The organism is Streptomyces sp. RB17 (assembly GCF_009604455.1).
Taxonomy (GTDB): Bacteria; Actinomycetota; Actinomycetes; order Streptomycetales; family Streptomycetaceae; genus Streptomyces.
The window spans coordinates 285,557-399,203 of record NZ_WEGL01000007.1 but is presented as its reverse complement, the minus strand read 5'-3'; the positions used below and the strand labels follow the sequence as shown (position 1 = coordinate 399,203).

Genomic DNA, 113,647 nt, shown 5'->3' with positions numbered 1-113,647 from the left:
CCTGGCCCAGCGCCAAGTCCGCCGTCATGGGCCCGCAGCAGCTCGCCGGCGTGCTGTCGATCGTCGCCCGGCAGTCGGCGGCGGCGAAGGGACAGCCATACGACGAAAAGGCCGCGGACGCGGACGCCGCCCTGCGCGCCATGGTGGAGCAGCAGATCGAGTCCGAGTCGCTGCCGATGTTCCTGTCCGGGCGGCTGTACGACGACGGCGTCATCGACCCGCGCGACACCCGCACCGTCCTCGGCCTGTGCCTGTCCGCCCTCCACACCGCTCCCTACGAGGGCGCGCGCGGCGGCTTCGGCGTCTTCCGGATGTGACGGTCATGACGGATATGAGGGACTCCGTGATTTCGACACTGCTCGTCGCCAACCGGGGCGAGATCGCCTGCCGGATCTTCCGTACCTGCCGTGAGGGGGGAATCCGGACGGTCGCCGTGCACTCGGACGCCGACGAGAACGCGCTCCACGCGCGCGTGGCCGACACGTCGGTACGGCTGCCGGGCGCGGCGCCCGCCGAGACGTATCTGCGCGGCGACCTGATCGTGAAGGCGGCCCTCGCCGCGGGCGCGGACGCCGTGCACCCCGGTTACGGCTTCCTCTCCGAGAACCCCGACTTCGCGCGGGCCGTCCTCGACGCCGGCCTGATCTGGATCGGCCCGCCGCCCGAGGCCATCGAGGCGATGGCGTCCAAGACCCGCGCGAAGGAGCTGATGGGGATCGCGTCCCTCGCCGAGACCGACGTCACCGAGGCCGATCTGCCGGTGCTGGTGAAGGCGGCCGCCGGCGGCGGGGGGCGCGGGATGCGGATCGTGCGCCGTCCGGAGGAGCTGAGCGCCGCGCTGGAAGACGCGCGCGCCGAGGCAGCGAGCGCCTTCGGCGACGGCGAGGTGTTCATCGAGCCCTACCTGGAGCACGGCCGCCACGTCGAGGTGCAGATCCTCGCCGACACCCACGGCACCGTCTGGACCCTCGGCACCCGCGACTGCTCCCTGCAGCGCCGCCACCAGAAGGTCATCGAGGAGGCCCCGGCGCCCGGCCTCTCCCAGCAGCTCACGCAGGACCTGTACGCGCTGGCCGTGCAGGCCGCGTGCGCCGTCGCCTACGTCGGCGCCGGCACCGTCGAGTTCCTCGTCGCCGACGGCCGCGCCCACTTCCTGGAGATGAACACCCGCCTCCAGGTCGAACACCCCGTGACCGAGGAGCTGTTCGGCATCGACCTGGTCGCCGAACAGCTCCGCATCGCGGAGGGCGGGGCCCTCGCAAAAGAGCCGCCACGCGCGCGTGGCCACGCCGTCGAGGCCCGCCTGTACGCCGAGGACCCCGCCCACGCCTGGGCCCCGCAGACCGGCACCCTGCACCACCTCGCCGTACCGGCCGGCGTCCGCCTGGACACCGGTTACACCGACGGCGACACCATCGGCGTCCACTACGACGCGATGATCGCCAAGGCCGTCGCCCACGCACCGACCCGCGCGGAGGCGATCCGCCGGCTCGCCGGCGCACTGGAGCGCGCGGAGATCCACGGCCCGGTCACCAACCGGGAGCTGCTGGTCCGCTCCCTGCGGCACGAGGAGTTCGCGGCGGCCCGCATGGACACGGGCTTCTACGACCGCCACCTCGCCGCACTGACCGAGCCCACGCCCGACCCGTACGCCCCCCTGGCCGCTGCACTCGCCGACGCCCACGGTCGCTCCCGCTTCGGCGGCTGGCGCAACCTGCCCTCGCAGCCGCAGGTCAAGCGGTACGAGCTGGCGGGGGAGGAGCACGAGGTCCACTACCGGCACACCCGGGAGGGGCTGGCGGCGGACGGGGTGCGGGTCGTGCACGCCGGGGAGCGTCTGGTCGTACTCGAAGTGGACGGCGTGGAGCGGAGGTTCACGATCGCCCGCTACGGCGAGGAGGTGTACGTGGGCGCCACCCGCCTCACCGCCCTGCCCCGCTTCCCCGACCCCACCACCCTGCTCGCCCCCGGCTCCCTCCTCGCCCCGATGCCGGGCACGGTCGTACGGATCGCCGAGGGCCTGACGGACGGGGCAACGGTTCAGGCCGGTCAGGGACTCATCTGGCTGGAGGCGATGAAGATGCAGCACCAGATCTCGGCGCCGGTCACAGGAACGCTGACCGCGCTGCATGCGAAGACCGGCCAGCAGGTGGAACCAGGAATGTTGCTCGCCGTCGTGCAGGAAACCTCTTCTTAGGAGCCTCATGTCTCCCGTCATCGAAACCGAAGAGCACAAAGCCCTCCGCTCGGCGGTAGCGGCCCTCGGCAAGCGCTACGGCCGCGACTACCTCGTACAGGCGGTAGCCGCCGGGAAGCCGCCCACCGAACTCTGGGCCGAGGCCGGCAAACTCGGCTACCTCGGCGTCAACCTCCCCGAGGAGTACGGAGGCGGAGGCGGCGGCATAGCCGAACTCTCCATCGTCCTCGAAGAGCTGGGCGCCGCGGGCTCCCCGCTGCTCATGCTGGTGGTCTCCCCGGCCATCTGCGGCACCGTGATCTCCCGCTTCGGCACCGAGGCCCAGAAACAGACATGGCTCCCCGGAATCGCCGACGGCACCCGCCTCATGGCCTTCGGCATCACCGAACCCGATGCCGGCTCGAACTCCCACCGGATCACCACCACTGCCCGCCGCGACGGCGCCGACTGGCTCCTCACCGGCCGGAAAGTCTTCATCTCCGGTGTCGACATGGCGGACGCCGTCCTGATCGTCGGCCGTACCGAAGACGCCCGCACCGGGCGCCTCAAGCCCTGCCTGTTCATCGTCCCGACGGACGCCGAGGGCTTCCAGAAGCGCCCGATCGACATGGAACTGGGCGCCGCCGAGAAGCAGTTCGAGCTTGTCCTGGACGACGTGCGGCTGTCCGCCGACGCGCTCGTGGGCGACGAGGACGCCGGTCTGCTCCAGTTGTTCGCCGGGCTGAACCCCGAGCGGATCATGACCGCCGCGTTCGCCGTCGGGATGGGCCGCTACGCCCTCGCCAAGGCCGTCGAGTACGCCCGCGACCGTACGGTCTGGAAGTCCCCGATCGGCGCCCACCAGGCCATCGCCCACCCGCTGGCGCAGGCGCACATCGACCTGGAACTGGCCCGGCTGATGATGCAGAAGGCGGCGCACCTCTACGACGCCGGCGACGACATCGGCGCGGGCGAGGCCGCCAACATGGCCAAGTACGCGGCCGGGGAGGCCTGCGTGAAAGCCGTCGACCAGGCCGTGCACACCCTCGGCGGCAACGGGCTCACGCGCGAGTTCGGCCTCGCCTCGCTGATAACGGCCGCACGCGTGGCTCGTATTGCCCCGGTGAGCCGGGAGATGATTCTCAACTACGTGTCTCACCAGACCCTGGGCCTGCCCAAGTCGTACTGATCGCCCTGTGCGAGGAGGAACCGTGTTCCGCAGCGAGTACGCAGACGTTCCGCCCGTGGCACTCCCCATCCACGACGCCGTCCTGGGGCGCGCCGCCGAGTTCGGCGAGCGTCCCGCCCTGATCGACGGCACGGACGGCACCACGCTCACGTACGAGCAGGTGGACCGGTTCCACCGGCGCGTCGCCGCCGGTCTCGCCGACGCGGGCGTCCGCAAGGGCGACGTCCTCGCCCTGCACAGCCCCAACACCATCGCCTTCCCGACCGCCTTCTACGCGGCCACGCGCGCGGGTGCCACCGTCACCACGGCGCATCCGCTCGCCACACCCGAGGAGTTCGCCAAACAGCTCGGCGACAGCGGTGCGCGCTGGATCGTCACCGTCTCACCCCTGCTGGAGACGGCCCGCCGCGCCGCCGAAATCGCGGGCGGCATACGGGAGATATTCGTCTGCGACAGCGCGCCCGGACACCGGTCGCTCATCGACATGCTCGCCACCACCGCCCCCGAGCCACAGCCCGCCCTCGACCCGGCCGAGGACGTCGCCGCGCTGCCGTACTCCTCCGGCACCACCGGCATCCCCAAGGGCGTGATGCTCACGCACCGGCAGATCGCCACCAACCTCGCCCAGCTGGAGCCCGCCGTACCGGCCGCCCCCGGCGACCGCATCCTCGCCGTCCTGCCCTTCTTCCACATCTACGGCCTCACCGCCCTGATGAACGCGCCCCTGCGCAAGGGCGCCACGGTCGTCGTCCTGCCCCGCTTCGACCTGGAGACCTTCCTCGCGGCCATCGAGAACCACCGCATCACCGGTCTGTACGTCGCCCCGCCGATCGTCCTCGCCCTCGCCAAGCATCCGGCGGTCGCCCGGTACGACCTGTCCTCCCTGAAGTACGTCATCAGCGCCGCCGCCCCGCTGGACGCCCACCTCGCCGACGCCTGCTCGCAGCGGCTCGGCCTGCCCCCGATCGGCCAGGCCTACGGCATGACGGAACTGTCCCCCGGCACCCACGTCGTGCCCCTCGACCGGCTGCACGACGCCCCCGCCGGCACCGTCGGCAGGCTCATCGCCGGCACCGAGATGCGCATCGTCTCCCTGGACGACCCCGACAAGGACCTCGGCACCGGCGAGCCCGGCGAGATCCTCATCCGCGGCCCCCAGGTGATGAAGGGCTACCTCGGCCGCCCCGACGCCACCGCCGCGCTGATCGACGCCGACGGCTGGCTGCACACTGGAGACGTGGGGCACGTCGACGGGGGCGGCTGGCTGTTCGTCGTGGACCGGGTGAAGGAGCTCATCAAGTACAAGGGCTTCCAGGTGGCCCCCGCCGAACTGGAGGCCCTGCTGCTCACCCATCCCGGCATCGCCGACGCCGCCGTCATCGGCTCCTACGACGGCGACGGCAACGAGGTCCCGCACGCCTTCGTCGTCCGCCGGCCGGAAGCCGCCGAGGAGCTCACGGAGAACACGATCATGCTGTACGTCGCCGAACGCGTGGCCCCCTACAAACGCATCCGCCAGGTCACCTTCATACACACCGTCCCCCGTGCCGCCTCCGGCAAGATCCTGCGCCGGGAACTGAGGGAGCTGCCGTGACATCGATCAGCCGCACACGCGCGCGTGCCGTCGAAACCCTCAGCCTCGACGCCACCGACACCCGCAACGCCCTCTCGGCCGCCCTCGTCGCCGACCTCGCCGACGCCCTCACCGACTGCGGCAAGGACCCGGACGTACGCGCCGTCGTCCTCACCCACACCGGCTCCACCTTCTGCGCCGGCGCCGATCTGCGCGACCCGCCCGACCCCGACGCGCTCACCGGCCTGCTCCGGCAGATCCTCGACCTGCGCAGACCCGTCGTCGCCCGGGTCACCGGCCACGTCCGCGCGGGCGGCCTCGGCCTCCTCGCCGCCTGCGACATCACCGCCGCCTCCACCCAGGCCACCTTCGCCTTCACCGAGGTCCGCATCGGCGTCGCCCCCGCGGTGATCTCCCTCCCGGTGATCCCGCGCGCCGACCCCCGCGCGCTGGCCCGCTACTTCCTCACCGGCGAACGCTTCGACGCGTGCGAGGCCGTACGCGTCGGACTCCTCACCGTCACCGCCGACGACGTCGACGACGCCCTCGCCCCGATCCTCGACGGACTGCGCCGCTCCTCACCCCAGGGCCTGGCCGAGACGAAACAGCTGCTCACGGCTAGGGTGCTGGAAACATTCGACCGGGACGCGGCGGATCTGACCGCGCTCTCGGCGCGGCTGTTCTCCTCCGCACAGGCCCGGGAGGGGATGACGGCCTTCCTGGAAAGACGGGACGCGGCATGGGTGGTGTGACCGGATGAGCACGACGGCGGAACGCGGCGACGTGACCCGGCAGGACCCGAACCCGGAGCCGGAGCCGGACCGCAGCCCCAAACCGGACCGCAGCCCCAAGCAGGACCGCAGCCGGGCCACCCGGCAGCGGCTCCTCGAGGCCGCCGTGGCCTGCCTCGCCGAACACGGCTGGGCGGGCTCCACCGTCGCCGTCGTCGCCGAACGCGCCGGAGTCTCCCGCGGCGCCGCCCAGCACCACTTCCCGACCCGCGAGGACCTGTTCACGGCCGCCGTCGAGTACGTCGCCGAAGAGCGCTCCACCGCACTCCGGGCGCTCTTCCCGGCCGGCCCCACCGACCGCCGCGCCGTGGTCGCCGCCCTCGTCGGCCTCTACACCGGCCCCCTCTTCCGCGCCGCCCTGCACCTGTGGGTCGCCGCCTGCGACGAGGACCAGCTACGGCCCCGCGTGACCGAGCTGGAGGCCCGCGTCGGCCGCGAGACCCACCGCATCGCCGTCGACCTCCTCGGCGCCGACGAGACCCGCCCCGGCGTCCGCGAAACCGTCCAGGGCCTCCTGGACATGGCCCGCGGCCTCGGCCTCGCCAACCTCCTCACCGACGACACCGCCCGCCGCGCACGCGTCGTCGCCCAGTGGGCCGACCTGCTGGAGCAGGCCCTGGGCTGAGCCGTTGTCAGTGGCGGCAACTACGGTTGTGGGCATGGGGGATCACTTTCAGACGATCGTCGACCTGGACGCCGGCGCCGGCGAGGCGCCTCGCCTCGCCGAGCGAGTCCTCGACCGGCTCGTGACCGAAGGCATCGTGCTGGCAGAGCGCGCCGACCGCTCCTTCGGCCACCACCTGCCCGGCCCGCACTGGGACCGGGCGGTCGACCCGGCAGACACCGACGAGAAGCCGTGCGACGGCCTCACCCTGTACACCGGGCGCACGATCTTCCACGGCGGCCAGGGCGAACCCGAGTGGGTCCGCTGCCCCCGCTGCACGACCACCACCCGCCTGTACACCGATGAGTACGACCGGATCGACGCGGCCTGGGAGCCGTACGGCACGGCCATGGACCGTTGGCATGCGAGCGGAGCGGCCGACGTCATCTGCCCCGCCTGCGCCACCCCGGTCCCGCTCCCGGACTGGACCTGGGCCTACGACTACTTCGCCTTCGCCTGCCTGGGCTTCGAGTTCTGGAACTGGCCCGAGTTCGGCGAGGACTTCCGCGCACTGGTCACGGACGCGCTGGGCGGACACCGCACTGTGCGCGTGTGGGGCAAGCTCTGACCCCGTGAGACGCGCCACACCCGTATCCGGCACGGAGCAGTACTCTTGCCCCATGCTTCCGATGCTCGTCCGCCGCCGCCACGTGGACTACGTGCGCGTCACGAGCATGGGCTGTCGGCGCCTGCCCGCCTGATCCAGCCCCCTTCTCCCTTGCTTCTTTCCGGTCCTCTTCCGGCACCCGGGGGCCGTCACACCCCTCGGCGGCCACCCGTGCCCCGTACACCCGCGGACGCACCATGACCACGCACCCCGGGACGGCGACCCCGTCCTACGACCAGCTCCCCATCATCGACCTGTCGGCCGCCGACCGCGGCCCCCAGGCGCGGGCCCTGCTCCACGCCCAGCTGCACAGCGCCGCCCACGACGTCGGCTTCTTCCAGCTCGTCGGACACGGCGTGACCCGGGCCGAGACCGACGCGCTGCTCACCGCCATGCGTGCCTTCTTCGCCCTCCCCGAGGCCGACCGCCTCGCCCTCGACAACGTCAACTCCCCCCATTTCCGCGGCTACACCCGCACCGGCGACGAACGCACCGCCGGCGCCCGCGACTGGCGCGACCAGCTCGACATAGGCGCCGAACGCCCCGCCCGCGTCCCCGCCCCCGGCGAACCCCCGTACTGGTGGCTCCAGGGCCCCAACCAGTGGCCCACCGCCCTCCCCGAGCTGCGCACGGCGGCCCTCGCCTGGATCGACCGGCTCAGCGGAGTCGCCGACCGCCTCCTGCACGAGCTCCTCGCCGCCATCGGCGCCCCCGCCGGCTTCTACGACCCGGTCTTCGGCACCCACGCCCACCCGCACCTCAAGCTCGTCCGCTACCCGGGCAGCGCGGGCGACGGTACCGACCAGGGCGTCGGCGCCCACAAGGACTACGGCTTCCTCACCCTGCTCCTGCAGGACACCGTCGGCGGCCTCCAGGTCCAGCGCGAGGACGGCCTCTTCCACGACGTCCCGCCCCTCGACGGCGCCTTCGTCGTCAACCTCGGCGAACTCCTGGAGGTCGCCACCAACGGCTACCTGCTCGCCACCAACCACCGCGTGGTCAGCCCGCCCGGAGCCACGGAACGCTTCTCGGTCCCGTTCTTCTACAACCCCCGCCTGGACGCCAGGGTCGAGCCCCTGCCCTTCCCGCACGCGGCGCAGGCCCCAGGCATCACAACCGACCCGGCGAACCCTCTGTACGCCGAGTACGGCTACAACGAACTGAAGGGCAAGCTCAGGGCACACCCGCTGGTGGCGGAGCGGCACCACGGCAACTTGCTGACAGCGGCGGCGTGAACTCCCCGGGGGGCGCGGGTCCGTATCGACATGCGGCTCCGCCGCGCGGGCACGACCAGCTCCAACCGGCCCGCAGTCGCCCGCGCGCCCCGAGCACCCCGCTCAGCGGGCGACACCCGCTCAGTGGGCGACCTCCGCTCAGTGGGCGATATTCGCGTACCCGGCGATGTCCTCCGGCCGACGCACCCCCGGCCCCACATACCGAGCAGAAGGCCGCACCAGCCGCCCCGTCCGCTTCTGCTCCAGAATGTGCGCCGACCACCCAGCCGTCCTCGCACACGTGAACATCGACGTGAACATGTGCGCCGGCACCTCCGCGAAGTCCAGCACAATGGCCGCCCAGAACTCCACGTTCGTGGCCAGCACCCGATCCGGCCGGCGATTGTGCAGCTCCTCCAGCGCGGCCTTCTCCAACGCCTCGGCCACCTCGAACCGCGGCGCCCCGAGCTCACGCGCCGTACGCCGCAGCACCCGCGCCCGCGGATCCTCGGCCCGGTACACCCGGTGCCCGAACCCCATCAGCCGCTCACCGCGGTCCAGGGCCTGCCTGACGTACGCCTCCGCGTCCCCCGTCCGCTCGATCTCCTCGATCATCCCGAGGACGCGCGAGGGCGCACCCCCGTGCAGCGGCCCGGACATCGCCCCGACCGCCCCCGACAGCGCGGCGGCGACGTCCGCACCCGTCGACGCGATCACCCGCGCCGTGAAGGTCGAGGCGTTCATCCCGTGCTCGGCGGCGGACGTCCAGTAGGCGTCCACGGCGGCGACATGCTTGGGATCCGGCTCCCCCCGCCACCGGATCATGAACCGCTCCACCACCGACTTCGCCTTGTCGATCTCCTGCTGCGGCACCATCGGCAGCGTCTGCCCGCGCGCCGACTGGGCGACGTAGGACAGCGCCATCACGGCGGCCCGCGCCAGATCGTCCCGCGCCTGCCGCTCGTCGATGTCGAGCAGCGGTTTCAGCCCCCACACCGGCGCCAGCATGGCGAGCGCCGACTGCACGTCCACGCGGATGTCACCGGAGTGGACGGGAATCGGGAACGGCTCGGCGGGCGGCAGCCCGGGATTGAAAGCCCCGTCGACCAGCAGCCCCCACACGTTCCCGAACGAGACATGACCGACCAGATCCTCGATGTCGACGCCCCGGTAGCGCAGGGCGCCCCCCTCCTTGTCCGGTTCGGCGATCTCCGTCTCGAACGCGACGACTCCCTCGAGTCCGGGTACGAAATCGGACATCAGGCGGCTCCTCGTGAAGTGGTCGGCGGCGGTCACCCCGGTGATGCCCCGTTCGGCCGGTGGTCATCCGGTGGCCGGCCAAACCACAGGGGAACCAGCACGATAACCCCCGGTGTCACGCTTGGGGAGTCCGTACGACACTGAGTGCCAGTGGCGTTCGATACGGCAAGATGACCGCGTGACCGACCGCGACCCGCTCCTGGACCCCGTCCTCGACCCCGCAGCCATGCGCAAGCAGTACCGGGCGGAGGGCCTCGCCGAACAGGACCTCGCCGCGCATCCCATGGACCAGTTCGCCCGCTGGTTCGAGGACGCCGCCCGGGCGGCGCTGCACGGCACCATCTACGAGCCCAACGCGATGGTCGTCTCCACGGCGGACGCGGCGGGCCGCCCCAGCTCGCGCACGGTCCTGATGAAGCAGTTCGACACCGAGGGCTTCGTCTTCTTCACCAACTACAGCTCCCGCAAGGCCCGGGACCTGGCGGAGAACCCGCACATCTCCCTGCTCTTCCCCTGGCACCCGCTGGCCCGCCAGGTCATCGTCACCGGCACCGCCCACCGCACCGGCCGCGACGAGACCGCCGCCTACTTCCGCACCCGCCCGCACGGCTCCCAGCTCGGAGCCTGGGCCAGCGCCCAGTCCTCGGTGATCGCCTCCCGCGCCGAACTGGACACCGCCTACGCCGAACTCCAGGCCCGCTACCCCGAGGACGAACAGGTCCCCATCCCCCCGCACTGGGGCGGCTTCCGCGTCACCCCGGAGACGGTGGAGTTCTGGCAGGGCCGGGTGAACCGCCTCCACGACCGCCTGCGGTACGTCGCCCAGCCGGACGGCACCTGGAAGGCCGAGCGCCTCGCCCCCTGAGAGCACGGGCCCGCAGACGCAGACGACCCGCGGGCTGGGTTCCTCGAGGAGGAGCCGGCCGGACGTACCGGCAGCCCGCGGGTCGGGTGACTGCTTGGGATTGGGGCCGGCTGCACGCGTCTGTCACGTGCTGGTCCGGCACCGCACTGGATGTGGTGGCGGACCGCTAGCCCGCAGCCACCTCACGCGTCCGGTTCTCATACATCTGCCGAACCACCTCCCTTCTCGTGTACTCGACACCTTAGGAAGCCGGCGGAAGACGCTCAACTGTTTTTCGGCACGTTCCCCCGGACGTCTTCGATACGTTCCCGCGCATGACCCAACTGAAGATCATCACTGTCGAGGGCGACACCATGCTCGAACAGTGGCGGCACGTCCACAACACGATCGTGCCGCCCGCCGCCATGTCCCCGGAGGACGCCCGGGAACGGCGGGAGCGGTACCGGCTGCGCAACGCCTACGTCGGGGAGGTGCTCGTCGGCTGTTCCACGGTCCGTCCGCCGACGGGGGAGGGGAACGCGGCGACCGTCATCGCGCGCGTGCTGCCCGAGTTCCGGGGCCGCGGGTTCGGGACGGCCCTGTACGACGACGGGCTCGCCCACGCGCGCGTGCTGGGCGCGACCGTGATCGAGACGTGTGTGCTGGCGGTGAACGAGGACGGGCTGCGATTCGCTCGGCGGAGGGGTTTTGTGGAGATCGAGCGGTATGTGCTCGACGGGGAGCGCGACGAGTGGGTGGACCTTCGGTGGAGCGGGGATTGATTCTCGGGAAGTTGCGGGAACAGGGTGTGGGGTGGGTCACGTTCCAGTTGAATGAGGGCAGTGAGCGAACCGCGCGTCGTATGCGCGCCGACGCAGCCTCCAGGGGGTCCAGGTGAGTGCTTCCCGGCGGAGTGGGACCACCGATGAGCTGGGGCCGGACGAGCCCGGTGAGTCAGGCGGATCCGATCTGCTCGCCGCACTGCTCGACGGCATGGACGCGGCCCTGTGCGCCTTCGACGCCGAGGGGGTCGTCACGCACTGGAACCGGGAGGCCGAGCGGATCCTCGGCTGGACGGCCGCCGAGGCGGTCGGGCGGCACGGGTTCGCCGGCTGGGCGGTGCGCAGCGCCGACGCCGAGGAGGTGCAGGCCCGGCTGATGTCGGCGATGCACGCCCCCGGACGGCAGGTGAACGAGTTCGCGCTGGTCACGAAGGACGGCGGGCGGGTGCTCGTACGGACCCAGTCCGCAGCCGTGCGCGGGCCCGACGGGAAGCCGGCGGGGGTGTACTGCGCGTTCAGTGAGGTGCACGCGCAGATCGATCTGGAGCGGTCGATCGCGCTCAGCGAGGCACTGTTCGAGGACGCGGCCTGGGGGGTCGTCCTCATCGACGCCGATCTGCGGCCCGCCGTCGTCAACGCGCACGCGGCCCGTGCCCTCGGGATCGGGCGGACGTCAGCGCTGGGGAGGCCGCTCGGCGAGCTGCTCGCGCAGGGCGTGGAGGAGCTGGAGGCCGCGCTCACCCATGTGCTGGCCGAGGGTGCGCCGCCCGCGCCCGCCGAGATGTGGGTGACCGTGCGTACCCGGGAGGGCGAGAAGCGGCGCTGCTGGCGCAGCGGGTTCGTGCGGCTGGCCTCGCCGCTCGCGGAGGAACCGGTGCCGCTCGGCGTGGGCTGGCTGTTCCAGGACGTCACCGAGGCCAAGCAGGGTGAGCAGGAGGCGGCCCTGCTGCGCTTTCGCACCAACCAGCTGCACCGGGCCGCGCGTGCCGCGGCCGAGTGCGAGAACCCGGCCGAGGCGGCCACCGTCCACCTGGACTTCGCCCTCGCCGGCTTCGCCGACCACGCGCTGATCGACCGGAAGGTGCGGTCCGCACGGGAGGGCGAGGAGGAGGGCGACGTACGGCTGGTACGGCTCGCCGCGACACCCGCCGGGGCGCCGGGACCGAGTCTGCTCACCGGTGCGGCCGGGCTGCCCGTGCGCTACGAGCCGGGGCATCCGGCGCTCAGCTGCGTGGCGCGGGCCGGGGTCGTGCGCGCGGACGCCGGGTCGGTTCCGCCGCAGCGGGCGCGGGAGTGGGCGCTGGCCCGGCAGTGGCCCGGTGACGCGGTGCACGCCCTGTGCGCGGTGCTGCGCAGCCGGGGGCGGACGCTGGGCGTGGTCACCTTCCTGCGCGGCTCCGGCCGCAGCCGCTTCGAGCGGTCCGACACGGTCTACGCGGAGGACGTGGCGGTCCGCATCGCGGCGGCGCTGGACCTGGCGGACGCGGTACGGGAGGAGCAGGCTCCCCGGTAGCCCGCCGGTGGCCCCGGGTAGCTCGCCGACGGTCTCAGTGCCGGTAGAAGATCCGGTCGCCGTACTCCCGCATCACACGGCCGTTCCACTCGTGGCCGCCGTCGACGTTGCCGGAGCGCAGCAGCGGGGGTTCGATGCCGCGGTCGGCGAGAGCGGCGGCGGTGGTCGCCATGACGGCCTGCATCAGGGCGGTGGTGACGACCGTGGAGGCGGGGGCGAAGGGCGCCGGGATGGTGTCGAGGGTGAGTTCCGCGTCGCCGACGGCGATCTTCGAGTCCAGGACGATGTCGCAGTGGTCCTTCAGGAAGGTGCCGGAGGAGTGCCGGGACGTGGTCTGCTCGGCGTAGGCGACCGAGGTGACGCCGATGACCTTCACACCGAGGGCGCGGGCGCTGCGGGCCATCTCCACGGGCAGGGCGTTGCGGCCGGAGAGGGAGATGATCACCAGGGCGTCGCCGGACCGGAGCGGTGAGGTGTCGAGGACGGCGCTCGCGAGGCCGTCGACGCGTTCGAGGGCGGAGCCGAGGGTGGCCGGGGTGACGTCGACCCCGACGACGCCGGGGACGGCGAGCAGGTTCATCAGGGCGAGACCGCCGGCGCGGTAGACGACGTCCTGAGCGGCCAGGGAGGAGTGCCCGGCGCCGAAGGCGAACAGTCGGCCGCCGGCGGCCACGGTGTCGGCGAGCAGGGTCCCGGCCTCGGCGATCGACTCGGCCTCCTCCGCACGGACCCGTTGCAGCAGGCCGATCGCGGCGTCGAAGAACAGGTCGGCAGGCGTGCCGTCGCTCATGCGGTGCCCCTTCGCAGCGTCTGTGTCGCGGATCACCGTGCGGTCTGGACCAGTGCGGTGTCAATACGGAGGGTGCCCGGAAGCCGACGGCGCCGCAGCTCCTCAGGGGCGCGGGGAACCGCACGACCGGCCCGTCGGGCCCGCACTCGGCAACGGACCTGGACCCCCACGGTGGTCACCCGTACCGGCCCGTTCCGCCGGAGGCCCCCGCTTGTCAGTCGGATCCGGCAGAATTGATGCCAGGGCCAGCGCACGCGCCGAGCTGCCGGCAGAGGTAATCGAGGGGCACGTATGTCCGGACTGATCGACACCACGGAGATGTATCTCCGCACCATCCTCGAGCTCGAAGAGGAAGGCGTCGTCCCCATGCGCGCCCGCATCGCGGAGCGGCTCGACCAGAGTGGGCCGACGGTGAGCCAGACGGTGGCGCGCATGGAGCGTGACGGGCTCGTCTCCGTCGCCAGCGACCGGCATCTGGAGCTGACCGACGAGGGCCGAAGGCTCGCCACGCGTGTGATGCGCAAGCACCGGCTGGCCGAGTGTCTCCTCGTCGATGTGATCGGCCTGGAGTGGGAGCAGGTGCACGCGGAGGCCTGCCGCTGGGAGCACGTGATGAGCGAAGCCGTCGAGCGGCGCGTGCTGGAGCTGCTGCGGCACCCGACCGAGTCGCCGTACGGCAACCCGATCCCGGGGCTGGAGGAGCTGGGCGAGAAGGACGGCGCCGACCCGTTCCTGGACGAGGGCATGGTCTCGCTGGCCGACCTGGACGCGGGCACGGACGGCAAGACGGTGGTCGTCCGCCGGATCGGCGAGCCGATCCAGACGGACGCGCAGCTGATGTACACGCTGCGGCGCGCGGGTGTGCAGCCCGGCTCCGTGGTGAGTGTGACCGAGTCGGCCGGCGGTGTCCTGGTGGGCAGCGGCGGCGAGGCGGCCGAGCTGGAGGCGGACGTCGCCTCGCACGTGTTCGTCGCCAAGCGCTAGCAGGAGAGGGCCCCGGCGCCTGGTGGCGCCGGGGCCTGTCCTCCCCTGTGCTGACCCGGAGCCCCGAGCTCTCAGGGTCAACCCCCTCGGACCGTTTTTCCCCGAGCGGTCCGCCTCCCGCCAGAAGAGATCCCCTCGGTGGCGGCGATCATTCCTTCAGGGGTGTCACTCGAATGAGGGGTGTTGTCCGCGGAGACGGATTTTTCGAATGGACATTCGATAGATTGGCTGTTCTGCGGCGACAGGACGAGTACGACAGCGACAGCAGCGAGTACGAGCGAGTACGGCAGTACACCGGTACGAGGCAGGCGGAGCTGGGGGGTACCAGGCCGATGGCACGGCGTATCGACGTGACGGGAGCGGGTGGGGTGCGCCTGGCCGCCTGGGAGTTCGCCGACCCTCCCAAGACGGGACTCGATCCGGCGGACGACCCGGCGAAGGATCAGGTGGGCGTGCTGTTACTTCACGGCCTGATGGGCCGTGCCTCCCATTGGGCCTCGACCGCCCGCTGGCTCGCCGCACGCCACCGTGCCGTCGCCCTCGACCAGCGCGGTCACGGCCAGAGCGAGAAGCCCCCACAGGCCGCCTACACCCGCGAGGACTACGTCGAGGACGCCGAGGCCGCCCTCGAACAGCTCGGCCTCGCCCCCGCGCTCCTGATCGGCCACGCCATGGGCGCGCTGACCGCCTGGCAGCTCGCCGCGAAGCGCCCCGATCTGGTCCGGGGCCTGATCATCTGCGACATGCGGGCCTCCGCCCTGGGTGCCGCCTCGCAGCAGGAGTGGGCGGACTGGTTCCGGGCCTGGCCCGTTCCCTTCGCCACGCTGGCGGACGTACGCAAGTGGTTCGGTGCGGACGATCCCTGGGTGGAGCGGCCGAATCCGGCGCGTGGCGAGTTCTACGCCGAGGTGATGCACGAGGACCCCGACGGCTGGCGGCCCGTGTTCGAGCCGGAGCAGATGCTCCGGTCCCGTGAGACCTGGGTGTACGACGCGCACTGGGAGGAGCTGGCCCAGGTGCGGTGCCCGGCGCTGGTGGTGCGTGGGGTGGACGGGGAGCTGGGGCGGGCGGAGGCGCAGGAGATGGTGCGGGTGCTGCCGGCCGGGGAGTACGCGGAGGTTTCTGACGCCGGGCACCTTGCGCACTATGAACTGCCGTCGGCTTGGCGGGAGGCTGTGGGGCCGTTTCTTGATCGGGTGCTCGGGAACTGAGCGCGTGGGAGCCTGCCGGGTCGGTGTCTCGTTGGCGGGTGCGGCCCGGTGGGTGGTTCTCGCGCAGTTCCCCGCGCCCCTTGGGTGAGTCTCCTCAGCCCTTGCTGACAGCCGTGAGGATCTCCGGCAGCCGTGCCGCCGTTCTCGGAGCTGCCAGGCGCAGGCCCGTGAAGGTCAGCCCTGCGCCGTACGCCGCTCCCACCGGCAGGAGCAGCCACCTCCAGTCCGCCCCGTCCGCGCTCACGTGGAGCCAGATGGTGAGGGCGATGACGGGGGAGCAGAGCAGGGCCGCTGCGATCATGCCGCCGAAGATGGAGATCCAGGCGAGGCCCGCCTGGCCGGGGACGACGTTCTTGTGGCCCTCCTGGGGGATGGAGTAGGGGAAGCGGGCCGAGGTCCAGGAGCCGGTCGCGAGCATCGCCCCGAGCAGGGCGTAGGACAGCCCCAGCACCTCCGGCAGCCGGGACCAGGCGCCCAGCAGGGCCGTCGTCACCACCGTCACGAGCGCCGCGTACGGCAGGGTGATCAGCAGCAGCGCCAGGGCGCGGCCGCGCAGCTCGGCGTAGGCGTCCCGGGGCGAGGAGATGGCCATGGCCACCATCCAGAACGCGGAGGTGTCCTGCCCGAACTGGTTGTACATCTGGATGCCGAGCATCCCGGCGGCGAAGCAGGCGAAGTAGAGCGACCCGGTGCCCTGCACCGCGTTGAACACCGGCACGATCAGCCCGATGGCCAGCGAGGACACCCAGGCGGCCTTGGTCTTCGGGTCCCGCCAGATGTAGCGCAGGCTGCGTTCCATGACCGTACCCGTGCGGCCCTGCGGAAGCAGCCGCCCGAGTCCGGTGGCCGACCGGCTGCGGACCGCGGCGTCGACCGGCTGCAGCGTGGAGGCGTCGGGCGCGGTCATCAGCCGGGTCAGGCTCCGCGCCCAGAGCGCGATCAGTGCCGCCAACCCGGCCGCTGTGACGGCGAGTTGGGCGGCTGCGATGCCGTACGACCCCTCGCTCGCCGCGCGTACCGCCCCCACCGCCGACGCCGGCGGCACCCAGGACAGCACGTCGGCGGCGGGCTGCAACTGGCCGAGCCCGGCCGAACCCAGCTGCCGCGCCCCGAAGTTGACCAGCTGCGCCCCGACCGCGATGACCAGCCCGCTCAGTACGGCCAGATCGCGGCCCTTCCTGCTGGTCAGCAGCCGTACGTTGGCCGTGGCGACGGCCCGCGCCAGCGCCACGCAGACCAGCAGGGCGAGGGCGACGGCGACGACGGCGACGACGTACCCGGCCGCGCCCCGGGCCAGCGACAGCGCGCAGCCCGCCAGCACCAGCAGCGTGAACAGCGGGCCGATGCCCACCAGGGAGGCCGCGAGCAGCGCCCGGACCAGCGGGCGGGGACGCAGCGGGAGCATCACCAGCCGGGTCGGGTCCAGGGTCTCGTCGCCGGTCGGGAAGAACAGCGGCAGCACGGCCCAGCCCAGCGCCAGCACGGCCGTACCCGGTACGGCGACGGCGTCGGCGTGCGCGCGCCCGTGCAGGGCGAGCAGCCCCAGCAGTTGCAGCAGGGCGAACAGGACCGCGATGACCGCCGACACGACGAACGCGGCCCGTCGGCCCCCGGACTGCCGCAGCCCGCCCCGCAGCAGTGACAGTTTCAGCCGTACGACGGTGGAGGTGAGGTTCGTCATCGGGCCGCCCCGCCGCCCAGCCAGTCCAGATCGGACCCGACGTCCCGGCCGGTCGCCCCGACCAGCTCCAGGAACGCACCCTGGAGCGTCGGATGCATCCCGCGCACCTCGGAGAGCGGGCCGGTCGCGCGGATCCGCCCGGCCGCCATCACCGCGACCCAGTCGCACAGCGACTCGACCAGCTCCATGACGTGCGAGGAGAAGACGACGGTGGCACCGGAGGCGGTGTACCGCTCCAGGACGCCCCGGATGGTCTGGGCGGACACCGGGTCGACGCCCTCGAACGGCTCGTCCAGGAAGAGCACCTCGGGATTGTGCAGGAGCGCGGCGGCGAGCCCGATCTTCTTGCGCATGCCGGTCGAGTAGTCGACGACGAGCTTGTGCTGGGCGCCGGCCAGGTCGAGGACGTCCAGCAGCTGCGTGGCCCGCTTGTCGACCTCGTCCCCCGGCAGTCCGCGCAGCCGCCCCGAGTACCCGAGCAGCTCCCGCCCCGACAGCCGCTCGAACAGCCGCAGCCCTTCGGGAAGGACGCCGATCCTCGCCTTGACGGCCACGGGATCCCGCCACACGTCATGACCGACGACCTCGACGGTCCCGCCGTCGGGCCGCAGCAGTCCGGTCACCATGGAGAGAGTCGTCGTCTTCCCGGCTCCGTTCGGCCCGACCAGCCCGATGAACTTCCCGGCGGGCAGATCGAGATCGATCCCGCCGACAGCCACTTGCTGCCCGAACTGCTTCCAGAGCCCACGCACGCGTACCGCAGCTTCCGTCATGCATGAAGGTTACGGCGGTGGCAGCGCCCACAAGGGCGCGGGACTGTGCCTGATACGCGGCTCCGCCGCGTGGGCGCGACAACCACAACGAGTCCGTGGCCGCCGACGCACGAGGAACCACGCGGACGAGACGGCTACCGGTCCCGCCCGCACGCGTACGCGAGCGGCGAGATCAACTCCTCCGCGTCCGGCAACCACCGATTCGCCGGGGTCGGCCGACAGGCCCACTGCACAGCACCACGCGACCCGAACCGCGTCGGAGGAGCGGCCACATACGCTCCCTCACCCAGCGCCACCAGATCCAGCGACGAAAGCGACCACCCGAGCTTGCGCACCAGCTCCGGCACCTTCGCGGCACCTCCCGGCAGCACGAAGAAGTGCATCCGCCGATCCGGACTCAGCGTGACCGGCCCCAGCGTCAGCTCCATCCGCTCCATCCGGGCGAGCGCCAGAAACCCCGCACTCTCCGGGACGGACAACGCGTCGAACGTCCGCCCCGTCGGCAGCAGAATCGAAGCCGTCGGCTGCTTGTGCCACATCCGGCGTGCGACGGTCGCGCTGCCGGTCGCCTGCGTCGCCCAGTCGGGGCGCGCGGGGTGCGCACCCGGCGCAGGGCAGGAGGCCTCGCCGCACGAGCAGCGCTGCGTTCCGTCGACCGCTTCCAGCCAGGTGCCCGGGAACACGTCCCAGTGCCGTTCCTCGGCGTAGCGTACGGCGGTCTCCAGCAGCGATTCCCCGCGTTGCTTCGGAATCTGACCGGCAATCTGAGTGTTCTCGGCGCCCGCGATCGTCTCTTCCACGCCCCTCTCAACTCCCGCGCCCACCTGGAGTTACGGCTGCAGTGCGCGCGGGGGTGGAGCATCGATTCGGCAGTCGGGGCGCATGGGTGCACGGGTGGGGGCGCGCGGGAGGAAGTGGGGCGTGACCTGGGTAGCCAGGGGTGGGGTGGCAAGCACCTTTACCCCGGCAAACCGCACATGTCGCGCATTGACGGTATGTCAACTGGGCAGTGATCTTCCCGTACGGATCACCACCGATCACTCGGCCGGAACTTCACGCTCCGGGGGCTCGCACCGCAGGGGGTAGTCCATGGCCGCAAGGCCTCTCGTGGCGAGGCAGCCGAACGAACGGCTGCAGGCGCTCATCCAGGAAGCGGGGTGCTCGAACGCCGGGCTGGCCCGGCGGGTCAACATGTGCGGCGCCGAGCACGGCCTCGACCTGCGCTACGACAAGACGTCCGTGGCCCGCTGGCTGCGCGGACAGCAGCCACGGGGCCGCGCCCCGGCGATCATCGCGGAGGCGATCGGCCGCAAGCTCGGCCGTACGGTCACGATCGACGAGATCGGCATGGCCAACGGCAAGAACCTCGCCTCGGGGGTGGGTCTCCAGTTCTCGCCGACGGTACTGGGGGCCATCGAGCAGGTCTGCGAGCTGTGGCGCAGCGACGTGGGCCGGCGGGACTTCCTGTCCGGCTCCTCCGTCGCCGCCTCCGCGCTGGTCGAGCCCAGCCGCGACTGGCTGATCTCGGCACCGGACGCCCAGGTGGCCCGGCAGGCGGGCCCCCGGGTGGGGCAGGCCGACGTGGCGGCCGTACGGTCCATGACGCAGGCGCTGACCGACCTGGACCACCAGTTCGGCAGCGGGCATGTGCGGCCGGTCGTCGTGCACTACCTCAACAGCGTCGTCTCCGGGCTGCTCGCCGGCTCGTACCGGGAGACGGTCGGGCGGGAGCTGTTCGCATCCGTCGCCCGGTTGACCGAGCTCGCCGGGTACATGGCGGTGGACACCGGCCAACCGGGGCTGGCCCAGCGGTACTACATCCAGTCGCTGCGGCTCGCGCAGGCCGCCGGGGACCGTGGATACGGCGGCTACGTCCTCGCCGCCTCCATGAGCCATCTCGCCGCCCAGCTCGGAAACCCGCGGGAGATCGCCCAGTTGGCGCGGGCGGCGCAGGAGGGGGCGCGCGGGCGGGTGACCCCGCGCGTGGAGACGATGTTCCACGCGGCCGAGGCGCGCGGGCACGCCCTGCTCGGCGACGGGCGCGCGGCGCAGGCGTCCATCGGACGGGCGGTGACGGCGATGGAGCAGGCGGACGACTCCTCCGGCGACGACCCGGTGTGGATCCGGCACTTCGACGAGGCGTACCTCGCCGACGAGTTGGCGCACTGCCACCGCGATCTCGGCCAGTCCGAGCAGGCGGCCCGGTACGCCGAGCAGTCGCTCGCGGGGCACCCGGAGTCCCGGGCCCGGCGGCGCGCCATCGGCTATGTGCTGCTCGCCACGGCCCAGGTGCAGCAGCGGGAGGTCGAACAGGCCTGCAGCACCGGCCTGAAGGCGGTGGAGCTGCTGGAGACGCTCCGCTCCAACCGGGGCGCCGAATACCTGGAGGATCTCCAGCAGCGCCTGGAACCGTTCCGGGAGGAGGCGGTGGTACGGGAGTTCGGGGCGCGCCTCGATCTCCAGCAGGCCGCGTGAACACCGGCCCCGCGGCGGCGTGAACGCACGGCGAACGGCACCCGGATCCGTGCGGGTGTCAGGGCGGCGTCGCGCGGGGCGGTGCTGTTACCGCTGTCACAGGAAAGAAGATCGCGCCCTGAGCTGCATAGCACCCGGCTCCGGGGACCCGGTAGCGTGAGCCCGATTCACAAGGTCCCCCATTAGTAGGAGTCCCGGTGACGCAGAGTGGACAGGGCGAGGAGCCCTCGGCGCGGACGGCGCGCGAAGGCATCGTGCTGCCCTCCGACGGAGGCGAGCCCTTGCTGCCCGGCATGACCGGAGCGCCCGCCCCGGCCGCGCCGGCCGGCGGGCAGGCCTGGGGCGGCTCCTGGGGGCCCGAGCAGCATCCGTCCCAGCCCGGCCAGGGCTGGCCCCCGGCGGCGGCGCAGCAGTGGCACACCCAGGACGCCCCGAACCAGTACCCGCCCGCCGCGAGTCCCGGCCCGCTGCCCCCGGAGGGCGCCCCCGCGCCGGAGTACGGCCAGATACCGTCGTACGACCACTCCGGCGCGCCGGGCGGTGGCTACGGCGCCGGCCAGCAGCCCGGGTACGGCGCGGCACACGATCCGTACCAGCAGCAGTCCCTGCCGCAGCCCCACCAGCAGCACCAGCAGCCGTATGCGCAGCCGTCGGGCGGCGCCGCCGCGCCGCTTCCGCCGGCCCTTCCGGACCCCTACCAGGCCGCCGGTGCCCCGCTGCCCGCGGCGGACGAGGGTGCGACCCAGTACATTCCGCCGGTGCGGACGGCGGCCGTCCCCGAGGGTGCCACGCAGTACCTGCCGCCGGTGCCGGCCGTCCCCGCCGACGAGGGCGCGACCCAGTACATCCCGCCGGTGGCGCCCGGCGCGCTGCCCCCCGAGGCGGGCGGCGGCGAGGAGACGCGCTACCTCGGCCGCGTCCCGCAGCAGACGCCCGCGCCCGCGTCGCCCGACGCGGAGGCCACCCAGTTCATCCCGCCGTACGCCGCGCAGGCACAGGGTGGGGAGCGGCAGCCGTCGGACGGGTTCGACCACCTCTTCCGGGGCGGTCCGGCGGGCGGTGACGGCCCGGCCGGGGCCACCCAGCAGATGCCGCGTGTCCAGCAGCCTGCCGCCTACCCGGGCCCGGCGTACGGTGCGCAGCAGCCGTCGCCGTCGTACGCCCCCGCACACGACGACGACCGGCCGCGCGGCCGGTCGCGCGTGCCGCTGATCGCCGCGATCGGCGTCGGCATCGTCGTCATCGGTGTGGGCGTCGGCGCGCTGCTCAGCGGCGGCGGCAAGGACCAGGGCGCCGACGGCAAGCCGGTCGCGGCCACGTCCCCGGCCCCCGGCCAGAGCTCCGGACCGGCCGCCGATCCGGCCCGGCAGCAGGCGGTCGAGCTGGACAAGCTGCTCGCCGACAGCGGCAGCAGCCGCGCCTCGGTGATCAGGGCGGTGGCCGACGTCAAGAACTGCGACAACCTCGACGGGGCGGCCTCCGATCTGCGTGCCGCCGCCAGGCAGCGCGGCGACCTGGTCACCCGGCTCGGCAAGCTGTCCGTCGACAAGCTGCCGAACAACGGCGCGCTCACCACCGCGCTGACCCAGGCCTGGCAGGCGTCCGCCGCGGCCGACAACCACTACGCGGCCTGGGCCGGTCAGGCCAAGAACCACAAGGTCTGCCGCAAGGGCCACGCCCGCGTCACGGGCGAGACGCAGGCCGGCAACCGGGCGAGCGGCACCGCCAGCGCGCAGAAGGTGAAGGCGGCGGCGCTGTGGAACGCGATCGCACAGAAGTACGGCCTGACCCAGCGCCAGCCGGTCCAGCTGTGAGCACCCCGCTGTGAGCAGCCGGGTGTGAACACCCGGCTGTGAGGGACGCGCCGGCGGGCGTCACTGCACGTCGGCGTTCTCCAGCGTCCGCGTCATGTCGGTGGTGCCGTCGAGTCCGCCGACGCCCTTGCGTGCGGCGACCAGCCGGCCGTCCTGGACCACCTGCAGGGTGACGTCGGCGTTGACCATCCGCGGGAAGCCGACCGCGGCGAGCGTGCTCGAGCGGGTCCACCGCAGGGTCGGGGTGAGCCCGCCGGTGGAGACCCGCAGGCCGTCGTCGAGGGTGCGGCGCACGGAGTCGGAGGTCACGTCCCCGTCGCCGATCTTGTCCAGGACGGCCTTCAGCACGGTGTAGGCGATCCAGGTGGTCTGCACTCCGGCGTCCGCGGGGTCGATGCGGTTGTCGCCGAAGGCCTCCTCGTTGATCACCTTCTTCATCGGGTCCCACCGCGCGTCCGAGGCCGGGGGGTACCAGCCGGTGATGTACGCCCCCTCGTACGGCCCGTCCGCACCGCCGGTGGCGTTGATCACGGTCTGGTCGACGCTGCCGAGCACGGTCGCGAGCCGTACCGTGGGGAAGCTCCCGCGCTCCCGCCGGAAGGAGTCCATGAAGGTGTCGGTGCGGTCGCCGAGCGCGGGGACCACGCAGCCCTTCCTGAGCGGGTCCTTGGTGGCGTTCCGCAGCGCCCGGTCGGCCTGGTCGCCGTATTCGGTGGCGTCCTCCTCGGCGAGCTGGTCGCCGGCCTTGGCGTGCCTGCCGGCCTGCAGCCCGGAGTCGAGCAGCACGGGCAGTTCGTCGCCGGCGATGCTGTCGGGGCGGACCAGGGAGATGTCGCCGCAGGAGGCCGCGAGAGCCTTGCCGAGGCCGGCGAGCAGGGCGGGCTGGCCGCCGTTGACCGGGTAGGACATCTGGCCGGTGAACTCGTCGTTGGTGACGCCGTAACCGCCGATGTAGGGGATGCCGGCGCCTTCCAGCGGGGCGGAGTAGGAGTCGGTGAACTGGCTGTAGGAGCCGACGACCGCGACCACGTTCTCGTCGGCCGCGTACCGGGCGCACTTGGCGGCGCCCACGCTGTCGTTGTGGTCGTTGCAGGTCAGGATCTTCAGCTTGCGGCCGTTGATGCCGCCGTGCCCGTTGATCCACTTCGCGTAGGCGAGGGCCATCGCGGGCATGCCGGGCTTGTTGGTGGCGTCGGTGTCCTGCGGCGCCCACGTCATGACCTTGATCGGATCATCCCCGGAGCCCCCCGTGGCACCGGGGATGACCCCGCATCCGGCGGTGAGCGACGCACAGAGGGCCACGGCGCCCGCGGTCAGGGCGGTGGCTCTGCCGGGGCGGAGTGAGGGATGGAGGAAGGTACTAACGGTGCGTCGCCTGCCGGTCATGTGCACGCACGATTCCCTCACACGACTAACCGGTGAGTGACCCTGGGTCAATGAAAGGTGACACCGAGGTGAATTGCAGGGGTCGGTGAGACTGGTGTGACGAGGAACGTACGATCGATGACCGTGCAAGGTTCGGAGAACTCTTCCCGTCGCGGCCGTCGCTCCTCCACCATGGGCGGCATGCCCCTAAGCGACATGCCGTGGTGGCGCTGGCGCAGCAATGTGCGCTCGGCGCTGCACATGCTCTCCGACCCCCTGTTCCAGCGGGACGTCTGGCTGGCCGGCGTGGACGGGTACGGCGACGTCACGGACGCCGTCTACCGGCTGGTGGAGGACACCTGGCTGGACAACTGGTCCGCGGAGAAGTACGTCGGCACGATATTCCGGGACTCGCAGGAGGCGGCCCTCGTGGACACCGCCGTGCTGCGGGTGCTGCGGATCATGCACCAGGTCGGCCCGGACGCGCCGGTCGCCGCGTACCTCGAACACGAGGGGTGGCCGGAGGCGGTGCGGGCGGCGCGGGACGCGCATGTCCGGATGGCGGCGAGTGACGAGGAGGACCCGGACGCGCCGCCGAAGAGCCTGGAAGTGCTGCGCATCATGACGCGGACGGCGTAGACGCACCGCCCGCTCGTCCCGCCCGGTCTGCCGCCGTGCCTCCCGCCCGGTCGTGCCGCCGTGGCCCCCGCGCTGCCGTCCCGGACTGCCCTCCCGCCGTCCCGCCCTGCGGGACGATCACCCACGGCGGGCGGCCGACGTGAGAACCTGTAGTGCATGAGCGAGCAGTCCGCGGCCGCCGCCGCCCCGGCCGACCAGTACGTCCTCACCCTCTCCTGCCCGGACAAGCAGGGCATCGTGCACGCCGTGTCGAGCTACCTCTTCATGACCGGCTGCAACATCGAGGACAGCCAGCAGTTCGGCGACCACGACACGGGTCTGTTCTTCATGCGCGTCCACTTCTCGGCCGAGTCGCCGGTGACGGTGGAGAAGCTGCGGGCGAGCTTCGCGGCGATCGGTGACTCCTTCCACATGGACTGGCAGATCAACCGGGCCGACGAGAGGATGCGGATCCTGCTCATGGTCAGCAAGTTCGGGCACTGCCTGAACGACCTGCTGTTCCGCGCCCGGATCGGCGCGCTGCCGGTGGAGATCGTGGGCGTGGTCTCGAACCACACCGAGTTCGAAGAGCTGGTGGGCTCCTACAACATTCCCTTTCACCACATTCCGGTCACGAAGGACACGAAGTCGCAGGCCGAGGCGAAGCTGCTGGACATCGTGCGCGAGGAGGGCGTCGAGCTGGTCGTCCTCGCCCGCTACATGCAGGTCATCTCGGACGACCTGTGCAAGCAGCTCAGCGGCCGGATCATCAACATCCACCACTCCTTCCTGCCGAGCTTCAAGGGCGCGAAGCCGTATCACCAGGCGCACGCCCGGGGTGTCAAGCTCATCGGGGCGACCGCGCACTACGTGACCGCCGACCTGGACGAGGGGCCGATCATCGAGCAGGAGGTCGAGCGGGTGGGGCACGACGTGACCCCGGATCAGCTGGTGGCCCTCGGCCGGGACGTGGAGTGCCAGGCGCTGGCGCGGGCGGTGAAGTGGCATGCGGAGCGCCGCATCCTGCTGAATGGCCGACGGACCGTGGTGTTCGCTTAGCGACTCGGAGCGCGTTGTGGTCCGGCGGCCGCGAGACCGGAACCCGCCCCTACAGTCGGCTCAACCCCGCCGTGGCGAACAGGACATCCCTGATCGCCTCCCGGTCGCCGACCTGCCCCACCGCCGCGTCCTCCGGAGGAATGCGGCCGGCGGCCAACCGGCAGAACTCCACGCCGTCCAGCGCCACATGGGCCACCTCGAGGTCCGCGGAGCCCACCGCCGCCGGTGAGTCCAGCGGGATCAGCCACTCGCCGCCCGCCGCGCCCTCGATCTCCAGCCGCAGGCTGCGGCCGGGCTCGCCGGCGAGCCCGAGGTGCCGTCCCCGGCTGGGCGAGGCCAACCCTGCCTGCCGGCGTTCCGCCAGCGCGGCGGGAAGCATCCGGGCCGCGAGATCGATCATCCGGTTCAGGTGGCGCGGCGGGGGCGGCTGGTACGGGTAGTCCACCGCGTCCGCGATGTCCTCGGCGTGCACCCAGCACTCGAAGGCCCGGTCCAGCATCGCGTCGTGCAGCGGCAGCTCGAAGTCGCCGTACGACACCGCCAGTCCGCCCGCGTGCCCGCCGGTGAAGGACACCGTCCGCACCAGGCCGTGGCTCTGCTCCCGCCAGGGCCCCCGCACCGAGCGGGTCGGCGGGAAGTGGGTGGTCTGCCAGAAGGCCTCGGTGCGCTCGGCCGGGCCCACCGCGTGCTGCGCGGCCGCGCCGAGGATCTCGGTCAGCGGGTCCTCCAGGCCGAGCCCGAGCGCGATCAGCCCGTCCACGGACAGCAGGTGCGCGATCACACCGGCCACCGTCGTACGACGGCTCCGCGCCGTGTCGGCCTCGAACCACCGCAGCCGCACCGGCGCATGCCACTCCGCGTCCCCGAAGTCCTGCAGCAGGGCGTCCAGGCGGGCGGTCTCGGCGTCGTACGGCGCCGCCCACTCGGGCACCGGGATGCGCGGCGGCCGGCGTTCCAGGCAGCTCGCCAGGACGCGGGCGCGCAGGGCCGGGTCCAGGTCGAGGCTCTCCGGCTGGTGCAGCAGGCCGACCGCCTCGCGCAGCCGGCGGGCCTCGTCGGCGCAGCTGCCGCAGGAGCCGAGGTGGTCCTCGACGGTCGCCGTCTCCGCCGCCGAGCAGGCGGCCAGCGCCCAGGCGCCGAGGAGCGATTTCAGGACGTCGTGCGGCAGGTCGAGCGGCACGGGCGTGAGGTCCCCCAGGTCGGCGAGGCCGGGCAGCGGACGCCCGCTGTCCTCGACGGAGGCGCGGGGCGTCGGTATGCGCGCCGGCCGGTCCGGGTCGGGCCCGCCGGTATCACGGGGGTCCTGCCCCGAGCCGCCGCCGGCGCCCTCGCCGGTGTGACCGTTATCACCCCGGCCGCCGTCGCCCTCGTACGGCCGGCCCTCGCGCCGCTCCTCGTCTCCCGGCCCCCCGTGCTCGCCATGTGCGCTGTGCTCGTCGTGTGCCTCGAACCCCTCCGCTCCGCTCACACCGCACCCCCGTGTTCCGGCGGCGTCCCGGCGTCATGGGCGGTGGAGAGCAACTGCAGGCCGAGGCGGAGCCGGCGGCGGGCCTCGTCCTCGGTGACGCCGAGGTCGGTGGCGGTCTGGCGGTAGTCGCGGCGCTGGAAGTAGGCCAGGTCGAGGGCGGCGCGCAGCGGGGCGGGCATGGAGTGGACGATGTAGTCGGCGCGGGCGGCGACCGAGGCGCGGCGCACCTTGCGTTCCAGTGCCGTCAGGGAGTTGCCGCCCCGCGGCAGGGCGGCGGCCTCGCTGTCGCGCAGCCGCTGCACCGCGAACCGGTTGGTCACGTCGGCGACCCAGGTGCGCAGCGGGCCCTTCTTGGGGTCGTAGGTCTCGGGGTGTTCCCAGAGGTGGGCGAAGACCTCACGGGTGAGGGTGTCGGCGGCCTTCTCGTCGCCGAGGACGCGGTGGGCGAGGCCGTGCACGAGCGAGGCGAAGCGGTCGTACAGCTCGCCGAGGGCGGCCGCCTCACCGCGGGCGAGGCGCTGCTGCATCTTGCGATCCCAGCGGGGCGGTACGTCCTTCGCGGCCATGTGGTCCCCTCCCCTCACCCGTGTCCGGCTCGTCCAGCCTGTCTGCACCGTCTTCTCGAATGTAGTCGGCACGTCCGACAGCGCACGCCCCTTTGTGTCAATGCGCGCCCCCGGAAGGGCTGCAGGTGATAGTGCCCTCTTCACATAACCCTCACACAAGCTGTGTGCATCTATGATCAAACCGGATCGGTAGTGACCGAAACAACCCCCTTGTCGATCACGTCTGGTTTGTGGTTCGACGTTTCAGGGGATGGCCGCTGGGCAGCCGCGCGGAAGCAAGCGTAGGAACTGCTTCCGTTTCCGGGCGGTTCCGGGAGTTCCGGCGAGCGGAGGGGCAGGGACGTGGCATTCAACGTGACCGGCGTCGAACAGGGCGAGTGGGCCGTGCTCCGGGTGTCCGGGGAACTGGACCTGATGACCTCGCCGATATTGCGTCAACGTGTGCACGACGTCGTCGCCGAGGGTCACCACAGCCTCGTCGTGGATCTGTCCGACGTCTTCTTCTGCGACTCCAGCGGGGTCGGCGTCCTCGTCGCCGCCCGCAGGCTGATCCGCTCCTGCCAGGGCCGGCTCCGGCTGATCCTGCCCGACCGGGGGGCCGACGACGGCTCGCACGTCAACCGGGTCCTCGGCGCGCTCGGTGTCCGCCGGCTCTTCGACGTCCGGCCCGACGTCGAGTCCGCGACGACGGACGAGGCGGGCCCCCTCTCGGCCTGAGGCGCCGCCCGCGCCACGCCGGACTTTGCGACACGGCCACACTGTTGTCGCAAAATTCCCCCGGTCTTGGCACAACCACCGGATTTCCGCCATCAGACGGCCGCCCGCGTCATACGCTCCCTGCCAGGTCCCTCACGCACCCGTAGGACGACCGGAACGACGCACACGTAAGGCGGCCCGAACAGACATGGTCAGCACCGACTACGAGCGCAGGATCGCAGCCCGGTTCGCCACCTTCGACCAGGACGGCAACGGCTGGATCGACCGCGAGGACTTCAGCGCGGCGGCCAAGGCGCTCCTCGCCGAGTTCTCCGTGCCCGCACGCTCCGACAAGGGCCAGGCCCTGTACGCCGGCGCCGAGGCGTTCTGGCAGGGCATGGCCGGGATCGCCGACCGGGACGGCGACCAGCGCATCACCCGCGAGGAGTTCGTCACCGGCGCCGTCAAGCGCCTGCGCGACAACCCCCAGCGCTTCGCCGAGATCGCCCGCCCCTTCCTGCACGCGGCCCTCGCGGTGGCCGACACGGACGACGACGGCCGCCTCACGCTCGCCGACGCCGCCCGCGTCCTGCGTGTCCTCCACGTCCCGGCCGACCTCGCCGACACCGTCGCCACGACCCTCGACACCGACACCGACGGCACCATCACCGAGCCCGACATCATCCCGGCGTTCGCCCGCTACTTCACGGTGCCGGAGTAGCGGTTGGCCGAGGGACACCTGAACGCGGCCTAAGGGAACGGTCTTGAAAACCGTTCCCGCAGCTTGTACTTCAACACCTTCCGCAGGGTGTCGTTCCGGGGCAGTGCCTCCACCACTTCCAGGCGTTCCGGCAGCTTGTGCGGGGACAGGCCTGAGGAGCGCAGGTAGGAGACGGCATCCGGCAAGGTCAACTCGGTGGCGCCCGGCGGCTGTTCGACGACCGCGCAGACCAGCTCCCCCCGGTCCGCGTCCGGCAGGCCGATCACCGCCGCGTCCGCCACCGCGGGGTGTGCGGCGAGGAGGTCCTCGATCTCCTTGGCGGAGATGTTCTCGCCCTTGCGGATGATCACGTCCTTCAGGCGGCCGGTGAGGACGAGGTGCCCGGAGTCCGTCACCTGGCCCAGGTCGCCGGTGCACAGAAAGCCGTCGGGGTCGAAGGCGGCGGCCGTCTGGGCGGGGTCCAGATAGCCCTGGCAGACGGCCTCGCCGCGCAGTCGCACCTCGCCGTCGACGATCCGGATCTCCATGCCGGCCGGCGGGCGGCCCTCGGTCGTGGCCAGGTTCTCCGGGGTGTCCTCGGGGTCGCCCATGGTGATCATCGGGACCTCGGTCATGCCGTACCCGTGGGTGAGCTGGACGTTCATCTCGCGGACCACGCAGTGGTAGACCTCGGGGGGCTTCGGCGCGCCGCCGCCCGCGAGCAGACGCAGGGACGGGATCAGCTTCTCGCCCGGTTGCTTGCGCTGCTCGGCCAGGAACATCGAGTAGAACGCCGTGGAGCCGCCGGCCACCGTCACCTTGTGCCGCCGGTACTCCGCCAGCGCGTCCGGCAGCGCGAAGTGCTCGAACAGCACCGCCGGGAAGCCGTGGAGCAGGAGCATCACCATGTAGTCGGGGCCGCCTATGTGGGCGTACGGGAAGGCGATCGAGCCGACGTCGTCCGGTGCCGGGCGCAGGGCGTGGGCGAGGCAGGAGCCGCCGGCGATCAGGGAGCGGTCGGTGTGGAGTACGCCCTTGGGGTCGGAGGTGGTGCCGGAGGTCCAGTAGATCCAACGGACCGAGGTGCCCTCGGCGGGCGGGGCGGGGAGGGCGGACGGGTCGCCGTCGGGGAGGGCGTCGTACGCCTCGAAGATGCCCTTCGCGCCGAGGCGGCGGGCCATCTCCGTGTGGTCGTGGCCCCGCCAGACCCCCGGCACCGCGAAGAACTCCGCCTTCGACTCGCGCAGCGCGAAGCCGACCTCCCGGTCCCGGTAGAAGGGGATCACCGGGGACTGAACGGCGCCCAGGCGGGCCAGCGCGAAGGACAGCAGGGCGGTCTCGATGCGGGTGGGCAGCTGCCAGGCGACCACCGTGCCCGGCCGCACGCCCATGCCGTACAGGCCCGCCGCCACCCGCTCGGCACGCGCGCGCAGCTCGCCGAAGGTCAGCCGGCGGTCGCCCTGGAGGAGGACGGGACGGTCGGGTGTGAGATCGGCGCGGCGGGCGACCAGGTCCCACAGCGTGCGGGCGGAGCTCAGGGCGTGCGGGGTGCCGTTCACGTCTGCCCCCTCCTTGGCTGACGACTCGTCAGGTAGCATGTTATCTGACGGACCATCAGATCAGTACCGTCCGGCGGAGGGGACCCATGACCGAACTGCCCCGCATCATCAGCGTCGACGACCATGTGATCGAGCCCGCCCACCTCTTCGAGACCTGGCTGCCGGCCCGGTACCGGGACCGTGGTCCCAAGCCGCTGACCGCCGGAATCGGGGAACTCGCCTACGTCGGCGGCAAGTACCGGATCACCATGGACCCGGCCGGCCAGCCGACCGACTGGTGGATCTACGAGGACCTGAAGTTCCCGTACAAGCGCAACATCGCCGCCGTCGGCTTCGACCGGGACGAGATGACCCTGGAGGGGATCACCCGGGAGCAGATGCGCCCGGGGTGCTGGGACCCCGGCGAGCGGCTGAAGGACATGGACCTCAACCATGTGGAGGCCAGCCTCTGCTTCCCGACCTTCCCCCGCTTCTGCGGGCAGACCTTCGCCGAGGCGCACGACAAGGAGGTCGCCCTCGCCTGCGTGCGCGCCTACAACGACTGGATGGTGGAGGAGTGGTGCGGCGACAGCGGCGGCCGCCTCGTCCCGCTGTGCCTGATCCCGCTGTGGGACGTCGGACTGGCCGTCGCGGAGATCCGGCGCAACGCCGAGCGCGGGGTCCGGGCGGTGACCTTCTCCGAGATCCCCACCCACCTCGGACTGCCGTCCATCCACTCCGGCTACTGGGACCCCTTCTTCGCCGTCTGCCAGGAGACGGGGACGGTCGTCAACATGCACATCGGCAGCAGCTCGCAGATGCCGGCCGCATCGCCCGACGCCCCGCCCGCCGTCCAGGCCTCGCTGAGCTTCAACAACGCGATGGCCTCGATGATGGACTACCTCTTCAGCGGGGTCCTGGTGAAGTTCCCGCGGCTCAAACTCGCCTACTCCGAAGGACAGATGGGCTGGATCCCGTACGCCCTGGAGCGCGCCGACGACGTGTGGGAGGAGCACCGCGCCTGGGGCGGGGTCAGGGACCTGATCCCCGAGCCGCCGTCCACGTACTACTACCGGCAGATCTTCTGCTGCTTCTTCCGCGACAAGCACGGCGTCGCGTCGCTGGACGTGGTGGGCAGGGACAACGCCACCTTCGAGACCGACTACCCCCACGTGGACTCGACCTTCCCGCACACCAAGGAGGTCGCGCTCGACCATGTGAAGGGCCTGGACGAGGAGACGGTGTACAAGCTGATGCGGGGCAACGCCATCCGCATGCTGGACCTGGACTTCGACCGGTGACAGACCTGTCGTACACGCCCGAGGAGGAGGACTTCCGCTCCCGGCTCCGGGAGTGGCTCGCCAAGGCGCTGCCCACGCTGCCGCCGAAGCCGTCGCCCGACGACTGGCCCGCGCGCAGGGCGTACGACCTGGGCTGGCAGCGGATGCTGTACGACGCCGGGTACGCCGAGGTCCACTGGGACGCCTCGCCGACGACCCGGCTGATCTTCCTGGAGGAGACGGAGAAGGCCGGCGCGCCCTACGTGGGGGCGGGTTTCGTCGGGCTGCTGCATGCCGGCCCGACCATCGCCGCCGAGGGCGCACCCGAGCAGCGGGCGCGCTGGCTGCCGCCGATCCTGCGCGGCGAAGAGGTGTGGTGCCAGGGCTTCAGCGAACCGGACGCGGGATCCGACCTGGCGTCGCTGCGCACGCGCGCGTGGCGCGACGGTGACGACTACGTGGTCACCGGGTCCAAGATCTGGACGTCCCACGCCGAGGTCGCCGACTGGTGCGAACTGCTGGTCCGCACCGACCCGGACGCGCCCAGGCACCGGGGCATCACCTGGCTCGCGATGCCCATGTCCGCCGACGGCATCACCGTACGGCCCCTGCGCACGCTCGCCGGGTCCGCCGAGTTCGCGGAGGTGTTCCTGGACGAGGTACGCGTGCCGGTGGCGAACCGGGTGGGGGCGGAGAACGACGGCTGGCGCGTGACCATGGTGACCCTGTCCTTCGAGCGCGGCACGGCGTTCGTCGGCGAGGTGGTGGCCTGCCGCCGCGTCCTGGCCGGGCTCGCGGCCGAGGCCCGGCGCAGCGGCCGCTGGGACGACCCGGTACTGCGGCGCGGGCTCGGCCGCCTGGAGGCGGAGTTCCGGGCGCTGTGGCGGCTGACCCAGTGGAACGTGAGCGAGGCGGAGGCGAGCGGCGGGGTGCCGGGGGCCGGCGGCTCGGTCTTCAAGCTCCGCTATTCGCACGCCCGCCAGGAGTTGTACGACGTGGCGGCCGACGTACTCGGCCCGGCGGGCTTCGACCTGGACCAGCCCTGGGTCCTCGACCGCCTGTCCTCCCTGTCGTACACGATCGCCGCGGGCACCTCACAGATCCAGCGCAACATCCTGGCCGAGCGGATTCTGGGGCTGCCGAAGGGGAGATGAGCGTGCGTTTCCAACTCACCGAAGACCAGCGCGCGTTGAAGACCGGTGTACGGGAACTGCTCGACCGGCGGTTCGGGCGGGAGGCGCTGCGGGCGGCCGTCGAGGCACCGGGGCGGCTCGACCGGGAGCTGTGGCGCTCGCTCGGGGACGCCGGGTTCTTCGCCCTGCGGCTGCCCGAGGGGCAGGGCGGGGTCGGGCTGGGGCTGCCGGAGGCGGTGCTGGCCTTCGAGGAGGCGGGCAGGGCCCTGCTGCCCGGACCGCTCGTGGCGACCCACCTGGCGGCCGGGAGCGTACCGGGCGCGGCCACCGGGGAGACGGTGGTGGCGGCGGTGGACGGGGAGTTGGTGGAGTGGCTGGAGGCCGCGGACGTGGTACGGGGGGATTCGACGGGCGCCGTACCGCTGCGCTCCGTCGACCCCCTGACCCCACTGCACCGCATCCCCGCCCCCACCCGCCGCCATACCGCCGCAGAAACCGCCGGCCCCGGCACCGGCCCCGGCACGCCCACCCCCACCCCCGAATCCATCTCCATCCTCCTCACCGCCGCCGAGCAACTCGGCACCGCCGTACGCGTGCAGGAGCTCGCCGTGCAACACGCCCGTACTCGCGAGCAGTTCGGGCGGCCGATCGGGGCCTTCCAGGCCGTGCAGCATCTGTGCGCGGACGTGCTGGCGCGGACCGAGACCGCGCGCGTCGCCGTGTACGCGGCCGCCGTCACCGGCGACCCCGCCGACATCGCCGCCGCCCGGCTGCTCGCCGACGAGGCCGCCGTACGCGGGGCCCGTGACTGCCTTCAGGTGCACGGCGGCATGGGGTTCACCTGGGAGGCGGACGTGCATCTGCACCTGAAGCGGGCCTGGGTGCGTGCCGGGCGTGGCGGCGGGAGTACGGAGAGTGAGGAGCTGCTCGCCGCACGGTTGGTGGCCTGACGGGACGACCGCGTCCTGGACTGCGCCGCCGGAAAAGCCTTGGCCCAGGATGTCGCGGATTGTGGCACGCCGGTATCACGGAGCGTCGATACCTGGTTGTGTCCTTGGCGAGGCTCGTCACATCCCGTCGTCGGGCGTCTGCTCCGGTACCTTGTGTGGGATGCGAGTGGCTGCGAGCACGAGCCGGGCCGGCGGCGCCCCTGGGGCGGCACCGGGTCGCGCGGTGCGCGTCGCTGCTCGCGGGGCGGTGAAGGCGTCGGCCGACGCCTGTTCGACTCCCCCGCACGAGCGTCGCACAGTATGCCGCACGCGTACTCCTTCGCGCTGGAATATGCCCGAAGCGCTTGTTGGGGTGACTGTACGTCAACCATGCTGTCTCCAAAGGGAATCACGTTCCGTGACCCTTGCTCTGGCCGTTGTTCTGGCCATGCAGAAAATGGCTACGATCGTGGCCCTCGTGATCGACCGCGCGGCCGCAGCGGCCGTGGCGGCCGGGTGGCGTGGGGTCATGTGTCCGCCGGTTCGGATGGTGTGAGCGGTGCAGGTGCTTCAAGTGCAGCTGGAGATCCGGCCCGACCCCACAGAGGTGGGCCGGGCGAGGAGGTGGGCCCGCTCGCGGCTCCCCGGGCTCGGCATAGAGGCCGACGAGCCGCTGGCCGAGACCCTGATCCTGCTCGTCTCCGAGCTGGTGACCAACGCGGTCGTGCACACCGGCCACGCGGCCGTGCTCCGGCTCTCCCTGCCGGGCACGGCGGCCGAACCGTCCGGAACCACCGGACCGGCTTCAGCCACCGGACCGGTCGCGACCACCGGACCGGTCGCCGTCGCCGGGCCGTCCGGAGCCGCCGCACCGACCGCGACCACCGGGCCGTCCGGAACCATCGAGCCGATCGCCACCACGGATCCGTCCGGAACCGCCGATCCGCCGGCGGCACCCGCCGCGGCCACCGTGCGCGTCGAGGTGGCGGACAGCAGCTCCCGCGCCCCCGTGCCGCGTTGCGCCGGCGGTGACGCGACCGGCGGCCGCGGCCTGGCCCTGGTGGACTGCCTGGCCGATCGCTGGGGCTGGAGCCCGGAAGGCGCCGGCAAGAGCATCTGGTGCGAACTGGACCGCTGTTCACAGCCCAGGGAGAGCGTGGCGATGGCGTACGGGGGCGGACTGTCCGCATACGAGGGTCTCGCCTTCGAAGCGGTGTAGCACCCGGCGCGGCGGTGCGCCGGGGGTGCATCCGTGCGCGGGTGCCGCGAACAGGGCAGACGTAACAAATCCCCGTACCGGCGTTGACGACCCGTGACCGCCTGAACACGCTTGTGGGCGACGATTCGCCGCGAGGGGACGGCGAGGGCCTGGGTGACGGCGGCTCTCGCCGAGTGTGGGTCGCACCCGGTGGGCGGCGCGTGCGCGTGACGGTGGGGGGAGGCGCGCCGCCCGCCGGTCAACCCCCCCGTCTCTGGTTCTCAGAGGACGGCCACGGGGGCCACCGGGGTGCCCGTCGCGCCGACGAACGGCTCGGGCATGGCCGACAGCAGGAACGCGTACCGCCCCTCTTGTCCACAGGCTGTGGACAACTCTTCGAGATTCCAGTTCTGGCCCTGGAGCATCCCCATCTCCACCAGGTCCAGGGCGTGCACGGGCAGCCACAGATTCTCGGACTCGGGCGGAAATATCTCAAAAGTGAGCGTGTCGTTCGCGACCGCCGCCACGTCGCGCGCGTGGAACCACTCCGGCGTACGCAGGGACAGTCCCGGCGACGGATAGCCGTACCCGTGCCTGTCCCCGGCCAGATACACCCCCACCTGCCCGGTGCGGACCAGCACGATGTCACCGGCCCGGACCCGGACCCCGCCGAACTCCTCGGCCAGCTCCAGATCCTCCGGCGTCACCGCATGGCCCCCCGCCAGCCGGTCCACGCCACGCGCGCGTGCCACGTCCAGCAGCACCCCGCGCGAGACGATGTGCCGCGCCTTGTCGATCCCGCTGAACTCGGCACCGCCGTGCGCGGTCACCGTGTGCGCCGGGCGGCCGTTGTAGATCCGGCCCGAGTGCGAGACGTGCGTGAGGGCGTCCCAGTGGGTGCCGGCCTGGAGTCCCATGGTCACCGCGTCGTCGCTGCACGCCACCGTGCCCGGTCCGAACAGCTCCTGGTTGATCTGCACCATGGCGTGGAGGGGGTTGACCCGCCCCGGGATCACGCCCGTCTGCACGCCGTCCTGCCGGAGGGGAAGCGCGAGGGGGACGCGGCGTCCGGTGCGGACACAGGCGGCGGCCTCGCGGACGATCGCGTCGGTGATCAGGTTCAGCGTGCCGATCTCGTCGTCCTCCCCCCAGCGGCCCCAGTTGTTCACGCGCTTCGCGATCTCGTGGAACTCCTCCGGCAGTGCCATCCGGTGCCTCCCCGGGGCTTGTGTCCGTGCGTCCGGCGCGCCATAGAATCTAACGGACCATCAGAAACCGCGGGAAGGGGCCGGGCGTGGGGAACTTCTTGGCAGGAAAGGTCGTCGCCGTCACGGGCGCCGGGCGGGGCATCGGCCGGGCGGTCGCACGGGCGGCTGCCGCCGAGGGGGCGAAGGTCGTCGTCAACGACTACGGCGTCTCCGTCGACGGCGCCTCGCCCACCAGTGAGGTCGCCGAGGCCGTCGTCAAGGAGATCGAGGCGGCGGGCGGGGAGGCGGTGGCGGTCGCCGACGACATCTCCACGATGGCGGGCGGGCAGCGGGTGGTCGACGTGGCGCTGGCGTCGTACGGCCGGCTCGACGGGGTCGTGTGCGTGGCGGGGATCCTGCGCGAGCGCATGCTGTTCAACATGTCCGAGGAGGAGTGGGACCCTGTCCTCGCCACCCACCTCAAGGGCACGTTCACCGTCTTCCGGGCGGCGTCCGCGGTGATGCGGCGGCAGCGGTCCGGCACGCTGATCGGCTTCACCAGCGGCAACCATCAGGGCTCCGTCTCCCAGGCCAACTACAGCGCGGCGAAGGGCGGGATCATCTCGCTCGTCCGCAGCGCGGCGCTCGGTCTGCACAAGTACGGGGTCACCGCGAACGCGGTGGCGCCGGTGGCTCGTACGCGGATGTCGGCGAACGTTCCCACGGAGCTGACGGAGATCGGCGAGCCGGAGGATGTGGCGGCGCTGGTGACCTACCTGCTCTCCGGCAGTGCCGCCGAGCAGGGGATCACCGGGCAGGTGTACACCATTGCGGGGCCGAAGATCGCGGTGTGGGCACAGCCGCGTGAACTCCGTTCGGTGTACGGGGAGGGGTCCTGGACGCCGGAGCGGATCGCGGAGGTTCTGCCGGGGTCGGTGGGGGTGGATCCGATGCCGATGCTGTCCCAGCTCTTGGCGATGGAGGCTGCGGCGCGTGCTGGTTCTCGGCCGAACGCCCAATAGCTCGGGGCGCGTTGTGGTTCGGCGGCTGCGGGTGCGTCGTGGCTTGTCGCGCAGTTCCCCGCGCCCCTTGCGGGGCGCTCAAGCTGAGGGGGTTTCATGGATTTCGGGTGCAGTCATGAGGACGAAGAGTTTCGCGGCGAGGCTCGTGCCTGGCTGACCAGCAATGCCAACACAGGTATGGACAGACGTACTTGGGAACGCACCCTCGGCGCGGCCAGCTGGATCGGGCTCGGTTGGCCGGAGGCGGGGTACGGCAACCGGACCGCCACGCTCACCCAGCAGGTCGTCTGGGCCGAGGAGTACGCACGGTCGGCCGCGCCCCCGCGTTCCGGGCACATCGGGGAGAACCTGCTCGCCCCCACCCTCCTCGCCCACGGCACCGAGGAGCAGAAGTCCCGCTTCCTGCCGCCGGTCGCGGCCGGTGAGGAGCTGTGGTGCCAGGGATACAGCGAGCCCGGTGCGGGGTCGGACCTGGCCGGAGTGCGGACGGCGGCCGTGCGGGAGGGGGACCGCTACCGGGTCAGCGGGCAGAAGATCTGGACCTCGCTCGCCCATGAGGCCGACTGGTGCTTCGTGCTGGCCCGTACCGACCCGGAGTCCAGGCGCCACCACGGCCTCAGCTTTCTGCTCGTCCCCATGGACCAGCCCGGCCGCATCGAGGTCCGCCCCATCCGGCAGATGACCGGCACCGGCGACTTCAACGAGGTCTTCTTCGACGGGGCGCACGCGCGCGTGGAGCACGTCGTGGGAGGGGAGGGGCGGGGCTGGCCGGTGGCCATGAGCCTGCTCGGGTTCGAGCGCGGGGTGTCCACCCTCGCCCAGCAGATCGGGTTCGCCGAGGAGTTGGCCCGGGTCGTGCGGACGGCCGTGGAGACGGGAGCGGCGGCGGACCCCGTCGTGCGGTCGCGGCTCGTGCGGCAGTGGGCCGAGCTGTGGACCATGCGCCGGCACGCCCTGCGCACTCTCGGCGGTTCGGCCGACCCCGGGGCGCCCAGCGTGGCCAAGCTGCTGTGGGCCGGCTGGCACCAGCGGCTCGGCGAACTGGCGATGCAGGTCAGGGGGGCGACGGCCACCGTCGGCCCGATGGACTGGTCGCCCTCGGCGCCGTACGAACTCGGTGACGACCAGCACCTGTTCCTCTTCTCCCGGGCCGACACCATCTACGGCGGCTCGGACCAGGTCCAGCGCACGATCATCGCCGAGCGCGTGCTCGGTCTGCCCAGAGAGCCCAAGGGGGCCGTGTGATGCGTGGAGTGGTGTTCGACGGCAAGCAGGTGCAGGTGGTCGACGATCTCGCGGTACGCGAGCCGGGACCCGGTGAGGTGCTGGTGGCCGTCGCGGCGGCCGGGCTGTGCCACAGCGACCTGTCCGTGGTGGACGGCACCATCCCCTTCCCGGTGCCGGTGGTGCTGGGGCACGAGGGCGCCGGGGTCGTGGAAGCGGTCGGCGCGGGCGTCAGCCATGTCGCGCCCGGCGACCATGTGGCGCTGTCCACGCTCGCCAACTGCGGCACGTGCGCGGAGTGCGACCGGGGCCGGCCGACGATGTGCCGGCAGGCCATCGGGCGCCCGGGGAAGCCGTTCACCCGGGGCGGAGCGGGCCTGGTCCACCAGTTCGCCGCCAACTCGGCCTTCGCCGAGCGCACGGTCGTCAAGGCCGTACAGGCGGTGCGGATCCCGAAGGACGTCCCGCTGGAGTCGGCCGCGCTGATCGGGTGCGGGGTGCTCACGGGCGTCGGCGCGGTGCTCAACCGGGCCCGGGTGGACCGCGGGGACAGCGTCGTCGTCATCGGGACCGGCGGGATCGGGCTGAACGTGCTGCAGGGCGCCCGGCTCGCGGGGGCGCTCAGGATCGTCGCCGTGGACGCCAACCCGGCCAAGGAGGAGACCGCCCGGCAGTTCGGCGCGACCGACTTCCTGACCTCGGCGGAGGGGGTGAGGGACATTCTGCCCATGGGTGCCGACCACGTCTTCGAGTGCGTGGGACGGGTGGAGCTGATCCGGCAGGCGATCGACCTCCTCGACCGGCACGGCCAGGCCGTCCTGCTGGGCGTGCCTCCGGCCGCCGCCGAGGCGTCCTTCCTCGTCTCCTCCCTCTACCTGGACAAGTCCGTCCTGGGCTGCCGCTACGGCTCCTCGCGCCCCCAGCGGGACATCGCCCTGTACACCGAGCTGTACCGCCAAGGCCGCCTGCTGCTCGACGAGTTGGTGACGGCGGTCTACCCGGTGGAGGACTTCGCCAAGGCCCGCGCGGACGCGGAGGCGGGGCGGGTGGCGCGGGCGGTGCTCACGTTCTGACCGCGGTCCGGAAGGTCCGCCGGTACGCCGTCGGTGTCACCCCGAGCGCCTGCTGGAGGTGCTGGCGCATGGACTGGGCGGTGCCGAAGCCCGCCTCGCGGGCCACCTGGTCGATGGACAGGTCGGTGGTCTCCAGCAGATGGCGGGCGCGTTCGACGCGCCGCTGGGTGAGCCACTGCCCCGGGCTGATACCGGCCTCCTCGCGGAAGCGGCGGGTGAAGGTGCGGACCGACATGGCCTCCCGCTCGGCCATGTCCCGCAGCTGGATGGGCTCGTGCAGGCGGCCCAGCGCCCAGGCGCGGGCGGTGGTCGTGGTCGACAACTGGGGGTCGGGGACCGGGCGTTCGATGTACTGGGCCTGGCCGCCGTCGCGGTGCGGCGGTACGACCGTGCGCCGGGCCACGTCGTTGGCGACCGCCGTACCGAAATCGCTGCGGACCATGTGCAGGCACAGGTCGATCCCGGCGGCCACCCCGGCCGAGGTGAGCACGTCGCCGTCGTCGACGAACAGGACGTCCGCGTCCAGCCTGACCCGCGGGAACATGCGCTGGAAACGCTCGGCGTCGGCCCAGTGCGTGGTGGCCGGGCGGCCGTCGAGGTATCCGGCGGCGGCGAGGACGTAGACGCCGGTGCAGATGGAGGCGAGCCGGGTGCCGGGGCGGATGCGGGCGAGGGCGGCGGCCAGCTCGTCGGTGAGGCGGCCCTCCTCGAAGACCGGGCCGAGCTCGTACGACGCCGGGACGATCACCGTGTCGGCGCCGGCCAGCGCCTCCGGGCCGTTCGGGACGTGCACGGCGAAGTCCGCGTCGGTCTCGACCGGGCCGGGCGGCCGTACCGAGCAGGTCACGACCTCGTACAGATGCCGGCCGTGCTCGTCCCTGGGGCGGCCGAAGATGCGGTGCGGGATGCCCAGCTCGAAGGGCAGCAGCCCGTCGAGGGCGAGGACGGCGATCCGGTGCGGACGGAACCCGTCGGCGGGGGCGGCGCTGTCGCGATCGGCACTCATGGCCCGATCCTAGCGAATGCTGTCCCTCGGGCCACTCGTTGTGCGCACATGAAAAAAGCACGCTGTACGACGTGACTCAGACAAGCCCCGCCGCAGCCCCCGTCCAGGCCGCCCCGCCCGCCCGGCGCCGCCGTGTGCACCGGGCGTGGTTCGTCGCCGCCGTCACCTTCGTCACGATCATCGGCGCGGCCGCCTTCCGCTCCCTGCCCGGCCTGCTCATCGACCCGCTGCACCAGGAGTTCGGCTGGTCGCGCGGCACGATCGGTGCGGCCGTCTCCATCAACCTCGCGCTCTACGGCCTCACCGCCCCCTTCGCCGCCGCGCTGATGGACCGCTTCGGCATCCGCCGGGTGGTCGCCGTCGCGCTGACCGTGATCGCGGTCGGCTCGGGCCTGACCGTGTGGATGACGGCGGCCTGGCAGCTGTGGCTGTGCTGGGGCCTGCTGGTCGGCCTCGGCTCCGGCTCGATGGCCCTCGCGTTCGCCGCGACGGTCACCAACCGGTGGTTCACCCAGCGGCGCGGACTGGTCAGCGGCATCCTCACCGCCGCGTCCGCCTCCGGCCAGCTGATCTTCCTGCCGGTGCTGTCCTGGCTGACCGAGCACCACGGCTGGCGCCCGGCCGCCGTGACGGTCGCCCTGGCCGCGCTCGCCGTCGTCCCCTTCGTGTGGATCCTGCTGCGCGACCACCCGGCGGACGTGGGCATGGCGCCGTACGGCGCCCAGGAGTTCGTACCCAAGCCGGCGCCGGTCACCGGCGCCGCCCGCCGCACCCTGAAGGTCCTCTCCACCTCCGTCCGCACTGGCACCTTCTGGCTGCTCGCCGGCACCTTCGCGATCTGCGGCGCCTCCACCAACGGCCTGATCCAGACCCACTTCGTGCCCGCCGAGCACGACCACGGGATGCCGGTCACCACGGCGGCCTCGCTGCTCGCGGTCGTCGGCGTGTTCGACGTGGCCGGCACGATCGCCTCCGGCTGGTTCACCGACCGCTTCGAACCGCGCCGCCTGCTCGCCGTCTACTACGCCCTGCGCGGCCTCTCGCTCCTCTTCCTCCCCATGCTGCTGGGCCCGGCGGTCCATCCCCCGATGCTCTTCTTCATCGTCTTCTACGGCCTGGACTGGGTGGCCACCGTCCCGCCGACCCTCGCCCTGTGCCGCGAGAACTACGGCGAGGACAGCGCCATCGTCTTCGGCTGGGTACTCGCCTCCCACCAGGTCGGCGCGGCCCTCGTCGCCTACCTCGGCGGCCTCGCCCGCGACGTCTTCGGCACCTACGACCTCGTCTGGTACGCCTCCGGCACACTGTGCGCGGCGGCGGCCCTGATGTCCCTGGTGATCCGCCGGCCGGCTCCTTCGGTTCCGGTGGTCGCCGTGTCCTGAAGGCGTGCCGGGCCTCAGGTGTCGAGCCTGGCGAACCGCCCCCGGTGGAAGAGCAGTGGCTCGCTCGGATCCGCCGCGCCCAGAGCGTTCACCCGGCCCACGACGATCAGGTGGTCGCCCCCGGTGTGTACGGCGTGGACGGTGCAGTCGATCCAGGCGGCGGTGCCGGTCAGCCGGGGGGAGCCGGAGACGGGTGCCGCGTCGTAGGACACCCCCGCGAACTTGTCCGCGCCGCTCACCGCGAAGGCCCGGCACAGTGCGTCCTGGCCGGCGCTGAGGACGTTGACGCAGAAGGCGCCCGCGCGGGCGATCCGGGGCCAGGTGGCCGACGTACGGCCCACCATGAAGCAGACCAGGGGCGGTTCGAGGGAGAGGGAGGCGAAGGACTGGCAGGCGAAGCCCGCGGGCGAGCCCGACGCGTCGGCGGCCGGTGCCGTGATCACGGTCACGCCGCTCGCGAAGCTCCCCAGCACCCGCCGGAACTCGCCCGGCTCCACCGGCGCCCGCTCGTCCTCGCGCACGCACCGCAACTCCGGCCGCGGCAACGGCTCCACGGGCCTGCGCCCCAGATACCGGACGGCGGCGGCCGCCGCCCCTGCGTGTCCCATCACGCCGTCCATTGAAGCTGACGGACCGTCAGATGGGAAGTCCGGCGACGGGCCGTCTGCAGGTGATCCCTAAGCTGCGGTCATGGGGTGGGGTAAGAAACAGGAAAGACTCGGCGATGCCGGCGCGAGCCGGTCGTCCGGTGACCTGAACGCAGCCGCGGCGTTGAGTGCCGCGCAGCTTCCGGCGGTGGCGGCGCTGGTATGGGTCCAGAGCTTCAGCCGTGACGACTACGGCGTCGGGATCGGCGGGGCCCCGGCCGCGGTCGGCTTCCTCTGCATGCTCCTGTTCGCGCCGCTGATACTGCCGTTCCTGGGCTTGGTGCAGGCGGCTGTCCTCACCCTGCCGTCGGTCTGTCTCGCCCGCGGGCTGCCCGGCCCGGGCCCGCTCCGGCATCTGCTGGCACCGCTGGTCCCGGCCGCGTGCTGGGGGCTGCTCACGGCACTGCTCTGGCACTGGCCGCTCACGACGACCGTCCCGGTCCTCACGGCCCTCGGCCTGCTGCCCACACTCGGCGTGCCGTATGTGCGCCGGCGTGCCTGGCGGTGGTGGGGTCCGTGGTGGCGTGCCGCGATCGGCTCGGCCGTCCTCTTCGTCCTGGCTCTCGGCGGCGGGATCGCGGCCTCCGTGACCGGCCTGATCCCGCAGTACGAGCCGCCCGAGCTGACCCCCGCCCAGCTCGTCGGAGTCTGGCGGGGCGACCACGGCGCAGAACTGCGTCTCGGCTCCGACGGCCGGGCCACCGCCCGCAGACTGCCCACCGAACCCGCGGACAGCGACTGGGCGGCCCCGGACTACGAGGACTTCGTGGTGTGCGCGGGTTCCGGTACCTGGGAGCCCGATGCCGACCCGCCCGACGCCGGCCGGCCCGGCATCGTTCTGCACCTCGGCACCGACTGCGGCCTCGACACCCGCTGGTCCTTCAGCGGCACCGAGGCCGACCCCAAGCTCTTCGTCCTGTTCGGCGACCCGGACGCCGGCACCCTGCGGACCCTGGACCGCGCCGGGGACTGACCCTCACCGCCCCCGGAACTCCGCCCCCCGGCGCTCCGCGAACGCCCGCAGCCCCTCCCGGGCGTCCTCGGTCGTCATGTTGAGCTCCTGGGCCCAGGCCTCCGCGGCGAAGGCGGTGGCCCGGTCCGATTCCAGGGAGGCGTTCACCAGGTGCTTGGTCAGGGCCAGCGACCGGGTGGGGCCGGATGCCAGGCGGGTCGCCCACTCGCGGGCCGTCTTCGCCAGGTCCGCGTCGGGCACGACCCGGTTGACCAGGCCCAGGCGCTGCGCGTCCGCCGCCGGCACCGCGTCGCCGAAGAACATCAGCTCCTTCGCCCGGTGGGGGCCCAGCAGGCGGGGCAGCAGGTACGCGCCGCCGGCGTCCGGTACCAGCCCCCGCCGTACGAACACCTCGATGAAGCGGGCCGACTCGGCGGCCAGGACCAGGTCGCAGGCGAACGCCAGGTGCGCGCCGAGACCCGCCGCCGTACCGTTCACGGCGGCGATCACCGGCTTCTCGCAGTCCAGGACGGCCGCGATCAGGCGTTGGGCGCCCTGGCGCAGGACCCTGGCCACATCGCCGGGCAGCCGGACACCGCCACCGGAGCCGCCCCTCAGGTCCGCGCCCGCGCAGAAGCCCCGCCCCCTGCCGGTCAGCACCACCGCCCGGACCTCCGGGTCGGCCGACGCCTGCGCGAGCACGTCGATCAGCCGGTCCCGGAGCGCCGGCGTGAGGGCGTTGAGGGACTCGGGACGGTTCAGGGTGAGGTGGGCGACCCGTTCGCTGCGCTCGGTCTCCAGCTCGCTCATCGGCACACCACCAGCGCGTCCAGCGCCACCGCGCCCTGCCCCCGGGGCAGCACCAGCAGCGGGTTGATGTCCAGCTCCGAGACGAACTCGCCCAGTTCGAGCGCCATGCGCTGGACCCGCAGGATCACCTCCACCAGCGCCTCCCGGTCGGCCGGCGGGCGGCCCCGGACCCCGTCCAGCAGGGCCCGGCCACGCAGTTCGCCGACCATGGCGCGGGCCTGGTCCTCGCCGAACGGCGGGACGCGGACCGCCGCGTCGTGCAGGACCTCCACCAGGACCCCGCCGAGGCCCACCGTCACCGTCGGCCCGAACAGGTCGTCGTGGGTCATACCGAGGACCATCTCCACGCCCTGCTCGACCATCTGGCACACCAGGATCCCGTCCAGCGGGACACCCTCGTACCGGGCGATGTCGGTCAGCTCGCGGTAGGCGTCCCGGACCTGACTGGCGGAGGTCAGCCCGATCTTCACCAGGCCCAGTTCGGTCTTGTGGGCGATCCGGGCGCCGGAGGCCTTCATCACCACCGGGTAGCCGACCTGGGCCGCCGCCCGTACGGCCGCCGCCGCACTGGTCACCAGCTGCTCGCGCGGCACCCGGATGCCGTACGCGCGCAGCAGCTGCTTGGCCCCGTGCTCGCTGAGCTGCTGACCGGGCCGCATCAGGGCCTCGGCCTTGCGGAAGGAGGGGGAGGGGATGCGTGGGGCCTCGTCGAAGGGGGAGCGGTAGTCGCTCACGAAGGCGTGGTGGTCCAGCCAGGCGCGGACGGCCTTCAGGCAGTTGCCCAGCGTGCGGAAGGTCGCCACCCGGGAGGAGCCGAGCAGCACCTCGCGGTACGCCGCCTCCGTGCCCACCGGCGAGCCCCACACCACGCACACCAACTTGTCCGTCTGCTCGGCCGCCTCGACCAGGTCCGCCACGAGCCTGTCGCTGAGCGGCGGGAAGGGGCCCGTGATCGGGCAGATCAGGACCCCGATCGACGGGTCGGCGAGGATCGCGTCGATGATCTTCCGGCCGCGCCGGTCGCCCACCGGGTGCCCGCCGTTGTCCACCGGGTTGGCCACGCTCAGGTACTCCGGTATCCACTGGTGCAGCTCGGCCTGCCTGGCCTCGGACAGCCGGGGGAGGCGGAGTCCGGCCGCGGTGGCGAGGTCGGCCGCGTGCGCGCCGGTGCCGCCGGAGATCGAGTACAGCGCGACCCCGTCCGCCAGCGGCGCCCGCGCCCGCGCCAACAGGGCGGCGGTGTCCTGGAGTTCGTCCAGACCGTCCACCCGTACGACCCCGAACTGGCGCATCGCCGCGTCCACCACGTCGTCGGCGCCCGTGAGCTTGCCGGTGTGCGAGGCGGCCGTACGGGCGCCGGCCTCGGTGCGGCCCACCTTCACCGCGACCACCGGCACCCCGCGGCGGGCGGCGCGGTCGGCGGCCAGCAGAAAGGCGCGGCCGTCCTTCAGGCCCTCCACGTAGGCGGCGATGGCGCCGACCTCGGGCTGCTCGGCGAACCAGGACAGGAAGTCGGCGGTCTCCAGGTCGGCCTCGTTGCCGGTGGGCGCCCAGTGGGAGAGGCGGATGCCCAGCTCCTGGAGCGAGAAGACCGGGCGGCCCTGGTGGCCGGACTGGGTGATCAGGGCGATCGCCGGGCCGGTCAGGTCCTCGCGGAAGTGCTCGAAGGCGTTGAGGTTGGTGTTCGGCCCGAGGAGCCGGATCCCCGAGCGGCGTACGGCGTCCGCGAGCCGTTCCTGCGCCTCGGCGCCGGCCTCGCCCGTCTCGGCGAAACCGGAGGCGAACGCGACGGCGAACTTCACCTTGGCGTCGGCCAGTTCCCCGATCACCGGCAGCGGGTCGGCCACCAGCAGGACGGCCAGGTCGACCTGCCCGGGCGGCAGTTCGGCGACGGAGGCGGCGCAGGGGATGCCGAAGACCGAGGGTCGGGTCGGATGCACCGGATGCACCTGCGCCCCGACCCGCTCGGCCCAGGCCAGCAGCTGCCGGGTGATCCCGGTGTTCGGGCGCCCCTCCGTGTCCGAGGCGCCGATCACGGCGACCGACTCGGGCCGGAAGAAGCGGCTCAGGTCCGGCACGTCCGCGTACAGCGGCCGCCCGCTGACGTCCAGGTCGTCGACCCGGTCGTGGACGACGGGTCCGGGCCGCTGCTCGCCGCACGCGATGACCCGGGCCCGGCGGGAGTCGGTGGTGAGGGTGCCGTGGGTTGATCCAAGCATCGGTCCGCCCCGCTCCTGTGAGACAGCACAAGTAAACTGACGCACTGTCAGATTACTGAACTGACGCAATGTCAGGAACGGGTCGGACCCGCAAAGTTACCGACGGGTGCGCAGGTGCCTCGCCGCCGCCTTCGCGATCCTCCCGGCGTCGAGCGCCAGCTCCCGGAGCATCCCGCTGATCGGGTTGGTGAACCCGGTGAAGAACAGGCCGGGCGCCTGCGCCGGGGCACGGCCGCCGTGCACGACCGGCTTCCCGCGCCCGTCCAGCACCCCGAGATGCCCGACCAGGCCCTCCAGCGCCCGCGTGTACCCGGTCGCCGCGATCACGGTGTCCGGCTCGATCCGGCTGCCGTCGGCGAGGACGACCTTGCCGGGGTTCCCGTCCTCGAAGGACTCGACGGCGGCCGTGATCTCCACCTGCCCCGTGCGCACGGCGTCGATCAGGCCGACGTCCTGCACCGGGACGGCCCCCTGCATGACCCTGCTGTACATCCCGGTGTCCGGGCGCGGCAGCCCGTGGGCCGACAGGTCCGGCACGCCGAGCCGGGCCATCTGCTTGGCCAGCCGGTCCACCAGCGCGACCGGAAGCCGCCGTACCAGCACGCCCGAGTACTGCGCGGGCCAGCCGAGCGTCGTACGGCGCACGATGTGCGGGACGGTGCGCACCGCCAGCCGCACCCGCGCCGCCCCGCCCTCCACCAGGTCCACGGCGATCTCGGCGCCGGTGTTGCCGACGCCGACGACCAGGACGTCCCGGCCCGCGTACGGCGCGGCGTCGCGGTAGGCGCCGGCGTGCAGGAACTCCCCGCCGTACGCCGAGAGGCCCGGCCAGTCGGGGATGCGCGGGGTGTGGTTGTAGCCGGTGGCGACGACCACCGCGCTGCCGGTCAGCTCGCGGCCGCCGGAGGCGTGCAGCAGCCAGCCGGTGTCGTCCCCGGTCCGCTCGACGCGGAAGACCTCCACGCCGGTGACGATCTCCAGCTCGTGGTGCTCGGCGTACTTCTCCAGATAGCGCACCACGTTGTCGCGGGACACCCAGCGCCCGAACTTCCGGGGGATCTTCAGGCCGGGCAGCGCGGACAGCCGTCGGGTGGTGTGCAGGTGCAGACGGTCGTAGTGGCCGCGCCAGGACGCGCCCACGTGGTCGGACCGCTCCAGCACCACGGCCCGTATGCCCCGTGCCCGCAGTGCGTACGCGGCGGCCAGGCCGCCCGGACCGGCGCCGATGACGTACACCGGGCGGTCGGCGGGTGTGGCGGAGAGCTGCACGGGAGCGGAACGGGAGTCGGCCATGTTCGGGAGCGTAATCACGCACCCGGTTGATGGGTCTCGGTCAAGACCGGAATTGGTTGCGGATTGATCACGGGTGTAGGAGGAGTGGGTGGGACCGGTGACGTAGGGCGCTTGGTTGTGGCGGTACGGCGATCGATCCCCGCCCCGCGTGCTGAGTCCGGGCCTTGTGCCCTGTCACCTTCGCGATCCAGGTGATGAAGTCGCTTCACGTGGGCGATTCAGGGTGGACTCACAGGTGGGCTTTGCCGGTGATCTGACGTACCGTCAGATAACATGGACTCGATATGGCTCGGCGGTGCGGAGTGGCTGGCGGTGCTGCGGATCGGCCTCGGTGTGTGGTGGCTGGAGAGCTGGCGGCACAAGGACAAGAAGGCCTGGTTCCAACGGGGCAGCGGAATCGCGTGGGCGGCGGAGATCGCGGAGAAGCACCGCTGGACGCCGGTGCGGACCGGGTTCGAGGCGGTCGTCGCACCGCACCCGAGGCTGATGGCGTACGTCGTCGCCTACGCCGAACTCTCCCTCGGCCTCGGCCTGATCCTCGGCCTTCTGACCCCGGTCGCGCTGCTCGGCGGACTGCTGCTCAACGCGATCTACTTCGTGCTGATGGTCCACGACTGGGCGGAACAGGGCCAGAACTCGATGATGGCGCTGATCTCGGTCGTCGGGTTCTTCGGAATGGCCTGGCAGACCTGGTCCATCGACGCGTGGCTGGGGTGGTTCTGATGGCCGCGGTGCGCCACGACCTTCCGGAGCCCGACGCCTTCACGCGCCCCTACTGGGAGGCGGCCGCGCGGGGCCGGCTGCTCGTCCGCCGGTGCGGGGCCTGCGGCCAGGCCCACCACTACCCGCGCGAGTTCTGCCCGCACTGCTGGAGCGAGGAGGTGACCTGGGAGGAGGCGAGCGGCCGGGCCGTGCTCTACACCTGGTCCACCGTCCACCGCAACGACCTGCCGCCCTTTTGCGACCGCACGCCGTACGCGGCCGCGGTGGTCGATCTGGCGGAGGGCCCGCGGATGATGACGCAGGTGGTGGAGTGCGCGGAGGCGGAACTGCGCGCCGGGCTGCCGCTGCGGGTGACGTTCGTGGAGGGGAAGCCGGTGTTCCGCCCGGCAGGCTGAGCCCCCGGGAAAACCGGTGTCTCGTACGGAAGTTGGCGCCGATCATGGGCCGTATGCGCCCTGACGACTGGTATCTCACCGAAGACCTGGACGAGTTCCTCTCCCGCGCCGGCGACTTCCTGCGCTCCCGGCCCGCCCTGCACACGGTCCCGCTGACGGTGACGGACGCTCTGCGCCGGCGCGGGCTGCACTTCTACAGCGCCGAGGCGCCGCTCTTCGGGGTCCTGGCCGACGACACCGTCCGCGCGACCGTGATCCACACGCCGCCCTTCCCCCTCCAGATCACCCGGCTCACCGCGCTGGAGGCCGACGCCCTGGCCGCCCGGCTCGCCGGCCTGGGGCACCCCGCGACCGGAATCTCCGGCCCGCGGGAGACGGCGGGGGCCTTCGCGGCGGCCTGGCAGCGGCACACCGGTGCGCCGGCCACGCTCGGCCTGCGGCAACGGCTCTACCGGCTGGGCGAGTTGACCGTACCGGAGCCGAGGCCGCAGGGCCGGGCGCGGATCGCGGGGCGCGAGGACCGCGAGTTGCTGAGCCGCTGGAAGGCCGAGTTCGACACGGACACCGGTCACGGCGTCGGCACGGACACCGCCGCGTGGGCCGACGCGCGGATCGCCGAGGGCGGCGCCACCCTCTGGGAGGAGGCCGACGGCACCCCGGTCTCCATGGTGGGGGCCACCCCGGAGATCGCCGGCCAGGTCCGCGTCGCCCCCGTCTACACCCCCGCCGACCTGCGCGGCCGCGGCTACGCGGGCGCGGCCACGGCGGAGGTGAGCCGGGCCGCGCGCGAGACCGGGGTCGCGCAGGTCCTCCTCTTCACCGACCTCGCCAATCCGACGAGCAACCGGCTGTACCAGCGGATCGGCTACCGACCGGTGGCGGACTTCGAGGTGTGGCGGTTCTCCGGCACGGCCCTGCGGGTCTGAAGCGAGCGGGAGAGAGGCATGCGGGCTGCCCTCGCCGCCTTTGGTGTCGCCTCGGTCGTCGGGCCGCACCCGCTGACCACGCTGCCCCAGCACGCGGCGGGACAACGGAGACTACCGGCGCCCCGCCCGCACCGCCCCCGCGATCGCCGTCACCACCAGGGCGATGGCCAGGCACTGGGCGGGGGACAGGGTCTGGCCGAGGACCAGGAAGCCGGCCAGGGCCGCGAGCGCCGGGGCCAGGCTCATCAGGACCGCGAAGGTCGGGGCGGGCAGCCGGCGCAGGGCCAGCAGCTCCAGCGTGTACGGCAGGACCGAGGACAGCAGGGCCACGGCCAGTCCGAGCCCCAGCGACCCCGGCCGCAGCAGCGCGGTACCCGCCGAGGCGATGCCCAGCGGCAGGCTCAGCAGCGCGGCCACGGCCATCGCCACGGCCAGCCCGTCCAGCCGTGGAAAGCGGGCGCCGGTCCGGGAGTTGAAGACGATGTACGCCGCCCACAGCGCCCCCGCGCCGAGTGCGAACCCGGCACCCGGCAGACTGAGCCGCCCCAGGCCCTCCTGCCCGAGCAGCAGCACTCCGGCGAGCGCCAGGGCGGCCCACAGCAGGCTCACCGCCCGGCGTGCGGCGACGACGGACAGCGCGAGCGGGCCGAGCACCTCCAGGGTCACCGCGGGACCCAGCGGGATCCGGTCGATCGCCTGGTAGAAGAGGATGTTCATGCCGCCGAGCGTGAGCCCGAAGGCGCAGACCACCGCCCAGTCGGCACGGCTGTGACCGCGCAGCCGGGGACGGCACACCGCCAGCAGCAGCACCGCCGCGATCGTCACCCGCAGCGCCACCACCCCGAGGGCCCCGGTGCGCGGAAAGAGCAGCGCGGCGACGGCGGAGCCGAACTGCACCGAGAGCGCACTGGACAGCACCAGCGCGATGCCGCCGAGACCGCCGGCACCGGCCGTCGGGGCGCCGGTGCGGATGCGGACGGACTGCGAAGGGGGCTGCGCCGGCCCGGTCTGTGCGGACACCGCTCGGGGGGCTGCCGCGCGGGGCGTCAGGTTCGTCATGGCTTCACGCTAGGAAGCCGGACGCGGCCCGTGAAATGCCGATCGGCCCGCGTTTATGCTGGGCAGGCATGACCATGGAGCTGCGCCATCTGCGGGCCTTCCTCGCCATCGCGGAGGAAGGCACGATCACCCGTGCCGCGGCCCGCCTGCACATCGGCCAGCCCGCCCTGTCGCGCACGCTGCGCCAGCTGGAGACCCACCTCGGCGTGCGCCTGGTCGACCGTTCCACGCACCACCTGGAGCTGACGCCCGCCGGTCACCGCTTCCGGGACCGGGCCGCCGCCGCGCTGGCCGCCGTCGACACTGCCCTCGACCCCGGCGCGCTGACCGCGCTGCCGCTGCGCCTCGGCCACCCCTGGGCCGCGCTCGGCGGGCTGACCGTCCCGCTGCTGCGCCGCTGGGACGAGGAACACCCCGATGTGCCGCTGCAACTGCGCCGTGTCGACGACCGTACGGCCGGGCTCACCCAGGGCAAGGTCGACGTCGCGCTGCTGCGCGGCGCGGTGACGGTGCCGGGGCTGGCCACTGAGCTGCTGCTGCAGGAGGCGCGGATCGCTGTGGTGCCGGCGGACAGCGACCTCGCCGGACACGACACCCTCACGCTCGCGGACCTGGCGGCCTGGCCGATCGCCCTGAACACGGTGGCGGGCACCACCACGCTCGACCTCTGGCCCGCCGCGGCGCGGCCCACGGCGACGATCGAGGTCACCAACACGGACGAATGGCTGACGGCGATCGCGGCCGGCCGGGCAGCGGGCATCACGACGACAGCGACACCGGGTGTCCACACCCACCCCGCGATCGCCTTCCGCCCCCTGACGGACGCACCCCCGGTACCGCTGCTTCTCGCCTGGCACCGAGGAACTCCTACGCACCCGGCGATTCCGGAACTGGTGCGTCTGGCCCGGCGGCTGGTGGCGGAGGCCTGAGCGCCCCCGTAAGGGGCGCGGGGCTCTGTCGATGTGCGGCTCCGCCGCCTGGGCGCGACCAGCCACAACACACCCGCAGTCGCAAACGGCCCCACACCCCGACGGCGGGTGGGCGCCCGGCTAAGGCCAGAGCAACGCCTTGCTCCAGCCGAACTCCGTGCTCCGGTACTCCAGCCGCACATGCCGCCTGTCCGCATCCCCCTGGAAGAACTCCACCGTCTCCGGGTGCAGCCGGTAGAGGGTCCAGGTGGGAGAGGGCTCGGCCGGGTTGTCCCGGGCCCGCTCCCACGCGGCCCGGGACGCCCGCCGCAGCTCGGCCAGTGAGGACAGCTCCTCGCTCTGCCGCCCGGTGAGCGCCGCGGCCAGCGCCCCCGTCGAGCGGGCGTGCAGATCCGCCTGACTGTCCCGGGACGGCGCCGCGGTCACCGCCCCGCGCAGCCGGACCTGGCGGCCCAGCACCGGCCAGTAGAAGGCAAGGGCCGCCCAGGGGTGGGCGCTCAGGGCCCGGCCCTTGCGGCTCGTGGCGTGCGTGCCGAAGGCCCAGCCGTCCGCGTCGGCGCCGTGCAGCATCACGATCCGGACGTCCGGCCGACCCTCCTCGTCCACCGTGGCCAGCGACATCGTGTGCGGCTCCGGCTGCCCGGCCGCCACCGCGTCCGCGAACCAGCTCGTGAACAGGGGCAGCGGGGTCGGCGGCGCGGTGTCCGGGTCGAACGGGCGCAGGTCCGTGACGTCCGGGTCCCATACCCGCAGCGACTTCAGAATTGCGTGGAGATCCGTTTCCATGTGCCGAGTATCGCCACCGCGCCGCCGTGGGCGCGGCTGCCTGCGACCGGGCCGCCATCCGTTCGGCAGTCGTCCCGCGAGGCACACGGGTGATTCGACGTGCGGGCGTGCCGGAGCACGGGGGACGCTCGGAGCCACGGGCTCGGAGGCGACGGTGAGGGGCGATGATCGTAACGGTGGTGTCGATGCCCGAGATGACCATCACCCGTACGGACGTCTCGGAGGCCCGTGAGCGGCTGGCCGTCGACTCCTTCCTGCTCGTCGACGTGGAGCTGCCGCAGGACGCGCCGGCGCCGGGCACGCCGATCGCCGATCAGCTGGGCCTGGTCGGCGAGGACATGGAGTGGTTCGGCAGGGAGGGCGAACCGCCGCGGGCCGAGTTCCTGGGGGACCGGGCCGCTTTCGTCGTGCCGGTGGTGCACGGCGACGAGATCGCCCACCTCCACGTGGTGGTGACCGAGCGGTTCCTGGCCACCGTGCACCGGGGGCAGGCCGGACTGGCGAAGAGCATCACCGCGGCGCTGCGGCACGAGCGGCCCGACGACACCGTGGCCGTGCTCTTCCTCCTGCTCCAGGAGGCCCTGGACACCTTCCGCCGGGCGGCCGTACAGGCCCTGCTGCAGTCCGAGGAGCTCGAGGACGACATGTTCGAGAACCGGCGCCCCGAGCAGGTGTACCGGCTGGCGCAGCTGCGGCGACGCTCCGCGCTCCTGCACCACGCGCTGCGGCCCTACCTCCAGGCGATCGACGAGATCCTCACCCGCCGGATGATGAGCCCCACCTTCCCCGAGGAGCGGCAACGGCGTGCCCAGGGGTTCCAGACCGCCGGGAGGCTGGTGCTCGCCGACGTCGAGTCCCTGCAGGACGCCACCCGCCGGGCCTTCGCCAGTTACTCCTCGCTCGTCGCGGGCGAGCAGAACGGCGTGATCAACCGGCTGGCCATCGTGTCGGTGATCTTCCTGCCGCTGTCGTTCATCACCGGGTTCTTCGGCATGAACTTCACGTTCCTGACGAACAGGCTGGAGACCAGGGACGAGTTCTGGCTGCTCGCCGTGGGGCTGCAGGTGGTCGTCCTGCTCGGCTCGCTCTACGTCCTGCACCGTACCCGCATCTGGCGACGGCTCCTGGAGGAGGACTGAAGCGGGGCCCTCACCGCCCGAGAACCACCGTTCCCGACGAGCAGAACCAGCCCCCCGTCCCGGAAGCCACACCCAGCCTCGGCACCTGCCCGTCCCGCGTCCGCACCTGCCGCTCCCCGGCCTCCCCGCGCAGCTGCCGTACCGCCTCCACCAGCAGGAACAGCCCGCGCATCCCGGGATGCTGGGCCGACAGGCCACCCCCGTCCGTGTTCACCGGCAGCTCCCCGCCCCGCACCAGCAGCCGGCCCTTCTCCACGAACGCCCCGCCCTCGCCCTTCGCGCAGAAGCCCAGGTCCTCCAGCGTCACCAGGGTCATGTAGGTGAAGGCGTCGTAGATCTGGGCGAAGTCCATCTCCTCCGGCCCCACGCCCGCCCGCTCGAAGGCCAGCCGTCCGCTCACCGCCGCCGGGGACACCGTGAAGTCCGGCCACTCGGACATCGCCGCGTGCGAGACGTGCTCCCCGGTGCCGAGGATCCAGACGGGGGCCGGGCGGCTGTCCCGTACGTACTCCTCGGCCGCCAGCAGGACCGCCGCGCCGCCGTCCGAGCGCAGGCAGCAGTGCAGCTTGGTGAAGGGGTCGGCGATCATCGGGCCGGCCAGGACGTCGTCGACCGTGATCGGGTCGCGGAACATCGCCTCCGGGTTCAGTGCCGCGTTGGCCCGGGCCTGGACCGCCACCTCGGCCAACTGCGCGACGGTCGTGCCGTGTTCGATCATGTGGCGGCGGGCGGCCATCGCGTACTTGGCGATCAGGGTGTGGCCGTAGGGGACCTCGAACTGCAGGGGACCGCGGGCGCCGAAGGACAGGTCGCCCGTCCTGCGGCCCGCCTTGATGTCCGCGCGCGCCGTCGAGCCGTAGACGAGGAGGACGGCGTTCGCACGGCCCGCCGCTATCGCGTCCGCCGCGTGCGCCGCCATGACCTCCCAGGTCGAACCGCCGACCGAGGTGGAGTCCACCCAGGTGGGGCGCAGGCCCAGGTACTCGGCCACCTCCACCGGGGCCAGCGTGCCGAGGCCCGCCGAAGCGAGGCCGTCCACCCGGGTGCGGTCGAGCCCCGCGTCCGCGAGGGCGCGGCGGGCCGCCTGTGCGTGCAGGGTGTACGGGGTGGCGTCGTCCACGCGCCCGCAGTCGGAGAGGGCCACACCGACCACGGCGACCTTCCTGTTCCCAGCCGTCATGAATCTGACGGTACATCAGCTACTGCGGTTCGCGGCAGGTGTTCGTGACCCTGGGCATCCCCGTCGCCGCGTCCTAATATGACGGTCCGTCAGATCGGCTCGGGAGGGATGAGGACCCGCCATGGACACACGCCTGACCGCCGAGCAGGACGAGATCCGCCGCACCCTGCGCGAGTTGCTGCACAAGCGGTGCGGCTCGCCCGAGCTGCGCACCGCCGTCGACAGCCCGGGCGGACACGAGCCCCTCCTGTGGTCGGCCCTCGCCGACCAGCTCGGCCTGCCGGGGCTCGCCCTGCCCGAGCGGTACGGCGGCGTCGGCTGCTCGGTCACCGAACTCGCCCTCGCGTGCGAGGAGACCGGCCGGGTGCTGGCCCCCTCCCCGCTGCTCGCCACCTCCGTCCTCGCCGCCCCGCTGATCCTCGCCCTCGGCACGGAGGCCCAGCGCGCCGAGCTGCTGCCCCGCCTCGCCGCCGGCGCGCTCACCGCCACCCTCGCCGTCCCCGGCCCGTCCCTGACCACGGCCCTCGCCCTGACCTGCGACAACGGCACCTACTCCGCCGGTGGCGGACGGGCCGGCGGTGTCCAGGCCCGGCAGACCGACGGTGACTGGCGGCTGTACGGGGAGGTCGACCAGGTACTGGACGGGCACAGCGCGGGACTGCTGCTCGTCGCCGCGCACACCGGGGGCTTCGCGCGGTCGCGAACCCTGCTGTTCCTGGTGGCCGGGGACGCGCCCGGTGTCGTACGGACCCGGCAGACCGCGCTGGACGCGACGCGGGCCCAGGGGCGGGTACAACTGCGGGAAGTGCGAGGTGAGTTGCTCGGCGAGGAGGACACGGATGTGCTGCCCGCCCTCGCCGCGCTCGGGGACCAGGCCGCCGCCGTGCTCGCCTGCGAGGCCGTCGGAGCGGCGGAGCGGGTACTGGAGCGGACCGTGGAATACGTCGGCCGGCGTGAGCAGTTCGGGCGGCCGGTGGGGTCCTTCCAGGCGGTGAAGCATCGGCTGGCGGATGTGTATGTGGGGGTGCAGGCGGCTCGGTCGGGTGCGTACTACGCCGCGTGGGCCTGCGGCGCCGGCGCCGGGCCCGCCTCGGCTGCGCCTTCGGCGTCCGGGTTCCCACCCGCTGAGGGTGAACGAAGTGGTGGGCTCGCGCTCGCTCAGGCCCTGGAGGCGTTGCGCAGTGCCGCCGCCGAGGGGATCCAGCTGCACGGGGGGATCGGGTTCACCTGGGAGCACGACGCCCAGCTGTACTTCAAGCGGGCCGCCGGGGACGAGCTGCTGTTCGGGCCCGTGCACCGGCTGCGGGACCGGGCCGCCGAGGTCGCCGGTCTCTTCGCGGGCGGGGCGGTGACGGTGTGATCGGCGTCCGGCTGGTGCAGAAGGTGTCCTCGACGCGCGCGTTCGCGAAGGTCGCGCCCCATGTGATCCCGGCGCTCGACCGGGCGGTCCACCGGCTCACCCGGGGCCGGTTCCTGCTCAGCACCCAGATGCTGCCCGGCGTGCTCCTCACCTCCATCGGCGCCCGCAGCGGCCTGCCCCGCCGCACCCCGCTGGCCTGCATGCCGGAGCCGGACGGCAAGAGCTGGCTCCTCGTCGGATCCAACTTCGGCCGGCCCGGGCATCCGGCGTGGACCCACAATCTGCTGGCCCACCCCGACGCCTCCATCAGCTGGAAGGGGCACGACATTCCGGTCACCGCTCGACTGCTGGCAGGGGAGGAGCGGGCGGCAGCGTGGCGGGCGGTCCTCGCGTTCTGGCCGCCGTACGCCGCATATCAGGGCCGCGTGACGAGGCAAATCCGCCTGTTCCGGCTCACTCAAGCGCCCTGAAGGGGCGCGGGGAACGGCGCGACCAGCCGCGACGGACCCGCAGACGCCCGACGGCATCCAGTGGCACCCCCTGCGGCGCTAAACCCCGGCCAGGCGCTCCGCCAGGAGCACCGCTCCGATCCCCACCATCGCCGCCCCCGACGTCCGCGCAACCGCCCGGGCCGCAGCCGGCCTCGCCGAGAGCAGCGCACGCGACACCGCGCCGACGGTGAGGTAGACGGCCGCGCAGCAGGCCATGTGGAGCAGTCCGAGGGCCGCCGTCTGGACCGGGACGGGCAGGTGGGCGCCGTGCAGGGTGAGGAACTGGGGGAGGACGGAGAGGTAGAGCAGCAGGCCCTTGGGGTTGAGGCCGCTGATCGTGGCGCCGCGCAGGAAGAGGCGCCCGTCGGGGGAGGGCTCCTCCATGGCGCCCGGCACCGCCGGCCGGCGCAGCACGCCCCAGCCGAGCCACAGCAGGTAACCGGCGCCCGCCACCGTCAGGGCCGTCAGCAGCTTCGGCGAGCCCGCCACCAGGACCGCGAGACCCGCCGTCGCCAGGGCCGTGTGCAGGGCGTAGCCGCTGACCAGGCCGGCCACCGCGCGCGGCACCGAGCCGCGGCGCAGCGCGGTCGCGATCACATACGCCCAGTCGGCGCCCGGTACGCACACCAGCAGCAGGTCCACAGCGAGGTAGGAGAAGAGCAGTCCCGAGTCCATGCCGGGGACATTAGGCGTGATTGGCCCGAAAGTGTTCCCGAAGTTTGCCCGCCGTAGCCTATATCGGAGGAAGGTCTGTCTCATGGACGACATGGACCGGAAAATCCTTGCCGAGCTGCAGCAGGACGGGCGGCTGACCGTGACCGAGCTGGCCGCCCGGGTGCGTCTGAGCGTCTCGCCCTGCCACCGTCGGCTGCGCGAGCTGGAGCGCTCCGGTGCCATCCAGGGCTACCGGGCGGTGGTGGACGCGACGGCGCTCGGGCTGAACTTCGAGGCGCTGGTCTTCGTGTCGATGCGGCAGGAGGACCGCGACACGGTCGCCGAGTTCGAGCGGGCCGTCGGCGAGCTGGAGCACGTGCTCGACGCCCAGCGGCTGTTCGGCGAGCCCGACTATCTGCTCCGGGTGGCCACCGCCGACCTCGCGGCCTTCCAGCGGCTCTACGACGAGCGGCTGGCGACCCTGCCGGGGGTGCAGCGACTGACCTCGACGCTGGTGATGAAGCATGTGGTGCGGGACCGGCCGCTGCCCGCGTAACACGGCAGGCGGCAGCTCACCTCGGTGAACTGCCGCCTGCCAGACAGGACTTGGTATGGGATAAAGAAGGGGCGGAAGCCGTGTGCTACTTGCTCGGCTTCTTCCCGGTCACTCCCAGGTGCACCAACAGCGCAAGATTCGGCTTGAGTTCGGCCTGCTTCACGCCCCAGGACGAGAAACCCTTCTGGTGCGCCGCCACCGCCGCGAGCATCGCGACCAGCGAGCCGGCCACCGCCGCCGGGTTCACGTCCTTGTCGACCCTCCCCTTGGACTGCAACTCGGTGATGGATTCGGCGAGGGAGTTGTTCACAGAGTTCAGGATCTTCATGCGGATCTTGTAGAAGCGTTTGTCCCCCTCGGCCGCGCCGAGGTCGACGACCCGCAGGATCGCGTCGTTCTTGCGCCAGAACTCCAGGAATCCCTCCACGAGTTCCTGCGCGGTCTGCCATCCCGACTTACCGGCCCAGGACCGCCCCTGGACCAGTTCCGTCAATCCGGCGCCCTCGGCCGCCATTTGCTCGGCGATCTCCAGGACGGCGCCTTCGACGTCGGGGAAGTACTGGTAGAAGGTCGCGGGTGAAGTTCCCGCCTTCCGGGCGACATCGATGACCTTGACGTCCCGATAGGGGGAGGAGCTGAGCATCTCGCTGAGGCAGTCGAGCAGCTTCTGCCGGGTCGCCTGCCCACGCCGGCCGGCCACGCGGCCGTCGACGGTACGCACTTGTCCTGTCATGCCGTCAGCTTACCGACGGGTGATCGGAGCGCGATTCGGCCGACTGCAAATGGGGTGCACGGGTGCTCTGAGAGTGGTGTGCCTGGTCTGCGCGGTGTGCGCGGCCCGGTTACTTTGACGACATGGCCGAAAACAGGGCATCCGGGAATGAAGAGGCGGAAGAGGCCGAAGAGGCGGAAGACGTTATCGACGCAGAGGTGGTGGAGGCGGAAGAGACGTACGGGGAGGGTGCGCCCTGCTGGGTGGACGCCCGGCTCTCCGACGTCGAGGCGGGCAAGCGGTTCTACGGTGAGCTCTTCGGGTGGACCTTCGAGGACGCCTACGGCTCCTCGGTGTGGGCCCTGCTGGAGGGGGCGCTCGTCGCCTCGCTGGCTCCCAAGATCGACGGCCGTATGCCCACCGTCTGGACGGTGTCCTTCGCCACCCCGGACGCCGAGGCCCTCGGCCGGCGGATCACCGCGGCCGGCGGGCAGGTGGTCATGGCCCCGTTCCCGGTGGGCGACCTCGGGGTGGCCGCGCTCGCCGCCGATCCCGAGGGCGCGGTGTTCGCCCTGTGGCAGCCGGGCCGTCACCGGGGCTTCGGGCGGCGGCACGAGCCCGGCACCTTCGTCTGGGCCCAGCTGTACACCCGGGACACCACCGCCGCCAACGCCTTCTACGGCGCCCTCTTCCACGACGCCCTGTTCGGCGCCGGTGCCGCGCCGGACTTCGGCCGCGCCGAGGTCACCGAGGTGTTCCCGGCCGAGATGCCCCCGCACTTCCTCACCCACTTCCGCGTCACCGAGCTGGACGACGCGCTCGGGGCCGTACAGCGGCTCGGCGGCCGGGTGCAGGCGCCACCCTTCGAGGCGTCGTACGGACGAGTGGCCGTCGTCACCGACAATCAGGGGGCGTCGTTCGCACTGCTGCAGCGGTGATACGTCCGCTTTGGGGTGATAGATGGTGAGACACCCCGAAGGTCGCCGGGTTCGCAACCGGGCGCCCGGCCAGGAAGAATCTGGGGTGCGTGCCGCCGCGGCGGTGCGGTGGTGAGACGCTGCACTTCGGTCGCGTACATATGTGGGTGGCGCGGCTCGTACGGGGAGGTGGCAGGCAAGTGGTGGATCAGCTGACGCAGCACGATCCGCGGCGGATCGGGCCGTTCGAGGTGCTGGGCCGGCTGGGCGCCGGCGGCATGGGGCTGGTCTATCTCGCGCGCTCGGCGTCCGGCCGGCGCGTGGCGATCAAGACGGTGCGCACCGAGCTGGCGGAGGACCAGCTCTTCCGGGTCCGCTTCACGCGCGAGGTGGAGGCGGCCCGCGCGGTCTCCGGCTTCTACACGGCCGCCGTGGTCGACGCCGACCCGCGCGCCGCCGTGCCCTGGCTGGCGACCGCGTACGTCCCGGCGCCCTCGCTCGAGGAGATAGTGAACGACTGCGGGCCGCTCCCGGCCCAGGCCGTGCGCTGGCTCGCCGCGGGCGTGGCGGAAGCCCTGCAGTCCATCCACGGCGCGGGGCTGGTCCACCGTGACCTGAAGCCGTCCAACGTGCTCGTGGTCGAGGACGGCCCCCGGGTGATCGACTTCGGCATCGCCTCCGGTGTCTCCAACACCCGGCTGACCATGACGAACGTCGCCGTCGGCACCCCCGCCTACATGTCCCCCGAGCAGGCCAAGGACTCCCGCAGCGTCACCGGCGCCAGCGACGTCTTCTCGCTCGGCTCCATGCTGGTCTTCGCGGCCACCGGCCACCCGCCCTTCCACGGCGCCAACCCGGTCGAGACCGTGTTCATGCTGCTGCGCGAGGGCCCGGACCTGACCGGCCTGCCCGACGAGCTGCGCCCGCTCATCGAAGTCTGCATGCAGATGGAGGCGGCCGCCCGGCCCACCCCGGCCGACCTCCAGGCCCAGCTGGCTCCCCATCTCTTCGGCTCCGGCTCCGACGACAGCGGCACCGCCTCCGCCTGGCTGCCCGAGAAGGCGGTCGCCCTCATCGAGGCCCGCCGCGGCGGCCGCCCCGCCGTGAAGCCCTCCCCCGCCCCGAACGGCGGCCCGAGGAGCGGCGGACGCGCGGCCGTACCCCCGCCGCCCCCGTACGACCCCCCGGCCCCGGCTCCGGTCCCCGTCGGCGCCCCCGACACCGGCCCGGTCCGGCTGGCCGGCGCCCAGGTGCCCATCGGCCCCGGCCCGCGCGTCGCCGACGCCCGCGCCGCCGCCGTGAAGGCACCCCCGCCGGAGGCCGGCCTGGTCGCCAACTGGTCCCGCCCCCGCCCCGGCGTCACCGGCCCCGACCCGAACGTCCCGCCCGCACCGCCCCAGCCCCCGGAGACGGCGAGCGGCTGGCGGCCCTGGCGGTTCCGCATGTCCAACGAGGTCTGGGGCACCCCGTCGGTCGACGGCGACCTGGTCTACGTCACCTCCTTCGAGGTGCACGCGCTGGACGTGGCCACCGGCCGCCGCCGGTTCAAGACACGCGACGTCGCCTGGTCCATGGCGGTCGCGGACGGCCGTATCCACGCCTCCGACGGCCCCACCCTGTTCGCCCTGGACGCCCGCGAGGGCACCGACCTGTGGCGGCTGTCCACGGACGCCTGGGTGTACTCCCTGAACGCCGACCACGGCACGGTCGTCACCGGCACCCGCGGCGGCGGCGTCCAGGCCTGGGAGGCGTCGAGCGGGCAGAAGCTGTGGGAGACCGCCGGCTGCCAGACCGACTTCGAGTCCCCCGAGGCCGGCCCCCTCGTCCACGACGGCACGGTCTACGTCTGGCAGGACGCCCGGCTGCGCGCCCTGGACGCCCGCACCGGCGAGGAGCGCTGGTCGTACCCGGTCGGCGACGCGGCCTCCTGCGGCGGCGTACCGGTCCGCCTGACCCCCGCCCCCGACGGTTACGTCTACGTCTCCGCCGGCACCCGCGTCCTCGCCGTCGAGGCGGCGAGCGGCATGGTCCGCTGGCACTTCGAGGCCCCCGCGGTCTTCCTCTGCCCGCCGGCCTTCGCCCCGGGCCCGGCGGTGACGGGCGGCGGCATCTACCTGGCGGACTACCTGGGCACCGTCTACGCCCTCGACGCCACCGACGGCCGCGACCGCTGGCGCATCGCGACCGAGGCGCGGTCCTCGATCGAGCCGGTGCTGGTCGCCGCCGGGCACGTCCACGTCGGCAGCGGCAAGGGCCTGTACACCCTGGACGCGGTCACCGGCACGCCCAAGTGGCGCTTCCAGGCGGGCGGCGACGTGGTGGGCGCCCCGGCGGTGGCGGAGGGCCGTATCCACTTCGGCTCCACGGACCACCTGCTCTACACCCTGAAGTCCGACGACGGCCGCCTGCGCTGGAAGCTCGCGACCGGCGGCGAGATCACCGGCTCCCCGGTGGTCAAGGACGGCGTGGTGTACGCGTGCAGCAAGGACCGGTGCGTGTACGCGCTGGACGCGGAGAAGGGGACCGGGACGGCCCGCACGGCGTGAGGAGTGTGCGGGGAGGGGCGTGACGGCCGTCGTACCGGTGTGTCACGGAAGGGCTCCAGACGGCGGCCGTCCCAGGCCTGACGCTACCCCGGGTGCGCGTTCCCCGCCATACGGTCACTCACCGTGTCCGCGGCTCGGTACGGTCCCTGTTCCGGAACAGCTCCGCCTGCCGTTCGGCCGGCAGACCGCCGAGGGCGATGAGGGGCGGGGCCTGGGCGAACGCCCGGGCCAGGGCCGCCTCCCTGGCCGCCCACAGCGCCCGCACCGTGCCCTGGACGGCTGTGGGCGGACACCCGGCGACGACGGTGGCACAGCGCACGGCGGCCGCCAACGCCTCGCCCTCCTCGGTGACTTCGGAGACCAGCCCGACCTCGTACGCCCGCCGGGCGGAGATCCGCTCGGCCGTCCCCATGAGCGCCATCCGGGCCACCTCCCCGTACGGCATCCGCGCGGCCATCAGCATCGACTCGTAGGCGCTGACCATGCCGTACGTCGTGTGCGGATCGAAGAAGACGGCCGTCGCATCGGCGACGACGAACTCGCACTCGCCCAGCAGATAGAAGGCACCCCCGCAGGCCATCCCGTGCACGGCGGCGACCACCGGTTTCCACAGGTCATTGGCCTTCGGCCCGACGGTCAGCAGCGGATCGTCCTGCATGTACGGCGACGAGGGCTGCGGCACGACGACGTCCCGGTCGATCCCGGTGCAGAACGCCCGCTCCCCGCCCCCGGTGAGCACGACGGCCCGCACGGAGTCGTCGAACCGCAACGCCCGCCACACCTGGCTCAGTTCGCGAGCCATGTCCAGGTCGATGGCGTTGAGCCGGTGCGGCCGGTCGAGGGTGACGACGGCGACCCCGCTGTCCTTGTCGGCGTCGATCCGTACGGCGGCGCTCACGCGAGCACCCACTGCGGCACCCCGCCGTCACCGAAGACGACATGGACCCGGGCGCCGACCCTGATCCTTGATGAGTCAAGGGAGTTGAGGGGCGCGCCGGCGTGAGTGACCACGTTCCCCACCAGCCGTATGCGCGGCGCGTCCTCCAACTCCACCACGACGACGTTGTACGGCGCCTGTTCCGCGTAGTCCGGGAGGAGGGGCGGATGCGGCACGACGTACGACCAGATCCGTCCGCGCCCGCTGGTGAGCCGCCACTCGCTCGCGAAGGACTGGCAGTGCGGGCAGCAGGGGCGCGGCGGGAAGCGCGGCTCGCCGCAGTCGCCGCAGGCCTGGACGCGCAGTTCACCCCGGGCCGCGTACTCCCAGAAGGGCGCGCCGTCGGTGTCGGTGACGGGGATCAGCATGATCAGCTCCTGAGGAGGAGAGCGGACGTGGGTACGCCCTCACCGGCCGTGACCAGGCAGGTGGCGGCGCCGGGCACCTGGGCGGTACTGGTCCCGCGCAACTGCTTCACGCCTTCGTTGATCAGGTTGAAGCCGTGCACATAGGCCTCGCTGAGCCCGCCCCCGCTGGTGTTGAGGGGCAGCCGCCCGCCGATCTCCAGGGCCCCGTGCTCGGTGAACGCCCCACCCTCGCCCCTCCCGCAGAAGCCGTATCCCTCCAGGGAGAGCGGGACGAGGGCGGTGAAGGCGTCGTAGATCTGCGCCACGTCGACGTCCTCCGGGGTGAAGTCGGCGTGCTTCCACAGATGCCGGGCGGCGGTCCAGGCGGGGCCGGTGAGGGGGTCGTCGTTCCAGTAGTTGACCATGCCGTGGTGCTGGGCGGGCAGCCCCTGGGCGGCGGAGTGGACGTACACCGGCGTACGACGGCAGTCCCGGGCGCGCTCCCTGGACACGAGGACACAGGCGAGGGCCCCGTCCGTCTCCAGGCAGTTGTCGAAGAGGCACAGCGGCTCGCTGATCCACCGCGAGGTCATGTACATCTCGCGGGTCAGCGGCCGTTCGTACATGACGGCGGCCGGGTTCTGGTTGGCGCGGTTGCGGCAGGCGAGGGCGACGTTGAAGAGGTGGTCGCGGGTGGCACCGTACTCGTGCATGTAGCGGCGGGTGAGCATGGCGATCTCGTCGGCGGGGCGGAGGAGTCCGAACGGCCGGGTCCACTGGGCCGGGGTGGGGAGCTGCACGGTGGTGTTGCTCCAGGGGCGCGGGCCGCTGCCCCGCTTCCGCGACCGCCAGGCGACCCCGACGGTGGCCTGCCCGGAGGCGATGGCGGCGGCGAGATGACCGACGGTGGCACAGGAGCCACCGCCGCCGTAGGGGACCTTGCTGAAGAAGGTCAGGTCCCCGAACCCGACGGCCTTCGCCAGCTCTACCTCATCGGTCTCCTCCATGGTGTAGGAGGCGAGTCCGTCGACGTCACCGGGCGCGATCCCCGCGTCGTCGAGCGCGGCGAGCACGGCCCGGCACGCGAGCGTCTTCTCGTCCTCCGGAAGACGCCTGGCGAACGAGGTCTGCCCGATCCCGACGATGGCGGTGGCGTCCTTGATCCCGGTTGTTGCCATGGCGTCCGTCCCCCTCACTCACGACGACCTGACAGTGCGTCAGATTACAGCTAATCTGACGGTCAGTCAGTAGTGCGGTCTGCGCTGTACAGGGGGCACTGTGATGAGCGACTGGGGCACCATCCCCGATCTGGTCCGGTGGTCCGCCGAGCGGTACGCGGACACCGAGGCGGTGGTCGAGGGCCGGACCAGGATCACGTACGGCGAGCTGGGCGCCCGGGTGGAACGGGCGGCGGCGGCCTGCCTGGCGAGCGGTGTGCGGGCCGGCGACCGGGTGGCGGTCTGGGCCCCCAACACCCCGGACTGGATCGTGTCGGCCCTCGGCGCGGTGACGGCGGGCGCGGTCCTCGTCCCGCTCAACACCCGCTTCAAGGGCACGGAGGCGGCGGACGTACTGCGCCGCAGCGGCGCCCGACTGCTGTTCGTGACGGGCACCTTCCTGGGCGCCTCGTACGTGGCGAGCCTGCGGCGGGGGGCGGGGCAAGGGGTACCGGACGCCGGCCGGGGCCCGCTGCCGGGCCTGCCGGAACTGGAGGAGGTGGTGGTCCTGTCGGAGGACGCACCACCGGACTTCCGGACGTGGAAGGACTTCCTGGCGGGAGGGGAGGGGGTGGGGGCGGCCGAAGTGCGGGCCCGGTCGGCCGAGTTGGACGGTGCTGACGTCTCGGACATCATCTACACGTCGGGTACGACGGGCCGTCCCAAGGGCGCGGTGATCACGCACACCCAGACCCTCCGGGCGTACGCGATCTGGGCGGACCTGGCAGGCTTGCGGGCCGGCGACCGCTACCTGATCATCAACCCCTTCTTCCACACCTTCGGCTACAAGGCCGGGGTGATCGCCTGTCTGATGCGCGGAGCGACGATGATCCCGCAGCCGGTGTTCAACGTGGAGACGGCACTGGCGAACATCGCGGCGGAGAGGGTGTCGGTCCTCCCGGGCCCGCCCACCCTCCTCCAGTCGCTGCTGGACCACCCGTCCCGGGACGCCTACGACCTCTCGGCGCTGCGCCTGGTGGTGACGGGCGCCGCGGTGGTACCGCTGACGTTGGTGGAACGGCTGCGCACCGAGCTGGGCGTCGGCACGGTCCTCACGGCGTACGGCCTCTCGGAGGCGAGCGGCATCGTCACGATGTGCCGGCGCGGCGACGAGCCGTCGGTCATCGCGTCGACCTCCGGCCGTGCGATCCCGGGGACGGAGCTGAGGCTGGTCGACGCGAAGGGCGCATCCGTCGATACGGGCACACCGGGAGAGGTCCTGGTCCGCGGCTTCAACGTGATGCGCGGGTACTACGAGGACGCCGAGGCCACCTCCGAGGCGATCTCGGCGGACGGCTGGCTGCGCACGGGTGACGTGGGCGTCCTGGACTCGTCGGGCAACCTGCGCATCACGGACCGCATCAAGGACATGTTCATCGTCGGCGGCTTCAACGCCTACCCGGCGGAGATAGAGCAGTTGCTCGCCCTCCATCCGGCTGTCCGGGAGGCGGCCGTGATCGGCGTACCGGACGCCCGCTTGGGCGAGGTCGCCAAGGCGTTCGTCGTCCGCCACCCCGGCTCGGTCCTCACGTCCGACGACCTCATCGCCTGGGCACGCCGCGAGATGGCGAACTACAAGGTGCCGAGGGCGGTGGAGTTCGTGGGGGAGCTGCCGAGGAACGCGAGCGGGAAGGTGGTGAAGGGGGCTTTGCGGGGGAGGGGGTGAGGGGGGCGGGGGTGTGGGGGTGAGGGTGAGGGGGTGAGGGTGAGGGTGAGGGTGAGGGTGAGCTGGACTGAGCGGCGTTGACGAGTTGCCGTGGGGCCGCCCGCTTCTTTGGCCAGTGTCGGGCTTCCGCGAGGTGCGTCAAGGGCGCTGCGCGTCGCCTTCGGCGATGGCCCTGCGGGCCACCCTTGACCCACCTCGCTCCAGCCCGGGTGAGAAGCGAGCGGGCAACCCGGGGAAGGCGGGCGCCTTACCGGTGCCCGTCCCTTGGGTGCGCTGCGAGCGCGGCGTCGGCTGGGGGCGCGCGGTCGCGCCTCGCCTGCACGCCGGGTGGGTTTGGCGGCGGACGGCCGGCGGGTGGGGCGCGCTCGCGTGTGGCCTGCACGCCGGGTGGGTTTGGCGGCTTGCGGCGGGGGAGTTGTCTTGGTCAGTTGGATGGTTTGGGCGAGCTGGGAGGTGGGGGTGGCGTGGCCGTGAGTATGAGGGGTGGCCCAAACCTTCCAATTGGCCCAACGCCGGTCGGGACCCCGCCTTTCCGGGCGGCCCTCATGGACACGTGGAATCGCCGGTCAGGTGAGCCAGGGTGGCCCTGATCTCCTCGACCATGTGCGCAGGGCGGTGGAAGACTTCCTCGGCGCTGAAGCGGAGGAGGCTGCGGATCTCCGGGCACCGCTGGAGTTGATTGAAACGGTTGATGTCCTGGCGGTGGGCCTCACGGGAGCCGTGGTAGGCGTAGCCCTCGATCTCCAGGCCCAGCCCTGCCGCCCGGAACAGGAAATCGACGGTGCGGCGGCTGCCGTCCGGTGTACGCAGCTCGACTTGGCTCTCGGGATGGAGACCGGCGTCGTACATCCGCAGTCGGGCAACGGTCTCTGCCGGGGAACCGGCGAGCGGATCGCACAGTCGTAGCCGGCCCCGGGCGCGGACCGATCCCTGAGCCGGGCCCATCGACTGCAGCGCGGCGGCGATCTCCTCCTGCCGGGTGAGCGGTGCCCGGCGGACGTGTCCGACCCGGCGGTACGACAGCGCCGAGTCCACGGCGACGAGCGCCTCGTCCCTCGGACCGCGCCGGAGCAGATCGGTGAGCGTGCGGGTGGGGGTGGTGAGCCGGAGCCCCTGTCGTTCCACCACGTCACCCCTGCCGAGCGGCTGCCGGTGTACGCGTACGTCCCTGCTCAACCGGCGGATGGCGAGCTGCGGGTCGATGAACTCCAACGGTGCCCTGCGGCTGCCGCCGAGCACCTCGATCCGCCAGAGGGCTGCCGCTGAACCATGACTCACGATCAGCCGGGGTTCCCGGAACAGCACGGCCCGCAGCCGAGTCAGCAGGTCCGGGTCCCGCCCCGGTTCCGCCCAGGCGCCCTGCCGAAGCCGAGTCCAGCCCTCTGCCCGCAGCGCACGCGTGAGGTCGCGCCGAGGCCAGCCGGCCTCAACGGCACGCGAGGTGAGGAGAACGCCCCGGTCCGCCAACGCCCTCAGGTCCCTTCGCTCCACCCGGGCAAGATCGCAGAAGCCGTGATCTGCCGCTTGCCCTGTGGACAACCGGGCCGGGTCAGCCCTTCAGGGAGCCGAGGAAAGCACCCCAGGCGACGGGCCCGAAGACGAGCACGGGCCCTTCCTGGGCCTTCTTCGAGTCGCGGACGGGGATCCCGCCGGGCCGTACACGCCTCGGCCGCGACGGCTCCCCCTCGGTGCCGTCGCGGCCGGTGTCCCCCGTCGGTCGTTGGGTCAGGCGGGCTCGGACGTGATGTGGATGTTGTCCGGGGTGACCGTGGCCTCGTCCTTGGCGTCGGTGATGTGGATGTTGTCCGGCGTCACCGCGCTGTCGTCCTTGGCGTCGGTGATGTGGATGTTGTCCGGCTCTACGACCGACTGGTCCTTCTTGGCGTCGCTCATGGTGCTTCCCTCCCTGGGCGCTGAACTCGGTAGCGTTCGTCCGGCCGTTCCCCCGATGGACGGCCGGACGAACAACTGGTCGCCCCACCCTAGATCGTTGACGGGGCGTCCTCACCGGCGGTTCGTCTGCCCCCCGACGCGACGGACCGACGAGAAGAGAATGGCGCTCGGCGATAAACGAACGATGAACGTCGTGGGGGACTCACACGGCGGCGGGTGACAGCAGCTTGCGGACCGCTTCAGCCTCGGGTGAGCCGAGCGCCTCGTAGGTGGCCAGGGCCTCCTGCCAGCACACCTGGGCCCGCCCGGACTGCCCGATCCCATGCAGGGCCCGGCCCAGAACGGTGAGTACGTTCCCCCGACGCCACTCGCCACCGATCCCGCGGAGCACGGTCAGAGCGGCTTCGGCGTTGGCCGAGGCCTGGGCGTGCCGCTCGGTCACAAGGTCGAGTTCCGCGAGCCGGAACAGGGTCATCCCCTCCCACAGCCGCTGGCGGCTCTCGCGAAAGACTTCAAGTGCCTCTCGAAACCGCTCCGTTGCCTCGACATGCAAATCGTTCTGCGTGAGAGCCATGCCGAGGGCGTATCGTCCGTTGGCGCTCTTCACGGCGTGGCCCAGGGCTTCGTACATGTCGACGCCTTGCTGGGCCAGTTCCACGGCGCTCTTCGGGCGCCCGGTCACCACATGGATGCGTGACAGATTGCACAGGACGCTGGCTTCACCGGCCCGGTCCCCGCAGTCCCGGAAGTCGGTGAGCGCCTGCTTGAAGTGTTTCTCCGCGTCGGTGTACCGCCGCTGGTAGAAGGCCATCGCGCCCCGGCAGTTCTCGGCCCAGCAACGTGCCAGCGGGTGGTCGAGCGCTTCTCCCAGCTCCAGGGCCTGGCGGGCGGCGTCGTCCGCTTCCGCGAACCGCCCCGAGAGCTGGTGGGCGTTGGCCAGGACCACGGCGGCCCGTACCTCCGCGCGTCGGTCCCCGCAGGTCCGTGCCGCGTCGAGCAGGGCGAGGGCAGCGGCGTCGTATTCGCGTGAGTTGGCGCCGGACTCGGTCAGGTCGACGGCGGCCCACAGGAGGTCGATGGCGCGCAGCAGCGTGCTCGGCCCCGCGAACTGGCGCACGCATGCGAGCAGGGACACGGCCTCCGCGTACAGCCAGTCCTGGGCTTGATGCCGGGACCCGAACCTGAGCCCCGGATACGCGGTCGGCTGCAGGTGGTCCACGACCCGATCCCCCGGCCGCTCCATCGCATACACCTGCGCCGCCGTCGCCAGATAGAAATCCAGCAACCGCGACATCGCAGCCTCCCGCTCGCTCGGTGGCTGTTCGTCGCGCTCCGCGCAGGCACGCGCGTAGAGCCGGACCAGGTCGTGGAAGCGGTAGCGGCCCGGAGCTGCGGACTCCAGCAGCGACGTGTCCACCAGGGACTCCAAGAGGTCCTCGGTCTCCTCCACGGGCAGGTCGAGGACCGCCGCCGCAGCCGCCAGGGAGATGTCCGGGCCGTCGGCCAAACCCAGCAACCGGAACGCCCTGGCCTGGGCCGGCTCCAGCTGCCCGTACCCCAGCTCGAAGGTCGCCTTCACCGCCAGATCCCCGGCCTGCAACTCATCGAGCCGACGCCGCTCATCCGCCAACTTCGCCGCCAGCACCGAGACCGTCCACGTACGCCGGGCGGCGAGCCGAGACGCCGCGATGCGGATCGCCAGCGGGAGGAACCCGCACGCCGCCACCACGTCCAGCGCGGCCTCCCGCTCCGCCGCCACCCGCTCCTCGCCCACGATCTTCGTGAAGAGGGCCAGCGCTTCGTCCGGGGACATCACGTCCAGGTCCACCAGGTGCGCCCCGGCCAGGTCCAGCATCCGGACGCGGGATGTCACCAGGGCCGCGCAGCCCTCCGTGCCGGGCAGGAGGGGGCGTACCTGGGCCGCGTCCTTCGCGTTGTCCAGCAGGACGAGGACACGGCGTCCGTCGAGCACCGAGCGGTAGAGCGCCGCCCGTTCGTCCAGGGAGTCCGGGATCGCGGAGTCCGCCGTGCCGAGGGCGCGCAGGAAGGAGCCCAGGACCGTCTCCGGTTCCGCCGGGCGAGGGCCCGCGCCCTGGAGGTCCACGTACAGCTGGCCGTCCGGGAAGGCCGCGCGGGCCCGGTGGGCCACGTGCACCGCCAGGGTCGTCTTGCCCACGCCTCCGATGCCCGCCAGCGCCGAGACCGCCATGACCCGGCCCCCGGCGTCCGCCGATTCCGACGCCGAGGACAGCACCTCGCTCAGCTCGGTCACGAAAGCCGCGCGGCCCGTGAAGTCCGGGACCGAAGCGGGGAGTTGGGCTGGGCGGACGGCCACCACGGGCGGTTCCGTCGACGGGGACGAGGGCTCTGCCAGGGCCGGGTCCGCCTGCAGGATGCGCTGCTGGAGGTCGCGCAGGCCCGGGCGCGGGTCCACGCCCAGTTCCTCGGCCAGCAGGCGGCGGGTGTCGGCGTAGACCGCGAGGGCCTCCGCCTGGCGGCCGCTGCGGTACAGGGCCAGCATCAGGAGTTCGCGCAGGCGTTCCCGCAGGGGGTGCGCGGCCGTCAGTGCCGTCAGTTCCGAGACCGCCTCCGCGTGGCAGCCCTGTTCCAGGTCCATGTCCAGGCGGGATTCGAGGAGGCCCAGGCGCCACTCCTCCAGGCGGACGCGCTGGGTCTCGGCGTACGGGCCGGGTACGCCGGCCAGGACCTCGCCGTCCCAGCGGGAGAGGGCCCGGTTCAGCAGGTCGCGGGCTCGGCCCAGGTTGCCGGCGGCGCGTGCCTTCTCCGCCTCCGCCGCCAGGTCCTGGGCCACGGTCAGGTCCAGGGCGCCCTCGGCCGGCACCCGCACCGCGTAGCCGCCGGACTCGCTGACCAGCACGCCCGGGGGCAGGATCTTGCGCAGGCGCGACGCGTACGTGCGGACGGCCGCCAGTGCCTGCGACGGGGGCTCGGCGCCCCACAGAGCGTCGATCAGCTCCGCCGCCGTCGCCGTACGGCCCTCGCGCAGCAGCAGAGCGGCCAGCAGGGCGCGCTGCTGGGGCGAGCCCGTGGCGAGTTGCTCCTCGCCGCGCCAGGCCCGCACCGGACCGAGCACGCCGAACCGCAGCGCCTCCTGCTCCGTGACGGTCACGGAGCCGGGACGCCGCTGCTCAGGCACTCGCGGCCCACCGTCCATGCGTTCGTCCCCCTCGACGTCCCGAACAACCCCGTCAGTTTGCCTTGTTCCGGGCGGTTGCGTCAGCCGTGGGAGACGCCGATCACAGGGCGGCGCAGCGCAGCACACAAACCCCTCACACCCTCTTCGCAAGCACCGGCAGTCACTCGATAGCTGACGGACCGTCAGATCAGCGCTACCGTGAAGGCCATGGAGACCACACAGTTCCCGCTGATCATCTCCGTCGACGACCACACCGTTGAGCCCGCCGGCGTCTGGCAGGATCGGCTGCCGAGGAAGTACCGGGAGGTCGGGCCCCGGATCGTGCGCGCCCCGCTGAAGGAGATGACCTTCCTCGGCGGACGATTCAGGCCGGTCATGGGCGAGCCCGGCAGCACCGACGGTCCTGTCGGTGACTGGTGGGCCTATGAGGATCTGCGGCGGCCCCTCACCCGGCTCGACACCGCCGTGGGGTACAGCAGGGACGAGGTCAGGCTGGAAGTCATCACGTACGAGCAGATGCGGGCCGGGTCGTACGACGTGCCGGCCCGGCTCGCCGACATGGATGTCAACCACGTGCAGTCCGGGCTCTGCTTCCCCACCTTCCCGCGCTTCTGCGGCCAGACCTTCACGGAAGCGCGGGACAAGGACCTCGCGCTGCTCTGTGTCCGCGCCTACAACGACTGGATGGTGGAGGAGTGGTGCGGGCCGCAGGCGCGCGGGCGGCTGATACCGCTCACCCTCATACCCCTGTGGGACGCCGAGCTGGCCGCCCAGGAGGTACGGCGGAACGCCGCACGCGGCGTCCGGGCCGTCGCCTTCTCCGAGATACCCCCGCACCTCGGCCTGCCGTCCGTCCACACCGACGACTGGGATCCCTTCCTCGCCGCCTGCGACGAGACCGGCACGGTCGTCGCCATGCACATCGGCTCCAGCAGCCGAATGCCCTCCACCTCCGCCGACGCCCCGCCCGCCGTCGGCTCCACCATCACCTTCGCCAACTGCTGCTTCTCGATGGTGGACTGGCTGATGAGCGGCAAGTTCGAGCGGTTCCCGAACCTCAGGGTCATGTATGCGGAAGGGCAGATCGGGTGGATTCCCTACATCCTCGAGCGTGCCGATGTGGTGTGGGAGGAGAACCGGGGGTGGGGCGGGGTCGCCGACAAGGTCACCCGGCCGCCGTCCGAGCTGTTCGCCGGGCATGTGTACGGCTGTTTCTTCGACGACGCCTTCGGCCTGCTGAACCTGGACGCCATCGGGGTCGGCAACGTCCTGTACGAGACCGACTACCCGCACTCCGACTCCACCTGGCCCAAGTCCCGCGAGGTCGGTGAGGCCCAGATGGGGCATCTGCCGGCGGACGTGGTCGAGCGGATCGTGCGCGGCAACGCCATCGAACTGCTGGGCCTCACCCCCTCAGGGCTGTGGCGGTGAGCGCCCTGGCGTACGGCATCCAGCTGCCCGTGCAGGCGCAGAGCACCCTGTTCGCGGAGGGCTGGGAGGCCGGGGCCGGTCCGGAGGACCTGGTGGCCGTCGCGCGGGCCGTGGACCGTGCCGGGTTCGACTACCTCGCCGCATGCGATCACGTGGGCGTCCCGCGCCGGCTCGCCCCCGCCATGAGCACGGTCTGGTACGACCCGGTCGCCACCCTCGCGCACCTCGCCGCCGTGACCGAGCGGGTGCGCCTGCTCAGCCATGTGGCGGTCGTGGGGCTGCGGCACCCGCTGCTCACCGCCAAGCAGTACGCCACCCTCGACCACCTCTCCGGCGGCCGGCTGGTCCTCGGGGTCGGGGCCGGGCACGTCCGGGAGGAGTTCGAGGCGCTCGGGGTGGACTTCGAGCGGCGGGGGACCGTGCTGGACGAGACGATCGACGCGCTGCGGGCCGCCCTGGGGGCGGAGGAGTTCCCCGCGCATCACGGGAAGATCTACGACTTCGAGGGGCTGGGGCAGCGGCCCCGGCCCGCGCAGCCGTACGTCCCCCTCTGGGTCGGCGGCTCCTCGCCCGCCGCCGTACGCCGGGCCGCGCTGAAGGGGGACGGCTGGCTGCCGCAGGGGGATCCGCGGGACCGGCTGCCCGCCCAGATCGCCCGACTGCGGCGGTTGCGCGCAGAGGCGGGCGTCGAAGGACAGTTCACCATCGGCGCGATCGCCGAGCCGCTGTACGTCGGGCGGGCCGGCTGGGAGGTCGGGCCGCGCACGCTCACCGGGACACCCGAGGAGATCGCCGAGTCGCTGCGGGCGTACCGGGCGATGGGCGTGGACCGGATCCAGGTGCGGTTCCGCAGCCGGGACCGGGCCGAACTCATCGAGCAGATCGGACTGTTCGGGGCGGAGGTCGCGCCCCGGCTGAACTGAGGAGGAGTCCATGGGCAAGCTGGACGGGCGGGTCGTCGTCATCACCGGGGCGGCACGCGGACAGGGCGAGCAGGAGGCGCGGCTGTTCCGGGCGGAGGGGGCGCGGGTGGTCGTCGCCGATGTGCTGGACGACCAGGGGGAGGCCCTGGCCAAGGAGATAGGCGCGTTGTACGTCCATCTCGACGTCGGCACCGAGGAGGGCTGGCGGGAGGCCGTCGGGGTGGTCAAGCAGGCGTACGGGCACATCGACGGGCTGGTGAACAACGCGGGGATCCTGCGCTTCAACGCGCTCGTGGACACCCCGCTGGCCGAGTTCATGCAGGTCGTGCAGGTCAACCAGGTCGGCTGCTTCCTGGGCATGAAGGCGGTGGCGCCCGAGATGGCCGACGGGGGGACCATCGTCAACACCGCGTCCTACACGGGCATGACCGGCATGGCGGCCGTGGGGACGTACGCCGCCACCAAGCACGCCGTGCTGGGGCTGACCCGGGTGGCCGCGCTGGAGCTGGCGGGCCGGGGCATCCGGGTCAACGCGATCTGCCCGGGCGCCATCGACACGGCGATGTCCAACCCGGCGCGGCTCGACCCGGACGCCGACCCGGAGGAGATGAGCCGGGCCCTGGACGAGCTGTACCGCAAGCTCGTGCCGCTCGGGCGGGTCGGGCAGCCGGAGGAGGTGGCGCGGCTGGCGCTCTTCCTCACCTCGGCGGACTCGTCGTACATCACCGGCCAGCCGTTCGTGATCGACGGCGGATGGCTGGCGGGGGTCTCGGTCATCTGACTCACCGTCAGCTATTGACGGGCCTCGTGCGCGGTGCGACAGTCGGCCAACAAATGGATCTGACGGTTCGTCAGAAAAACTGGGGAAGGTGAACCGCCTTGGAATTCGGGCTCTTTGTACAGGGATACGTGGGCAAGCGCGCCGAGACCGACCCGCTGGCCGAGCACAAGGCGCTGATGGAGGAGACCGAGTACGTCATCCAGGCGGACAGGTCCGGCTTCAAGTACGCCTGGGCCTCCGAGCACCACTTCCTGGAGGAGTACTCGCACCTGTCCGCCAACGACGTCTTCCTCGGCTATCTGGCCCACGCGACCGAGCGGATCCACCTCGGCTCCGGGATCTTCAACCCTCTGGCCCAGGTCAACCACCCCGTGAAGGTCGCCGAGAAGGTCGCCATGCTGGACCACCTCAGCGAGGGTCGCTTCGAGTTCGGCAGCGGGCGGGGTGCCGGCAGCCACGAGATCCTCGGGTTCATACCGGGTGTGACCGATATGAACTACACCAAGGAGATCTGGGAGGAGACCATCGCCGAGTTCCCGAAGATGTGGCTCCAGGACGAGTACGTGGGCTTCCAGGGCAAGCACTGGCAGCTGCCGCCGCGGAAGGTCCTGCCCAAGCCGTACGGGAAGTCGCACCCGGCGATGTGGTACGCGGCCGGCTCCCCGCCGTCGTACGCCATGGCCGCGAAGAAGGGCCTCGGCGTGCTCGGCTTCAGCATCCAGAAGGTGTCCGACATGGAGTGGGTGCTGGACCAGTACAAGAGGGCGGTCGTGAACGCGGAGCCGGTGGGGGACTTCGTCAACGACAACGTGATGGTGACGACGACCGCGATCTGCGCGCCCACGCACGCGGAGGCGATCGAGATCGCGGTGAACGGGGGGCTGCACTATCTGCCCTCGCTCGTCTTCCGGTACCACGACACGTTTCCCCGGCCGGAGGGGTTCCCGGTGTGGCCGGAGACGCTGCCCCAGTACACACCGGAGTTCGTGGAGCTGCTGGTGGAGGAGGAGCTGCTCATCTGCGGCGACCCCGACGAGGTGCTGCGGCAGTGCAAGCGGTGGGAGCAGGCGGGCGCCGATCAGCTGAGCTTCGGGTTGCCGGTGGGGGTGCCGAAGGAGGAGACGCTGCAGACGATCCGGCTGATCGGGGAGCACGTGATTCCCAAGATCGACACGGATCCGGTTCACCGCACGTCCCGGTTCCGTCAGGCCGTCTGAGGGGGTTCCCGGCATGTTGGACCATCTCATCAAGGGCGCCACCATCGTGGACGGCACGGGCGCGCCCGCCTTCACCGCCGACGTCGGCATCCGCAACGGCCGGATCGCCGTCATCGGCACGGCCACCGAGGACGCCCGCACCACCGAGGACGCCTCCGGTCTCGTCCTCGCCCCCGGCTTCGTCGACCCCCACACCCACTACGACGCCCAGCTCTTCTGGGATCCGTACGCCACGCCCTCCCTCAACCACGGGGTGACGACGGTCGCCGCCGGGAACTGCGGGTTCACGCTCGCGCCGCTCAACCCCTCCCGCCCCGCGGACGCCGACTACACCCGCCGGATGATGTCCAAGGTGGAGGGGATGTCCCTGGTGGCGCTGGAGGAGGGGGCGCCCTGGAGCTGGCACTCCTTCGGGGAGTACCTCGATGCTCTCGACGGGCGGATCGCCGTCAACGCGGGGTTCATGGTGGGGCACTGCGCGGTGCGGCGGTACGTCATGGGGCCGCAGGCCGTCGGGGGGCAGCCGAGCGAGGAGCAGCTCGGCGCGATGCTGCGGCTGCTGCACGAGGCCATGGACGCCGGGGCCTGGGGGCTGTCCACCACCCAGTCATCGACCCACTCCGACGGGGACGGGCAGCCCGTCGCCTCCCGGCATGCGCGGCCGGCGGAGCTGCTGGCGCTGTCGAAGGCCGTCGGCGAGCACGAGGGCACGCAGATCGAGGCGATCGTCGCCGGCTGTCTGGATCAGTTCGGCGACGACGAGATCGAACTGCTCGTGGAGATGAGCGCGGTCGCCGGGCGGCCGCTCAACTGGAACGTGCTCACCGTCGACGCGGCCGTACCGGAGCGGGTGCCGCGACAGCTCAGCGCGAGCGAGCGGGCCCGGAAGGCGGGCGGTCGGGTGGTGGCGCTCACCATGCCGATCCTCACCCCGATGAACATGTCCCTGGGCACGTTCTGCGCTCTCAACCTCATCCCGGGCTGGGGGCCGATTCTCGGGCTGCCGGTGCCGGAGCGGATCGCCAGGCTCCGGGACCCCGCCGTCCGGGCGGAGATGTTGCGCCGGGCCCGGTCGAAGGAGGCGGGCGTCTTCCGTCGGCTGGCGAACTTCGGGCGGTACGTCATCGGAGACACCTACAGCGAGGCCAACCGGGGGCTCACGGGAAGGGTCGTACGGGACATCGCGGAGGAGCGCGGGCAGGACCCCTTCGCCTGCCTCGTGGACATCTGCGCCGACGACGATCTCCGCACGGTCCTCTGGCCCATGCCGACCGACAACGACCCGGCCTCCTGGGCGCTGCGCGCCGAGACCTGGCAGCACGAGGACGTGCTGCTCGGCGGCTCCGACGCGGGAGCGCATCTGGACCGGATGTGCGGGGCGCCGTACACCACCAGGTTCCTCGGGGACTGTCTGCGCGGCCGGAAGCTGGTCGGGCTGGAGCAGGCGGTGAAGATGCTGACCGACGACCCGGCGCGGCTCTTCGGGCTGCGGGAGCGGGGACAGGTGCGGGAGGGCTGGCATGCGGATCTCGTCCTGCTCGACCCGGAGCGCATCGACGCCGGCCAGGCCCGGCTGGTGCACGACCTGCCGGGTGACAGTCCCCGCCTGGACTCGAGGGCGATCGGGGTGCGGGCCGTGTGGGTCAACGGGGTGGAGGCGATCCGGGACGACGTGGTGACCGGGGCCGTACCGGGGAAGGTGCTGCGGTCCGGCACGGACACGCGGACGGTGAGCACGAGGTGAAGGGCGAACGGCTGTTCGTCGGCGGGGAGTGGGTGGAGCCGGACGGCGGGCACTACCCGGTGACCGACCCGGCCACCGAGGAGACCGTCGGCTGGGCGCCGGAGGCCACGCCGGAGCAGGTGCGGGCGGCCTGCGCGGCGGCCCGGGAGGCGTTCGGGGCGTGGTCGCGGACCCGGCCCGAGGAGCGGGCGGCGGTGCTGGGCCGGGCGGCGGACATCATCCGTGACCGGACGGGGCCGTACACGGAGCTGGCCCGCGCGGAGACCGGAGCGACCACCGGGACCGCCCGGGCGATGCAGGTCGGGGTGGCCGCCGCCCGGTTCCGGCGGTACGCGTGCGTGGAGCCCGCCGAGTGGGCGATCGCGCCGCAGATCAACGAGGCCGGGCCGATGGGGCGGGCCGGGGTGATGGGCGCGCTGGCGGTACGGCAGCCCGTCGGGGTCGTCACCTGCATCACCTCCTACAACAACCCGTGGGCCAACCCGGCCGGCAAGGTCGCGCCCGCGCTGGCCATGGGCAACACGGTGGTCGTGAAGCCGGCCCCGCAGGACCCACTGTCCGTGTACCGGATGGCCGAGGCGCTCCAGGCGGCCGGGGCGCCGCCGGGAGTGGTGAACGTCGTCTCCGGGCGCGGGCAGGCCGTGGGCGAGGCGGCGGTGGCCTGCGACGACGTGGACATGGTCAGCTTCACCGGGTCCACGGCCGTCGGCCGGCGGATCGCGGAGGTGTGCGGGCGGGACATGAAACGCCAGCTGATGGAGCTGGGGGGCAAGGGCGCGGCGATCGTCTTCGACGATGCCGATCTGAGGTCCGCCGTCGCCGGTATCGGCACGGCCTTCTCCTTCTACAGCGGGCAGATCTGCACGGCACCGACCCGGGTGCTGGCCCAGCGCGGGGTGTACGGGCGGCTGGTCGAGCAACTCGCCGGGTACGCCCGGAGACTGAAGGTCGGGGATCCGCGGGAGGCGGACACGGTCGTCGGGCCGGTGATCTCGGCCGAGCACCGGGCGCGGGTCGAGTCGTACGTCGAACTCGGCCGGAAGGAAGGAGCGTCGGTGGTCGTGGGCGGCGAACGGCCGCCGCTGGACCGGGGTTTCTACGTCGTGCCGACCCTTCTCGCCGACTGCGCCAACGACATGCGGGTGGCCCGGGAGGAGATATTCGGGCCGGTGGTCGTGGTGATCCCCTTCGACGAGGAGGACGAGGGGGTGGCCCTCGCCAACGACTCCGAGTACGGGCTCATCGACTACGTGTGGTCCGGTGACGTGGCCCGGGCGTTCCGGGTGGCCCGGCAGCTGCGGGCCGGGGGCGTGGGGGTGAACACCGTCGGCCGCAACATGGAGGCGCCGTTCGGGGGGTTCAAGAGGAGCGGGGTGGGCCGGGACGTGGGCGTGTACGCCCTGCACGCGTACAGCGAGGTGCAGGCGATCGTGTGGCCGGGGTGAGGGGGACCCGGCTCACTGCGTGAAGAACGACGCCGGATGGCGGGGGTCGGCCGTGCAGGTGAACAGTCCGCCGTGGCTGAAGCGGCCGATGACCATGCCCACCGGCTCGCGCAGCGCTTCGCCCAGCGCGTCGCTCGGGTCGGTGTCGCGTTCCTCCAGGGGGCGGAAGCGGTGGGGTGCGCCGTCGGGGCCGAAGGTGCCGAGCCCGTACTCGGACGAGTCGAACTGCAGGAACAGCTCCAGCGGCGCCCCGCAGTCGCCGCAGTCCATGGGGTCCGGGCGGTCCGTCGTACCCCACCTCAGGAAGCCGCCGAGCTTGTAGCCGGGGATCGCGGTGAGGTCGTCGGTCAGGCCCCGTTCCTCCAGCCAGGCCGCGAAGCGTTCGCCGAGGCCGAGCGGGAGTTCCTCGTCCCCGGGGTGGTCCGTCACCCGCTCCGGGTGCAGGACGCAGGGGCGCGGCACCATGTCCAGGTCGTCGTCCCACTCCTCGGCCGGATCCGGCTGCCTGGCGAGCGGGTCGGTGACCTCGGCGGTCCGGCGCCAGAACAGCCGGCATGCCTGGCCCCAGCCTTCCGGGTGCGGCTGGTCGTGCCAGTCGGGGCACCACAGGAGCTGGACGAGGTCCGTGTCGTCGGGGAAGCGGATCTCGGGGAAGTCCACCGCCGTCAGCTGGGCCACCGCGACCATCCGCAGGGTGTACGGCCGGCCGTTGACGTCCTCGTGGTCGGCGCACTCCGGCCACGGCTCGGCGGCCGGCCAGCACAGGGGGCCGCCGATGTGGCTCTCGCGGGGGCCGGGAGTGCCGCGGCGCGGATGCAGCCGGACGACCGGACGGGCGTGCGGCAGCAACTCCGGGAAGTCACGGGCGGGTTCGACGACGGAGGGTGCGGTGGTGAGCTTCACGCCCGCAGTCTGCCGTGTGCTCCCCGTGCAGGCCGGCTCGGGTCGTCACTCCTCCAGATCCACCCGGACCGTCAGCAAGTCCGTGCCGAACGCCCGGACCGCCGTGCTGTTGAAGAAGGGGAGGGCGCGCAGGCGGGCCAGTGGGTCGTCGTCGGGGAGGAGATGGGCGGTGCCGTGGTGCCAGCGGCCGGCGAGGCGGACGCGGACCCTCGGGTCGGCCTGGATGTTGCGGACGTACTGGGACTTGTAGCCGAACTCGGAGACCAGCCAGAAGGAGCCGCCGACCTTGCGGCCGCCCACCGGGGTCTGCCGGGGCAGGCCGGAGCTGCGGCCCGTCGTCTCCAGGAGGGTCTGGAACGGCAGCCGCCGGTTGAGCGGGTTGGCGATGTGCCGTTGGAAGGCGGTCACCACGCGGTGCTTGCGGTCTGCGGGGGCTGACATGCCGGTCGCTCTCCTGGTCTGACGGCACGGCGTCGTGTCGGGGATGGTGTGGCGGCTCGGTGCGGGGCGTGTGATCCCCGGACTTTCCGCCGGCTGTCGCGTGTTAGCCTCCCCCGCGATCGTGATCATTTCAACGGGGGAGCCTGATGGGCGCGTCTTCGGACGGCTACACGGTCAAGTCCGGGATGTCCGGACAGGCGAAGGACCTGGACGCCGCGGGCGACGACGCGGGCAAGATCCGCGAGGCGATCCAGCCCGGCATGTGCTACACGGACGACGCGCTCGGCGGCCCGGACGCCGCCGGGGCGTCACGTTCGCCGACGCCCTCAAGGACGCCCAGAGCCAGGACAGCGACGGGCGGGAGACGCTGCACGAGGCACTCCGGATGCTCGGCGGCAAGGACGGCTGGTTCGACGACCTCATCGAGTCCGACGACGAGAAGGCCGTCCGGCTGAACGCCCGTTCCCTCGCCTCCCTGGGCGCCGACGACCTGCACAAGGCCGCGATCGCCGCCGACGCCGCCGCCCACAGCGCCGCCAGGGACCTGAACAAGTGGGTCTCCGAGGCGCGCCGCAGCAAGCTGGGCACGGGCGACCTGACCGCCGTGGACAAGCTGATGCTGGCCGAGACCAGCGCCGGCGACGACTACCAGCGCCACGACCTGGACGACGCCGCCGACCGCGAGGGGGTGCTGAGCGATGTCGAGAAGGCGGTCGCGGACGGCCGCCCGGTCCCCGTCGACGTCCAGGGCAAGGACGGCGCCCACGCGATGACCATCATCGGCCAGGAGGGCGACATGCTGCAGATCTACAACCCGTGGGGCACGACGACCTGGGTGAGCGAGAACGACTTCATCAACGGACACATGAGCAAGGCAGCGGACAGTGGACTCAACGACGCGTACAGCGTGTACCTCCCGACGGCGAAGTAGGCGGGGCCTTTGGCGTCGGGGCAGGGCGGCGGGCGGCGCCGTCGTGGCGGTCGCGCTGCTCACGCTCGTCGCGGGCTGCGGGTCGGGCACCGACGAGCCCGCCCCGGTCGCGCACCCCACCGACGAACCCCGCATCACCGCCAAGGCCGGGGAGCGCTTCACGCTCACCGTCCACGAGAACGCCTCCACCCGTGAGCACTGGTACCTGTCCGACCCCAGGCCCGACGCCCACGTGGTCCGCGAGCGCGGGCAGCACAGCACCTCGGGCTCCGGCGACAAGCACCTGGTCGGCGCCGGCAGCAGTCTCACCTTCACCTTCGAGGCCATCGGCAAGGGCAGCACCCGGATCGTGCTGACCCACTGCACGTTCGCCACCACCTGCGACGAGGACGGCGGCGGCACCCCGGCCCCGGCGTCGACCGCGCCGTACCGGCAGTCCGCGCCGAAGCGCGTCACCTACACCGTCACCGTCCGCTGAGCCGGCCGACACCACCGAGACCGGAACGTGAACCCCGAATCGAACCCCGCCCCGCATCCCCCGGACCGCACCGACGACGAGCTGGCCCGGCTCGACATCTCCGTCCTGCTCCGCTACGGCCTCACCGCACCGCCCGGCCCCCGGCGCACCGCCCTGTTCGGGGACGGCGCCGCGGGCGCGGCCGTGCTGCTCGACCGCCTCGGCACCCAGCCGCGCTCGGTGGCCTTCCTCGCCGACACCGTCCGGGCCGGCGGCCTCGCCTACGCCGCCGGGCTCCCCGAGCCGCTGCCGCGCCCGGAGGCGGCGGCTGTCGTACGCGACTGGCTGGCCGCCGGCACCGAGCTCGCGGCCGGTGTCGCCGCCGACGACGCCGCCGCCCGCTGGCTGCGTGCCGTCGCGACGGTCATCGAACTGCGGCAGCTGACGCGGGCCGCACAGAGCTGACCGGCCGCATGGGTCACGCCCCGCCGGCCGCCCCGAGGGCGACCGGATCGGTGCGCGAACAGACCGGGTGACCGATCAGGCGGCCCCGAGGAAGACCGGATTGGTGAAGGCCGCCATCGCCCCCGGCACCGGGCCGAGCGCCGTCTCGTGCCGCAACTCGGCGCGCACGTACGCCGCGTAGGCCGCAGTCGTACGCCACTCCACCACTCCCGCCCCGGACACGGGCAGCGGATCGCTGCGCAGCAGCACGCCCTGGTCGGTGACGAACCGGACCGAGCAGCGCGGGGCGCCCGAGACCGCGAGCCGGGCGGTCACCGGCGTATCGGCGCCCACCGCCAACCGCTCCCCGACACCGGCCTGTTCCCCGCTGTCGGCGGTGACGGTGAACTCCAGGGAGACGGCCCTCGACTCGGCGACGTACGACCGCCCCGCCCGCAGCCCCTCCAGGATCGCCTCCCGGCTCAGTTCCTCGGCGAGGACCACGGTCTGCGGATGACCGACGACATCCGGATCCCGGTGGGCGTCACTGTCCCCCATGGCCGGAAGCCAGTCCCCGTTTTCGCGTACGGAGGCGACCAGCAGCCCGTCCCAGGCGGCCAGCGCCACCTCGTCGTCCGGCGTCCACAGCCCGTTCCACACCTCCACCGCGTCCGCCTCGGCGAACCCGAACTTCCAGGAGCAGCCCACACAGTCGGCGTAGGGGTGGGCCGGTACCACCAGACCGCCGGCGCGCCGGATCTCCCGCGCGAAGTGCGCCCACCGCCGGTCCCGGGCCCGGTGGCGCCAGTCGACGAAGGTGCCCGGGTCGGTGCCGAGGGCCAGCACATGGCCGTTCCTGGTGGTGACCTCCTCGCCGAGCAGCACCAGCAGGTCGTCGCCCGCCGCGTCGGCCCAGTGGGCGTGCGAGGCGTTCGTGTTGTGGTCGGAACTGTTGATGAAGTCCAGCCCGGCCGCCCGGGCCAGCGCCGCGATCTCGGCCGGGGTACGGCGCCCGTCGGAGTGCCACGAGTGCAGATGACAGTCGCCCCGGTACCAGTCCCGCCCCCGGCCCCGGGCGCGGGCCGGCGGATACACTGGCTGCGGTGCGGCACCGGGTTCCCCGGGCGTCAGGGTGACGGTCACCTCGTACGACAGCCCCTGCGGGGCCACGGTGTACGGGCCGAGCGCGATGTGCCAGGTGCCGGGGTTCATCGGCCCGGGCAGATACCCGGGCGTCGCGTCGTCGCCCCGCACGAAGAACTCCGTGCGGGCCCCTCCGGACCATCCCCGGAACCCCGGCCCGCCGACCTCCACTCCGCGCTCGTCGAAGAGACCGATGTCGAGGGCGTTGCCGGGGGTGCCGGGGGGCTTGGAGGGTTTGTCGTAGGTGTAGGAGACCTTCAACTCCGCTGTGCCGGAAGGCACTTCGAAGGGAAGGTAGACGTAGTCGGGTGAACCGGGTGCGAGAGTGCCGCGCAAGCTGGTCACAAGGACCACGTTAGGCGCCCTGCGGGGCCGCGGGACAGTATCAATCGCGGCTCCGCGACCAACCAGTCGGTACGATGCCTCATGCGCATCGCCGTAACGATCTTTCTCACCGACGAGACCGTCACCCCCCTCCGGCTCGCGCGCGAGCTGGAGCAGCGTGGCTACAGCGGCCTCTACCTCCCCGAACACACCCACATCCCCGTCGAGCGGAGGACCCCCTACCCCGCCGGCGGCGACCTGCCCCGCGAGTACGGCCGCACCCTCGACCCCTTCGTCGCCCTCGGTCAGGCCGCGGCCGTCACCGAGCGCCTCGGACTCGGAACCGGCATCACCCTCCTCGCCCAGCACGACCCCATCGCCCTGGCCAAGCAGATCGCCACCTTGGATCACCTGTCCGGCGGACGTGTCACCCTCGGTCTCGGCTACGGCTGGAACGTCGAGGAAGCCGCCGACCACGGCGTGGAGTGGCGCACGCGCCGGGAACTGGTCCGGGACCGGGTGCGGCTGATGCAGGCGCTGTGGTCCGCGGAACCGACGGCCTACACGGGCGAGTTCGCCGCCGTACGGGCCAGCCACGCGCACCCCAAGCCCGTACAGAAACCGCGGGGTCCGGTGACCGGCCCGCGCACGCTCGTCGGCGGGGCGGCCGGGCCGAAACTGTTCGCGCACATCGCCGAGTACGCCGACGGCTGGCTGCCGATCGGCGGCCGGGGTCTCACCGAGTCCCTGCCGCTGCTGCGCTCGGTCTGGGCGGACGCGGGCCGCGACCCGGCCGCCCTCCAGATCGTCCCGTACGCCGTGCAGCCGACGCCGGGAAAGCTGGCGCACTACGCGGAGTTGGGCATCGAGGAGGTCGTGCTGCAGCTGCCGCCGGCGGGGGAGACGGAGGTGCTGGGGGTGCTGGACGAGTACGGGAGTCACCTGTAGGCCGAGTGGGAGCCATCTTCCGGAATCACCCCGAACGTATGCTCAAAGGATGACGACTTCCGCGACCTCCGGGACCGGTCCGACCGAGAACTCCATGCGTCGCGCCCTCAAACGCGCCCGGGACGGTGTCGCCCTCGACGTCTCCGAGGCGGCGGTGCTGCTCCAGGCCCGCGGCGAGGCCCTGACCGGCCTCGCCGCGTCCGCCGCCCGGGTGCGCGACGCGGGTCTCGAACAGGCGGGCCGGCCCGGTGTCATCACGTACTCGAAGAGCGTCTTCGTCCCCCTCACCCGGCTGTGCCGGGACAAGTGCCACTACTGCACGTTCGTCACCGTCCCCGGCAAGCTGCGCCGGGCGGGCCACGGAATGTTCATGTCCCCGGACGAGGTGCTGGACATCGCCCGCAAGGGCGCCGCCCTCGGCTGCAAGGAAGCCCTGATCACCCTCGGCGACAAGCCCGAGGACCGGTGGCCTCAGGCGCGCGAGTGGCTCGACGCGCACGGCTACGACGACACCATCGCCTACGTCCGCGCCATCTCCATCCGGATCCTGGAGGAGACGGGTCTGCTGCCCCACCTCAACCCGGGCGTCATGACCTGGACGGACTTCCAGCGGCTCAAGCCGGTCGCGCCCTCCATGGGCATGATGCTGGAGACGACCGCGACCCGGCTGTGGTCCGAGCCCGGCGGCCCGCACCACGGCTCCCCGGACAAGGAGCCGGCCGTACGGCTGCGGGTGCTGGAGGACGCCGGCCGTTCCTCCGTGCCGTTCACCTCCGGCCTGCTCATCGGCATCGGCGAGACGTACGAGGAGCGGGCCGAGTCCCTCTTCGCCCTGCGCAAGGTCTCCCGGGCCTACCACGGCATCCAGGAACTGATCATCCAGAACTTCCGCGCCAAGCCCGACACGGCGATGCGCGGCATGCCGGACGCCGAACTGGACGACCTGGTCGCCACGGTGGCCGTCGCCCGGCACATCATGGGCCCGTCCGCCTGCCTCCAGGCCCCGCCCAACCTCGTCGACTCCGAATACGAGCGGCTGATCGGCGCCGGCATCGACGACTGGGGCGGGGTGTCACCCCTGACCATCGACCACGTCAATCCCGAACGGCCCTGGCCGCAGATCGAGGAACTCACCGAGCGCTCCCGGGCGGCCGGTTTCGAACTGCGCGAACGGCTCTGCGTCTACCCGGAGTTCGTGCGCCGCGGTGAGCCCTGGCTGGACCCGCGGCTGCGCCCGCACGTGAGCGCGCTCGCCGACCCGGAGACGGGCCTGGCCCTCCCGGACGCCACCGTCGAGGGCCGTCCGTGGCAGGAGCCGGAGGAGGCCTTCGTCCCGGCCGGCCGTACGGACCTGCACCGCACGATCGACACCGAGGGCCGCAGCGCCGACCGGCGCGACGACTTCGACGAGGTGTACGGCGACTGGGAGGCGCTGCGCGAGGCGGCCGCCCCGGGCATGGCGCCGGAGCGGATCGACACCGACGTACGGCAGGCGCTGGCGACCGCGGCCGACGACCCGACGAAGCTCACCGACGCCGAGGCCCTGGCGCTGCTGCACGCGGACGGCCCGGCGCTGGACGCGTTGTGCCGGGTGGCCGACGACGTGCGCAGGTCGAGTGTCGGGGACGACGTGACGTACATCGTCACCCGCAACATCAACTTCACCAACGTCTGCTACACGGGCTGCCGCTTCTGCGCCTTCGCCCAGCGCCGCACGGACGCCGACGCGTACACGCTGTCCCTGGAGCAGGTCGCCGACCGCGCTCAGCAGGCCTGGGACGTGGGCGCGGTCGAGGTGTGCATGCAGGGCGGCATCCACCCGGACCTGCCGGGCACGGCGTACTTCGACATCGCGAAGGCGGTCAAGGAGCGCGTCCCCGGTATGCACGTCCACGCCTTCTCGCCGATGGAGGTGGTGAACGGCGCGACCAGGACGGGCATGTCGATCCGGGAGTGGCTGACGGCGGCCAAGGAGTCGGGCCTGGACACCATCCCCGGTACGGCGGCGGAGATCCTCGACGACGAGGTCCGCTGGGTGCTGACCAAGGGCAAGCTGCCCACGGCCACCTGGATCGAGGTGGTGAAGACGGCCCACGAGCTGGGCATCCGCTCCTCCTCCACGATGATGTACGGCCACGTCGACCAGCCCCGCCACTGGCTCGGCCACCTGCGCACCCTGGCCGCCCTCCAGCGCGAGACGGGCGGTTTCACCGAGTTCGTGACGCTTCCGTTCATCCACACGAACGCCCCGGTCTATCTCGCGGGCATCGCGCGCCCCGGCCCGTCCATGCGCGACAACCGCGCGGTGACGGCGATGGCCCGACTCCTCCTGCACCCCTGGATCCCGAACATCCAGACAAGCTGGGTGAAACTGGGCGCGGAGGGCGCGGCGGAGATGCTCCGCTCCGGCGCGAACGACCTGGGCGGCACGCTGATGGAGGAGACGATCTCCCGTATGGCGGGCTCGTCGTACGGCTCGTACAAGTCGGTCCGCGACCTGGTCGCCGTGGCCGAGGCGGCCGGCCGCCCGGCGAAACCGCGCACCACGCTCTACGGCGAGGTGCCGGAGGAACGGCAGCGGGCGGCGGAGGCCTCCGACGGGCACCTGCCGGAACTGCTCCCCGCCCTGGACTGAGTACGATGATCCGACCCCGACCGGAGAAGGGGCCCCATAGCGCCGCCTAGCGGAGGAGATGCGTACCCGTGGCTGCCCGACTGCCCTCCTGGGCCTGGGTCACCGGCCTGACGGCGGGCGCGACCGCGGCCGTCGTCGCCCTCGCCGTACAGGCGGACCACGGGCCGCGTCCCACGGCCGCCGTGGCCAAGCCGCGACCGTCGGCGTCGGCGGGCGCCCATGGCTCCGCCGCGCCGCACTCCCCGGCCCCGCCCGCGCTGCCGGCCGCGTCGGGCGAGGGCCGCCGGATCGTGTACTCGCTCGGCGAGAAGCGGGTCTGGCTGGTCGACGCGACGGGCAGGGCGTCCCGTACGTTCACGGTGTGGCCGGGCACGGTGAGCCCGCAGCCCGGCCGCTACTCGATCATCAAGCGCGGCCGGCCCACCAAGGGCTCGGACGGCGTGGAGATCGAGCACGTGATGTATTTCACCGTCGCGTCCGGCGTGAACATAGCCTTCTCCAACGCCCTGGACGGCTCCTCGCCGCCCCCGGCGGACGGCAAGAAACTGGGCGGCATCCGTCTGCACAAGCAGGACGGCGCCGCCCTGTGGTCCTTCGGCGACCAGGGCACCAGGGTGGCGGTCGTCAAGTAGTGGTCTCCCGGCGGGCGGGCAGCTGGTTGACGATCAGGGCGACTCCGGCGAGCAGGAAGATGCGCGTCGCGGCGTCCAGCCCGTTCCAGGTCTTGGACTGCCACATCGAGAACCACTCACCGCCGATCGCGATGAACCCGGCGCCGAAGAGCAGCACCAGCATCAGCAGTCCGTAGGTGGACCAGCGCCGGGCGAGGTCGTCGTCCTTGCGCCGCGCCCAGAGGTACGTGCCCCAGATCAGCACCAGGGCCGCCACCGTCTCCCACACGATGATGAGGACGTAGGCGGTGTCCTGAAGGCCGGTGCTGGTGACGGCCCGCCACATCAGGTCGTGGTCCTTGAACGTCGTGTCCATCGCCAGCACATGCCGGACGAACTGCTGGTTCGTCCCGAAGTCGGTGATGTTCCCGAGAGCGACGAGGGCGATGTAGAGGGCGAGTATGCCGGTGAGCACACCGGCGGCCAGGTTGAGGCCCGTGTGACGTGGGGGGTTGGTGGTCATGGCTGGATTCTCCCCTGCGCGGGGCCCGGTTATCGCGTGGCCATTGCGCCAGATTGAGAAAGCGGGCGTCGGAAAGACGCTCCTGCTCCAGGGAGTTGGAGCAGGGCGCCGCAGCCTCAGCGCCCTACCGCCTCCCCGGTTGTCACCGGCCGCACCTTCGTCAGCAGCAGGTCCAGGAAGTGGTCGGGGTGACGGAAGGCCGCGAAGTGGCTCGCCTCGCGGATCAGGGCGAAGTCCTTCAGCGGGGCGGTGACTTCGTCGTAGAACCGGCGGGCCGGCTGCGGTGGGGTGAGGACGTCGCTCTCGCCCTGGAAGACGAAGAAGGGGAGGCGGAAGGCGGTGCCCTCGGCGTACTCGTCGATCGTCATCGCCTGGGGGCCGAGCCGCTCCGAGAAGGTCTGCGCCTTCAGGTACGTGCGCAGGTCGCGGAGCGTGTGGAAGGGGGAGAACCACAGGGAGCGGATCACGACCGTCTTCATGGTGTCGTAGGTGAGGGGGTCGGTCGTCACCACCGTCTTCGCGTGCTCCGCCCACTCGTGGGCCGACCAGGCCGTGCGGTCCGAGCCCATCGCCGTGATCTTCGCCAGCTCCTTCTTCCTGCCCGCCTTCTCCAGCCGGGCCAGCAGCGCCTGGTAGGCGGAGGCGTCGCGGCCCCCGCCGACGATGTTCTGATCGGTGCCGACGTAGGCCGAGTACAGCTCGGGGTGGTTGCGGGCCAGGCGGAGGCCGATGACCGTGCCGAAGCTGTTGGCAAGGAGCAGCACCTTGTCCACGTTCAGACGGGTGCGGACGTGTTCCGTCACCTCCAGGGCGTCCGCGTGGAGGCGGTCGAGGGTCAGCTCGCCCTGCCCCTCGGCGCCGCCCGCCGCGAAGGTCCGGCCGGCGCCCCGCATGTCCCAGCGGACGATCGTGAAGTGCCGCTCCCAGGCGCGGGTGCGCGGCGTGAAGATCAGGTTCGAGGCGCCGGGGCCGCCGTGGAGCTCCAGGATCACGGGGTTGCTCCGGTCCTCGCCGCGCACGGAGAGCCACTGGTCGATGCCGCCGATGCGGACGTACGAGGACTCGTCGATGCCGTTCGGGGTGGTGATCGCGAGCTTCTTGGCGAGGGCGCGGCGCTTGAGGGCCCGGTAGGTGAGCAGCATGGTGTTCCCCCTAAACTGTTTACACCGTTAGGTGTTCCTTGTGTTTACGGTATATAGAGTTGTCGGGTGGAGTCAACGGGCTTCGCCGAAGTCGAGCAGCAGCCGAGCAGGAGGGCCTCGTGGCCGGACGCAGCGCCAGGAGCGGCAAGGAGCAGCAGGAGACGCCGCGCGACCCGCGGGCGGTCCTCGCGCTGCTGTGGGGCGAGCAGGAACAGCCCACGCGCGGGCCCAAGCCGTCGCTGACCCCGGAGCGCATCGCCGCGGCCGCCGTCGAGCTGGCCGACGCCCAGGGGCTGGAAGCGGTCTCGATGAGCAAGGTCGGCGCCGGGTTCGGCGTCTCGGCCATGGCGCTGTACCGCTATGTGCACGGCAAGGCCGGACTGGTCGAGCTGATGATCGAGTCGATCCTCGCCGAGACCCCCGACCTCTCCGCCGCGCAGGGCGACTGGCGCGCCGGGACCCGGCTGTGGGCCCGCCGGTGCCTGGACCTGTACCGGGCCCACCCCTGGGCGCTCACCGCGACCGCGATGCGCCGCCAGGTCATGGGCCCCCACCAGCTCGGCTGGCTGGACGCGGCGCACGCGGCCCTGGAGCCCACCGGCCTGTCGGCCGCCCAGCGGCACCAGATCTTCGTCCTCGTCGTCGGCCTCGTGCGCAGCCTCGCCCAGCAGACGGCCGACTTCGACGCCGCCGAGGACCGGGAGTGGAACCGCCTCACCGGGGAGGTGCTCGAACGCCACGCGGACCGGTTCCCGGCCCTGACCCGGGCCATCGCCGACGGCGCCTTCGACCCTGCCGGCACCGACCCGCTCGAGTTCGGGCTCGACCGGATCCTCGACGGGGTCGAAGCGCTCGTGGCCGGACGTCGTGGCTGAGCGGGAATGACCCCAGGGGGGCGATTTGCCCCCGTGAACGGACCGTTCCCCGTCGATTACAGTGCTGAAGGTCGTACGGATGGACGGTGCCGTGGGGAGGTCTGGGTGAGTGCGACATCCGGCGCCGTCTGGGGCCGAGCCGAGCAGCAGGACTTCCGCAGCCGGGTGCGCGGCACCCTGCTCGGGGTCGCCGTGGGTGACGCGCTCGGCGGGCCCGCCGACCCGCTGTCCCTGGAGGAGATCCGGGCCGCCTACGGCCCCGAGGGCCTGCTCGACCTGGCCTTCGGGCACGGGCGGCGCGGCACGGTCACCCATCACACCCAGCTCACCCTGTTCAGCGTGGACGGACTGATAAGGGCCCAGGTCCGCCGCGACACCGGCGCCTGGCATCCGCCGACCGATCTGCACCGGGCCTATCGGCGCTGGGCGGCCACCCAGCGGGACTGGGGGCCCGACGAGCGCCGCAAGGACGACGGCTGGCTGGCACGGGAGGAGTGGCTGTACGCCCGCCGCGACCCGACCCGCGCCCTGCTCGTCGGGTTCGGCGACGACACCATGGGCACGCTGGAGTCACCGAAGAACCCCGGCGAGCTGGGGCCCGAGGCCGTGGCCCGGTCGGCGCCGTTCGGGCTGCTGGTCGGATGGGAGCCGCAGCTCGTCGCGCAGCTGGCGGTGGAGTGCGCCGCGCAGAGTCACGGGCATTCCCTCGCCTATCTGTCGGCGGGCGCGTACGCCGTGATCGTGCATGCGCTGGCCCGGGGCGAGAGCCTGGACGGTGCCGTGCAGCGGACCCTCGCCCTGCTCGCCGCCCGGCCCGGCCACCAGCCGGTCTCGGACGCCCTGCAGCATGCCCTCGGGGCGGTCCGGCAGGGCATCCCGAGCCCGACGCGGGTGGAGGAACTGGCCGGCGACGGCACGGCGGACGGATTGCTGGCGGCGGCGGTGTACTGCGCGCTGGTGGGCGAGGACATGCGGCACGGCCTGTGCCTCGCGGTGAACCAGAGCGGCCCGTCGGCCGCGGCGGGGGCGCTGACAGGTGGGTTGCTGGGCGCCCTCCACGGCGAGACCGCCCTTCCGCCGGGCTGGCTGGCCGATTTGGAAGGGCGGCCGACGATTCTCGAACTCGCCGACGACTTTGCGATGGAGATGACCCAGGGACCTGCACTGCATGGCCCGGCGGGGTCGTCGCCGGGGTGGCTGGCCCGGTATCCGCGGGCCTGAACCGAGCGGCTGCCACGACAGACCCGCACCCGGCGACGGCGAAGTACCCCTACGGCGCTCCCACCACGTCGTCCCCGGCCCCCGCAGGCACCGGCGTGGCCAGCGCAGCGTTCCCGTCTCCGTCCGCATTCACCTTCTCGATGACCGCCAGGCGCTCGGGCGTGTCCTCCGGCTTCACATAGCCGATGACGATGTAGAGGACGAGGGACACCACCAGCGGCACCGAGACCTGGTACTGGAGCGGCACCCCGCCGGAGACGTTCCAGCTGATGGGGTAGTTCACCAGCCAGAACGCCAGCAGACCCGCCGCCCAGCTGGTCAGCGCCGCCGTGGGGCCGGAGCGGCGGAACGGGCGGAGCAGGCCCAGCATCATCGGGATCGCGATCGGGCCCATGAGGCCGGCCACCCACTTGATGACCACCGTGATGATGTCCTTGAACGTGGGGGAGTTGACCTGTGTCGCCACCGCCATGGACAGGGCCAGGAAGACGACCGTCGTGACGCGGGCGGCGATCAGCCCCGACCGCTGCCCCCACGCCCGCGCGCGAGCGGACAGCACCGGCGCCACGTCACGGGTGAACACCGCCGCGATCGCGTTCGCGTCGGAGGAGCACATGGCCATCGTGTGGGAGAAGAAGCCGACGACGACCAGGCCCAGCAGGCCGTGCGGCAGCAGCTGTTCGGTCATCAGGCCGTAGGAGTCGGAGCCGTCCGGCTTCTGCGCGTGGACGAGGAGGGGGGACATCCACATCGGGAAGAACAGGACCACCGGCCAGATCAGCCACAGCACGGACGACAGACGGGCCGACCGCTCGGCGGCGTGCGCGCTGCCCGTCGCCATGTACCGCTGGGCCTGGTTGAGCATGCCGCCGTTGTACTCGAAGAGCTTGATGAACAGGAACGCGAGGAGGAACACCGTGCTGTAGGGGCCGATCAGCGGCTTGCCGTGGCCGTGCAGCGCGGGCTGGTTCCAGGCGTCGAAGAAGCCGATGTGCTTGTCGCTCAGCTTCAGTACGACCGCCACGAACATCGAGACACCGGCGAGCAACTGGATGACGAACTGGCCGAGTTCGGTCAGCGCGTCCGCCCACAGGCCGCCGATCGTGCAGTACACGGCCGTGATCGCGCCGGTGATGAGAATGCCCTGGTTCAGGGTGACCCCGGTGAACACCGACAACAGGGTGGCGATCGCCGCCCACTTGGCGCCCACGTCCACGATCTTCAGCAGCATGCCGGACCAGGCCAGCGCCTGCTGGGTGGACAGGTTGTAACGGTTCTTCAGGTACTCCAGCGGGGAGGCCACATGGAGCCGGGAACGCAGTCGGTTGATACGGGGCGCGAACAGCTTCGACCCGATGGCGATGCCGAGCGCGATGGGGAAGGACCAGGTGACGAAGGAGGTGACGCCGTAGGTGTAGGCGATGCCCGCGTACCCGGTGAACATGACCGCGCTGTAGCCCGACATGTGGTGCGAGATGCCGGACAGCCACCAGGGCATCTTGCCGCCGGCCGTGAAGAAGTCGGAGACGTTGTCCACGCGCTTGTGCGACCAGACGCCGATCGCGACCATCACACCGAAGTAGCCGATGAGTACGGCCCAGTCGAGACTGTTCATGTGCTCGATCGTGGGTGCGGTCACGTGAACACGACAAGCAAGCGGAAGGTCAAGTCACGGTAAAAATGTTCGACTTGATGACTGACGTTCACCTACATGAACAGGCTCTCACTGCATCAGCTCCCCCGCGTTGACCAGCAGCGACTGCCCCGTGACGGCCCGCGCCCGGTCGGACGACAGGAACACCGCCGCATCCGCCACGTCCCCGTCCGTCGCGAGCTCCGGCAGCGCCATCCGCTCCGTCAGCCGCGCCAGGACCTCCTCCTCCGGCACCCCTTCCGTCTGCGCGGTGAACTGTACGTACGCCTGCACCGGCGGTCCCCACATCCAGCCCGGCAGCACGGTGTTGACCCGGATCCGGTACGGCCCGAGCTCCCGGGCCAGCGAGTACATCGCGCTGGTCAGGGCCCCCTTGGATGCGGCGTAGGCCGCCTGCTTCACCTGCGAGGGCGCGGCCACCGCCGACTGTGTCCCGATGAACACCACGGAACCGCCGCCGCCCGCCTTCAGCGCCGGCAGGCACGCCCGCGTCATCCGCAGCGTGCCCAGCAGGTTCACGTCGATGACCGACTGCCAGGTCGCGAAGTCCGCGTCCTCCAGTCCGCCGAAGTGGGAGTCCCATGCGGCCACATGGACAACGGCGTCGATGCCGCCGAACCGCTCCCGCGCCAGCTCCGCCAGCGCCGCGCACTGCCCCTCGTCGGTGATGTCGGTGGCCCGGTACGCCGTACGCGTGCCGTCCGGATCGATCCCGGCCGCGCTCTTGGCGAGATTCGCCTCGGTGCGCGCCCCGAGCACCGCGTTCCCGCCGTCCCGTACGACGGCCGCCGCGACCTGGTGACCGAGCCCGGCGCCCACTCCCGATACGACCACTGTCCTGCCTGCGAGCAGGGACATCGATGCCTCCCGCGGTATGGCGCTTTATCTGACGGGGCGTCAGAGTATGGGCTACCGCAGGAAAGGGGAACCGTTTGACTTCGCCCGCCTCCCGAAGGAGGGGGCCTGCAGCCTTCCGCAGCTCGAGCACAGCTTGGACTGGTGATCTTCTCCCCAGCGGACAGGGTCAGCAGATGGTCGAGTCCGGCGTCCACGCCGACGGCCGCATCCGTAGGAGGCAGCGGCTTGACGTTGGGGTCTTCGACCTGGGCAGCTTGTGAGCCTCAGAGCCGTTTCCTTCCCGGCGGTAGGCCGGGTTGTCCACGGAGGAGAGCCGATGAACGACGACACCCGCAGTGAGGCGTACGGCGAACTGGCCGCCGTAGGACCGTACGGCGTCCGGCCCGGCCACGCCCTGATCACCATGGTCGAGCCGCACCCCGGTCACGAGTACGCCTACAACCGCTGGTACGAGGACGACCACTACTACGCCGGCGCGATGGCCATGCCCTGGATGTACGCGGGCCGCCGCTGGGTCGCGACCCGGGAACTGCAACTCCTGCGGTACCCCGAGAAGTCGGCCGTCGCCCAGCCCGTCACGGCCGGCTGCTACCTCTCCACCTACTGGATCACCGACGGCCGCTACGACGACCACATGAAGTGGACCGTGGCCATCAACCGGCGCCTCAACCGCGACGCCCGCGTCTACCACGACCGCACCCACGTCTTCACGGCCTTCCAGGACCACGAGGCGACGGTCTACCGCGACGGCGCGGCCGGCCCGCGCGACGTCCACGCCCTCGACCACCCCTACGCCGGGCTGGTGCTGGAGGTGATCGACAGCGAGTCGGCGGGGCAGCGGGCGGAGCTGGGCGAGTGGCTCCGCACCCGCCACCTGCCCACGCGCCTGGCCGGGTCCCCGGCCGCGATGGTCACCGTCTTCCGGCCCACCCCGCTGCCCGGCGACCGCATGACCTACGTCAAGCAGGTCGAGGCAGTGGACACCCGCCTGACCCTGCTGTGGTTCCTGGAGCAGGACCCACGGGAGTGCTGGGAGGAGCACTTCACGGGGCTGGACGCGGATGTCTCGGGGGCGGGGCTGGGGCGGGCGGAGCTGGTGGCGCCGTTCATCCCCACGGTGCCGGGGACGGACCGGTACGTGACCGAGCTGCGCAGCTCTACTTGAGCTCGTCGGGACAGGGAGTGCCCCGGGGCAGCTGGTAGGGCGCCGCCAGCCGGTACGTCCCCGCACGCGGAGCGAGCAGTACCGTCCACTTGTCCCCGTTCACGTCCTGAGGCGTCTCCGTCAGACACCCGTTAACGTTCCGGTACTTCTTCGGCGTGCCGGAGGGGGAGACCACCTGCGGCGGCTTCAGACTCTTGCCGTGCTCGTCGACGATGCTCAGCCACGGCGAGTAGGGGATCCTGATCAGGATCCGCCCGGCCTTGCGCACCTGAAGCGTCATCTCGCCCTGCTCGGCCCGGTCCACCACCGCGTCGGGCTCGGCGAGCGGCGCCGGATCGGTCACCCGGAACAGCTGCCAGTTGGCGTCGCCCCAGACCTGCCGCAGATACGGCATCCCGCGCTGCAGCAGTTCCCGCTCGCGCTCGCCGCCGTCGCCGTCCGGGTTGTCCTTGGGCAGGACGACGAAGTGGACGGCCCAGCGCTGCAGCCACTCGTGGTAGTTCGCGGAGTTGAGGGTGTCGTCGTAGAAGAGCGGGTTGCGCTCCATGTCGGCCTGCCGGTTCCAGCCGCGCGCGAGGTTGACGTACGGCGCGAGCGCGGAGGCCTCCCGGTGTGAGCGCGCCGGGACCACCTCGACGCGGCCCTTCTCGGCACCGGCCTTCTGCAGCTGGTGCACCAGCGGGGCGAGCTCGCGGGCCCAGGACGCGGCCGGGGTCGTGTGGATGATGTCGTCCACCGACTTGAAGCCGATCCAGCCGGCGAAGCCGAGGAGCGCCAGTACGGTCGTGTACCACTTGCGTGACTTCGGCACCGTGAACGGCAGCGCGGCCACCAGCGTCGCCCCCGCGAACAGCATCGGCAGCCGGGAGATGTTCGACCCGATCTGCGAGCTGATCAGCCACACCAGGACCACGCCGACGCTGTACACGGCGGCCGTCAGCCGGACCGTCACCCACTCCCTGGGGGCGAGGAACAGGCACAGCAGCCCGTACAACAGGGGCAGGATCACGGAGCCGATCGTCATCGGCTGGGTGCCCGAGAACGGGAAGAGGAAGTAGGACGCGGCGACCACCACCGCCGGGGCGAGCCCCAGCGCCCAGGCGCCCGGCCGCCGCTTCTGCAGGAACAGCGCGACCGCGACCAGCCCGACGAACAGGCCCGAGACGGGCGAGGCCATGGTCGAGAGCCCGGCCAGCGGGGCGGCCACCGCCGCCTTTGCCCAGCGTTTGTGCCGCCACCGGTAGGGCCAGCAGAAGACGGCCGCGACGGCGCCGAGAGCGAACATCGTGCCGAGCCCGAAGGTCACCCGGCCCGAGACCGCGTTGCACAGCAGCGCGACGACCCCGGCGAGCGAGGCCCACAGCGGGTTCCTCACCGCCCGGCTGCGGATCAGGACCAGCGTCAGCAGGCCCGCCGACACGGTCCCGGCGATCATCATCGACGTGCGGACGCCGAGGACGGCCATCAGATACGGCGACACCACGCTGTACGACACCGGGTGCATGCCGCCGTACCAGGCGAGGTTGTACGCCGAGTCCGGGTGCCGGCCGACGAACTCCGCCCAGGCGTCCTGCGCCGCGAGATCGCCGCCACTGTTCGCGAACGTGAAGAACCAGACGATGTGCAGGACCCCCGCGAGGGCCGTTATGGACAGCACGGGGTGTGCCAGCAGCCGCTGCCGCAGGGGTTCGGCGGCGGCGAGCAGGCGCGTGAGCCTGCCGGGGGGCGTGTCCGGGTGATCACTCTCGGTACGGCCGTCCGGATGGCCGGTGCGATCCCCGCGACCGTCCGGATCAGCCTCGGACAGGCGTATTCGCGGGCCGGATCCCGGGCTCGGATCGGCGTCGTCGGCGCGTGTCGGCTCGGCTGTGGCCACCTGAAGGCACTCCCCGTGTCCCGTCTTCTGTTCTCCGCCGTGTTCCACGGTGTTCCCGACTGCTTCCCGTCCAGTTCGCGGCCATGTCCCGTGACCGGCGACCTGCCCCGATTCGTGACGCTAGCACGCGCGCCTTTTTGTGGCGCGGCTCGCCTCCGGGGCGCTTCGGCCCCTTCGGCTCACGCACCCTGCCGGGGGTCCGCCTCGGCAGGGTGCGTGCTGGTCACGGCCGGGGTGCGGACTCAGCCCAGACGGGTCAGCTTGGCGCCGAAGCCGGGCTCGACCAGATCCTTCTCCAAGGCCACCGGCACCTTGACGGCGCCGGCCGAACCGTCACCCACGGTGAGCGAGCCGACCTGGGTGCCGGCCTTCGCGGTGTGCGGCAGCTTGCCGGCGGTGAAGGACAGCTTCACCTTCAGCCCCGACCAGCCGGCCGCCGTGACGTCCTTCGTCGCCACGACCGGGGTACGGCCGCCGAGGCCGTCGTCGACGTACCCGACGACGTCGCCCTTCTTCAGGACGGTCACCGACTTCAGGGCGCCCTGCGCGGCCCGGATCAGCTTGTCGCCCGCGTCCAGGACCCCGCTGATGATGGTGTTGTCGAAGCCGCCGGCGGGCTGGCGCAGCACGGCACCGATGACGGTGCGCGTCTCGCCGCCGACCTGCTGCTTCGCCGCGAAGACGAGGTTGCCGAGGGCGGCGGGCGTGGTGCCGGTCTTGATGCCGACGACGTTGTTGTGGCCGACCAGGCGGTTGTAGTTGGAGTGGTTGACGCCCTTGTAGTCGTCGTACGACATCATCGCCGCGACCTCGCGGAAGACGGGCTGCTCCATCGCCGCGCGGGCCAGCTTCACCTGGTCCACCGCCGTGCTGACCGTGGAGGCGGTCAGGCCCGAGGGGTCGGTGTACTTGGTGTTGGTCATGCCGAGGCTCTTGGCGGCGGCGTTCATCTTCTCCGTGAACGCCTGCTCCGAATGGGAGTCCCAGCGGGCGAGCAGCCGGGCCACGTTGTTGGCGGAGGGCAGGAGGATGGCCTCCAGGGCCTCGCGCTCGGAGATCCGGTCACCGGCCGTGACGTGGACGGTGGACTCCTGGCCCGCGTCCGACTGGTCCTCGGCGGCCTTGTCTATCGTGATCTTCGGGCCGTCCTGGCCGCTCTTGAGCGGGTGGTCGCGCAGGATGAGGTAGGCGGTCATCACCTTGGCGACGCTCGCGATCGGAACCGGCTTCTGGTTGCCGGAGGAGCCGAACGTGCCGATGCCCTGGACGTCGAGCGCGGCCTGACCGGTGGCCGGCCAGGGGATGCCGACCTTGCCGCCGTCGAAGGTGTAGGTGTCCTTCGCGGTGAGGTCGAGGGTGGGCTCGGGGAGCGGGCGGAAGGTCTGTACGACCGCGAAGACGATCGCAAGGAGCAGGACCAGGGGGGTCCAGATCTTGACGCGGCGCACGATCGTGCGGACCGCGGTCTCCGGGGGCGGGGGCGTGTTCGTCAGCTCCGCCAGGAGATCCAGCGGGGGCTTCGGGGGGAGGGGCTGCTGGGTGGTGCGCTCGGGGCCGACCTGGGGGACGGGGGTGGTGGCGTCCGGCTTGACGGCAGGCTTGGCCCCCGGCTCGGCGGCCGGGGCCAAGTCGTTCTTGAGCGCGACGAATTTGCTGGTGCGCTCGGAGTCGGACTCCGGGGCCTTGGGCTTGCCGCCCAGCTTGAGCATGGTCGTCGGCTGATCGACCTGCGGGGCGGGCTTGGGCTTCAGAGCCTTGAAGACGGTGGTGGGCTGGTCGGCGGGGGTGTCGTCCGCGGGGGTCTCGTCGTCACCCGCGTCCGCCTCGGCTTCGCCTTCGGCGTCCGTGTCGCCCCCGCCCGTACCACGCGTGCGGGTCTCGTCGTCGGCTGCGGGCGGCCCCTGTGGCCCGTCCTCACCGTCGGCGTCCTCAGCCCCGTCCCCGGTTCCACCGGCCTTTGCCTTCGCATCCGCCTCGCCGTCCGCACCGGCCCCGGCGCCACCACCCGAGCCGCCCTCCGCGTCGGCCGGGGCGGTGCTGTCCGTGTCGATGTCGGTCTTCGCGTCGGCCGGGGTGCCGGTGTCAGGGTCGGTGTCGGTCTTCGCGTCGGCCGGGGTGCCGGTGTCTGCGTCGGTGTCAGGGTCGGTGTCGGTCTTCGCGTCGGCCCCGGCGCTGCCGTCCGTGTCGGCGTCACGGTCAGCGTCGGTCTCCGGGTCGGTCTCGGCCTTCGCCTTTGGGCCTGCCTTCTCGTCGGCCTCGGCGGCCTTCTGGTCGGCGTCGGCGCCCGTCTGCGTCTCGGCGCCCGCGTCGGCCCGGGTGTCGTCGTCCGTGGTGGTCTCCGGGTCGGTCTCGGCCTTCGCCTCTGGGTCTGCCTTCTCGTCGGTCTCGGCGGCCTTCTGGTCGGCGTCGGCGCCCGTCTCGCTCTCGGCGCCCGCGTCGGCCCGGGTGTCGTCGTCCGTGGTGGTCTCCGGGTTCGTGTCGGCGTCGGCACTCGCCTCGGCCTTCGCCTCCGCGTCTGCCTTCCCGTCGGCCTTGTCGCCCTCGGCGGCCTTCTCGTCGGCGTCGGCCTTCGCGTCGGCGTCGGTGCCCGCTTCCTTCTCCGGGTCCGCCTCCGTACCTGTGACCGCGTCAGCGTCCACCTCCGTGCCGGCGTTCGCCTTCGCGCCGGCGTCCGTCACCTCGGCCCCGGTCTCCGTCGCCTGCGCCTCGGTCTCGGCCTCGGGCTCGCCCTCCTCGGTCTCCGGCTCGTCCGTCGTCGTCGGCTGAGGACTTGTGGGCGCGGCGGCGCGGACCCACGCGGAGACCGCCTCGCGGAGGGCGGTGTCCTCCGGCGAGGCCTCCGTGGCGCGGGCCTTCACGTCACGGACCGACAGGATCTTCGTCGCGGTGTCCGCGCCGGCGGGCGCGGAATCCTGTTCCCGCGAGACGGCGAGGCGCGGATCGCGTGCCTCGGGAACCGGACCCGCGCTCCCCGACGTCGGTTCTGCCGACGACTCGCGCTGCTTCGACCTGTCGGGGGACTCGCCCGCCACCGATGCCTCCTCCATGCGCCGCACGCCCACGCGCGCGCCCTGTCCGAACCATGTACCAGTGTCCTGTGTGAGGGCTTGGCCCCTGCAGTAGACGAGAACGACATACCTACCGGTTCCCTCACGAACCGGTCACGCACCCTCGACAGACCAATGTGAGAGGGGTCACCCTGTCATTCATCCACGCGGGGAGGCATGGATGGGCAGGAGCCGCAGAACACTTCCGGAGGAGCTTCTGCTGCTGGCATTGGACCCGGCCACGGGTACCACTGCACAGCCGCAGTCGCTCGACCTCGGTCTGGCCGGAGCACAGCTAGTGGAGCTGGCGCTGGCCGGACGGATAGCCCCAGACGGGGATCGTATCGCCGTGGTGGTGCCACGGCCGACAGGAGATCCGACTCTGGACTGCGCGTTGGAGTTGCTGCGAAGGCGTGGCGCTCCCGTGCGTGCCGTCCATTGGATCGGCGGACCCCGGCTGGGGCTCCGTCAGACGTACCTCTCGCATCTGGAGCGGTGCGGCATGGTGCATGCCGTGGCCGGCCAGATGTGCGGCGTGTTGCCGACGACGCGCTATCAGGCGACGGACAACGAGATCAGCCGGGAGATCCGAGCCCGGCTGGACTCCGCGATCCGCACCGGCGTACCGCCGGACCCGCGGACCGCGGCGCTCGCCGCCCTGGCGCACGCCGTCGGACTCGGCAAGCACCTGTACCCGGGGAACGAGGGCCGATCGTCCCGCTCCCGGCTGCGGGATCTGATCCGGCACGACCCCATGGGCGGTCTTGTCGCGCACGCCGTGATGGACGTGCAGAGCGGGGCTGCCGCACAGCCACGCCGCGGCGCGGCCGCCCCCGGGCGGCAGGGCCCGGCCGGAACCAGGTCCGCGGCGGAACCCGCACGCGGGGTTCCGATGCAGCCGCACCGCGGATCCATGGCACGAGCCGTGGCCCACTGAGCCGTAACCCCGGTTCCGAGCCGTGATCGTGATCGCGGTTCCGCGCCGTGATGCGGTTCGGGCAGAACGCCGGTTCGCACAGACCCGGTTCGGGAGCCGCTGGTCGGAGCGGGGCGGTGAGATCCTTCCCTGGATCTCGCCGTCCCGCTCGACTGCGTCCAGATACACCATCGGGTGGCGAGCCGTGGCGAACTGACGCGTACGCGCCGCATATCCACCATTTACCAGCGGTAGAAAGCACCTTGGTGGCAGTCTGCTCAGCAGCAGATACGGAAAGTGTTAAGCAACAGGCAGGCAGCCGGAGGTGCACGTCCCGTGGCGTCCAATGTCAATCCCACCGTCAGGCGGCGCCGGCTGGGCCAGGAGCTGCGCAGGCTCCGGGAGCTCAAAGGCATGACGGCCGAGGAAGTGGCCGAGCGTCTGCTCGTGTCGCAGTCGAAGATCAGTCGGCTGGAGAACGGCCGGAGAAGCATCAGCCAGCGCGACGTGCGCGACCTGTGCGGGGTGTACGAGGTCGAGGACCAGCGGATCGTCGACTCGCTGATGGAGATGGCCCGGGACTCCCGGCAGCAGGGCTGGTGGCACACGTTCGGGGACATCCCGTACAGCGTGTACATCGGGCTGGAGACCGACGCCGAGTCGCTGCGGGTGTACGAACCGCAGCTGGTGACAGGTCTGTTGCAGACCCGCGCCTACGCGGAGGCCCTGGTGCAGGGCGCGCTGCCGGAGACGTCGACGGCCGAGATCGAGAAGCGTGTGCAGGTGCGCATGCGCCGACAGGAACGTATCACCGCCGAGAACAACCCGCTCCGGCTGTGGGTGGTGCTCGACGAGGCGGCGCTGAAGCGCGTCGTGGGCAGCAAGCTGGTCATGCGGGAACAGCTGGACCATCTGATCGAGATGTCCCAGCTGCCGCACGTCACCGTGCAGGTGCTGCCGTTCGAGGTGGGCGCGCACCCGGGGCTCAACGGCCAGTACGCCATCCTGGAGTTCGCCGACGCGGCCGACTCCAGCGTGGTCTACCTGGAGGGCGTCACCAGCGACCTGTACCTGGAGAAGGCCCAGGACGTGCAGAAGTACGCCGTGATGTACGAGCATCTACGGGCGCAGTCCCTCAATGTGGAGCAATCCCGGCAATTCATTGCGAAGGTGGCCAAACTGTACGCCGAGTGAGCGGCTGTCACGCAGGGCGCGGGATCGTACACCGCCGGTCCACTCCAATGGAAGTCCCCCCTGGAATATGCCATCCGGTCGAGTGAACGACCACTCCGGCGGGGGCAGTTGCCCGGTAGCGTCGATCACGCCAATCAGACGACAAGGTTGGCGTGAACCGCACTACCGCAACTCGCAACAGGAGTGGACATGGCACTGATTCAGGGCGCTTCGGAGACGTGGATGAAGTCTTCCTATTCCGCGGGCAACGGCGCCTGCGTCGAGGTCAAGTCGCCCACCGACGCCGAACTCGCCGTCCGCGACTCCAAGGTCCCCGAGGGCCCGATCCTCGCCTTCCCCACCGACGCGTGGAACGCCTTCGTGACCTCGGTCAAGGCCTAGGGGGTCCTCTCTGACCTTCGTCAGTGAAGACCCCGAGGAAAACAACTTCACAAGCACCACCAGAAGAGCCCTCTCGACCAGTCGCCGTCCTTGCCGAGAGGGCACCTTCTGTCAGGCGGCACGGTCACGCCGCCCCCGTGGACCGCACCACCGGGAACGCCACGTCACACACCGGGTCCTCCGGTCCCGCCGCCTCCCAGTCCGCGAAGTAGATCTCGCGGCAGGGACCGGCCATCTCCAGCCCCTCGCCCGCCATCCACTGCTCCACCGCCTCGAAGGCGGCCAGGATCTGCGGATGCGCCACCTGCGCCTTGGTGATCCGCGTGCAGGCCAGCCGGGCCGCCGGCTCCACCCGGACCGACGTCTCCCAGGCCCGCCCCCGCCCGGCGGCCCACGCCCGGGCCGCCGCCTCGTCTGCCACCGGCACACAGGACTCCGCCGGGCCGTCACTCTCCATCGACACCTCGGAGTGGTAGACCACGAACGGGGCGCCCGTCACGCCTCCGCACTCCCGCGCCGCCGCCTCCAGCCGGCCCAGCGAGGCGCCGATCCACGTCGGCAGCTCGTCCGCCAGCGTGTGCCGCGACTCGGTGATCACCACCTGCGCCGGCACGTCCACGGTCTCGATCACGAACTTCTCGTACATATCGGTGTTCCTCCCGGACAGCCGTCCACGGAGGTACTCGGCGAGCGTCCGCTGCCCGGCGATCCGGCTCTCCACGTCCGCCCAGTAGGCGGCGAGCCGGCCCGCGGCCTCGGGGCCCTCGGCGTCGAGCACCTCGGCGATCCGGGCCAGCGGCATGTCCAGCTGCCGCAGCAGGGCCACAAGACGGGCGCGTCCGGCCTGGTCGGCGCGGTAGTAGCGGTAGCCGGTCGCCTCGTCGACATGAGCCGGCGCCAGCAGGCCGAGCCGGTCGTACAGGCGCAGTGCCTTGGCCGACAGCCGGGCCCGCGCGGCGAACGCGCCGATGGTGAGCAGGCCGTCGGTGAGCTGGTCGTCGTCCACCGTGGCATCCTCCGTCACCGGGCGGATCCGCCGCCCGGTGACAGGGACGCTCGGCCCTGCCCCAGGGGCAAGGTCAAGCGGTGCTCAGCCGAGCTGGGCCTCGATGGCGGTCACGATCGCGTCCGACTCCGGCTCGGTCTGCGGCGAGAACCGGGCGACGATCGTGCCGTCCCGGCCGATCAGGAACTTCTCGAAGTTCCAGCGGATGTCGCCGCTGTGCCCCTCGGCGTCGGCGAAGTCCACGAGGCGCTGGTACAGCGGGTGCCGGCCCTCGCCGTTCACCTCGACCTTCTCGGTGAGCGGGAAGGTCACGCCGTACGTCGCCGAGCAGAACTCCGCGATCTCCTCGGCGGTGCCGGGCTCCTGGCCGAGGAACTGGTTGCAGGGCACACCGAGCACGGTGAAGCCGCGGTCGGCGTAACGCTCCTGGAGTTTCTCCAGGCCCGTGTACTGGGGGGTGAGGCCGCACTTGGAGGCCACGTTGACGACGAGGACCGCCTTGCCGGCGTATTGGGCGAGGTCGGCGGGGCCGCCGGTGAGGGCGTCGATGTCGATGTTCAGCACATTGGTCATGCCTGGATGCTAGGCGCTCCGCGGGCTGGGCCGTCATGGGCCGTCTGCCGGCTGCCGGTCCGCTATGGTTCTTCGCGCAGTTCCCCGCGCCCCTTTGGAGCGCGCTGTCCTGCCGCTTCCACCAGGACATTCCCGGCATCTGTGCGCTCGTACAACACCGACCGCCCCGCCCTCCTGCGCTCCACCAGCCCCGCCTCCCGCAGCACCTTCAGATGGCGTCCCACCGAGCCCAGCCCCTGCCGCGTCACCGCCGCCAGCTGGCTGGTGCTCATGGGCGAGGCGAGGAGCAGCAGGACGTCCGCGCGGGCGGAGCCGAGGAGCGCGCCCAGGGCGGACGGGACAGGCCTGACGCCGGCGTCGGCGAGGGCGCCGGCGCACGGGTAGACCGCCGCGTAGCGTACCCCGTCGTCCCAGGCGACCCAGCCCGCCCGCTGCACGGTCACCGGCACGAAGATCAGGTCGGCCCCGGAGATCTCCCGGGGAGGGTACTCGTGCAGGTTGATCTGGAGCCGGTTCTCGCCGAGCCAGCGGGTGCGCCCGGGCCGAAGCTCGTCGAGCACGCTCACCCAGCCGCCCCGGCTCACCTGCGCGGTCCGCGCGACCACGTCCGCCTCCAGCACCCGCCGGCGCCGCTCCCAGGACGGCCGTACGGTCGTCTCCCACACCCACTCCAGCAGGACGGCCGCACGCTCGGGCAGGTCGTCCCGGTCCAGCGCGGCGGGGAGCGGGCCGGCGAGCGCGGTGCGCAGCTGGGCGCGGGCCGCGTCCGGCGCCGTCGAGCGGACCCGTCCGACCTCGTCCGCGAACGCCTCCCCGCCCCGGGGTGCCGGGGTCAGGAAGTCGGCGATCCACTCCCTGCCGAGTCCCGCCCGCACCAGGCGCGCCGTCACCGGCTCGGCCGCCAGCCGGGCCCGGTAGGCGGGCAGATGGGTGCGCAGCCACGCGTGCTCACCGGGATGAGCGGCGTCCCCCGCATGCAGCAGCTTCAGGCAGGCGAAGGTCTCGGCGAACGGCGAGACGACGAACCGGCTGCGGACCAGCGTGTCCGCGTTGAGCTGCCACCAGCCCACTCCGGCACCCCCCCATGGCCGTACGACCTTTCGCGCTGCGGCGAAACAATAACGGGCGCATCCGCGACCGGCCGAGACTCCGGAGCATGTCCAGCTACCGATCCCTGTTCCGCACCCCGGAGTTCACCCCGCTCTTCCTCGGCTCGGCCGCGCAGACCGCCGCGCAGACGGTCGGCGGGCTGGCCCTGGCCACGCTCGTGTACCGGGCCACCGGCTCGCCGCTGCTGTCGGCGGTGAGCATGTTCGGCCCGTCGCTCGCCCAGGTGCTGGGCGCGACCTTCCTGCTGTCCGGCGCCGACCGGCTGCCCCCGCGTACGGCGCTGTCCGTGATCGCGCTGGCCTTCGCGGCCGGTACGGCGGTGCAGGCGGCGCCCGGTCTGCCGGTCGGCGCGGTCTTCGGTGTCGTCCTGGTGCTGGGTCTGGTGGCCTCCCTCGGCGGCGGGGTCCGCTGGGGCCTGCTGAACGAGATCCTCCCCAAGGACGGCTATCTGCCCGGGCGTTCACTGTTCAACATGATGAGCGGGCTGATGCAGATCGCCGGGTTCGCCACCGGCGGCGCCCTGCTCGGCATGCTCTCCCCGCGCGTGTGCCTGCTGCTGTCGGCGGCGCTGTACCTGCTGGCCTCCGTGGCGCTGCGGCTCGGCCTGACCGCCCGGCCGCCGAGGACGGCGGGTCGTACCTCCCCTTCGGCCACCTGGCGCACCAACGCCCTGCTGTGGTCGTCCCGGCCGCGCCGCCTCACCTATCTGGGCCTGTGGCTGCCCAACGGGCTTGTCGTGGGCTGCGAGTCGCTGTACGTGTCGTACGCGCCGCACGCCGCCGGCACCCTGTTCGCCTGCGGGGCGCTCGGCATGTTCGCCGGCGATGTGACGGTGGGCCGGCTGCTGCCGCCGACGGTACGGCGCCGCCTGGCCACGCCCCTGCTGCTGTTGCTGGCGACGCCGTACCTGCTGTTCGCGGCACACCCCCCGCTGCCGGTGGCGACGGTGTGCGTGACGATCGCCTCGGCCGGCTTCGGCGCGAGCCTCGTCCAGCAGGAACGGCTGATGGAGCTGACCCCGGGGGAGCTCGCCGGGCAGGCCCTGGGGCTGCACTCGTCCGGCATGCTGACCCTGCAGGGCGTGAGCGCCTCGCTGGCCGGCGCGGTGGCCCAACTCACCTCGCCCGCCGCGGGGATGACGGTGATGGCGGCGGGCTCGGTGTGTGTGACCCTGGCGTTGGCTACGGCTGCTCGGCGGTCTCCGGAGCCGGGGCGGCGGGAGCCTGAGCCTGCTGCTGTCGAGGCACGCTGAGGTCGGCGTCGATCTTCTGCACGGCCCGGTCGAAGTAGCGCAGCAGCTCGACGGGGAAGGGCATCACGAGGGTCGAGTTCTTCTCGGCGGCGACCTCGACGACCGTCTGGAGGAGCCGCAGCTGCATGGCCTCCGGCGAGTCCGACATGATCCTCGAGGCGTTGGCGAGCTGCTGGGCGGCCTGGAACTCACCGTCGGCCGTGATGACCCGGGCCCGCCGCTCCCGCTCGGCCTCGGCCTGCCGGGACATGGACCGCTTCAGCGACTCGGGCAGCTGCACGTCCTTGATCTCGACGCGATCGATGTGAATGCCCCACCCCGCGGCCGGGCTGTCGATCATCAGAGCGAGCCCTTCGTGCAGCCGCTCCCGGTCACTCAGCAGGTCGTCCAGATCGCTCTTGCCGATGATGGACCGCAGCGAGGACTGGGCGACCTGCCCGACGGCGAAGACGTAGTCCTGGACCTCGATGGCCGCACGCGCCGGGTCGGTCACCCGGAAGTAGACGACCGCGTCGACCTTCACCGACACGTTGTCCTTGGTGATGCCCTCCTGGGTGGGCACCGGCATGGTCACGACCTGCACGTTCACCTTGCGCATACGGTCGGCGAAGGGGATCAGGAAGGTGACGCCCGGCTGCCGGTGGCCCGGCAGCGCCTTCCCCCACCGGAACACGACCCCGCGCTCCACCTGGTTGACCACCCGCATCCCGCTCTTCAGCACGAGCAGCGCCAACACCACCACCACGACGACCGCCACCACGGTGCCTTCCATGGCACTCCATTCCTCGCAACGGCACGGACACCGGGAAGGACACCGGCGGTGGCCGGACGGATGCGGCCACTCGCGTCATGAATACGTCAAGATTCCGCCACGGGCGGCAGGGTCACCGCTCGCCGTCACCGCTCGCCGTCACCGCTCGCCGTCACCACTCGTCGTGGTCGCAGACCACCCGGAAGCTGCCCACGGCACCGTCGTCACCGAAATTGAGCACACCTTCACCGAACCCACCGAATGCGCCCTCGTGGAAGGTGCGGGTCACCACGCCCTCGGTCTCGCCGTGGGGACCCACGACGGCGACCGGGGCGCCGTTGTCACAACTGAAGCCCCGGAAGACCTCGATGGTCTTCCGGCTGTCGTTGAAAACACTGAAGCTGCTGGCGCCCAGCCCGCTGGCCGCGGTGATGCAGCCCTCGGCATCGGCGGAGTACGTACGTTCGTTGAAGAAGATCCTCCCCTCGTCCTCATGACCGCGCCCGCGGCCGCGTCCGCCACCGTCGCGCCCCTCCCTCCTCTCTCCGCTCGCTTCCCCGCTCGCTTGTCCGCCGGCTTTCCTGTCGCCCGAGGAAGCCGCGGCAGGAGCGGCCGGTCGGACGAGCGGGGCCACCAAGTGGACAGGGTGGGCTGCCGGATGGCCGCGCTGGGCTGCCAGGTGGACGGGCTGGGCCGCTCGGTGGGCGGACGGGGACGCCGGGGTGGATCCGGCGGTCGAGGCGTAGGTGATGCCGGCGGCTGCAAGGAGGGTCGCGCCCACTCCGGCGCCGACCACAGCAAAGGTACGCGGGGCCATGTCACTTCTCTCTGTCTCACGGACGTCGGCCGGCCGACCGACCTGCGATGAACGTACCGACAGCTGACATGACTGGCATTCCGGACATGTCCCAGGTGTGACGTGCCTGACCATAGGGGTGAACTTCCTTACGGGGTACGACCTCCACCGCCACCTACGGCGGCGACCCGCGCCACTCCGGCTGACCGGCCGCAACGGCTCCGCTGCCGCCGTCCCGGCCGCGGGCCTGCTGACCCGCACCCCGTCCGGTCAGCAATTCCGCTGCCTGATGCTGCGTGTGTTCCGCGGCGAGTTGGGCTTCGGCGACGACGTCACCGCGTTCGCGTATCAGGTCCTCATAGATCGGAAGGTGATCTTTTTCCGTCGAGTGGTGTGTCATGGCTGGCCCGGTTTCATGGTGATCGACAAAGAGACGGGTTCGCTGTCAGGCTCGGTTGAGCCGGGCGGCGATCCCGTGGCCGATCAGCAAATAGATGACGGCAGGGAGCCCGTAATTAAGGATGACGCGTAGACCCTCTGTGTCCATCGTGAAAATGTCCTGTGACCACCAGGACAGCCAGTTCGCCGTCCCCCGCACGAATTCGACGAACACGTTCGAGCGGTTCGCGTCGAGCAGGAAGAGCAGGATCCACAGACCCAGCAGACCTGCTGCGACGTCGGCGATCGTGCAGATGGTGAGGGCCGTACGCCGCGTGGTGGCCCGACGGCGCACGGGGCGGTCCGGGCCCGGGGGCTCGCTGTATGCCTGGTATCCGTGAACCGGGTCGATGTTACTCACAGGGAAATCCGATCTGACGTAGTGCCGTGTCGGCGCACTCGCGCCGGGGCGCCGCAATTCAGCCGGGTCGGCACCCCACTCCTTCCTGCTTCTGCGTTTCGCAGGCGCTACGGCGTTACACCGCCGTCTGCGACGCCCCGAATATGGGTTCCTATGGCGGCACTTACCCACATGTTCACGCGCCGGGGCACTTTTCCGGACTGAACGGAGGGGCGTGATTCGCGTGCAGCCGCATTCCCTGGACGCCGACGCGCATGGGGAAAGTCCCCGGACCGCTGCCGGTTCGGGGACTTTCGTGCGTCGATGTGCGTCGACGTGCGTCGGGCGGTGCTGTCACCACCACCCGTCGTGGTCGCAGACCACCCGGAAGCTGCCCACGACGCCGTGGCGACCGAACGCGCCATGGCCGTCGAAACCGAATTCGCCGTCGTGGTCATGGGGCACCACGCCGAAGGTCTCGCTGCGGGGTCCCACGGTGGCGATCGGAGGGCCACCGTCGCAGTTGAAGCCCCGGAAGACCTCGACGGTCCTCCAGCTTTCGTTGAGGACATTGAAGCTGTGCGCGCCCGGTCCGCTGACCGCGGTGATGCACCCCTCGACGAAGCCGGGGAACGAACGTTCGTTGAAGAAGATCCTTCCGAACCCCCTGTGGCCGTGACCGCGTCCACCGCCGCCGTCGCGTCCGCCCCCGTCGCGCCCGCCGCCGCCGTCGCGTCCGCCGCCGTCGCGTCCGCCGCCTCCGTCGCGTCCACCGTCGTCATTGCGACCACCGCCGTCGCGGCCCCCGTTTCCGCCTCCGCCTCCACCTCCGCCCCCGCTCTTGGCGCCCGAAGGAGCCGTGGCAGAAGCGGTAGGAGCCGGGGATGCTGCGGGTTGCGCAGGCTGGACGGCGTGGTGGGCCGGTTGGGCGGGGTGGTGCAGCGGCTGGGCCGCCTGGTGGACGGACGGGGAAGCGGGGGTGGATTCGGCGGTCGGGGCATAGGTGATGCCGGCGGCCGCAAGGACGGTCGCGCCTATTCCAGCACCGACCGCAGCGAATGTACGCGAGGGCATGGGCACTTCTCTCTACCTTGTGTGCGTCGGCCGGACGACCGACCTGCGATGAACGTACCGACAGCTCACATAACCGGCATTCCGGGCGTGCCCAAGGTGTGACGCTGTGAGGCCAACCAGGTGTCAGTCCTTCAGGGCGGTACGTGCCAGCAGCCGTAGGGCATCGGCAAAGGCCCCGTCCGGCTCGTTCGGGTGCGCATCTCGCGCGGGTTCCGGCCCAGGTGCCCAGGCTTGACCTCGCGATGTGTCCCCCTGGTGGAGGTGGAAGATCATGCCGACGTACGTCGCGTTGCTGAGCTGGACTGATCAAGGGATCCGGAACTACAAGGACACCGCGAGGCGCGCCGAGGCCTTCGGTTCAGCGGTGCAGAAGCTCGGGGCGAAGCTCCTGACCATCTACTGGACCGTCGGTCCGTACGACCTCGTGGCCATCGTCGAGGCACCCGACGACGAGACAGCCACGGCGGCACTGCTGCAGCTCGACGGGGTGGGCAACGTCCGTTCCACGACTCTGCGGGCCTTCGGCAGAGAGGAGATGGAGCGCATCATCGCCAAGGCGGCCGGCTGACGACCACCGCACGTGCGAGCGGCGGCGTCCGGCGAGGCGGCTCAACAGCCCGGTTCCCTGCCCGAGTTGGAGTTCACCCCAGCTGCGCTGCCGGTGCGCCGTATGCCGTCTTGACGAAATGCCGCTCAGGGCGCGGGATGCTCGCCACCGCCATGGGCCTCCGCAGGGGAGAGATCGTCGGCCGCCGCTGGTCGGACGTCGACCTCGACAACCGAGTCCCCTCCGTCCGCCACCAGGTCCAGCGCCGCCGCGGCGTCCTGCATGACGACGACCCCGAGAGCCGCCGTCGCCGTGCCGTCGATCCCGCTCATGCCACTCAGGCGGGCCATGACGCGGACGCCTCCGTACCGAGGGCCGACCCCATGGTGACGCTTTGTTGTTCGGGTGCGCTGATATTCCTGGGCACTCCTGTGACAGCTGTGCCCTCCAATGGTTGAGCTGAGAACTCCAACGGGGCTTCAGGGTGGGGCATGAGAACTGAACACAGGGTTCGGCGCGGTCGCCGTCGAGCCGGTCTGAAGAAGCGCACGTGGCTGGCGCTGGGGGCGGTCGTCGCCGGTGGCGGCGTGGCCGTGGCGACCGTCGCCATCGCCGGGTCGCCGGGCCATGGGGCGTCGGCCGCGCAGGGACCGATCAAGACGCATGTCCACTCGCTGTCCCTGACCGGGGCCGGCGCGTCGCTCAAGACGCTGGGGGCCCGGTCCACGGCTCCGTTCAGCATGGTCGGTGTCACCTGGAACGGCGCGCACGCCAAGCTGCGCGGCACGGTGGAGGTGCGGACCCGTTCCGCCGCCGACGGCCACTGGACACCGTGGCTGAAGATGCAGCAGCCGGACGACATCCCCGACGCCGCCGAGCTGAACCGTCCCGGTGTACGCGGCGGGATGTCACCCATGTGGTCGGGGCCGTCGAACGGGATCCAGGTCCGCGCGACCGGCGCGGGCAAGACGACCGCGCTGCCCGGCGGGCTGCGGGTGGACCTGGTCGACCCGGGCAAGCCCGCCACCGGCGGGACGGCGAACTCCGGCATGGGCCTGGCGGCCTACGCCATGGACGCGACGGCCACCGACACCGTGACGCCGACGGACAGTGTGGCCCCGACCGACACCGCGACGGCCACAGCGGGCGGCGACGCTTCGGTCACCCCGACCGCGACGGACTCCGTCTCGCCCACGGCCACGGACTCCCCGACGGCCACCGTCAGCCCCACGGCCACGGCCACGGCCCCGGCGTCCGGCACGCCGTCGACCGGGACCTCCGCCTCCACCTCGCCGAGCGCGTCCCCGACGTCCTGGCCCAGCCAGCTGCCGACCATGGACCAGGCGTACCCGTCCTGCCCGGCCTCCTCGGCCGGCCCCTCACCCTCGTCCTCGCCGACCCCGCCGGACCCGATGCCCGCCGCGACCACCTCCACGGTGGCGCCGCCCACCGTGGTCACCCGGGCCGGCTGGGGTGCGGACGAGTGCGCGCGGGAATCGGGTTACCCGACGTACGGCTCGGCCGTGAAGGTGATGTTCGTCCACCACACGGACACCACCAACAACTACTCCTGTGCCGACTCCCCGGCGATCGTGCGCGGCATCTACGCCGAGCACCTCAACCAGGGCTGGCGCGACCTCGGTTACAACTTCCTCGTCGACAAGTGCGGCACCATCTTCGAGGGCCGCTTCGGCGGGATGGCGCTGCCGGTCGTGGGCGCCCAGACCTACGGGTTCAACACCAACAGCATGGGCGTGGCCGCCATCGGCACGTACACCGACCTCAGCGGCGGCGACTCCACCGCCAGCACCTTCCCCGGGGCCACACCGAGCCAGGCGATGCTGGCCTCCATCGCCCGCATCGCGGCCTGGAAGTTCGGCATGACCGGCGTGAACCCGGGCACGGGTACCGCGTCGCTGCCCGAGGGCGCGTCCGACAGCTACGGCTTCACCCTGGGCAAGAGCTACAACTTCAACGCCGTCTCCGGGCACCGCAACGGCTACGCCACCGACTGCCCCGGCAACCAGCTCTACAACGCCCTGAGCACGATCCGCTCCTACGCGGCCGGCCCGGTCGGCACGGTCTCCGTCACCGGGATGTCCGGCGGGGCGGCCAAGTCCGGGACGAGCTACTACAGCAAGGGCGCGGCCACGGTGAGCTGGACGACCGCCACACCGTCCGCGGTGATCTCCGGCTTCGACGTCCTGGTCGACGGCAAGGCCGTGGCGCACACCTCCGGCTCCGCCCGCTCCGCCTCGATCTCGGTCGCGTCCGGCAGCCACACCGTCCAGGTGCGCGCCACCCACGTCCGCGGCTCCACCACGCTGTCCGGCTCGGTCACCCTGGTGGGTGACACCACCGCGCCCACCTTCCCGACCGCTCCCGGCGTGAAGGTGCGCACCGGCACGGTGAGTTCCACCGCGGTGCCGGTCACGGTGACCTGGAAGGCCGCCGACAACGCGGCGCTCGCCAAGGTCATGGCGACCTCGCCGTCCTCGGCCACCTTCGGCCCGACGGTGACCTCCTGGAACACCACCGCCAAGCCCGGCACCTCGGACCTGTTCGCCCTCAAGGCGTACGACGTGGCCGGGACCGCCGCGGGCGCCTCCGTCTACCGGACGCCGAACATCATCCAGGAGACCTCCACCACCCGGACCGGCACCTGGACACACCGGAGCAGCACCAGCTACCTGGGCGGCTACTCCTACAGCTCCTCCTCCGCCGGGGCCTCGATCAGCTGGACGTTCACCGGACGCTCGGTGGCCTGGATCGTCTCGCGGGCCTCGACCTCGGGCCAGGCGTACATCTACGTCGACGGCACCAAGGTCAGCACGGTGGACCTGAAGTCCTCCACCACCCTCTACCGCCAGGCGATCTGGACCAAGACCTGGTCCAGCTCCGCCAAGCACACCCTGAAGATCGTCGTGGTCGGCACCTCAGGGCGCCCGACCATCACCACCGACGGCATCGCAACCATCGGCTGAACCGCCGGCCGCACCTCACAGGAGCCCTCCGCCCGCGAGAAGTCCGCGGACAGAGGGCTCCTGCGCGACCATCCGGCTTCGGCTGTCGTGTCCCGACCCTTCCCGTGCTGGGTTGCGCCCCTTGATCGTGAAGGTTATGTGGGGGGCCTTTCATGAAGCTGGCGCGATTCTCGCCGCCCTTGATCCGGGGCGGTGGGGGAGCGGCTTCCGCCCGCTCCGAGAAGGACCCTGCGGGCCCGTAGCGGCACGT

103 protein-coding genes and 4 pseudogenes (1 of these 107 only partly in view) are annotated in these 113,647 nt (G+C 72.0%); 62 read left to right on the top strand and 45 right to left on the bottom strand.

Going from position 1 to position 113,647, the window contains the following annotated elements; translation table 11 throughout:
- The 8 genes from SRB17_RS30290 to SRB17_RS30255 all read left to right on the top strand — a co-directional run.
- Positions 1-317 carry the final stretch of an acyl-CoA carboxylase subunit beta gene (locus SRB17_RS30290; protein WP_323376451.1) on the top strand. 1,291 nt of this gene lie to the left of the window's left edge, so 317 of the gene's 1,608 nt are visible here — the last part of the coding sequence; the start codon falls outside the window, past its left edge; its stop codon occupies positions 315-317.
- A 26-nt stretch (positions 318-343) separates the two neighbouring features.
- Complete coding sequence (locus SRB17_RS30285; RefSeq protein ID WP_323376450.1) at positions 344-2,197, top strand: acetyl/propionyl/methylcrotonyl-CoA carboxylase subunit alpha; 1,854 nt, start codon at positions 344-346, stop codon at positions 2,195-2,197.
- Between the two features lie 7 nt (positions 2,198-2,204).
- Positions 2,205-3,365 (top strand): acyl-CoA dehydrogenase family protein, encoded by a 1,161-nt coding sequence (locus SRB17_RS30280; protein WP_153543316.1) that lies wholly within the window; start codon positions 2,205-2,207, stop codon positions 3,363-3,365.
- Between the two features lie 22 nt (positions 3,366-3,387).
- Complete coding sequence (locus SRB17_RS30275; RefSeq protein WP_323376449.1) at positions 3,388-4,959, top strand: 4-coumarate--CoA ligase family protein; 1,572 nt, start codon at positions 3,388-3,390, stop codon at positions 4,957-4,959.
- Positions 4,956-5,690, top strand: a complete 735-nt coding sequence (locus SRB17_RS30270) for an enoyl-CoA hydratase family protein (RefSeq protein ID WP_323376448.1) — start codon at positions 4,956-4,958, stop codon at positions 5,688-5,690. The genes SRB17_RS30275 and SRB17_RS30270 overlap by 4 nt, the downstream gene beginning before the upstream one ends.
- Before the next feature lie 4 nt (positions 5,691-5,694).
- The gene (locus SRB17_RS30265) at positions 5,695-6,354 is read left to right on the top strand and encodes a TetR/AcrR family transcriptional regulator (protein WP_228396355.1); all 660 of its coding nucleotides are present in this window, start codon (positions 5,695-5,697) and stop codon (positions 6,352-6,354) included.
- 34 nt (positions 6,355-6,388) lie between these two features.
- On the top strand, positions 6,389-6,961 hold the full coding sequence (locus tag SRB17_RS30260; RefSeq protein WP_153543315.1) for a hypothetical protein: 573 nt from the start codon (positions 6,389-6,391) through the stop codon (positions 6,959-6,961).
- A gap of 236 nt (positions 6,962-7,197) precedes the next feature.
- Positions 7,198-8,235 carry an isopenicillin N synthase family dioxygenase gene (locus SRB17_RS30255; RefSeq protein WP_153543314.1) on the top strand — a complete coding sequence of 346 codons (1,038 nt, stop codon included), beginning with the start codon at positions 7,198-7,200 and terminating at the stop codon, positions 8,233-8,235.
- 138 nt (positions 8,236-8,373) lie between these two features.
- On the opposite strand, the gene SRB17_RS30250 is transcribed toward SRB17_RS30255, so the two are convergent.
- On the bottom strand, positions 8,374-9,474 hold the full coding sequence (locus SRB17_RS30250) for a citrate synthase 2 (RefSeq protein WP_153543313.1): 1,101 nt from the start codon (positions 9,472-9,474) through the stop codon (positions 8,374-8,376).
- Between the two features lie 178 nt (positions 9,475-9,652).
- Between SRB17_RS30250 and pdxH the strand changes: the two genes are divergently transcribed.
- From pdxH to SRB17_RS30235, 3 genes are all read left to right on the top strand, one after another.
- Complete coding sequence (pdxH, locus tag SRB17_RS30245) at positions 9,653-10,339, top strand: pyridoxamine 5'-phosphate oxidase (protein WP_323376447.1); 687 nt, start codon at positions 9,653-9,655, stop codon at positions 10,337-10,339.
- A 314-nt stretch (positions 10,340-10,653) separates the two neighbouring features.
- Complete coding sequence (locus SRB17_RS30240; RefSeq protein ID WP_153543312.1) at positions 10,654-11,100, top strand: GNAT family N-acetyltransferase; 447 nt, start codon at positions 10,654-10,656, stop codon at positions 11,098-11,100.
- Between the two features lie 112 nt (positions 11,101-11,212).
- Positions 11,213-12,613 (top strand): PAS domain-containing protein, encoded by a 1,401-nt coding sequence (locus tag SRB17_RS30235; protein ID WP_323376446.1) that lies wholly within the window; start codon positions 11,213-11,215, stop codon positions 12,611-12,613.
- A 34-nt stretch (positions 12,614-12,647) separates the two neighbouring features.
- Here the strand turns inward: SRB17_RS30235 and SRB17_RS30230 are convergent, their stop codons facing one another.
- The gene (locus SRB17_RS30230; protein ID WP_153543311.1) at positions 12,648-13,403 is read right to left on the bottom strand and encodes an SIS domain-containing protein; all 756 of its coding nucleotides are present in this window, start codon (positions 13,401-13,403) and stop codon (positions 12,648-12,650) included.
- Between the two features lie 291 nt (positions 13,404-13,694).
- On the opposite strand from SRB17_RS30230, the gene SRB17_RS30225 reads away from it, so the two are divergent.
- Together SRB17_RS30225 and SRB17_RS30220 are read left to right on the top strand one after the other, a co-directional pair.
- On the top strand, positions 13,695-14,387 hold the full coding sequence (locus SRB17_RS30225) for a metal-dependent transcriptional regulator (protein WP_020940714.1): 693 nt from the start codon (positions 13,695-13,697) through the stop codon (positions 14,385-14,387).
- A gap of 332 nt (positions 14,388-14,719) precedes the next feature.
- The gene (locus SRB17_RS30220) at positions 14,720-15,598 is read left to right on the top strand and encodes an alpha/beta fold hydrolase (protein ID WP_153543549.1); all 879 of its coding nucleotides are present in this window, start codon (positions 14,720-14,722) and stop codon (positions 15,596-15,598) included.
- Between the two features lie 94 nt (positions 15,599-15,692).
- Here the strand turns inward: SRB17_RS30220 and SRB17_RS30215 are convergent, their stop codons facing one another.
- From SRB17_RS30215 to SRB17_RS30205, 3 genes are all read right to left on the bottom strand, one after another.
- Entirely contained in the window at positions 15,693-17,279 is a 1,587-nt protein-coding gene (locus SRB17_RS30215; protein ID WP_153543310.1) for a transporter, read from the bottom strand.
- Complete coding sequence (locus SRB17_RS30210) at positions 17,276-18,052, bottom strand: ABC transporter ATP-binding protein (protein WP_153543309.1); 777 nt, start codon at positions 18,050-18,052, stop codon at positions 17,276-17,278. The genes SRB17_RS30215 and SRB17_RS30210 overlap by 4 nt, the downstream gene beginning before the upstream one ends.
- A gap of 134 nt (positions 18,053-18,186) precedes the next feature.
- Positions 18,187-18,852, bottom strand: a complete 666-nt coding sequence (locus SRB17_RS30205) for a bifunctional DNA primase/polymerase (protein WP_323376445.1) — start codon at positions 18,850-18,852, stop codon at positions 18,187-18,189.
- A gap of 289 nt (positions 18,853-19,141) precedes the next feature.
- Between SRB17_RS30205 and SRB17_RS30200 the strand changes: the two genes are divergently transcribed.
- Positions 19,142-20,527, top strand: coding sequence for a transcriptional regulator (locus SRB17_RS30200; RefSeq protein ID WP_153543308.1), 1,386 nt, complete (start codon positions 19,142-19,144; stop codon positions 20,525-20,527).
- Between the two features lie 197 nt (positions 20,528-20,724).
- On the top strand, positions 20,725-22,341 hold the full coding sequence (locus SRB17_RS30195; RefSeq protein WP_323376444.1) for a hypothetical protein: 1,617 nt from the start codon (positions 20,725-20,727) through the stop codon (positions 22,339-22,341).
- A 60-nt stretch (positions 22,342-22,401) separates the two neighbouring features.
- On the opposite strand, the gene SRB17_RS30190 is transcribed toward SRB17_RS30195, so the two are convergent.
- The gene (locus SRB17_RS30190; RefSeq protein ID WP_153543546.1) at positions 22,402-23,727 is read right to left on the bottom strand and encodes an ABC transporter substrate-binding protein; all 1,326 of its coding nucleotides are present in this window, start codon (positions 23,725-23,727) and stop codon (positions 22,402-22,404) included.
- A gap of 117 nt (positions 23,728-23,844) precedes the next feature.
- On the opposite strand from SRB17_RS30190, the gene SRB17_RS30185 reads away from it, so the two are divergent.
- Positions 23,845-24,345, top strand: coding sequence for an SCO4402 family protein (locus SRB17_RS30185; RefSeq protein WP_153543307.1), 501 nt, complete (start codon positions 23,845-23,847; stop codon positions 24,343-24,345).
- Between the two features lie 156 nt (positions 24,346-24,501).
- Positions 24,502-25,383 carry a formyltetrahydrofolate deformylase gene (gene purU / locus SRB17_RS30180; protein WP_153543306.1) on the top strand — a complete coding sequence of 294 codons (882 nt, stop codon included), beginning with the start codon at positions 24,502-24,504 and terminating at the stop codon, positions 25,381-25,383.
- Positions 25,384-25,432: 49 nt separating this feature from the next.
- Here the strand turns inward: purU and SRB17_RS30175 are convergent, their stop codons facing one another.
- Together SRB17_RS30175 and SRB17_RS30170 are read right to left on the bottom strand one after the other, a co-directional pair.
- Positions 25,433-26,851, bottom strand: a complete 1,419-nt coding sequence (locus SRB17_RS30175; protein WP_323376443.1) for an MDMPI N domain containing protein — start codon at positions 26,849-26,851, stop codon at positions 25,433-25,435.
- On the bottom strand, positions 26,848-27,417 hold the full coding sequence (locus tag SRB17_RS30170; RefSeq protein ID WP_153543305.1) for a sigma-70 family RNA polymerase sigma factor: 570 nt from the start codon (positions 27,415-27,417) through the stop codon (positions 26,848-26,850). Before SRB17_RS30170 ends, SRB17_RS30175 begins: the two co-directional genes overlap by 4 nt.
- Positions 27,418-27,759: 342 nt before the next feature.
- On the opposite strand from SRB17_RS30170, the gene SRB17_RS30165 reads away from it, so the two are divergent.
- Positions 27,760-28,134: an STAS domain-containing protein gene (locus tag SRB17_RS30165; protein WP_323376442.1), complete on the top strand. Its 375-nt coding sequence runs from the start codon at positions 27,760-27,762 to the stop codon at positions 28,132-28,134.
- Between the two features lie 187 nt (positions 28,135-28,321).
- Complete coding sequence (locus SRB17_RS30160; protein WP_153543303.1) at positions 28,322-28,834, top strand: EF-hand domain-containing protein; 513 nt, start codon at positions 28,322-28,324, stop codon at positions 28,832-28,834.
- Between the two features lie 29 nt (positions 28,835-28,863).
- On the opposite strand, the gene SRB17_RS30155 is transcribed toward SRB17_RS30160, so the two are convergent.
- Complete coding sequence (locus tag SRB17_RS30155) at positions 28,864-30,372, bottom strand: class I adenylate-forming enzyme family protein (protein ID WP_323376441.1); 1,509 nt, start codon at positions 30,370-30,372, stop codon at positions 28,864-28,866.
- 86 nt (positions 30,373-30,458) lie between these two features.
- Here SRB17_RS30155 and SRB17_RS30150 point away from each other — a divergent pair, with 86 nt between their 5' ends.
- The 5 genes and pseudogenes from SRB17_RS30150 to SRB17_RS46745 form a co-directional block, all read left to right on the top strand.
- Entirely contained in the window at positions 30,459-31,652 is a 1,194-nt protein-coding gene (locus SRB17_RS30150; protein ID WP_153543301.1) for an amidohydrolase family protein, read from the top strand.
- Positions 31,649-32,785 carry an acyl-CoA dehydrogenase gene (locus SRB17_RS30145; RefSeq protein ID WP_323376440.1) on the top strand — a complete coding sequence of 379 codons (1,137 nt, stop codon included), beginning with the start codon at positions 31,649-31,651 and terminating at the stop codon, positions 32,783-32,785. Before SRB17_RS30150 ends, SRB17_RS30145 begins: the two co-directional genes overlap by 4 nt.
- Positions 32,786-32,787: 2 nt before the next feature.
- On the top strand, positions 32,788-33,714 hold the full coding sequence (locus SRB17_RS30140) for an acyl-CoA dehydrogenase family protein (protein ID WP_323376509.1): 927 nt from the start codon (positions 32,788-32,790) through the stop codon (positions 33,712-33,714).
- Between the two features lie 553 nt (positions 33,715-34,267).
- Positions 34,268-34,480 (top strand): annotated as a pseudogene (locus SRB17_RS46750) (ATP-binding protein); the annotation flags it as partial.
- A gap of 171 nt (positions 34,481-34,651) precedes the next feature.
- Positions 34,652-34,912, top strand: a pseudogene (locus tag SRB17_RS46745) (ATP-binding protein); the annotation flags it as partial.
- A gap of 260 nt (positions 34,913-35,172) precedes the next feature.
- Here the strand turns inward: SRB17_RS46745 and SRB17_RS30130 are convergent.
- A complete protein-coding gene (locus SRB17_RS30130; protein ID WP_153543299.1) occupies positions 35,173-36,099 on the bottom strand; it encodes a cyclase family protein in 927 nt (308 codons plus the stop codon).
- 86 nt (positions 36,100-36,185) lie between these two features.
- Between SRB17_RS30130 and SRB17_RS30125 the strand changes: the two genes are divergently transcribed.
- From SRB17_RS30125 to SRB17_RS30115, 3 genes are all read left to right on the top strand, one after another.
- Entirely contained in the window at positions 36,186-37,100 is a 915-nt protein-coding gene (locus SRB17_RS30125) for an SDR family NAD(P)-dependent oxidoreductase (RefSeq protein WP_323376439.1), read from the top strand.
- Between the two features lie 96 nt (positions 37,101-37,196).
- Complete coding sequence (locus SRB17_RS30120) at positions 37,197-38,345, top strand: acyl-CoA dehydrogenase family protein (protein ID WP_153543298.1); 1,149 nt, start codon at positions 37,197-37,199, stop codon at positions 38,343-38,345.
- On the top strand, positions 38,345-39,397 hold the full coding sequence (locus SRB17_RS30115) for a Zn-dependent alcohol dehydrogenase (RefSeq protein ID WP_153543297.1): 1,053 nt from the start codon (positions 38,345-38,347) through the stop codon (positions 39,395-39,397). The genes SRB17_RS30120 and SRB17_RS30115 overlap by 1 nt, the downstream gene beginning before the upstream one ends.
- On the opposite strand, the gene SRB17_RS30110 is transcribed toward SRB17_RS30115, so the two are convergent.
- A complete protein-coding gene (locus SRB17_RS30110; RefSeq protein ID WP_153543296.1) occupies positions 39,387-40,403 on the bottom strand; it encodes a GlxA family transcriptional regulator in 1,017 nt (338 codons plus the stop codon). The two genes, SRB17_RS30115 and SRB17_RS30110, sit on opposite strands and share 11 nt — an antisense overlap.
- A gap of 71 nt (positions 40,404-40,474) precedes the next feature.
- Between SRB17_RS30110 and SRB17_RS30105 the strand changes: the two genes are divergently transcribed.
- Complete coding sequence (locus SRB17_RS30105; protein WP_323376438.1) at positions 40,475-41,785, top strand: MFS transporter; 1,311 nt, start codon at positions 40,475-40,477, stop codon at positions 41,783-41,785.
- Between the two features lie 14 nt (positions 41,786-41,799).
- On the opposite strand, the gene SRB17_RS30100 is transcribed toward SRB17_RS30105, so the two are convergent.
- Entirely contained in the window at positions 41,800-42,393 is a 594-nt protein-coding gene (locus tag SRB17_RS30100; RefSeq protein WP_153543295.1) for a flavin reductase family protein, read from the bottom strand.
- A gap of 82 nt (positions 42,394-42,475) precedes the next feature.
- Between SRB17_RS30100 and SRB17_RS30095 the strand changes: the two genes are divergently transcribed.
- Entirely contained in the window at positions 42,476-43,405 is a 930-nt protein-coding gene (locus tag SRB17_RS30095) for a hypothetical protein (protein ID WP_153543294.1), read from the top strand.
- A 3-nt stretch (positions 43,406-43,408) separates the two neighbouring features.
- On the opposite strand, the gene SRB17_RS30090 is transcribed toward SRB17_RS30095, so the two are convergent.
- The 3 genes from SRB17_RS30090 to SRB17_RS30080 all read right to left on the bottom strand — a co-directional run bounded on the left by SRB17_RS30090 (position 43,409) and on the right by SRB17_RS30080 (position 47,706).
- Positions 43,409-44,194 (bottom strand): enoyl-CoA hydratase/isomerase family protein, encoded by a 786-nt coding sequence (locus tag SRB17_RS30090; protein WP_153543293.1) that lies wholly within the window; start codon positions 44,192-44,194, stop codon positions 43,409-43,411.
- Positions 44,191-46,413: an acetate--CoA ligase family protein gene (locus SRB17_RS30085; RefSeq protein WP_153543292.1), complete on the bottom strand. Its 2,223-nt coding sequence runs from the start codon at positions 46,411-46,413 to the stop codon at positions 44,191-44,193. The genes SRB17_RS30090 and SRB17_RS30085 overlap by 4 nt, the downstream gene beginning before the upstream one ends.
- Positions 46,414-46,509: 96 nt before the next feature.
- On the bottom strand, positions 46,510-47,706 hold the full coding sequence (locus SRB17_RS30080) for a flavin-containing monooxygenase (protein WP_153543291.1): 1,197 nt from the start codon (positions 47,704-47,706) through the stop codon (positions 46,510-46,512).
- A gap of 273 nt (positions 47,707-47,979) precedes the next feature.
- Here SRB17_RS30080 and SRB17_RS30075 point away from each other — a divergent pair, with 273 nt between their 5' ends.
- From SRB17_RS30075 to SRB17_RS30065, 3 genes are read left to right on the top strand one after another with little or no spacing between them, the layout of a single operon-like run.
- Positions 47,980-48,429, top strand: coding sequence for a DoxX family membrane protein (locus tag SRB17_RS30075; RefSeq protein ID WP_153543290.1), 450 nt, complete (start codon positions 47,980-47,982; stop codon positions 48,427-48,429).
- Positions 48,429-48,824 (top strand): Zn-ribbon domain-containing OB-fold protein, encoded by a 396-nt coding sequence (locus SRB17_RS30070; RefSeq protein ID WP_153543289.1) that lies wholly within the window; start codon positions 48,429-48,431, stop codon positions 48,822-48,824. The genes SRB17_RS30075 and SRB17_RS30070 overlap by 1 nt, the downstream gene beginning before the upstream one ends.
- 53 nt (positions 48,825-48,877) lie before the next feature.
- Positions 48,878-49,750: a GNAT family N-acetyltransferase gene (locus SRB17_RS30065; protein ID WP_153543288.1), complete on the top strand. Its 873-nt coding sequence runs from the start codon at positions 48,878-48,880 to the stop codon at positions 49,748-49,750.
- Positions 49,751-49,861: 111 nt separating this feature from the next.
- Here SRB17_RS30065 and SRB17_RS30060 read toward each other — a convergent pair whose 3' ends face one another.
- Positions 49,862-50,809 carry an EamA family transporter gene (locus tag SRB17_RS30060; RefSeq protein WP_153543287.1) on the bottom strand — a complete coding sequence of 316 codons (948 nt, stop codon included), beginning with the start codon at positions 50,807-50,809 and terminating at the stop codon, positions 49,862-49,864.
- Between the two features lie 68 nt (positions 50,810-50,877).
- Between SRB17_RS30060 and SRB17_RS30055 the strand changes: the two genes are divergently transcribed.
- Positions 50,878-51,738: a LysR family transcriptional regulator gene (locus SRB17_RS30055; RefSeq protein ID WP_153543286.1), complete on the top strand. Its 861-nt coding sequence runs from the start codon at positions 50,878-50,880 to the stop codon at positions 51,736-51,738.
- A gap of 120 nt (positions 51,739-51,858) precedes the next feature.
- On the opposite strand, the gene SRB17_RS30050 is transcribed toward SRB17_RS30055, so the two are convergent.
- A complete protein-coding gene (locus SRB17_RS30050; RefSeq protein ID WP_153543285.1) occupies positions 51,859-52,524 on the bottom strand; it encodes a pyridoxine/pyridoxamine 5'-phosphate oxidase in 666 nt (221 codons plus the stop codon).
- Positions 52,525-52,688: 164 nt separating this feature from the next.
- On the opposite strand from SRB17_RS30050, the gene SRB17_RS30045 reads away from it, so the two are divergent.
- Positions 52,689-53,663, top strand: coding sequence for a CorA family divalent cation transporter (locus SRB17_RS30045; RefSeq protein WP_228396354.1), 975 nt, complete (start codon positions 52,689-52,691; stop codon positions 53,661-53,663).
- 10 nt (positions 53,664-53,673) lie between these two features.
- Here the strand turns inward: SRB17_RS30045 and SRB17_RS30040 are convergent, their stop codons facing one another.
- Entirely contained in the window at positions 53,674-54,843 is a 1,170-nt protein-coding gene (locus SRB17_RS30040) for a thiolase C-terminal domain-containing protein (RefSeq protein ID WP_153543284.1), read from the bottom strand.
- Between the two features lie 121 nt (positions 54,844-54,964).
- Here SRB17_RS30040 and SRB17_RS30035 point away from each other — a divergent pair, with 121 nt between their 5' ends.
- Positions 54,965-56,203 carry an acyl-CoA dehydrogenase family protein gene (locus SRB17_RS30035; protein ID WP_153543283.1) on the top strand — a complete coding sequence of 413 codons (1,239 nt, stop codon included), beginning with the start codon at positions 54,965-54,967 and terminating at the stop codon, positions 56,201-56,203.
- Positions 56,200-56,673 (top strand): nitroreductase family deazaflavin-dependent oxidoreductase, encoded by a 474-nt coding sequence (locus tag SRB17_RS30030; protein WP_323376437.1) that lies wholly within the window; start codon positions 56,200-56,202, stop codon positions 56,671-56,673. Before SRB17_RS30035 ends, SRB17_RS30030 begins: the two co-directional genes overlap by 4 nt.
- Positions 56,674-56,751: 78 nt before the next feature.
- Here the strand turns inward: SRB17_RS30030 and SRB17_RS30025 are convergent, their stop codons facing one another.
- On the bottom strand, positions 56,752-57,369 hold the full coding sequence (locus SRB17_RS30025; protein ID WP_153543282.1) for a LysE family translocator: 618 nt from the start codon (positions 57,367-57,369) through the stop codon (positions 56,752-56,754).
- A gap of 82 nt (positions 57,370-57,451) precedes the next feature.
- Between SRB17_RS30025 and SRB17_RS30020 the strand changes: the two genes are divergently transcribed.
- Positions 57,452-57,904, top strand: a complete 453-nt coding sequence (locus tag SRB17_RS30020) for an Lrp/AsnC family transcriptional regulator (RefSeq protein WP_153543281.1) — start codon at positions 57,452-57,454, stop codon at positions 57,902-57,904.
- Positions 57,905-57,989: 85 nt separating this feature from the next.
- On the opposite strand, the gene SRB17_RS30015 is transcribed toward SRB17_RS30020, so the two are convergent.
- Entirely contained in the window at positions 57,990-58,625 is a 636-nt protein-coding gene (locus SRB17_RS30015) for a TetR family transcriptional regulator (RefSeq protein ID WP_323376508.1), read from the bottom strand.
- Between the two features lie 254 nt (positions 58,626-58,879).
- On the opposite strand from SRB17_RS30015, the gene SRB17_RS30010 reads away from it, so the two are divergent.
- Both SRB17_RS30010 and SRB17_RS30000 read left to right on the top strand, forming a co-directional pair.
- Complete coding sequence (locus tag SRB17_RS30010; RefSeq protein WP_323376507.1) at positions 58,880-59,554, top strand: VOC family protein; 675 nt, start codon at positions 58,880-58,882, stop codon at positions 59,552-59,554.
- Between the two features lie 179 nt (positions 59,555-59,733).
- Positions 59,734-62,079 carry a serine/threonine-protein kinase gene (locus tag SRB17_RS30000; protein ID WP_323376436.1) on the top strand — a complete coding sequence of 782 codons (2,346 nt, stop codon included), beginning with the start codon at positions 59,734-59,736 and terminating at the stop codon, positions 62,077-62,079.
- A 118-nt stretch (positions 62,080-62,197) separates the two neighbouring features.
- Here the strand turns inward: SRB17_RS30000 and SRB17_RS29995 are convergent, their stop codons facing one another.
- The 3 genes from SRB17_RS29995 to SRB17_RS29985 are packed head-to-tail and all read right to left on the bottom strand — an operon-like array spanning position 62,198 to position 64,541.
- Positions 62,198-62,977 carry an enoyl-CoA hydratase/isomerase family protein gene (locus SRB17_RS29995; protein WP_323376435.1) on the bottom strand — a complete coding sequence of 260 codons (780 nt, stop codon included), beginning with the start codon at positions 62,975-62,977 and terminating at the stop codon, positions 62,198-62,200.
- Positions 62,974-63,384 carry a Zn-ribbon domain-containing OB-fold protein gene (locus tag SRB17_RS29990; RefSeq protein WP_153543278.1) on the bottom strand — a complete coding sequence of 137 codons (411 nt, stop codon included), beginning with the start codon at positions 63,382-63,384 and terminating at the stop codon, positions 62,974-62,976. Before SRB17_RS29990 ends, SRB17_RS29995 begins: the two co-directional genes overlap by 4 nt.
- Before the next feature lie 2 nt (positions 63,385-63,386).
- On the bottom strand, positions 63,387-64,541 hold the full coding sequence (locus SRB17_RS29985) for a lipid-transfer protein (RefSeq protein ID WP_153543277.1): 1,155 nt from the start codon (positions 64,539-64,541) through the stop codon (positions 63,387-63,389).
- Between the two features lie 103 nt (positions 64,542-64,644).
- Between SRB17_RS29985 and SRB17_RS29980 the strand changes: the two genes are divergently transcribed.
- The gene (locus tag SRB17_RS29980) at positions 64,645-66,246 is read left to right on the top strand and encodes a FadD3 family acyl-CoA ligase (RefSeq protein ID WP_153543276.1); all 1,602 of its coding nucleotides are present in this window, start codon (positions 64,645-64,647) and stop codon (positions 66,244-66,246) included.
- 543 nt (positions 66,247-66,789) lie between these two features.
- Here SRB17_RS29980 and SRB17_RS46740 read toward each other — a convergent pair.
- The 4 genes from SRB17_RS46740 to SRB17_RS29965 all read right to left on the bottom strand — a co-directional run bounded on the left by SRB17_RS46740 (position 66,790) and on the right by SRB17_RS29965 (position 71,314).
- Entirely contained in the window at positions 66,790-67,737 is a 948-nt protein-coding gene (locus SRB17_RS46740) for a hypothetical protein (protein WP_323376434.1), read from the bottom strand.
- A gap of 58 nt (positions 67,738-67,795) precedes the next feature.
- Positions 67,796-67,891, bottom strand: a complete 96-nt coding sequence (locus tag SRB17_RS48195; RefSeq protein WP_323376506.1) for a DUF397 domain-containing protein — start codon at positions 67,889-67,891, stop codon at positions 67,796-67,798.
- Positions 67,892-67,971: 80 nt separating this feature from the next.
- Complete coding sequence (locus tag SRB17_RS45565) at positions 67,972-68,139, bottom strand: hypothetical protein (RefSeq protein WP_194294182.1); 168 nt, start codon at positions 68,137-68,139, stop codon at positions 67,972-67,974.
- Between the two features lie 202 nt (positions 68,140-68,341).
- The gene (locus SRB17_RS29965; protein ID WP_153543275.1) at positions 68,342-71,314 is read right to left on the bottom strand and encodes an AfsR/SARP family transcriptional regulator; all 2,973 of its coding nucleotides are present in this window, start codon (positions 71,312-71,314) and stop codon (positions 68,342-68,344) included.
- Between the two features lie 189 nt (positions 71,315-71,503).
- On the opposite strand from SRB17_RS29965, the gene SRB17_RS29960 reads away from it, so the two are divergent.
- The 6 genes from SRB17_RS29960 to SRB17_RS29935 all read left to right on the top strand — a co-directional run bounded on the left by SRB17_RS29960 (position 71,504) and on the right by SRB17_RS29935 (position 78,837).
- Positions 71,504-72,727, top strand: coding sequence for an amidohydrolase family protein (locus tag SRB17_RS29960; RefSeq protein WP_153543274.1), 1,224 nt, complete (start codon positions 71,504-71,506; stop codon positions 72,725-72,727).
- Positions 72,724-73,650: an LLM class F420-dependent oxidoreductase gene (locus SRB17_RS29955; protein WP_323376433.1), complete on the top strand. Its 927-nt coding sequence runs from the start codon at positions 72,724-72,726 to the stop codon at positions 73,648-73,650. Before SRB17_RS29960 ends, SRB17_RS29955 begins: the two co-directional genes overlap by 4 nt.
- 10 nt (positions 73,651-73,660) lie before the next feature.
- Complete coding sequence (locus SRB17_RS29950; RefSeq protein WP_153543273.1) at positions 73,661-74,431, top strand: SDR family NAD(P)-dependent oxidoreductase; 771 nt, start codon at positions 73,661-73,663, stop codon at positions 74,429-74,431.
- 98 nt (positions 74,432-74,529) lie between these two features.
- Positions 74,530-75,648 carry an LLM class flavin-dependent oxidoreductase gene (locus tag SRB17_RS29945; protein WP_153543272.1) on the top strand — a complete coding sequence of 373 codons (1,119 nt, stop codon included), beginning with the start codon at positions 74,530-74,532 and terminating at the stop codon, positions 75,646-75,648.
- A gap of 13 nt (positions 75,649-75,661) precedes the next feature.
- On the top strand, positions 75,662-77,392 hold the full coding sequence (locus tag SRB17_RS29940) for an N-acyl-D-amino-acid deacylase family protein (RefSeq protein WP_153543271.1): 1,731 nt from the start codon (positions 75,662-75,664) through the stop codon (positions 77,390-77,392).
- Positions 77,389-78,837 carry an aldehyde dehydrogenase family protein gene (locus SRB17_RS29935; RefSeq protein ID WP_323376432.1) on the top strand — a complete coding sequence of 483 codons (1,449 nt, stop codon included), beginning with the start codon at positions 77,389-77,391 and terminating at the stop codon, positions 78,835-78,837. Before SRB17_RS29940 ends, SRB17_RS29935 begins: the two co-directional genes overlap by 4 nt.
- Positions 78,838-78,849: 12 nt before the next feature.
- Here SRB17_RS29935 and SRB17_RS29930 read toward each other — a convergent pair whose 3' ends face one another.
- Both SRB17_RS29930 and SRB17_RS29925 read right to left on the bottom strand, forming a co-directional pair.
- The gene (locus tag SRB17_RS29930) at positions 78,850-79,740 is read right to left on the bottom strand and encodes a hypothetical protein (protein WP_153543270.1); all 891 of its coding nucleotides are present in this window, start codon (positions 79,738-79,740) and stop codon (positions 78,850-78,852) included.
- Between the two features lie 45 nt (positions 79,741-79,785).
- The gene (locus tag SRB17_RS29925; protein WP_153543269.1) at positions 79,786-80,181 is read right to left on the bottom strand and encodes a nitroreductase/quinone reductase family protein; all 396 of its coding nucleotides are present in this window, start codon (positions 80,179-80,181) and stop codon (positions 79,786-79,788) included.
- A 262-nt stretch (positions 80,182-80,443) separates the two neighbouring features.
- On the opposite strand from SRB17_RS29925, the gene SRB17_RS29920 reads away from it, so the two are divergent.
- From SRB17_RS29920 to SRB17_RS29910, 3 genes are read left to right on the top strand one after another with little or no spacing between them, the layout of a single operon-like run.
- Positions 80,444-81,112, top strand: coding sequence for a hypothetical protein (locus SRB17_RS29920; RefSeq protein WP_153543268.1), 669 nt, complete (start codon positions 80,444-80,446; stop codon positions 81,110-81,112).
- Positions 81,113-81,155: 43 nt separating this feature from the next.
- Positions 81,156-81,590: a protease inhibitor I42 family protein gene (locus tag SRB17_RS29915; RefSeq protein ID WP_323376431.1), complete on the top strand. Its 435-nt coding sequence runs from the start codon at positions 81,156-81,158 to the stop codon at positions 81,588-81,590.
- 27 nt (positions 81,591-81,617) lie between these two features.
- On the top strand, positions 81,618-82,034 hold the full coding sequence (locus SRB17_RS29910; protein ID WP_323376430.1) for a hypothetical protein: 417 nt from the start codon (positions 81,618-81,620) through the stop codon (positions 82,032-82,034).
- A 75-nt stretch (positions 82,035-82,109) separates the two neighbouring features.
- Here the strand turns inward: SRB17_RS29910 and SRB17_RS29905 are convergent, their stop codons facing one another.
- A complete protein-coding gene (locus SRB17_RS29905; RefSeq protein WP_323376429.1) occupies positions 82,110-83,501 on the bottom strand; it encodes a CehA/McbA family metallohydrolase in 1,392 nt (463 codons plus the stop codon).
- An 81-nt stretch (positions 83,502-83,582) separates the two neighbouring features.
- On the opposite strand from SRB17_RS29905, the gene SRB17_RS29900 reads away from it, so the two are divergent.
- From SRB17_RS29900 to SRB17_RS29890, 3 genes are all read left to right on the top strand, one after another.
- Positions 83,583-84,428, top strand: coding sequence for an LLM class F420-dependent oxidoreductase (locus SRB17_RS29900; RefSeq protein WP_153543267.1), 846 nt, complete (start codon positions 83,583-83,585; stop codon positions 84,426-84,428).
- A gap of 49 nt (positions 84,429-84,477) precedes the next feature.
- A complete protein-coding gene (locus SRB17_RS29895; RefSeq protein WP_153543266.1) occupies positions 84,478-87,063 on the top strand; it encodes a bifunctional FO biosynthesis protein CofGH in 2,586 nt (861 codons plus the stop codon).
- Between the two features lie 68 nt (positions 87,064-87,131).
- Positions 87,132-87,695 carry a hypothetical protein gene (locus SRB17_RS29890; protein WP_323376428.1) on the top strand — a complete coding sequence of 188 codons (564 nt, stop codon included), beginning with the start codon at positions 87,132-87,134 and terminating at the stop codon, positions 87,693-87,695.
- Here SRB17_RS29890 and SRB17_RS29885 read toward each other — a convergent pair.
- Both SRB17_RS29885 and SRB17_RS29880 read right to left on the bottom strand, forming a co-directional pair.
- Positions 87,688-88,197: a DUF2165 domain-containing protein gene (locus SRB17_RS29885; protein ID WP_153543265.1), complete on the bottom strand. Its 510-nt coding sequence runs from the start codon at positions 88,195-88,197 to the stop codon at positions 87,688-87,690. The two genes, SRB17_RS29890 and SRB17_RS29885, sit on opposite strands and share 8 nt — an antisense overlap.
- A gap of 116 nt (positions 88,198-88,313) precedes the next feature.
- Positions 88,314-89,339, bottom strand: a complete 1,026-nt coding sequence (locus SRB17_RS29880; RefSeq protein WP_153543264.1) for an alpha/beta fold hydrolase — start codon at positions 89,337-89,339, stop codon at positions 88,314-88,316.
- A gap of 119 nt (positions 89,340-89,458) precedes the next feature.
- Between SRB17_RS29880 and SRB17_RS29875 the strand changes: the two genes are divergently transcribed.
- Both SRB17_RS29875 and SRB17_RS29870 read left to right on the top strand, forming a co-directional pair.
- Positions 89,459-90,214 (top strand): TetR/AcrR family transcriptional regulator, encoded by a 756-nt coding sequence (locus SRB17_RS29875; protein ID WP_323376427.1) that lies wholly within the window; start codon positions 89,459-89,461, stop codon positions 90,212-90,214.
- 105 nt (positions 90,215-90,319) lie between these two features.
- The gene (locus SRB17_RS29870; protein ID WP_323376426.1) at positions 90,320-91,435 is read left to right on the top strand and encodes an ADP-ribosylglycohydrolase family protein; all 1,116 of its coding nucleotides are present in this window, start codon (positions 90,320-90,322) and stop codon (positions 91,433-91,435) included.
- Between the two features lie 49 nt (positions 91,436-91,484).
- Here the strand turns inward: SRB17_RS29870 and SRB17_RS29865 are convergent, their stop codons facing one another.
- The 3 genes and pseudogenes from SRB17_RS29865 to SRB17_RS46735 form a co-directional block, all read right to left on the bottom strand.
- Positions 91,485-93,050 carry a sodium:solute symporter family protein gene (locus tag SRB17_RS29865; protein ID WP_153543530.1) on the bottom strand — a complete coding sequence of 522 codons (1,566 nt, stop codon included), beginning with the start codon at positions 93,048-93,050 and terminating at the stop codon, positions 91,485-91,487.
- 108 nt (positions 93,051-93,158) lie between these two features.
- Positions 93,159-93,947, bottom strand: coding sequence for an SDR family oxidoreductase (locus SRB17_RS29860; RefSeq protein ID WP_153543261.1), 789 nt, complete (start codon positions 93,945-93,947; stop codon positions 93,159-93,161).
- Positions 93,948-94,081: 134 nt separating this feature from the next.
- Positions 94,082-94,189, bottom strand: a pseudogene (locus SRB17_RS46735) (RNA-guided endonuclease TnpB family protein); the annotation flags it as partial.
- A gap of 74 nt (positions 94,190-94,263) precedes the next feature.
- Here SRB17_RS46735 and SRB17_RS29855 point away from each other — a divergent pair.
- The gene (locus tag SRB17_RS29855) at positions 94,264-95,112 is read left to right on the top strand and encodes a hypothetical protein (protein ID WP_153543260.1); all 849 of its coding nucleotides are present in this window, start codon (positions 94,264-94,266) and stop codon (positions 95,110-95,112) included.
- Here SRB17_RS29855 and SRB17_RS29850 read toward each other — a convergent pair.
- Both SRB17_RS29850 and SRB17_RS29845 read right to left on the bottom strand, forming a co-directional pair.
- Positions 95,105-96,988 carry an MFS transporter gene (locus tag SRB17_RS29850; RefSeq protein WP_323376425.1) on the bottom strand — a complete coding sequence of 628 codons (1,884 nt, stop codon included), beginning with the start codon at positions 96,986-96,988 and terminating at the stop codon, positions 95,105-95,107. The two genes, SRB17_RS29855 and SRB17_RS29850, sit on opposite strands and share 8 nt — an antisense overlap.
- A gap of 242 nt (positions 96,989-97,230) precedes the next feature.
- A complete protein-coding gene (locus SRB17_RS29845) occupies positions 97,231-100,020 on the bottom strand; it encodes a D-alanyl-D-alanine carboxypeptidase (RefSeq protein WP_323376423.1) in 2,790 nt (929 codons plus the stop codon).
- A gap of 196 nt (positions 100,021-100,216) precedes the next feature.
- Between SRB17_RS29845 and SRB17_RS29840 the strand changes: the two genes are divergently transcribed.
- The 3 genes from SRB17_RS29840 (at position 100,217) to SRB17_RS29830 (ending at position 102,526) form a co-directional block, all read left to right on the top strand.
- Complete coding sequence (locus SRB17_RS29840; protein ID WP_153543258.1) at positions 100,217-100,972, top strand: GOLPH3/VPS74 family protein; 756 nt, start codon at positions 100,217-100,219, stop codon at positions 100,970-100,972.
- A gap of 315 nt (positions 100,973-101,287) precedes the next feature.
- Positions 101,288-102,145 (top strand): helix-turn-helix transcriptional regulator, encoded by an 858-nt coding sequence (locus tag SRB17_RS29835; protein ID WP_323376422.1) that lies wholly within the window; start codon positions 101,288-101,290, stop codon positions 102,143-102,145.
- A 189-nt stretch (positions 102,146-102,334) separates the two neighbouring features.
- Positions 102,335-102,526 (top strand): DUF397 domain-containing protein, encoded by a 192-nt coding sequence (locus SRB17_RS29830; protein ID WP_153543257.1) that lies wholly within the window; start codon positions 102,335-102,337, stop codon positions 102,524-102,526.
- 124 nt (positions 102,527-102,650) lie between these two features.
- On the opposite strand, the gene SRB17_RS29825 is transcribed toward SRB17_RS29830, so the two are convergent.
- The 3 genes from SRB17_RS29825 to SRB17_RS29815 all read right to left on the bottom strand — a co-directional run bounded on the left by SRB17_RS29825 (position 102,651) and on the right by SRB17_RS29815 (position 105,175).
- The gene (locus SRB17_RS29825) at positions 102,651-103,550 is read right to left on the bottom strand and encodes a MerR family transcriptional regulator (RefSeq protein ID WP_323376421.1); all 900 of its coding nucleotides are present in this window, start codon (positions 103,548-103,550) and stop codon (positions 102,651-102,653) included.
- A 66-nt stretch (positions 103,551-103,616) separates the two neighbouring features.
- Positions 103,617-104,105 carry a glutathione peroxidase gene (locus SRB17_RS29820; RefSeq protein ID WP_153543256.1) on the bottom strand — a complete coding sequence of 163 codons (489 nt, stop codon included), beginning with the start codon at positions 104,103-104,105 and terminating at the stop codon, positions 103,617-103,619.
- A gap of 62 nt (positions 104,106-104,167) precedes the next feature.
- Entirely contained in the window at positions 104,168-105,175 is a 1,008-nt protein-coding gene (locus SRB17_RS29815) for a helix-turn-helix domain-containing protein (RefSeq protein WP_323376420.1), read from the bottom strand.
- Positions 105,176-105,261: 86 nt separating this feature from the next.
- Here SRB17_RS29815 and SRB17_RS29810 point away from each other — a divergent pair, with 86 nt between their 5' ends.
- Positions 105,262-106,467: an MFS transporter gene (locus SRB17_RS29810; protein WP_153543255.1), complete on the top strand. Its 1,206-nt coding sequence runs from the start codon at positions 105,262-105,264 to the stop codon at positions 106,465-106,467.
- Here SRB17_RS29810 and SRB17_RS29805 read toward each other — a convergent pair.
- From SRB17_RS29805 to SRB17_RS29785, 5 genes are all read right to left on the bottom strand, one after another.
- Positions 106,397-107,239 carry a slipin family protein gene (locus tag SRB17_RS29805; RefSeq protein WP_153543254.1) on the bottom strand — a complete coding sequence of 281 codons (843 nt, stop codon included), beginning with the start codon at positions 107,237-107,239 and terminating at the stop codon, positions 106,397-106,399. The two genes, SRB17_RS29810 and SRB17_RS29805, sit on opposite strands and share 71 nt — an antisense overlap.
- Positions 107,240-107,390: 151 nt before the next feature.
- On the bottom strand, positions 107,391-107,855 hold the full coding sequence (locus SRB17_RS29800) for a hypothetical protein (protein WP_228396353.1): 465 nt from the start codon (positions 107,853-107,855) through the stop codon (positions 107,391-107,393).
- Positions 107,856-108,189: 334 nt separating this feature from the next.
- The gene (locus tag SRB17_RS29795) at positions 108,190-108,414 is read right to left on the bottom strand and encodes a hypothetical protein (RefSeq protein WP_153543252.1); all 225 of its coding nucleotides are present in this window, start codon (positions 108,412-108,414) and stop codon (positions 108,190-108,192) included.
- A 45-nt stretch (positions 108,415-108,459) separates the two neighbouring features.
- Positions 108,460-108,813 carry a hypothetical protein gene (locus SRB17_RS29790; protein ID WP_323376419.1) on the bottom strand — a complete coding sequence of 118 codons (354 nt, stop codon included), beginning with the start codon at positions 108,811-108,813 and terminating at the stop codon, positions 108,460-108,462.
- Between the two features lie 333 nt (positions 108,814-109,146).
- The gene (locus tag SRB17_RS29785) at positions 109,147-109,287 is read right to left on the bottom strand and encodes a hypothetical protein (RefSeq protein WP_153543250.1); all 141 of its coding nucleotides are present in this window, start codon (positions 109,285-109,287) and stop codon (positions 109,147-109,149) included.
- 850 nt (positions 109,288-110,137) lie between these two features.
- Between SRB17_RS29785 and SRB17_RS29780 the strand changes: the two genes are divergently transcribed.
- From SRB17_RS29780 to SRB17_RS29770, 3 genes and pseudogenes are all read left to right on the top strand, one after another.
- The gene (locus SRB17_RS29780) at positions 110,138-110,434 is read left to right on the top strand and encodes a GYD domain-containing protein (RefSeq protein ID WP_153543249.1); all 297 of its coding nucleotides are present in this window, start codon (positions 110,138-110,140) and stop codon (positions 110,432-110,434) included.
- Between the two features lie 137 nt (positions 110,435-110,571).
- Positions 110,572-110,733: pseudogene (locus SRB17_RS46730) on the top strand (site-specific integrase); the annotation flags it as partial.
- 171 nt (positions 110,734-110,904) lie between these two features.
- Positions 110,905-113,397 (top strand): peptidoglycan recognition protein, encoded by a 2,493-nt coding sequence (locus SRB17_RS29770; protein WP_153543248.1) that lies wholly within the window; start codon positions 110,905-110,907, stop codon positions 113,395-113,397.
- Positions 113,398-113,647 lie beyond the last annotated feature (250 nt).

Excerpts from the sequence above, each read along its gene's own strand:
- SRB17_RS30280 (WP_153543316.1), top strand. The coding sequence starts at position 2,205 with ATGTCTCCCGTCATCGAAACCGAAGAGCACAAAGCCCTCCGCTCGGCG.
- SRB17_RS30265 (WP_228396355.1), top strand. The coding sequence starts at position 5,695 with ATGAGCACGACGGCGGAACGCGGCGACGTGACCCGGCAGGACCCGAAC.
- SRB17_RS30260 (WP_153543315.1), top strand. The coding sequence starts at position 6,389 with ATGGGGGATCACTTTCAGACGATCGTCGACCTGGACGCCGGCGCCGGC.
- SRB17_RS30255 (WP_153543314.1), top strand. The coding sequence starts at position 7,198 with ATGACCACGCACCCCGGGACGGCGACCCCGTCCTACGACCAGCTCCCC.
- SRB17_RS30250 (WP_153543313.1), bottom strand. The coding sequence starts at position 9,474 with ATGTCCGATTTCGTACCCGGACTCGAGGGAGTCGTCGCGTTCGAGACG.
- SRB17_RS30240 (WP_153543312.1), top strand. The coding sequence starts at position 10,654 with ATGACCCAACTGAAGATCATCACTGTCGAGGGCGACACCATGCTCGAA.
- SRB17_RS30230 (WP_153543311.1), bottom strand. The coding sequence starts at position 13,403 with ATGAGCGACGGCACGCCTGCCGACCTGTTCTTCGACGCCGCGATCGGC.
- SRB17_RS30225 (WP_020940714.1), top strand. The coding sequence starts at position 13,695 with ATGTCCGGACTGATCGACACCACGGAGATGTATCTCCGCACCATCCTC.
- SRB17_RS30220 (WP_153543549.1), top strand. The coding sequence starts at position 14,720 with ATGGCACGGCGTATCGACGTGACGGGAGCGGGTGGGGTGCGCCTGGCC.
- SRB17_RS30215 (WP_153543310.1), bottom strand. The coding sequence starts at position 17,279 with ATGACGAACCTCACCTCCACCGTCGTACGGCTGAAACTGTCACTGCTG.
- SRB17_RS30210 (WP_153543309.1), bottom strand. The coding sequence starts at position 18,052 with ATGACGGAAGCTGCGGTACGCGTGCGTGGGCTCTGGAAGCAGTTCGGG.
- SRB17_RS30200 (WP_153543308.1), top strand. The coding sequence starts at position 19,142 with ATGGCCGCAAGGCCTCTCGTGGCGAGGCAGCCGAACGAACGGCTGCAG.
- SRB17_RS30190 (WP_153543546.1), bottom strand. The coding sequence starts at position 23,727 with ATGACCGGCAGGCGACGCACCGTTAGTACCTTCCTCCATCCCTCACTC.
- SRB17_RS30185 (WP_153543307.1), top strand. The coding sequence starts at position 23,845 with ATGACCGTGCAAGGTTCGGAGAACTCTTCCCGTCGCGGCCGTCGCTCC.
- purU (WP_153543306.1), top strand. The coding sequence starts at position 24,502 with ATGAGCGAGCAGTCCGCGGCCGCCGCCGCCCCGGCCGACCAGTACGTC.
- SRB17_RS30170 (WP_153543305.1), bottom strand. The coding sequence starts at position 27,417 with ATGGCCGCGAAGGACGTACCGCCCCGCTGGGATCGCAAGATGCAGCAG.
- SRB17_RS30160 (WP_153543303.1), top strand. The coding sequence starts at position 28,322 with ATGGTCAGCACCGACTACGAGCGCAGGATCGCAGCCCGGTTCGCCACC.
- SRB17_RS30150 (WP_153543301.1), top strand. The coding sequence starts at position 30,459 with ATGACCGAACTGCCCCGCATCATCAGCGTCGACGACCATGTGATCGAG.
- SRB17_RS30130 (WP_153543299.1), bottom strand. The coding sequence starts at position 36,099 with ATGGCACTGCCGGAGGAGTTCCACGAGATCGCGAAGCGCGTGAACAAC.
- SRB17_RS30120 (WP_153543298.1), top strand. The coding sequence starts at position 37,197 with ATGGATTTCGGGTGCAGTCATGAGGACGAAGAGTTTCGCGGCGAGGCT.
- SRB17_RS30115 (WP_153543297.1), top strand. The coding sequence starts at position 38,345 with ATGCGTGGAGTGGTGTTCGACGGCAAGCAGGTGCAGGTGGTCGACGAT.
- SRB17_RS30110 (WP_153543296.1), bottom strand. The coding sequence starts at position 40,403 with ATGAGTGCCGATCGCGACAGCGCCGCCCCCGCCGACGGGTTCCGTCCG.
- SRB17_RS30100 (WP_153543295.1), bottom strand. The coding sequence starts at position 42,393 with ATGGGACACGCAGGGGCGGCGGCCGCCGCCGTCCGGTATCTGGGGCGC.
- SRB17_RS30095 (WP_153543294.1), top strand. The coding sequence starts at position 42,476 with ATGGGGTGGGGTAAGAAACAGGAAAGACTCGGCGATGCCGGCGCGAGC.
- SRB17_RS30090 (WP_153543293.1), bottom strand. The coding sequence starts at position 44,194 with ATGAGCGAGCTGGAGACCGAGCGCAGCGAACGGGTCGCCCACCTCACC.
- SRB17_RS30085 (WP_153543292.1), bottom strand. The coding sequence starts at position 46,413 with ATGCTTGGATCAACCCACGGCACCCTCACCACCGACTCCCGCCGGGCC.
- SRB17_RS30080 (WP_153543291.1), bottom strand. The coding sequence starts at position 47,706 with ATGGCCGACTCCCGTTCCGCTCCCGTGCAGCTCTCCGCCACACCCGCC.
- SRB17_RS30075 (WP_153543290.1), top strand. The coding sequence starts at position 47,980 with ATGGACTCGATATGGCTCGGCGGTGCGGAGTGGCTGGCGGTGCTGCGG.
- SRB17_RS30070 (WP_153543289.1), top strand. The coding sequence starts at position 48,429 with ATGGCCGCGGTGCGCCACGACCTTCCGGAGCCCGACGCCTTCACGCGC.
- SRB17_RS30065 (WP_153543288.1), top strand. The coding sequence starts at position 48,878 with ATGCGCCCTGACGACTGGTATCTCACCGAAGACCTGGACGAGTTCCTC.
- SRB17_RS30060 (WP_153543287.1), bottom strand. The coding sequence starts at position 50,809 with ATGACGAACCTGACGCCCCGCGCGGCAGCCCCCCGAGCGGTGTCCGCA.
- SRB17_RS30055 (WP_153543286.1), top strand. The coding sequence starts at position 50,878 with ATGACCATGGAGCTGCGCCATCTGCGGGCCTTCCTCGCCATCGCGGAG.
- SRB17_RS30050 (WP_153543285.1), bottom strand. The coding sequence starts at position 52,524 with ATGGAAACGGATCTCCACGCAATTCTGAAGTCGCTGCGGGTATGGGAC.
- SRB17_RS30045 (WP_228396354.1), top strand. The coding sequence starts at position 52,689 with ATGATCGTAACGGTGGTGTCGATGCCCGAGATGACCATCACCCGTACG.
- SRB17_RS30040 (WP_153543284.1), bottom strand. The coding sequence starts at position 54,843 with ATGACGGCTGGGAACAGGAAGGTCGCCGTGGTCGGTGTGGCCCTCTCC.
- SRB17_RS30035 (WP_153543283.1), top strand. The coding sequence starts at position 54,965 with ATGGACACACGCCTGACCGCCGAGCAGGACGAGATCCGCCGCACCCTG.
- SRB17_RS30025 (WP_153543282.1), bottom strand. The coding sequence starts at position 57,369 with ATGGACTCGGGACTGCTCTTCTCCTACCTCGCTGTGGACCTGCTGCTG.
- SRB17_RS30020 (WP_153543281.1), top strand. The coding sequence starts at position 57,452 with ATGGACGACATGGACCGGAAAATCCTTGCCGAGCTGCAGCAGGACGGG.
- SRB17_RS29990 (WP_153543278.1), bottom strand. The coding sequence starts at position 63,384 with ATGCTGATCCCCGTCACCGACACCGACGGCGCGCCCTTCTGGGAGTAC.
- SRB17_RS29985 (WP_153543277.1), bottom strand. The coding sequence starts at position 64,541 with ATGGCAACAACCGGGATCAAGGACGCCACCGCCATCGTCGGGATCGGG.
- SRB17_RS29980 (WP_153543276.1), top strand. The coding sequence starts at position 64,645 with ATGAGCGACTGGGGCACCATCCCCGATCTGGTCCGGTGGTCCGCCGAG.
- SRB17_RS45565 (WP_194294182.1), bottom strand. The coding sequence starts at position 68,139 with ATGAGCGACGCCAAGAAGGACCAGTCGGTCGTAGAGCCGGACAACATC.
- SRB17_RS29965 (WP_153543275.1), bottom strand. The coding sequence starts at position 71,314 with ATGGACGGTGGGCCGCGAGTGCCTGAGCAGCGGCGTCCCGGCTCCGTG.
- SRB17_RS29960 (WP_153543274.1), top strand. The coding sequence starts at position 71,504 with ATGGAGACCACACAGTTCCCGCTGATCATCTCCGTCGACGACCACACC.
- SRB17_RS29950 (WP_153543273.1), top strand. The coding sequence starts at position 73,661 with ATGGGCAAGCTGGACGGGCGGGTCGTCGTCATCACCGGGGCGGCACGC.
- SRB17_RS29940 (WP_153543271.1), top strand. The coding sequence starts at position 75,662 with ATGTTGGACCATCTCATCAAGGGCGCCACCATCGTGGACGGCACGGGC.
- SRB17_RS29925 (WP_153543269.1), bottom strand. The coding sequence starts at position 80,181 with ATGTCAGCCCCCGCAGACCGCAAGCACCGCGTGGTGACCGCCTTCCAA.
- SRB17_RS29900 (WP_153543267.1), top strand. The coding sequence starts at position 83,583 with ATGCGCATCGCCGTAACGATCTTTCTCACCGACGAGACCGTCACCCCC.
- SRB17_RS29895 (WP_153543266.1), top strand. The coding sequence starts at position 84,478 with ATGACGACTTCCGCGACCTCCGGGACCGGTCCGACCGAGAACTCCATG.
- SRB17_RS29885 (WP_153543265.1), bottom strand. The coding sequence starts at position 88,197 with ATGACCACCAACCCCCCACGTCACACGGGCCTCAACCTGGCCGCCGGT.
- SRB17_RS29880 (WP_153543264.1), bottom strand. The coding sequence starts at position 89,339 with ATGCTGCTCACCTACCGGGCCCTCAAGCGCCGCGCCCTCGCCAAGAAG.
- SRB17_RS29865 (WP_153543530.1), bottom strand. The coding sequence starts at position 93,050 with ATGAACAGTCTCGACTGGGCCGTACTCATCGGCTACTTCGGTGTGATG.
- SRB17_RS29860 (WP_153543261.1), bottom strand. The coding sequence starts at position 93,947 with ATGTCCCTGCTCGCAGGCAGGACAGTGGTCGTATCGGGAGTGGGCGCC.
- SRB17_RS29855 (WP_153543260.1), top strand. The coding sequence starts at position 94,264 with ATGAACGACGACACCCGCAGTGAGGCGTACGGCGAACTGGCCGCCGTA.
- SRB17_RS29840 (WP_153543258.1), top strand. The coding sequence starts at position 100,217 with ATGGGCAGGAGCCGCAGAACACTTCCGGAGGAGCTTCTGCTGCTGGCA.
- SRB17_RS29830 (WP_153543257.1), top strand. The coding sequence starts at position 102,335 with ATGGCACTGATTCAGGGCGCTTCGGAGACGTGGATGAAGTCTTCCTAT.
- SRB17_RS29820 (WP_153543256.1), bottom strand. The coding sequence starts at position 104,105 with ATGACCAATGTGCTGAACATCGACATCGACGCCCTCACCGGCGGCCCC.
- SRB17_RS29810 (WP_153543255.1), top strand. The coding sequence starts at position 105,262 with ATGTCCAGCTACCGATCCCTGTTCCGCACCCCGGAGTTCACCCCGCTC.
- SRB17_RS29805 (WP_153543254.1), bottom strand. The coding sequence starts at position 107,239 with ATGGAAGGCACCGTGGTGGCGGTCGTCGTGGTGGTGGTGTTGGCGCTG.
- SRB17_RS29795 (WP_153543252.1), bottom strand. The coding sequence starts at position 108,414 with ATGACACACCACTCGACGGAAAAAGATCACCTTCCGATCTATGAGGAC.
- SRB17_RS29780 (WP_153543249.1), top strand. The coding sequence starts at position 110,138 with ATGCCGACGTACGTCGCGTTGCTGAGCTGGACTGATCAAGGGATCCGG.
- SRB17_RS29770 (WP_153543248.1), top strand. The coding sequence starts at position 110,905 with ATGAGAACTGAACACAGGGTTCGGCGCGGTCGCCGTCGAGCCGGTCTG.